We start from the raw sequence: 115343 nt of genomic DNA, 5'->3' as shown, positions 1-115343 counted from the left end.
GCTCGTTAGTGAGGTGCTCGACTGAATAAATGATATCGCCTTCGTTTTCGCGATCTTCATCATCAAGAAGTAGTACGCCACGACCTTCTTTTAAAGCGATAAGTGCGTTTTCAACGCGAGTAATTGGGTCGCCGAATTCGGCAAGTAGTGATGACTGATTCATGGTTAACTCCTAAATTTCACCAGAATCAGGGCGGTATGAGAGATCGTCGTAAAATACGATCAAAAAGAAGTGCACCAGCACTCTTAGCAATCTGACTCGCTATGCTGGTGTATTCTTATTCTCTTTCATCCGGACTATAACCGTCGGCTCTGGCATCTCACCAGATCTGCTGACCTCGACGAATCGAGCGCTCGCGGGCTCACTTGAAAAAGTATACCGCCGGTGGGGAATTTCGCCCCGCCCTGAGAACAATTAAAAATGTGCCACTTCATCCAAGTTGTGAGGAAGTGGAGCTAGGATAGTACTGCGAACTGAATAGCTTGGAAAGTCGATTCCATCTGTATGATGGAAAAGTGTGCTATCGACGGAAATAATCTGTGCGAATAAAGTGATCAATCTGCTGTGGCACGAAGGTGTTGTAAATCAGGCTCGTATGCGTTTGCTTCACTTCGATATGATCTTGCATACCGTCCAGTCTTGTCTCTTCTACGGTAACCGTACCGTCCGACATGGTGTTGTCATTACGGATCAACAATGGGCGAGCGCCAATCGGCATCGTTCCTGCGATACTGCCGAGCTTTTGAGGGAAATCCCAAGCGTCATCATGTTTGTTTAATCCGTGGTGTGGCGAATTGCCTAAAATTGCACCCAATCCGAGATCTTGAATTCGACCTACAATGGACGCGCCTTTAAGAGGCGAACCGATAGCGACAATATGAGAGATCAAGCTGGTGCTCGGTTGTCTGTTGGCGAGATAGCGCTTAATCATCAAGCCTCCCAAGCTGTGCCCCACGAGCACGTTTGCGGTCAGTGGGTTAAGCGAATGGTCAATAGAATCAAACAGTGAAGACTCATCGATAGCAACAGTGTTATAGCTGAGTACTTGCGTTTCGTATCCGAGCTTTCGCAGCTTTTGGCTAAGAGGCTGCATGACCAGCCCATGCATATAAAGACCATGTAAGATGATGATTTTCATAATACCTCCTAGATTTATGACGTTGTAGATATCCTACTCTAATTAACAAAGAACTACTTGTGCTTTGTTGTGCATATTTACGTTTTGCTGCAAAGTTTGATCGGTAAAGCAAGCATATCAGCCCAGTAAATCCTGTACTTGTTGTTGCAATTGATGACGATTTAAAGAAGCTGGGCTTAACACGTCACCGATAACAACGTCCACTTTTGACCAAAAACGAGTCGGTCGTTTTGTGAGAGCATGTCCGCCTTTGTGGCTGAAAAAAGAACCCCAAAGCCCTTTTAGTGCCATAGGGATGACAGGTACAGGATTACGTTCAAGGATTTTTTCCACACCAGGGCGAAACTCACCCAATTGACCGTTAGACGTTAAACGACCCTCAGGGAAGATACAGACAACTTCACCGTCGTTAAGTGCTTGTTCAATCTGTTCAAATGCTCGTCGATAAGTGTCGGCACACTTACGTGGAGAACAGATCGGGATAACACCTGCATGACGGAAAACATATCTAAGAACAGGCAGCTCGCTGATGGACTTGTCCATCACAAAACGAACCGGGCGAGTAGAGGTTCCCATCAAAATCAACGCATCGACATAGCTAACATGGTTAGCCACGATTAACGCAGCACCTTGTTCAGGAATATGTTGGCGCCCCTTTACTGACACACGATACATACAATGGCTGAGTAAATAACTGATAAAGCGTTGTGTAAATTCCGGTACTTGACGATAGACATAGATTGCCACGAAGAAGTTACCTATTGCCATCATGGCAAACAGTTCCACAATAGAAAGTTCTAGTACGCTGAGTGCAACGATCGAAACCAAAGCAGACACCACCATAAACAACGCATTCATGATGTTGTTAGCAGCAATGGCACGTGCACATTCACCTTTGTTTGAACGCGATTGGATGAACGCATAAAGAGGAACAATAAAGACACCGCCGCTTACACCAACAAGGAACAGGTCAATCATGACGCGCAGATGTTTGGATTCAGCAACGAAGTTTTGCACATCATAAAAGTGCACCGGAAGTGATGGATAACTTGGGACTGCCCATAGCAAGTCGACGCCAAAGACTGTCAGACCAAGGATACCGAATGGCAAAATACCAAGCTCAACGTGGTTGAAAGAGAGCTTTTCACACAACCAAGAGCCTGTCGCGATACCAATGGAAAACAATGCCAACAGTAAAGAAACGACAGTGCTGTCTGCAAACAAATGTTCACGCGCAAAGTTAGGGAATTGAGTCAGGTAAGTCGCACCCATGAACCAAAACCAACTGATGGCTAGAATAGACATCCAAATGCCTCTCTGTTTTTTTGCCACTTTTAACGTGTTTTTTAAACCAGAAATCGGTTCAAACTTCGCTTTGTCAGTCGATTGGCTAGGCATCGTTGGAATATTCACACTGCTCATAAACCCAAGCAAAGACAAGGCAATCACGACACAAGAAGCAATCAAGGTACCATTAGGAATGGCTAACAGCAGGCCTGCGCTAAGCGTACCTATAAGAATCGAAAGGAACGTGCCCATTTCAACCCAAGCATTTCCTTTAACAAGCTCATTTGGTTTGAGCGCTTGTGGTAGCAAGGCGTATTTTACGGGACCAAAATAGGCCGATTGAGTGCCTGTCATAAACAGCAGAACCAGCATCAGCATAGCACTTTGGGTCGCAATAGCGGTTGCTGCGCAAGACATGATAGTCAGTTCGATGAGCTTTAGACGTCGGATTAATTTGGCTTTGTCCATGCTGTCAGCGACGGCACCAGCATGCGCAGAGAATAGAAAGAAAGGTAGGATGAATAAGCCTGCTGCCAAATTAACAAATAGATTAACGGATATTGGTAAGTTATCAATTTGGCTGTAAGTCACCATCAATAACAGAACGTTTTTGTAGATGTTGTCATTGAGTGCGCCAAGGCATTGCGTCACAAAGTAAGGAAAAAAGCGTTTTGAGAAAAACATGCTGGCCCCGATTAAACAAAGTCGAATGAGATAGGAGCACTTTATGCTCAATGAACGATTAAACCAGCTTTCTCTTTCAAGTGACGTTGCATGCCACCAAAAGTAACGAAATTCGTTACTTTCATTTCCATTTGTTTATTGAGTTACTAATTTCGAGACTTCTGAGTGGATTTTCTTTCCCATGGTTCAAACAGAGGGAACGTCCAGCGACGCATCGCAATAATCAGAGAGGTGCCGTGTTTCTCGTCCATATCGAGAGAGCTATCACTTTGGCAAGCCTGATAAAACTCATCGATGACCTTTTGCAGTTTCTGTTGCAGCTTCTTGTTGGTTGGTACGCTCATCAATCCTGTTGCCATGGACAACTGTTCATCTTCACCAGAAAAGTAGCTTTGGAAAAAGGCGTCTTGAACTTGCTGTTGGAAGAACCGTTGAATAGGGCCGCCCATCTGCCACTTAAATGTCGGAGATATACGCAAACGAATTTTGTTATTTGGCTGCAAGTCGATGATGTTCAGACGATCCAACTGAGCCAGCTTTTGCACCAGTTCCAACTCATTGAAGGTGTATTGCTGAACGATTTGTTCAAACTGATAGCCATTTACAACACAGATTGCCACGAGTAGCAGGGCTTTATCGTCAACCAACTGCTTTTCTTGCTCTAACGTTAGCGACTCTAGGCCTTTATTGTGCGCAGCCGCGAGCTTAAACAGTTCCGCCATTTCTAAACCAATCAATTGGCAAATGCGTTCTAAGCGTTCAAGGCTAATATGTTGACCTTCAGCGAGTAAACGTTTGACGCTTCCTTCACTTAAATCAAGGTGTTGTGCAACATCGGCATAATGCAGCCCTGCTAACTTTAGTTGGCGTTTAAGCTCTTTAATTAACGTACAGCTTTCTGACATTTACGCTGTTACCTCGTCGTGTAACTGCTCTAGGTACGTTTGCATAAAGGTTTTGCGTTTTTGCGCCTCGCGTCTCGCTGACTCCGTGTTCATGGTTTCAGCGATTTTGAATAACTTGGTTTGAAAGTGATCCAGAGTGAATTGTTTATCGTTAAGTTCACGTTCTTCGGCAAATATATCGCTGTCGTTGTAAAGTTGCGCGTTAAATTGAGTGCTGACTTGAATGCATCGCGTCACGCCAATTGCGCCTAAAGCGTCCAGACGGTCGGCATCTTGGACGATTTTGGCTTCCAACGTATTTGGCCTGATGTTTGCGCTAAAGCTGTGTGCCTCTATCGCATGAGCAATGGCATCATGATATTGCTGCGGATAATCGATACTCTCTAAAAATGCGACCGCTTTTTTGGCTGCGATGATTGAGCTCTCTTTGCGATTTGGGTGATCTTTCGGATAAGTAAAGCAATCATGCAAATAGGCAGCCGGTAATACAATCGCGATGTTTGCATTTTCTTCTTCGCAGAGCTGCTTTGCTGTTTTGACTACGCGCTTTACGTGTTTAAGATCATGAGCTGCATCGACTTGCATCTCTTGCTGCATAAATTCCAAAAATTGCGATTCTATCTGGCTTAATAAGGTCATGAGTTATATCTACAACTAAAGTGAAGGCAGAAGTATGCCGAACGCAGAGAGGAATTTCCAAGTTCGATAGTGTAATTGAGATTTAGCCATCAGAACCTTATGCAACTTAGTGGGTATCGGGTCATCTTAAATAGCATTTTTGTGCGTTCGGTTGGCTACTCAGGTCGTAAGACACAGAACAGCAGTGACGTTTGCCAATAGCAAAAGGGCCTGATGATTTCGTCAGACCCTTTTTCGTTTTAGTCGGTATTTTTACGAACCTTAGCGCTTGAACGTCACTTGCTCTGCTTGTTCAAGATGAATATGAGTCGTCGCAGGCAGTGTTTCTGCAATCACTTTACCGTGACGAACAGAGTAGCGAACCGGCACTTGGCGACGTACGGCGTCAAAACCATTTTCTGCAGGAAGAATCAGTAGGCTACCTGGTTTGCCTTCTTCAATGCCGTGCTTGTCTTGAATGTTCAGTGTACGTGCTGAATTGGTGCTGATCAGATCCAGTGAGTTGTTGATTTGGTCGTAACCCATCACCTGACACACGTGCAGACCCATATGCAGCACTTGCAGCATGTTTGCTGTACCAAGTGGATACCATGGGTCGAATACGTCATCGTGTCCAAAGCAGACGTTGATGTTGGCATTCAGCATCTCTTTCACTCGTGTTACGCCACGACGTTTCGGATAATCATCAAAACGGCCTTGTAAGTGAATGTTCACCAATGGATTTGCCACGAAGTTGATACCGGACATGCGTAGTAAACGGAACAGGCGAGATGCGTATGCGCCGTTGTAGGAACCCATCGCTGTGGTGTGACTGGCCGTGACTTTACTTCCCATATCGAACTTGTGCGCTAATGCTGCCAGCGTTTCAACGAAGCGAGATTGTTCGTCATCAATTTCATCACAATGTACGTCGATCAGACGGTCGTATTTTTGCGCTAACTCGAATACGTAGTGCAGTGATTCAATGCCGTATTCGCGTGTGAATTCAAAGTGTGGAATCGCGCCAATCACGTCCGCACCTAATTTGACGGCTTCTTCTAGTAGCTCTTTGCCATTTGGGTAAGAGAGAATACCTTCCTGCGGGAAGGCGACGACTTGGATATCTACCCACTCTTTCATCTCTTCACGCACTTCTACCATCGCTTTTAGGGCAATTAGGGTAGGGTCTGAAACATCTACGTGAGTTCGAACGTGTTGTACACCGTTTGCGATCTGCCATTTTAAGGTTTGTTTTGCGCGCGTTTTCACGTCTTCAATCGACAGCATTTCTTTGCGCTCAGCCCAACGTTCAATACCCTCAAACAATGTGCCAGAGATGTTCCAGCTTGGCTCGCCTGCGGTTTGCGTTGTGTCTAAGTGGATGTGCGGCTCGCAGAAAGGCGCCACCGCCATGCCGCCTTCAGCATCGATGGTGTCACCGTTATGATTAAGCTCCACATCGTTGCTTTCAATGCGCTTGAATTGACCATCTTCAATCAAAATTTGCTGCAGACCTTCTTGTCCTTTTAGCGTTACGTTTTTGATCAGTAGTGTTGTCATGATGGTTCCTTACGCTGGCTGTGTAGCCAGTGCTTTTTTGTTAAGAATAGGATTAAGAATCAGGAAGCTAATTGCGCCGCCAAGTACAGCGTTAATCGGTACTACGCCAGGAAGGAAGTGTCCAGCACCAACGCCAATCGCTACAGCGATAATGCCAGCCCAGTTTACGCTTTGGAACTGGGTGGCTTCAAAGTTTGCGTAGCGTTTACGGTTCGTGAAGAAGTCAGCGATGATCACGCCGCCAATCGGTGGAATTGCCAACGATAAGAAGGTTAGCCAGCCAACAAAGTTATTGTAGAGCCAGAGAGCGCAAAGTGTGCCAACAAGCCCGTTCGCCATCGAGATGTATTTACTTGGTAAGCCTGTGATGTTGGAAAATCCAAGACCCGATGCGTAGAGCGCGTTGTCGTTGGTCGTCCAAATGTTTAATCCAAGTACGATGATGGCGGGAATTAATAAGCCTTGCGCAATCATCACTTCAGAGATGTCTGATTGACCAGTCACCGACGCACCTGCTGCGCCAAAGATAAACATTAACGAGTTACCGATGAAAAATGCCACCATGGTGATCATCACGGCGCTGCGCGGCTTTTTGCCAAAGCGCACGAAATCTGCCGTTAATGTACCAGCACTGACAAAAGAGCCGACAACCATCGCGAGAGCTATTGAAAAATCGAGTGGCTCGGTTGGTTGAACCTGTTGTAGTTCGCTAATACCGCCAACGCTATTTACTGCCTCGATGACAGAGTAGCCGCCAAGTAGCGCAATGGCAGGAACGGCAATTGCTGACAACACCATCAGTGCTGAGATGCCAAAGTAAACGGTCGCGGTCATGAGCAAACCGGAGACAAGGATCAAAGTATTGGTATCGATGTCCGTTGCTTTATGCACCGGAATCGCAAACATCGCGACACCAACTCCAAACCACCCAACTTGAGTACCACCAAGAAGAGCAGAAGGAAGCCAAGATCCTTTAGAACCAAAAGAGAAACGAGCAAGAAGGTGAGTGGAGAGACCAGTAGAAGCGCCGATGTAACCGAGGAAAGAAGTGTAAATACCGAGGATTAGGTTACCGATGAGAACAGCGAGGAAAAAATCATTAAAGGAGAGCCCAGTACCGAGAGAACCCCCTGTCCACATACTTGCGGAGAAAAAAGTGAGTCCTAACATCACCATGGTTAGTGATGCCACGCCTTTTCTGGCCGTGTTGGGAACTGGTCCAAGACTGTAGTTATTGTCTCCAGCCATTATTACCTCCGCACATTGAAACGTTAAATTATAGCACCTGGTTTTCAGGCAAACGGCGCGTATTATCGTGATGTAAATTTAATAGTCAATGATAAAATTGCAATTTAAACGTTTGCTGGATTTTTGGTGTCTATTTTTTCTTTTAATAACAATGGGTTGATTTTTAAATTATAAAAGTGAAAAGTTTATTTTTACGTATTTTCCATGACTTATAGGCAGGTTTTCTATGTGAAATGAGTGTTTTGAATTGCCATTTGTTTTTATGGATTAAATTTATCTATAACTCTGGATTGCTCAGTCGATTTCTATGAAAAGAAAACGATTTCATGATGAGATTTTTGGTTTGGACGTTATTTGTTCTTTTTTGAGGTGTGTTTTCTTGGTTTTATTTCGTTTAGGTGCTTTGTTTTTGTTGAGGCTGGTATTTCTAATGGTTTAGTGGGCGAATATTTGAATTTTATAAACAGTAAACAATCTGTTGTGGGCAAGAAAAGTACAACCGAGCTCGGTCAGAGGATAAGAGAGCAATAGCCACATAAAAAAATAGCCAACCGCAAAGAGTGCGATTGGCTTATATACATGTGAACAAAATCAAGTTCACTAACAACGTCAGTTGGCTAGGTGACCCTCGGCTTAAGAAGGGTCGATTTATATAATGCAGTTACTGTGCCAACTTTAATATGCCCTAAAATACGTAGTTTCTGTGACATGCGTTGCTTAAAGTTTGAGTTTGTTTGCAATTTGCAACTGCGTTATGCAATTTGACTCTATTATGCTAATGATTGATTAATAAACAGTGGACTTTTTAGAGCATGACTAAACTCGCCGTTCCCAAAAAGGCGAAAAAACCAACCACATCTGTCACCGTCGTTAGAATAACCGAACCTGCTAAGGCTGGATCCAATTTAAACTTATCCAAAATAATGGGTATCAACACGCCAAATAAAGCAGCGGTAATAATGTTGACGATAATGGCCAGCGCGATGGTTCCACCTAAAACTGGCGATTGGAACCACAATCCGGCTAACCCGCCGATGATTAGCGCCCAAGCAATGCCGTTCAGTGAGCCAATACCCAGCTCATTTTTTAAGAATTTGAATCGGTTACCTGGGGTAATCTGATTGAGCGCCATCGCACGAACCATTAGAGTCAGGGTTTGGCTGCCTGCAATGCCACCCATCGATGCAACAATTGGCATTAGTACGGCCAAAGCCACCACTTGAGCAATCACGTCTTCAAATAGCCCGATAGTGACAGACGCTAAAATTGCAGTCAGCAAATTGATGCCCAGCCACACGCCGCGTTTTTGTGAGCTTTTTAATACTGGCGCAAACAAGTCATCGCCTTCATCCATACCAGTACCGGCCATTAAGCGCGCTTCGTAGATTTCACGTTGCGTACTTAATGCAAATTGCCAATCGACTTCACCAATCAGAGTTTGGTCTGCATCAGTCACAGGCAGAGCGGGCAGTGTGCTGTGCTCTAATGCTTCTACCGCTTCGGGAAGCATCATCTTACTGTCTAGCACCGTCACCGCTTCAATAACGAGTGTTTTCAAGCGAGTATCAGGATCACTACGTAAAATTTCGTAGTAATTGACTGTCCCTCGATACTGTTTATTACGGTTGATCAGGTAGACTTGTTGAGGCGTGTCGTAGCTATAGCGCTCCATTAACTGCTTAGCCGTTCCAATCGTAATATTAAAGGGCAGGGTGATGATTTTACGCTCAGCCCAGTGGCCGAGTTCTTCATCTTCATATTCGTTTGCTTGATCGTAAAGCTCTAACTCATCTTTTTCGATTAACGCGAGCGCTTCGTTGATGATCGACTCAGGCAACGAATCCGCCCATTCGATCAGCGATAAGTTATCAAGTTTAGCGAGGGTGAGTTTTAGCTCGACTTCAGATAATGCATTGATGATAGAAAAACGTACGTCGGCACGCATTTCCGTTAACACGTCGATATGCAGTTCTAGTGGCAAAGCTCGCCACAAGCGAACACGATCATCGATTGGAAAGGCTTCCAGAATTAGGGCGACTGCGCCAGGTTCGAGACCCGCTTCAATAGATTCATTGAGCGTTGCGACTTGATCCGCTTCTTCGGCTTGGCCAATTTGCTGGATTAGAGTGGAGAGATCTTGAAACTTGCTCACCGAGTACCCCGATAGTTAATTCGTTTTATGGAAGTATGGCATGTTATTGAGATGCACAACTATGCATCTTAACCTTGCTCAAGGTACTTGAAAGTAACAGAAAAACAATAGGCTATTCGCTGTTGATAGTGAGATATGGCTGTACCAATTGGCGAATGTTCACTTTTGCGCCAATTCTCGCTGCGAGCAAATACATGCCACCAATTTTACGATGTAAAAATAGGGCATCGGCAGGTGGGGTATGCCAGTACTCTTGTTCCATGCTCAAAATAGTGCCAGCTTCGCGAAGTTTTTGCGCTAAGCCACTGGCTTTAAAATCATATGGCTCATCGACTAACATGGGTTCACATGCCATTTTTACTAAATCGAGAATCGCTTGGCGCTGATCAGGTAAGATGGTTTGGCTGAAGAAGCCAATTTGCTCAAGCGCGTCATTCAAGCATTGTTCGTCATTATTCATGACGGACGCAAAGGCTTGGCGATAGCCGGCACTGAATCGTTCGCTGTATTCGCGAGTTGCACCGAAATCTAACAAGCCGATTTGGCGAGTACTTTCAATGTACAAGTAATTGGCGAAGTTAGGATCGGTTTGCACCATCTTAAATTCGAACAGCTCTCTGAACAGCAATTCGAGCAAACTGTGCATGACAAAATCTCGCGTACTTTGATCATAATGTTCGATGTGTTCAATGGGTACGCCGTCAATAAATTCCATGGCGAGAACGGAGTCTGAGCAACTTTCAGTGTGAATCTTTGGTACGACAAAGTGAGGATGCTCCTTCAAAGCATCATGGTAACGAATCGCAAATTGCGCTTCTCGGGTGTAATCGGCTTCATCATGCAGTTGCTTTTTGGCTTCTTCTAGTAGCCCTTTGTAGTCGACGGATTCTGGAATCAACCCAACCACTTTAAGCAGCGTACCTACGTTGTCTACGTCGCTATCGATACTTTTTCGTATGCCCGGATATTGCACTTTGACGGCTAGGTTATCGCCCGCATCGCTGTAGGCTTGGTGCACCTGTCCTATTGATGCACTGGCGATTGGTTTGAAGTTAAATGATAGAAACTCAGCTTTCCAACTCGTTCCTAGCGAACTTTCCATGACTCCGTTCAGTTGCTTTGCAGGCATTGGGTCTGCGTTGGAACGAAGACGGGAGAGAATATCTGCGAGTTCAGGTTCTAAAACATCACCAGCATCCATTGAGAGCATTTGACCAAGCTTCATTGCAGCGCCACGTAGGTGAGCAAGTTGGTCTGTCAACCGTGCGATGTTTTGTGGCGTCAGCAAGAGGTCTTTCGCTTTTGGTTTATTGCCTTTGGCGATTTGTTTCGTGCCTTCTGCAATCACATTGCCTGCGACACGGGTAGCAAGTGAAGCGAACTTGCTGAACCTTGAGATACGATGGGTAGGTAGGCTTCTTTCCTTTGCCGACATGAATCTTCTCCGCTGTCTACTAACTAATTGTTATACGGGAAAAGGATGTGTTTGGATACAAATGAAAAAACCGCCAGCGAAACTGGCGGTTTGTGAGTTTAGATGGAGTAGAAGAAGTACAGCTGAGACTTCATTCGAATGATGATCCCGCGAATCACATCTAAGAAGGCCATGAAGCCTATCGGTTTTTCACCGCTGACCCATGCGAGGCCAACAGAGCCAACAGGAATGTCGTAGCCTTCTGGCTCATCAATCTTAAGACGAACAAAGTGGTGTTTGTTCTGTAAATTCTTTCCAGTGGTGATACGTACGGAATCATCGAAACCCAGCAGATTACCTTGTGACTCACCTGTTGCTTCAACAATGCTTTCGACGGTCGCTGAGAAGATCTTACCTGGGTAAACGGACGAAGAGAATTCCGCTGGCTGACCCGGTTTGATGTTACGAATCGCCTGGTGGTTGACTCGCATCAGCACGTACTTCTCGTTGGTGTACATATTAATACGTGGCATCATCGAAACACGCTGACCTTCACGCAGGATAAAGTTGGTGACAAAGCCATCTGTTGGGGCATGAACTTTGGTGCTGTTCAAATCCCATTGCGCTTTTGCAATTTGCTCTTCAGCTTGGCGCAGTTCGGCTTGTTTGGTTTCAACTGCGAGCTCTGCTTTATGAATCGCCAGTTTTGCACGGGAAATATCGACTTGTTTCTTCTTAATTTGAGACTCAAGGGTTAACACGTTGTGACGTGCCATATCAACCGCACTCGATTGTTTGTCGATGTCGCTTTCCGTGATGGTGTTTTGCACCACTCGGTTTTGCTCAACATAACGATCTAGCATCTTTTTCTGCAATTTGTAGTCAACTTTCGCCGCTTCCAATTGGTTCTTTGATGTTTCTAGATCTTGCACCAATGCTTGATGATTCGCTTCTTCAATCTCGATGTCGCCTTTTGCCGTAGCTAATGCGACTCGTGCAGAATCGGCGGATACGTTCGCCTGATTTAATGCGATTTCGTATTGCGTTGGGTCAAGTTCATAAATGAGCTGACCCTCTTTAACTTGCTGATTTGGATTAATGTAAATGTGGTCAACTTTACCTTTTACATTGGTTGAATCTGGACGCAATTGGATGTGTGGTGACTGCACGACAGAACCACCGGATAAATCCATCGGGGTGAAATTAATCAAACCTACCCATACGAACATTAGCCAACTCAAACCGCCTAGGTAAGCGAACGATTTGGTTGCTTTGTTCCAAGGCATGCCGACTAAACGGAGCAGATAGATGAAGAGTGCCCATACCGCTAAACCTTCTAACATTATGCCTCCTCTTGTGGCTGTGTTTCTGTTTGCGGTTTACTTTTCCATGTATCACGCAGATTGATGATGGCTTTTTCCATATCAACGAATGCAAAGATCACGGCTAGCACCCATACCCAGTGCCAGACAAATCCTATCCAGGTGAGGGCGGTGATGAGCCCTATCTGATGATGGTCTTTGCTGTGCGCCTTATTAATTGGCAACTCATGGATTTTCCAAAAGCCGTAACACGCGCCAGCGACACTCGCGATTAAAACGACGGCAGCGACAACATGTAACGCTGTATCTGCGCCTGTTCCGACAAATGGGACACTCAGTAAACTCATTAAACACTCCTCTATCAAACGGTTGGCGTATTGTGATCTGGATTTGATTTAGGTCTTTCTTTGTGACAGATTCAATCAATAGAGGATTAAATTTGATGTGATTGGTAATGAAGACGGTTCGATTTATTCGCGCGATGGGCATTCTAAACATGCATAACCTCGCGTTATCTAAATATAATTTGGGCTCGGATGAACTGGGGATTCCGTCGTCGGTATTTCACAACCCAATGACACTGATCCCGCTAAAAGCCGTCGCAGAATGGTATCGTTGTGTTGAACAAGCCAGTAGTGATCCAGATGTGGTTTTGAGTCTCAGCCGAGGTATTGAACTGCAAAAGCTTGGACCTGTGGGACGCTGGCTATTTTCTGGGAATGATTTAGCCAGCGCGATTCGACGCGTTAATTATGGTGCGAGTAATTTACAATCTGGGGCGTTTTTTGCTGGCGAACAGTCGGGCAAAATCATCAAATGGACTTACCACAATCCGTTTATAGAAACGTCAGTAAAGGTGCACGATAGTATCCGCTGTGCGGTATTTATGATTAAAGTGCTACGCGAATTTCTTGGTAAAGACTATCAGCCTTTGCGCGTGAAGGTTTCAGGGTCGAGAAAAAATACTGAACCATACCGAGAATATTTCGGCTGCGAGGTGGAATGGAGTCAGCCAAAAACAGAAATATGGATTCCGGGAGATGACCGATTAGCTTCCCGCCAAGTGAGCCATCGCGAAGACAGCCGTCTAGCGATGAGTTTTTCCGATTTGGATGATTTGCTTAATATGCCCGACCCAGAAGATGAGTTGAAAGTGATTTATGAAGTGGTGAACTACAGCAGTCATTATGGATTGCCAACGTTAGAGCGCGTTTCTTCTCTGCTTGATTTATCTGAACAGCAGTTTCAACGTCGTTTGCACAAATTAGGCCTCAACTTCTCGATGGTATCCGGCTATGTATTGAGTAATGTTGCGGCTGGGTTATTGAGTAAGCGCGTGAGTATTGATGACATAGCTATGCGCCTTGGTTACACCAATGTGGCGAGCTTCAATCGTATGTTTAAGAAGCATCGTGGATTAACACCCAAGCAGTACGCAGGAAGATTAGAAAAGTAATGCTTCACTTGTCTTTATGAAAACAAGCAATAAAAGCCCTCAAGGTAGAGGGCTTTATTATTTTTTGTGTGGTGTTGTTTAATGTAATAGCTATTTCTTAGGGCGCCAGCTTAGTGCACTTGCAACAGCGCCGATGGCAATCACATCCTTTTTTTGTTCACTAAGTTCTGGGAGCATTTGTACCGCAATGGTACCGTTCGTCTGTACGGCGGCAATTTCTTGTGTGCCTTCCTTAAAGCTATAACCCAATGGAATGTCTACCGCCATCATGGCGTCGGGACTAGTATGTACGGTTTCTACATTAAAGTGGGTGCTGCCAATACGCACTACGCCAGTCTCTTTTTTCTCAAAGCTGATGTCGATGAGAGCGGATTTTGGCTCCATCGCAAACTCACCGACTTTTTTACCATCTTGAGTAATGTCACAGGTGTAAGGATCATTCCCACCAAAATCGACGCCCATGTAGTTAACCGACATACCGCCCCCAGTGCAGTTCAAAAGCCAAGTTTCCCCGTTGTCGATACGAGTCACTTCTGCGCCCATCGCACCTTCTTTGAAAGAGATATGGTTAAACCAACTTGAGTTAGAAGCACTGCGTGAATAGTTGCCTTTGTACTTACCAGCAAAATCAAAATGACCATCTGCACCGAATCCCCAAAAATCTCCGTCGGTTTTGATCAGCATTTCTGGTTGTGCTTTTACGGCGTCAGTACGATCCATGACGGCTAGGCCACCACAACCTACAAGGAGTAGGGGAGCGAATAGAGTAAGTTTCTTCATGTTTTTCATCGTTTATAGCTCGGTTACATCTAAGATTTGGTCGGTGAATTGGATCTTTTGAATGTCGTACAACTCATCCGAGCCTGTACTCGGGCACTTAACAGAAACGCTCTTTGCTTTGATAACGGTACATTCTGCCAGTTTGTGTGGCACGATATAGGTGTTGACGCCGCCTTCACCATAAATGCTGTTGTCTTTGCTGTTGCCTTCAAAGGTATTGTCTTGGTCATTACCGATGACATTCATTGCGTCGTCGCCAATGATCTTCACTCTTGTCAGCCACTGAGATTTGTAGGTGTATGCTTCTATCAAGCCGTCTTTGTTGGGAGCCATACGGAAGGTAGGCACTGTGCCTGGATTTGTCTTTTCTGTGTAAAGTTTGACGCCCGCAGAGTCGATGTTCGCGGTGTATTGCAAGTATCCGTGGAATAAGCCGCTGATCCAATCAACGGCTTGTGGATCTTGAGTTTGCATTTCTTCACGTGTTAACGCTTGGTAGCCATCTAAACCTTGTCCGTTTGCTTTTGCTACACCCATGTAAGCTTCAAAAGCGGCAGCAAAGTATTCGTGAGAATATGAAGGGCCCGTTTGTTTAACACTTTCAGGATCGAAGTCGTCCGATTTCCAATCGTCCCAGTCATACTGAGTTGGGCGCCACACCGTCGGTTTGCCCGCTTGAATATCGTTATAGATTTTTAACGCATGAGCTTGAATGTCATTTTGCAGTGCCGCAGTCCCCGTGTTAGGTGCAATACCTTGCGCTTGGACCAAGTGTAAAATTTCTTCAAAAGCGGCGTCTCGTTCGGCTTTTTTACCAAGATTGGCACAGTAATCGGCAAAATTACTCATGTAATGGCAATCGCCTTCAACTGTCAGTTCTCGATACATCAAAGATTGGCTGTTCCTTAGCCAGTTTGGTGTTTCTTTACTATTTACTAATGTTGCCACGATAGATGTGACAAGTGTATCCATATCTTCTTCGTTAAGTACCATCATGCTTACAACAAACTTTTCTAGAGAACTCGTATCAAAAGAGTGTGCTAAGCCCGAGTTTGTCACTGCATCGTTCAGTTTGTCTTGGCGAATCAGTTCGTTGATAAAGATTTTGGTTAACATCTCATCATTCTGTTCGTCGTTTTCGGTCAGCATTAGTGTGGCATCACGCTCGGCTAATGTCTTAGCGATACGAGACTTGTCAGCGCCGTACTTAGAGTCTGGTTGGTTTGTGAGAAGGTGTTGGATGATTTTGGCTGCACGAAAGATTTTTTCATTATTCGCACCGTCATCAACAGCCACAATGTGAAATGCATCATTGTTATTTGCTTCAGAAAGGGAGATTTTCACATAGTGGGTGAAGCCCGCATCAGCAGCCACTTTTAACTTGGCTGGAAGCTCTGTAGAAACGACAGTTGGGATTGTGACAGTGCTCAATGTTGGCGCTGGTGGTGTTGGAGGTGTCGTTGTCGATGGTTTCGAATTAGATTCACTGCCGCCGCAAGCAGTTAGACTTATCGCGCAAAATATGGCTAAAGGTGTTAATTGGGAATATCTCATTTCATGTTACTCGTAGACTTTATTAGAGCAAGAAACTTAGAAGCAACATAAAGTCCTGTCTATATAAGCAAACCAAGTCATATATATCGATATTGTTTTTTGGTAAGGACTATCATTCGATATATTTAAAAATGTAGTAGATTTTTATTCCGAAATTTATTTTTTATGTGAAGCTATATTCTGCTAATAAATAAAACATCAGGTTATTGCATGGTTTTAGGGGCGTGGAATGATTAGGATTATCGTATATGTATGGTTTGTAAGCGTATGTAAGCCCGCTTTTTATTAAAATTATCATTTAAGTGGGTTGCGCAGTATAGGACGAGCGATATACTCCCTCCATCATATTGGTGGAGTAAATGATTCATGGTGGGCAATACAATCTTACTGGTAGAAGACGACTCTGAGATTGCTCGATTAACCAAAATGTACCTCGAAGCCGAAGGCTATACAGTAACCGTTATCGACAACGGTCAAAATGCATTAGAAACGATTCACGGACTCAATCCGGACCTAGTGCTGTTAGATTTGATGTTGCCGGGAAAAAATGGCGCAGAAATATGCCAAGAGGCACGTAAATTTTATCATGGGATTATCATTGTTTTGACTGCAACCGATGATGAAATGAGCGAGGTGAGCTTATTTAAGTTCGGTGCTGATGATTACCTTACCAAACCGATAAAAGGCAATATCCTTCTCGCCCGTATTGAAGCGGCGCTACGTCGCTATCGTCGTCAAGTTGATACCGTTGAAGAAGAAAAGCTGAGCCGATATGGCATTAGCCTTTGTCTTCGTCGCTCCCAAGCATTTTATTTGCAAAAAGATATTGGTTTAACGAGCTCTGAGTTTGAAATTCTAGAGCTCCTGATGCTGAATGTCGATAAGCCAGTATCTCGTGAATCATGTTGCCGTCTTGCCAGAGGCATTGAATACTGCATTACTGATCGTTCGATTGATATGCGTATATCCTCACTAAGGAAGAAATTCTCTAAGGCTCATATCCATACTGCTACCATTAAGACCATACGTCACCACGGCTATATGCTGACAGGTAAATGACGCATGTTTTCCCTGTTTACTCGTCTATATGTGGGGTTAGTTACTGGCCTTGCGCTGACTGTTGCTTTGTTTCTCTTTATGGGGGAAGAGTACATGCGCAAAACAGAAGTCGGTGTTTTTTTGAGTGATGGTGCTTATTTTGTCGATCAATACATTGAGCAACGAGGCACTCCGGATTCTCTCTACAAGAAGTTAACCGAAAACGGCAAGCAAGATTTCTTTATCTTTGATTTAACATTGGTTGAAAACTGGGACGGATCACCGCCTTGTCGAGATTGTAAGCTACTGTACCGAATACAAGGGATACCTGTTTATCTTATTGATGGCAGTACCTATGCTGCGATATTCCCTTTACCTAACACCTCGAAGAGTTTAGTTTTCAAAGAAAAAACGGATTTCTTTAGCCCAGATGTTGATTGGAATGAAGATTCTGAGATTGTATTTATACTGACTCTACTTTTGGTTGTTGTGTGCAGTTTAGGCATTATGGTTTACATACCTGTACGACGTCTTGACCGCCAAATTCGGCAACTAACGGCTGCACAACAAAAATTTGGTTATGGTGAGTTGAATACGCGAGTCGATCTAAAGCAATTTTCGCAACCCGTGAAAGAGCTCGCCCAAGGCTTCAACTGCATGTCTGAAGAGATTGAGAGACGAGTACGTCAAACACACATCTTTACTCAAGCTATTCCTCATGAAGTGCGCACTCCGCTGAGTCGTATTCAGCTAGCGACGGATTTAGCTAGGCGCACGAGTGGTGAAATGCAGGCAGAGTTACATGACGATATTGAACGATACGTTGATGTAGTGACGGACTTAACGTCCGACATTGTCATGCTGTCTCGCTTGAGTGTGAAAAACCATTCTTTGAGCGATTCTGTTGAAACCATGGAACTGCCTCTTTGGTGTAAAAGCCGCATGAATTACCTAGGCTTAGAGTCCGCCATGTTGAGAGCAGAAAATGAACTCGCGAACCAATTGATTCACTTTCAGCCTACTTTGGGTAACCTCGTCCTCGATAATTTATTGCAAAACGCCAAGCGTTACGGTGAATCCTGCGTTGAGGTGACGATTCGAATGGTAGCGGATTGCTGGAGCATCGATATTGAGGACGATGGTCCGGGCATACCTGAAGCGATGCGAGAAGAAGTATTTATGCCATTTTCACGTTTAGATAAAAGCCGCAACGCCGACGTGAAAGGCTTTGGTTTAGGGCTTGCTATCGCTACCAGTGCAGCGCGGCAACTGGGTTGGGAGCTTTCCGTCGGCGAGAGTCACTTAGGCGGCGCACGTTTTACGGTGCTTATTCCTGCCAACGATTAGAGTAGGCACTGCGGTAGTCTGGTTCAGCGATACCTTCATACAAATCTTCACAAGCTTGCAGCGGACCTACGACGGTTCGGTAGGGTAGGACACCTGCCCAAACAGGAATGTCCATGTCTTCCGCATCGTCGTTGACGCCAAAATTGCTGATTTTCACTGATGCTTCCGTGAGCGGGATACGCAGTAGCATGGTGGCTTTGAGTTCTTTTTCATTACTCAAACGGACTTGTTTTGTTCTCCCTGGAGCGATCTGTTCGATAAAGTGATTCAGCAACCTGTCTTTCTCTTGGTTATTCTCCACCATCTCAAATTGGCCAAAGACCACTGTACTGCGATAATGCGCACTGTGGTGAAACGCACTTCGAGCCAATACCCAACCATCAAACAAAGTAAAGGTTAAGCACGTTTGCACTCCTTGTTTGAGTGAGCGTAACAGTCGACTGTTGTTGGCACCATGGATATACACGTAATCATCCACACGCCATGCCAGCATAGGGATGATCACAGGGCCTGACTCGTTGGTTATCGCAATATGAGCGATTAGGCTTTCATCTATGATGGCGTGCAGTTTGCTAACATCATAGACTGCTTTATGTGCGCCTTTCTTAATTTCTGTTCTATTGGTGTTGGATAGCATTTTCTCTCCTTGTTTACTCACGATTACGAGCGCTTGATCCTCATTCTTTAATTGCAATGTAACGCTTAACTGGTAGCTTAAAGAGAGCCAGTTTTATTTAATGGATGGATCCAGTTTGTCTTTGATTGATATCGGTGACCTACATTTAAAAGAAAGTGATGGAACGCGTCAGCAAGCGTTGTTTTTTGCTATTCGCAAGAAAATTGTTCAAGGATTGTGGGTGAAGAATGGGAAGTTGCCTTCTACGCGGAAGCTTTCACAGGCGCTTAATCTAAGTAGGAATACCGTGATTTCTGCCTACGAACAGTTAGTGGCGGAAGGGTACTTGAACAGCCAAAAAGGTTCTGGCTTTTATGTTGCCGTAGAACTGCCGGAGCAGTACTTGCCTGAACCTAATTCAGTTCAGAGAGACTCATCACCGAAAACTCACTTTGATATCAACCTTGCATTTGCACCGGGTGTGCCGGATTTGGACGCATTTCCGATGGCGCAGTGGCAAAAGTTACTCAATCGCCACATGTCCCGCCCCTGCTTGTTGGGGAATCAAGATATTCAGGGTAGTTGGGCATTGCGCTGTGCTTTAGCTGACTACCTCGCATCAAGTCGTTCAGTGAATTGTTCCCCAGAGCGCATTATTATTACCTCTGGGGCGCAGCAAGCGTTGTCAATTGCGACGATGGTAGTGCTCAAACAAGGTGATAAGGTTCTGATGGAGCAACCAGGTTACGCGCAAATGCGGAAGTTGATTCAGTTCCAAAACTATCAATTTGAGCCTTTGTTCGTAAGAGAGAAATTAGGTTTTGATGTGGAAGCGGTGACCTCAAGCGATGCCGATGCGCTGTATATCACACCAAGTAATCAATATCCGATGGGGACCACACTCAATACCGAGCAAAGAGGAAAGATCATCAACTGGGCGGTCGAGCAATCAAGTTGGATCATCGAGGACGATTATGACAGCGAATTTCAGTTTGCTCATCGTCCCTACACCAGCTTACAGGGGCTAGCAGCTCAAATGGGTCGAGATGATCGTGTGTTGTATGTGGGTTCCTTCAGTAAAGTAATGTTTAACGGATTGCGGCTTGGCTACCTTGTGGTTCCTGAACGTTTAGTAGAGCAATGTTTGGTGGTTAAAGATGCGTTAAGTGGTGATTCACCGACGCACACTCAAGAAGCGTTGGCGGATTTTATTACCGAGGGTGGGTTGTTGCGCCATATCCGAAAAATGCGCCGACTATATAAAACCAAGCATGAACAGATGCATTTATCCATTCAACAGCATTTTGGCGACAGTGTTTGCGTCGTTAGCCAAGCGGCGGGACTTCATATTACGTTGAAATGGCAAAACGGTATGGATGAGCTGCGTTTTACAAAACTGGCAGAACATGAAGGGATCATCTTGCGACCTTTGAGCTATTATGAACATCCAGGTTTCCAAGCACGTCACTGGCATGGTGCCGTGCTTGGTTATGGCAATATCGCGTTAGAGAATATAGACGCTGGTATCCAACGTTTAGCCCTAATTTTTCGACATGGGAAGCAGTGACTATTCAACTGCGCGTGTTTGTCGTTTATGTCGCCACTGTTTCCAAGGCAGTAAAAGTAGAGTGAAAATGCCAAGTGCATAAAACATTGACCAGCCTAAACATATAAAAACACCGGTACAAAGCAGTAGAGAAAGTCCCGCAAGCGCTTTACCAAACCCACGGAGCAATTTATAAGCGGCTAACATCGCCAACATGTAAACCAAAACGAATACACTATTTGCTAGTTTTAGGAAAAACTCCAGATCGAGCTGCGATAGCGTTCCTATCACGCAAGATATTAGCAGTACGCCGCCAACTAATAAGGTGGCTGAGAAAGGGACACCACGACGCGAAATCTTGGCTAGTGGGCTGTAAGGACGATGTTCCCGAGCTTGAGCCCAGACCATTCGCGCTAGGCTCTGTGTGTATAAGTTAACGCTCGCGAAACAAGCGGAGAATCCGATCAAACTGATTATCCATTTGGCCCCATCGCCAAGTAGTTGAGCACTCAACCATGGAATCGATGCATTATCGAATTGAGCATTACCATATGCACCAAACTTTAAAATAACAACAGAGCAAGCCCAGTACGTAGCTCCCGCTACAAAACAACCGACAATAATGGCGATAGGGAAGTCTCTTTGAGGGTTTTTGAATTCTTCCCCCATATGAGCAAAAGCCTCTATGCCAACAAAACACCAGAACATCACGCCAAGCGCTGCGGTAATAGGCCAAATTGACTCTTGTGTGATAGCTGGCATCACGAGATCGGCGCTGTTAACGTCACCTTTCCATAAAAATGTGCCAACGAGCGCAAAGACACTCAAAGCAATAAGAGTTTGTAAATGACCTGATGACTTAGTGCCCATCAAGTTGACGAACACAAGAAGTAATACCGTTAGAATTTGTGCAAACAGATTATTGCTAATAGGCTCTGGCAATATTTGCTGTAGAAAGCCTGCGGCGAGTGCAATCGCGGCCGGAACCCCTACCGGAATGACACTAACAAATAGCCAAGCTACACTACTTTCCAGCTTGGCGTTAAATGCTTTACGCACAAAAAATGCGGTTCCGCCCGCGTTGGGATATCGCTTGCCTAGCTGGGCAAAAGTCAGCGCAATAGGACAAATGGCGATGAATAATAAAATCCAGGCCCATAGTGAAAAATGACCCGCTATGCCTGCTGCAATGGCTGGTATCATAAAAAGCCCCGTTCCCATTAATGTTGTGGATAGTTGGGCGATACCGGATGTGAGTGAAATGTCTTTTTTGAGCTGTTCCATGCTAATTGATTCATCCAATGTTGTAGGGCTTATGACGAAAACGCTTGTGGCTTCTAATTATCTCATTTATTGGAGTTTAATGAGCCCGCTAGTGCGCTGAGTGCATAAGAAGCGTATTTGATTTCAATGCGTTATCGCTCTTTTATTTGAATGGATAACGGTGCTCATCTCATGCTTACCAAATAGCATATCCAAAATCTTAATAACAAAATGATTTACTGAACCGTCAATATGACGGTTGTTTTAAATATTTCCAACAAAATGTTGGTTTCTTATGCAGTTAGAATCGGTATAGAATGAGAAAAATAAGGAAAGCTTGGTAAGTATATGGACAAGTTTGATCACAAGATTGTGGATCTTCTCCGACACAACGCTCGGCTGTCGGTGACTGAAATTGCGGATAAAGTGAACCTTTCTCGCTCTGCGGTGACGGCTCGTATTCGTAAGCTAGAACATGACAAAGTGATTCTCGGGTATCACGCTGAAATTGCCTCTTCAGGCGGGGACTCGATTTGTGCTTATTTTGCTCTAAAGTTCGATAAATCTACATCCACGTATTATTGCGAATCATATGCCGACGAACTATACAAAATCGATGGCGTAAAATGGTGCCATGCAATCAGTGGTGAAACGGATATGATGGTTTTTGTCGAAGTACCTACGATGACTCGTTTGAACGAAATCAGAGATCAAATTCAACGTTACCCAGAGCTAAGGCACCTCATGACTCATACCGTTTTAGCTGAGTTCTTTAATACGACTGGCAACCAGTTTGTGAAATAAGCATCATGGGTGTCATTATTTATTAAACCTTCTTGAGCCGGTATGTTAAACAACATCAATTTAAATCTACTTAGGTCCTTGCATGTACTTTTAGAAGAGTGTCATGTCAGCCGAACTGCAGAACGTTTGCACATTACTCAGTCTGCGGTTAGCCGACAGCTTGCACAATTGCGCGATCTGTGTGGTGACCCACTGCTTATTCGTCAAGGTAATCAGCTGATACCAACCCCGCGAGCAATAGCATTAAAATCAAAGCTTGATGCGTTACTGGCTGAGTTTGACCATTTACTCGATGACAAACCTTTTGAGCCGCAACTGTGGCAAGGCGAGCTGGTTATTGCCTCAAGTGATTACGTGGCACAATACGTTTTGCCCGATATTGCATCTCACTTAGGTGAACAAGCACCACAATTGGATTTGGCGTATCGACTGTGGCAGCTAGATTTTATCGATAAGCTTCACGAGTTAGGAATCCACCTTGCTTCTTCTATGTATCCCACTCAGCCTGAAGGTGTATCTAGCATCAATATTGGTTCTGATAAGTCAGTTTGTTTGATGAAGGCGTCTCACCCTTTAGCTGGTAAGGCTTCGATTTCTATAGAGGACCTCATCAGTCATTCGCATATTCAAGTGACGGGTGGGGGAGACAAAGACTCAAGTACCGATATGGCACTAAAAGACAGGGGGTTGATGCGTCATGTTACCTTTAAAGTGCCTTTTTTCTCTGCGGCGGTAAATCGTTTGGTCTCAAGTGAGCACTTAATGGTAGTTCCGGAGCACATTGCAAATAATTTGGCCAAGCACTGGCCTTTGGTTCATAAAGCGCTTCCTTTTGAGACACCTACCCATGAATATTGGCTGATGTGGCATCCTAAATACGACAATGATCCAGCTCATCAGTGGGTGCGAGAGCAAATCCACGCGGTGATGAAAATATCGGAATACTCCATCCATTAAGTTATGATTTTAAATCATGACTTTTATGCGAAACTTTGATTTCAAATTATAGCTCTTCAATTGATAGATTGAGTTCAAATGGAGAGAGGTTATTTATGACACTAACAGTTTGGTTATCACTTTTTACCGTGTGTTTACTCGGCGCTATGTCACCTGGGCCTAGCCTAGCAATTGTGGCAAAACATGCTTTGGCTGGTGGACGCATCAATGGTTTGGCAACGGCTTGGGCACACGCTTTTGGAATTGGCGTTTATGCCTTTATCACGCTGATTGGCCTCGCTGTTGTTTTGCAGCAAAGCCCGATGTTGTTCAAGACGATCAGCCTTGCAGGCGCGGCATATCTTGCATATTTAGGGTTCAATGCGCTGCGTTCGAAAGGCGGTGTGGCGGCGAAGTTGGAGTCAGGCGAGGAAACAACGGTAAGCCAGTCTGCTCGAGAAGGTTTTTTTATCTCGATTTTAAGTCCTAAAATTGCTTTGTTTTTTATTGCATTATTCAGTCAGTTTGTAGCGCTAGGTAATGATTTGAGCAATCAAATGATCATTGTTGCTACACCATTTGTTGTGGACGGGCTTTGGTATACCTTTATCACCCTAGTGTTATCAAGCTCTAAAGTGGTGGACAGAATTCGTTCTAAAGCAGTGTTAATTGATCGTTTGTCAGGGATTGTTCTCATGCTATTGGCACTTCGAGTGGTCGTAACCGTATAAATTTGCAAAGACAACAAAATATTAAAGGCAGCCTAGGTGTCTGCCTTTTTTGTAAAAAGCACCCTGCCATTGTAAAGACAGGGTGAAAGCAAGAAGTTTCTCAGGAGCTGTCGGGGGAGAGAAACTTATATAAATTCTATTTACTTATCGGCGAACCTCTTCGAACTCACCTTCAATAGCATCGGCTTTACCAGTATTGAATTCATACTCTTCATGCATTTCTTTCTGCATTTTCTTCACGCGCTTCTCAATACGTTTGCCTGTAATTAATGCTGCGATGGTCAACGGAATCGCAATGATCAAGCTAAAGACTAATGTAAAAAAGCCCGTAATCAGTGCCAGTGCGGTAACAATAATCCGATTCATAATCATGACCTCTCTGTAATTTATGTGTTCAGATTAATGCTGTGAACATGAACAAAACATGAATGATAGTCTTCACTTTGTCCGGAGAGTGTCAAATGAGCGAAATGAAAAAACGCCTGAGGGTGATCAGGCGTATAAACGGGGAAAAATATTAGTAATGCGCTTCGCGCTTATTATTTAGAACAAATATGAGATATTGTCCGTTACGCTATGTGGTTAACGTTGTGGAGCAAAGTTCACCTATCGAGGGAATGTTTGGTAACGAACACCCATCATTTGTTCCATACAGTGCACAACCTGGCAGCTGTAACCGAATTCGTTGTCGTACCAGATGTAAAGTACGCAACGTTTGTCTTGTGCGATAGTCGCTTGACCATCCACGACGCCTGCATGGCGAGAACCAACTAAGTCAGTTGATACAATTTCTGTTGAATCGGTGTAGTCAATCTGTGCCGAAAGCTCAGAGTTCAACGCCATTTCACGCAAGTAATCGTTCAGTGAATCACGGTCTACGTCTTCACCTAAGTTTAGGTTAGCGACTGCCATCGAAACGTTTGGTGTCGGTACGCGAATTGCGTTACCTGTTAGCTTACCAGCTAGCTCTGGCAGTGCTTTTGCTACTGCTTTAGCTGCGCCAGTTGAAGTTAGAACCATGTTCAGAGAAGCACTACGTCCACGGCGGTCACCAGAGTGGAAATTGTCGATCAAGTTTTGGTCGTTTGTGTATGAGTGCACGGTTTCGATGTGACCAGAAAGGACACCATATTTATCATTCAGCGCTTTAAGAACCGGCGTGATTGCGTTTGTGGTACAGCTCGCTGCAGAGATGATGGTGTCATCTTCTTGAATAACTGATTCATTTACACCGAATACAACGTTTTTGATGTCACCTTTACCTGGTGCCGTTAGCAGCACTTTCTCTGCACCTTGACACGCTAAGTGTTGGCTTAGACCTTCAGAATCACGCCAAACACCTGTGTTATCAACAACAAGCGCGTTGTTAATACCGTAAGCAGAGTAGTCCACTTCGCTTGGATTGTTTGCGTAGATGATTTGGATGTAGTTACCGTTAACGATCAGAGCTTTACGTTCCTCATCGATCACGATGCTACCGTTGAACTGACCGTGGACTGAGTCACGACGCAGTAAGCTAGCACGCTTCTCTAAATCGCCTTTTTTACCGCCACGAACCACAATCGCTCGTAGTCGTAGTGGGTAACCTGGGCCACTTTTCTCGATCAGAAGGCGAGTTAGTAGTCGACCAATGCGACCAAAACCATAAAGAACTACATCACGCGCTTTCAATGAAGAGTCTGCATCGCGTGCGCCATCGAGTGCAGTGATAAGGAAATCATTTAAAGATGCAGTATCGTCATGCTCATTCCAGTACTTAGTTGCCAATTGGCCAACATCGACACGACACGAAGAAATGCTCATTTCACATAGCGCTTGAATGATAGGCATTGTGTGCTCAAGTGAGAGTGGGCTGCCTGTATAACGTCTTGCAACGCGATGAGTTTTGAGAATGTCTATAGTAGTAGCATTGATAAGCGTTTTACCAAACAGAACCACTTCGATTCCTTTTTGACGATATAGCTTACCAATTAGAGGGGAAATAGATTCAGCAATCGTTTGGCTAGTTTGCCAGTCTTGGAGATATTTCTCTGGACTCATTGTTGTATTAGACCTTTCACGTTTTGGGGGCTAACCATACTCTCTGCTGTTGCCTCTTCGGCAGCGTGCAAGAGTGTGGTGGGTTATGTAATCGGGTTGTAATAGTTATGTGTGCGGATTCTAAGGTCGGAGCCCTTATTCTGCTAGGAAAATTAAATCCAGTGTAAAACACTAGTTAAGGTCGTGTTAGTGGTGAATTAATGTGACTAAAGCGGTGGTTTTCACGTATTGACATTTAAAAAGTCATCCACTTTTTTCGCGATGATAATGTGTGTTTTCAAATTAGTTTTGTTGTCACTGTGAATTCGTTTGCATTTTTGTGTGATTTGTCTCGATAAGGCAACGAAATAGGTGAACATATGGTTTGGAATTTTATGAAAAGTGATGTGCATCTTAGGTATGAGTGAAACTTCACTGTTTGTACTCAGCTTGAAGATCAAAAAGTATGATTCGAGTCACAATTACCATTTCATTGACCGATGGCGAAATAAGCGGAATGACCATGGTTTTGGTAGGTGAATGTTGTTTTAAAGTAACCATGTCGTATATGCCTTTCAATGCTAGAAACTAGTCTAGTATTAAATAATCGGATGAGATCAACCATTGGGCTGATGGATGTTGAGATTATCAATAAAAACACGCTTAGCACTCCTCGCACTATTACCCACGGTGGTGATAGTGGTTTTTGCAGTTCAGCAGTTTTCTGACAATGCGTTGCGCGTAAGCCGTCTCAATCAAACGGTAATCAATATCCAAGGTTTCCAGTTGATATCCCAAGCCTCTCACTTTATATACTCCATAGAGAAAGCACGCCGCCAGCCTACGCTTCAAGCATCAGCCGCACTTAATATAGAAGAACAAGACGGTGTTATTTCTTCCATGCATCAAAAATTCGTCAGTAACCCCAATACCGCGGAATATGCTGATGAGCTGAAAGAGGCCATGCTAGGGGTATTATCCGGTAGGTTGGACGAGATGGATGACCTTGGCGATTGGGCATTTCAACTGCTTCAAAATATGTCGCGCTCTTTGCTACAAAATCATCAGTGGTATGGCAGTGAGGACGGTATTCGAATGCAGAATTTTATTGCTTACCTTGCTCAGCTGTCTTTTTGGACACAGAAAGAAGCCTGGTTGACGCATCGCCTAGTTCAAGATCCTAAGAGTCGGTTGAGTCAGAGTCTGTTTTTTCAGGCTATTGATCGACAGCAGCAAAATTTGGATGCGTTTTTAAATTTAGGAGGGTCATACGATCAAGTTGATAAACTGCTAGGCTTGTTTACGTCGCCCAGATATCAGAGAAATTTGGCATCTCGTGGGCGATTAATGTCAGGGGACATGTCACGTAGTGACTATGAAGCGTATTTGAGAGAACTCGATTTCCGTGTGCAACGCTTGCAAGTACTCATTGATGGGTTCACGAAACAAACAGAGCAATCGCTCCTAACACAAGTTCATGAACAAAAGACCAATATTGCGATGATTACCTCTGGCGTTATTTTGGTTATCGTCATGCTTTGCTGGCTTGGCTTTGGCACTTGGTTTCGGGTTAATAGCAAACTAGATGCGATTATTCATACCTTAACGGCGCTGATCAACGATGAAGAGAAACAGACGAAAGTCAAAGTCGATGGCAGTGATGAACTGACGATTTTCGCTCAGCAAGTGAATCGAGTGGTTGAAGAAAAGCAGAGACAAACAGACGAAATACTCCATGCTAAAGAGTCAGCAGTATCTGCTAATCGCGCTAAATCAGTATTTCTTGCCAACATGTCGCATGAAATACGCACCCCCCTAAACGGTATTATGGGCATGACGGAGATACTCTCTCAAAGCGAATTATCTTCCCATCAACAAGAAGTCGTTGATGACATTGACTCTTCATCCCAAACTTTACTTACCTTGCTTAACGATATTTTGGATCTTTCTAAAATCGAATCTGGTCGACTGGAGTTGTCGTTAGTCGAGGCCGATATCCGAGAGGTGGTGTACCAGTCGATGGTTTTATTTCAATCCAAAGCCACATCTAAACAGCTAGAGCTGGGGATTAACTTAGCTGAAAACATTCCAACTCGAGTGATGGTTGATGATCATCGCATCAAGCAGGTCATCACGAATCTGGTATCGAATGCGGTCAAGTTTACCGAAAGCGGGCATATACGTGTTGATGTCAGTTATGACGAGTCACCTGAGAAAGAGCGCGGAGTACTGATGTTTAAAGTCGAAGATACCGGGATAGGTATTGAACAAGATAAGTTAACGACGATTTTTGAACCCTTTACTCAGGAAGATGAAGGGGTGTCGAGGCAGTTCGGTGGAACGGGACTGGGATTGGCAATTTGTCGTCAACTGGTATCCATGATGGGAGGGCAGCTTATAGCGACATCCACAAAAGGAGTGGGCACATGCTTTGAATTCTCTATTGAGGTTGACGTTATTCCGGTGTTTGGCTGGCGTTCGGACGTGATAAATAAAGGGCTCTTGATCTGCACAAATTACGATTACGCTGATCAACTTTTGAAAGAGTGTCGATTAGCAAAAATCAATCTCTTTGGTGCGAATAATGTTAATGAAGTAAAAGCAATAAACGATGACTTTGATGTCATATTTCTGTGCCATAGTGACGACTCCAATACGGATGAAGCCTTAGATGAATTGTCACTCAAATATGATCTTCGTCGTGTGATTATTTGTCAGCATCATCTATCCACTCCCTACGACAATGCAGAAAGAGTACATGCTGTACTCACATTGCCTTTTCTTGGCAATCGATTTAAGCATGTCATTGACGACTTAGCGAAGGTAGAAAAAACCATTTCAAGTGACACTGTCACTAATGGTCTTCCAAAGTCTGAATATCGAACATCGCGCTCTCACAGGAGGATCTTAATCGCGGAGGATAACTTGATGAATCAGAAAATCGCGAGTTTCTTTCTGGATAAAGCAGGGTATGACTATTTGATAACAAGCAATGGACAAGAAGCGTTGGAAGCCATCACAAAGGGAGAAGAATTCGATGCAATTTTAATGGATTGTATGATGCCGGTGATGGATGGACTGACCGCGACGAAAGAAATTCGTCGTTGGGAAAAGAAAGCCGGGCGTGAGAAAACGACCATTATTGCGCTCACCGCGAGTGTTTTGGAAGAAGACATTCACAACTGTTTTGCTGCAGGTATGGATGCTTATTTACCTAAGCCTTATAAATCGAATCAGCTATTTGAGCTCTTCAATGAATTAAAACTCGCCTAAATCGATAACATTTCAAGACGATAAAGCCCCAATCAAAGGGGCTTTATTTTAACCATGCATTGTTATGCGTTTGCTTGAGCGCCAGCGAGTTTACGTATGGTTTGTCGGTAGGTTAGGTAAGCGGAAATGCCCGCCAGAATGTTGCCCATACAAGCGCCTAAAAGTAGACCTCGGATTCCCCCCATTTGAGCGCCAACCCATAAGCAAGGAAGGAAAAAGACAAACAAGCGTAGCGCTGAAATGGTGAGCGCGGTGTAAGACTTACCTAATGCATTGCAAAGAGAGACCATCAACATACATACACCTAGTGAACCTAAGCTGATAGGAACAATCAGCAAATGCATTTCTAATACTTGCTCTACTTGAACATCACTGGTCATCAGTAGTGCAAGTGGGTTTGCGACGGCAAACGTAATGGCTGCGATCAAAAGTTGAAAGCCCAGAATGAATTTTACGGCAATACTGACTAGCGATTGGATATCTTGGTAGTTCTTTGCGCCAAGTAAGCGCCCGACCATTGGGGGCATAGACATTGTCAGCGCTAACACCGAAACGATAGCAAAGAATTCGTAGCGTGAACCGAGCGCCCAAGCGGCGACTGCTGCGGTCCCGAAGCTTGCCAACAACTTTGTTGCCAACATGGACGACAACGGAGGCAGCAGTTGGCTGATCATCGCAGGTCCCATGATGTTACCGATAGACGCAACACTTTTAGCTACGTTGAGGTCTTGCCACTGCGTTGTTGCCCAGTGATTCTTCTTTACGCGAGGCGCGACGACTAAAATACCAAACCCAAAAGCAACGATGGTTGCTATTGCGGCTCCGTTAATACCCAAGTCAAACGTGAAAATAAATAGTGGATCGAGCACAAGGTTCACACCGCTGGTCACCATCATCATTGTGCCAGGCAACATGGTGTTGCCGTTAGCTCGGCAAATACTGTAGTAAAAATATAAAACCGCTCCAGTCCATGAACTTAGCAGCCACCAAGGCCAGTAGCTGTCGATAATCGGCATCACAGATTCTGGAGCACTTAATAAAGATAAAATGGGGTAGCGCAAAAGCCAAATTAGCCCTCCAAAAACGGCTACACCGATTGAGCCAATCATCAAAACTAAGCCACCGAGCTGTTTGGCATAACGACTTTCATTCGCACCAAGCGCTTTAGAAATGACAGCGGTCGTGGCGATACCTAAACCGACTTGAATGCCGATAATGACCATTTGCAACGGAAGAGTAAAACCTTGAGCGGCCAAAGGTAAAACGCCGAGCTGACCGATAAATGCACTATCTACAAGCTGAAAGCTCATTAAAGATAGAACGCCAAATAGCATTGGCCAAGTCATCGTAAATAATTGTTTTGCAAGTGTTGGTTGCGTACTTGTCGTAGTTGAGGACATAGAAAGCTGAATGCGTTAGGAATAAGAGTTGGATTGATTGTACACGGCGCTTAGTTTAGAGACAAAAATAAACCCCGAGTAAGGTAGCCTTACTCGGGGTTGGAAAATCTAGCTTAAGCGTTTATTTTTTGCCGCTAGTTTGCTTGTCTTCTTCAGTCAGTTCGCGAATACGACGGCTGATGTCACGACGTGCTTTAGAGATTTCTGCACTTTTGATGATGTGGTCATCAACACGATCTTCGTAGTCTGCTTTCATATTTTTGATGATTGCGACGATTTCATCGTGAGTCATTTCTGGTTTGATGTAATCTAGAAGGTTTTCTAGAAGGTCAACACGTTTGCGGTTATCACGAACTTTCTTTTCGTTATCAAGCAGCTCACGTTTTAGTTTGTTTTTACGACGAGCTTGGTTAACGATTTCAAATACGCTACTCATAGTTCTCTTTCCTAATTTTATGAATATCTCCCTCGATTAAAGCACAACATCCAGTGGCATAACAGTCTTTAGATCAATCACAATGCAGAGTTGAACATTTCTCAACCAATTGCGATGTGTCTACATAATCACGCTTCTTTAATCGAGTTTTGGGCAACATCGTAGAATCCATCGATGCATTGTCATAACGTGGCCTTCACTATATTATCAACACCATTGAATGCAAAATGATGAACTTGATATGGACTCTGGGAACACTGCGGAGCAAGTAAGTAGTCAAGATAATGAGCAAGCCACTCGCTCTGTGGCTGAAAAGTTAAAAACAGCGTATATCAACGCTCGCGAGCAACTCGAAATCATCGAAGTTGAGCTGAATCGTTCAAAAATAATGATGGTTGATCAAGATGGCAATTTGACGAAAGTGCCAATTCTCTCGGAGCATTGATACCTGACCCGATTCGCAAAGGGTGCCAGGTCTTGCGCTATGCTTTAGCCTGACACCGACACCTGAATCGTTAACGCTTCTTGCATCTCTTTGCCAATGTATGATGCATGATTTCGAAGCGATTTAGGTACCAAGTCAAATGCAAAAATAATAAGGAAATGCATTATGAAAGTTGAGCTAACGGCAATTGAAGCACGAGTCATTGGTTGCTTGATCGAAAAAGAAGTCACCACCCCAGATCTTTACCCCCTCAGCCTAAACGCTTTAACCAACGCGTGTAATCAAAAAAGCAACCGTGATCCCGTAATGTCGCTCTCTGAGTCAGACGTTCTCGATGCCGTTGATGCTCTAATTGAGCGTAGGCTCGTCAGTGACGAAAGTGCGTTTAACAGCCGTGTTAGCAAGTATCAGCACCGTTTCTGTAATACGGAGTTTGGTGATTTAAAACTGACAGAACAAGAGAAGGGAATCGTGTGCTGTATGCTTTTGCGTGGTGCTCAAACGCCTGGGGAAATTCGCACTCGTACCAATCGTCTCGCGACATTTCATGATGTAAAAGAAGTTGAAACGGTTCTGGAGCACTTAGCAAGCGAAGATAAAGGGCCATTAGTGGTCAAGTTACCGCGTGAAGCCGGAAAGCGAGAGTCACGCTATATGCATTTGTTCTGTGGCGACGTTGACGTCTCTGAGCTAGCAGTGCCAGTGTCAGCGGCTGGCTCTAATTCTGATCGAGTCAGCCAGTTAGAGCTCGAAGTTGCTCAGCTTAAAGAAGAGCTCGATGAACTCAAAGCTAAGGTCGAGTCACTACTTTCATGATTGAAAATACAGCGCAGCGTTGGAGTGTCTATTTGATACGAAATAACCGCAATGCGCTGTATTGCGGTGTCACAAACAATGTTGAGCGAAGATTCAATCAGCACCAAACGGGCAAAGGAGCGAAAGCTTTAAAAGGAAAAGGTCCCTTGGTATTGGAGTGGTCTTCGGATTTTGATTCAAAGACGCTTGCCATGCGGGCTGAGTATTATATTAAGCAACTAACAAAAGCTAAGAAAGAGCTGCTCGTTATGTCAAAAGCAAGTATTGTCGTTGATGAAAATCAGCAGATGATGTTAGAAATGGCTTTATCGAAATAAGCGTTCGCGACATGCCGAATAACAAAGAAACCGTCCACAGAGGCGGTTTCTTTTTAGTTTTGGAGTACCATGTAAGAACAAACTGACGCATAATGGGTTGGTGTTCTGTTTAAGCACTCAGAGTATGAAAAGGAGAAATGATATTTTGTGACCTTGCAATTAGGTACACAATAAACGTTTATTCGTTCCAACTCAGACTAAGAACCAATTTATTATTGAAACAGGCACTCAGAGGAAGGTAGATTACAAGAGTAAAGGATGACTCGGCTAGGTAACGAATAGAGCTGAATTAGGCTCATAAAAAGCTAAAAGAGCAGTAGATGAAAAAAGCGTTAGTATTCTCCCTGATGTCAATGGCCACTGTCGCGCCGATAGCGCAAGCCACTCAAGTCCTCAATGGGTATTGGGCATATCAAGAATTTTTAGACCAGTTTCCAGAACAGAAGCAGTTAACGAATGCGTTGGCTGACGCCGTGCGAGAGACTCCTGTTCCGGTTGAAAGAGACAAAAAACGTCCGTTAAAAATTTCTGTGGTTTATCCAGGTCAACAGATTTCGGATTATTGGATTCGAAATATCGACGCATTTGAACAGCGTTTAGATAAACTCGATATCGACTATCAACTTAATCAAGTATTTACCCGTCCCAACGCAGATATTAAGCAACAAAGTTTGTCTTTAATGGAAGCGCTGAAGAGCAACTCCGATTATCTGATTTTCACTCTCGATACCACTAGGCATCGTAAGTTTGTTGAACACGTCTTAGACTCAAAGAAAACCAAGTTGATCTTACAAAATATCACTACACCGGTAAGAGATTGGGAGGATCACCAACCGTTCCTTTATGTTGGTTTTGATCATGCTGAAGGCAGCCGTGAGCTTGCCGTGGAGTTTGGTAAGCGTTTTCCAAAACAGAGCCATTATAGTGTGCTCTACTTTTCAGAAGGATATATCAGCGACATCAGAGGTAATACCTTTATCAATCAAGTCAACCGTGATAACAACTTTGAACTACAATCTGCTTACTATACCAAAGCGACAAAGCAGTCTGGGTATGAAGCAGCAAAAGCGAGTTTGGAAAAATACCCTGACGTCGATTTTATTTATGCTTGTTCTACAGATGTGGCGCTAGGGGCTGTTGATGCGCTGAAAGAATTAGGGCGTGAAGATGTCATGATCAACGGCTGGGGTGGCGGCTCTGCAGAATTAGAAGCGCTTTCGAAAGGGGAGTTAGACGTTACTGTTATGCGTATGAACGATGATACTGGCATTGCAATGGCAGAAGCGATTAAGTGGGATCTTGAAGGGAAACCCGTTCCAACCGTTTATTCTGGTGATTTTGAAGTCGTCACGAAATCTGATTCTCCAGAAAGAATTGAAGCATTAAGAAAACGCGCATTTAGATACTCAGACAATTGATGACAACTACATCAAAAACAAGAAAGCGTCGCTCATTGTCGACGCTTATTACGAAAATAATCATTCTCGTACTTGCTCCGATCATTTTAGGCATCTTCGTTCAGAGTTATTACTTCTCGAAGCAAATTATTTGGCAAGAAGTGGATAGAACTAAGCAACAGACGTCAGCGCTGATTCTTAATATTTTTGATAGCCATTTTGCTGCGATTCAGATTCATCACAACAGTAACTCGAAGAGTGATGTTGTTTTAGATTTTTATACAGAACGGGATGAAGAAGCTCTCAATTACTTTTTCATGAGTATTGACCAGAGTGATCCTTCTCATACGCCAGAATTTCGCTTTCTCACCGATCATCAAGGCATTATTTGGGACGATGGGAATGCGCATTTCTATGGCATCAATAACTTGATTCTCAATGGCCTCGCGAGCCAAGTGACTTTTAGCAACAATTGGTATTACCTTCCTTCACATACCCCAATGGGAACTCGCCACCTGTTACTGCGTCGTGTACCGGTTTTACAACCTAAAACCGGTGAAGTGATGGGGTATTCTTACAATGTTGTTGTTCTAGATAACAACTTCGGGTTGATGGAAAGACTAAAAAACGAAGGGAACGTTGATAATGTTGTTTTGGTGGCCAACGATACGCCACTAGCCAGCTCACTAGTCGGAGATGAAGCGTACAAGATATTTGATGTTCTGAAGCGGCGAGAGTCTCAGCAAAAGCTTGACCAGTTGTTGATCATTAAAACCCCTATCGAAGTCAATGCTGCCACGACGGATTTGTGTTTGCTAACCGTGCAAGACAATCAGAGTGTTGTGACACTGCAAATCCAGCACCTTTTGGCGATGTTGGCTTCAGTTATCGGGATGGTGATGATTGCGTTGATGACCAAAGAGTGGATTGAGAATCGAGTCGTCGAAGAGCTTGGCTCGTTGATGGCATACACTCGTTCGGCTCGTGAAGAAAAAGGGTTCGAACGATTTGGCGGATCGGATATCGAGGAGTTCGATCATATTGGTTCGACACTAGAAAACACCTTTGAAGAGCTGGAAGCGCAAAAGCGTTCATTCCGCGATCTGTTTAACTTTGCGTTATCGCCGATTATGGTGTGGTCAGAGTCTGGCGTACTCATCCAAATCAATCCGGCAGCCCGCAAAGAATTGGTCATGGAAAACGACATTGAAACCATGCACCCAGTATTTAAAGGCTTCAAAGAAAAGTTGATGCCGCACCTGCGAATGGCAGCTCAAGGAGCCACGTTAACTGGCGTCAATGTACCAATTGGAGACAAGGTATATCGTTGGAACTTATCGCCGATTCGAGTGGATGGTGATATCAGCGGTATCATTGTTCAAGGTCAGGATATTACGACGCTTATTGAAGCGGAAAAACAAAGTAACTTGGCACGCAAAGAGGCAGAAAAATCCGCCCAAGCACGTGCCGATTTTCTGGCTAAAATGAGCCATGAAATCCGAACGCCAATCAATGGCATTCTGGGAGTTGCTCAGTTATTAAAAGACTCGGTCGAAACGGAAGAGCAGAATAACCAAATTGATGTACTCCGACATAGTGGTGAGCACTTACTTGCTGTTTTGAATGATATTTTGGATTTTTCGAAGATTGAGCAGGGTAAGTTTAATATTCAAAAGCACCCGTTTTCGTTCACTGACACGATTCGAACGTTAGAAAACATTTATCGTCCAATTTGCGAAAATAAAGGCGTTAACCTTGTCATTGAAAACAAGATTGATCCCAATGTTGAAATCTTTACTGACCAAGTTCGTCTGAACCAAATTTTATTCAACTTAGTCAGTAACTCAGTTAAGTTTACCCCCTCGGGCAGCGTACGCTTGCATGCTGAACTGGAGCAGTTCTACGGCGCCGAAAATAGTGTGTTGGTAGTGGAAATTACGGATACGGGCATCGGCATAGAACCTGATAAGCTCGACCAAATGTTCGAACCTTTCGTTCAAGAGGAAGCAACGACCACTCGAGAATACGGTGGCAGTGGCTTGGGACTGACCATTGTGAAAAGCCTCGTCGATATGCTGGAAGGTGACGTTCAAGTACGTAGTCAAAAAGGTTTAGGCACGACCTTTGTTATTACAATGCCAGTGAAAGATCGTGAGCGAGTGCTCACCCCTCTTGATTCAAGCTTGAGAGTTAAACCTGGTGAGTTATTCGCAGAGAGTCTAAAAGTACTGTTGGTAGAAGATAACCATACTAATGCCTTCATTCTCAAAGCATTTTGTAACAAGTACAAAATGCAGGTTGATTGGGCAAAAGATGGATTGGAAGCGATGGAGTTCTTAAAAGATCATACTTACGATTTGATTTTGATGGACAACCAACTGCCGCATCTTGGAGGAATTGAAACAACCAAAGAGATCCGACAGAAGCTGAAGTTAGGCACGCCAATTTATGCTTGTACTGCCGATACGGCGAAAGAAACCAGTGATGCGTTTATGGAGGCGGGCGCGAATTACGTATTGCTCAAACCGATTAAAGAAAATGCGCTGCATGAAGCCTTTGTTGACTTCAAGCAGCGATTCTTAATTGAACGAACGTGATGAACTCATTCGCTATGAGCCTTAATTGATAATTCAATCGCTCACTAAACCGAAAAGCACAACGCCATAACTTAGGGTTGTGCTTTTTTGTATCTCAATGCTTCACTTGTTGATAAGCCAGGAGTGCTGATATCACCTTTAGTGTCGTATATCACTACTATTACAACCCAAGTACTACGTTGCGTTACGCGAACTTGGTTCCCCAATGGCATATTCTATGTGATTTAAATCACAAAAACTTATTTACTTAGCGTGCTAACTATTTTATATTACTTAGCAAGCTAAGTAATTGAGTAGATCTTATGATTCAAGACATCAACAGTTTGCGCGACCTTTCTCTGGCTGAAAAGTTATCTCGTGTTGCCCGTTTGTGGAAAATGGTTGCAGATCGCGAGTTGGAGCCTTTAAACCTGACGTACCCGCGTTGGACTGCGTTATGGAAACTTTATCGAATGGGCGACAACGTTAGTCAGAAGCATTTGGCTGAAGCGCTTGAGATTGAGTTAGCATCGCTGATGCGCACATTAAAGCTATTAGAAGAGCAATCTCTGATCACTCGCCATTGCAGTGAGCATGACAAGCGAGCACGCATTGTTAGCCTTACAGAAGAAGGTAAAACTCTACTGAAGCAAATGGAGACCCGAATTCTTCAAGTACGGAGCAAGCTACTGACGGAAATCAATGACCAAGAGCTTCAAAAGCTTTCATTGATCCTCGATCAGATTGCTCACAATGCACTTGATTCACTTAGCGAATAAGTCAGAAACCCGAATTAAAAGAGAAGTAAACGCCTATGACTCCAGATCAAAAATTCGCACGTTGGATCAAGTATTCTTGCGTCGCGTTTGTCCTTGTCTTTGCCTATTTTCTAGTCGCAGATCTCGCCATGCCACTGACGCCTCAGGCAATGGCAACGCGAGTGGTAACTAAAGTAGCTCCCCGTGTGAGTGGACAGATTACGCATCTTTATGTTGCCAACAACCAAGAAATAAGCCAAGGCGATCTACTATTCCAGATTGATCCACAGCCTTATCAGCTCGCCGTAGAAAAGGCTCAACTTAACCTTGAGCGTGTGATTCAAAATAATGAACAGCTTGATGCCTCCATTGCAGCGGCAAAAGCGGACGTTGAAGCGAGCAAAATTGTCGCCGAGCAAAAAGTTCGCGAAGCCAAACGTCTTGATACATTGTTTCATCGCAATGGCACCTCGCAACAACAGCGTGATGACGCACAAAGTAGTGCAACGGCAGCCAGAGCAAACTTACTGGCCGCGCGCGCTCGTTTAAAAGAGTTGGAAGTAAACCGAGGCGATTTAGGTGCAACGAATGTAAATATCCGCGTGGCACAAAACCAGCTAAAACAAGCGGAACTTAATCTGTCTTACACTAAAGTAATTGCTGAACATGATGGCGTTGTCGCTAACTTGCAGCTGGAAACGGGTGCCTATGCGGCAGCTGGTACGCCTCTTGTGGCTTTAGTCTCGGATGACGTGGATATTATTGCCGACTTTCGTGAAAAGAGTCTGCGACACTTCAATCAGAACAGTCGGGCGTTAGTGGCCTTTGATAGCTTGCCAGGTGACGTATTTGAAGCTCGTATTACGAGTGTGGATGCAGGGGTAAGCTCAGGCCAGTTTGATGCGGATGGCCGTTTAGCGACACCGACAGACTCAAACCGCTGGGTGAGAGACGCGCAGCGTTTACGTTTACATTTAGCTATCGATGAACCTCAACAGCGCGCATTTCCGGCTGGGGCACGTGCGACTGTGCAACTGTTGCCAGAAAACTCGTTATCTGGCTGGTTAGCGAGATGTCAGATCCGATTTTTGAGTCTTCTTCATTACATTTATTAACGGGGAGGCGATATGAAGTTATGGGATCATCCCATGTCGGAAAACGACTTCCGTCAGTGTTTGCGCATTGCAACTGGCGCGACCATTGGCTTCACCTTATGTAAGGTCTTTGGCTGGAATTATGGCGTATTTTTTACCGTAACACCGATGTTGTTACTTGGAATGGTACCAGTCATGAGCCTGCATGCTGCACGACAGCTGATTTTTTCAGCGGTCGTATGCGGATTAGAGGTCGGTATTCTTGGTGGGCTATTTGGTGGACATCCTGGCATGATGACGATCATCGCCTTCGGGTTGTTTTTGTATAAGTTCGCCTGTATGTCAAAAGGGAGCTTATTCCTGTTTGGGGCAAATAGCGTGCTGAGCTTGAGCATCATGCTGCATTTTGCGAGTTATCCAACAACCGACTTAAATGATCTAATATTCAGCAACTTACAAGCGAACGTTATTTCAGTGATCGTGGCCTACGTCGTGACATTTTTGATCCCTGATGCAGAGCCTCGTCAGCCACCGGCAAAACCATCTCAGCCTAAACAGAGTCACCGCATGCGTCATGAAGCCCTTATGGGGGCGAGCATCGCTACAATGTCTTTCCTTGTATTCCAGCTATTTGACCTCAGTGATTCTATGTCCGCTCAGGCGACAACCTTGCTTTTATTGTTTCCTATGCATTGGAACGGTGCTTTAGGGTATGCGCGCAAAAGAGCAATGGGGACCTTGATGGGGGTAACCTTTGGTATTGCTGGGCAGCTCGTACTATACGATTGGTCGGATACCTTGCTGTTTATCGTCCCATTACTGTGGATTGGCGCGATGATGTTCAGCTATATGCATGTAAAAGAGTCTAGTGGGTCAGGAGCCGGATTTGGCGGATTAACCACATTAGGTATTTTATTTGGCCAATACCTTACTCCGGACGGCGATTTAATGTTCAGCGCTCTGTATCGCGTGAGTAGTATTTTGTTTGCTATTGTTGTCACTCTGCTCGTGACCTATGCGGTGCACAGAGTGCTCAACAGCTTTGAGGCGACGCGCTTTAGCCAACAGTAAGTTCAGACGTTACTGGTTAGAAAGGACTGCTCCAGTAACTCTGTTTTTAGCTCGTGACTCATCGCTATTGGGCTTTCAAACTTAATTCCTATTACCCAGCCTTTCACCAACTTCTTAATGTTGGCAATGACACACCGATTTTCTTCTCCGATATAGTGACTTAGAGAAGAGTCGATAGTGACACTTTCACCAACGTTGAATTCAGGCTCTATAAAGGTTGAGATACCAATACCTGCCAGTGAGAAGTCGATAAGGCTACCGTCGTAAACATTCCCCGCGTGAACAATCTTACAGTCCATTTGCAGCTTATATCGTTCGTGTTCCCGGACTGGTTTGGTTGCAAATGTTCCTGGAATTCGAATAAATAAAAGGGGCGAAGGACGAACCGCAGTTGTTAGAACACTGGATTTAAATGCAATGACATGGCCTAACTCCGTATCTGATACACCACGCACGATGACATCGGCGTTTGGGAGTTTTCTCATCACTTGCTCTTCAAGCAAACGCATCGGTATATCAAGAATCAAATACGCGTTCTCTTTCATCCCAAGATAGGTGGTGGAATACGTATACTGGTCCTTAGGCCCAAACTCGAAATTAGTCGAAAGTTTCATTCCCGGTTTGAGGAATCTATGCAGTTCATCTTTAGTATGAGTGGCAGGCATTACATTGGCGTTTTAATTATTGGTTAAATCGAGGCTATCAAAACGCCATTTTGTTATTCAAGATAGTAGGACAAAAGTTTTTGTAAAATTATCGCTATCTGTGAAGTGGTGGGCGATAAGTTTGGCTCATTCCATCTTTCATAAAGATTTGGCTTGCCACAATACTGCCGCAGGTTACCAGCATCAGCGCTAACCAAGTCAGTGAATCTGGTTGTTCACCAAAAATTGGAACGGCAAGAAGTGTCGCGACGACTGGAGTTAATGACCCAAAAGCAGCACTGGCTTCGGCGCCAATAATTCGGATTGCATAGATAAAGGTAAAAGAGGCGATTAAGCCTGCGCCGACACCTTGCAACATCGCGTGGCCAAATAATTCTTCCCACGGCCACTGACTGATCGGCGTTATCGCCAGGTAACTATCTACCCATCCAAAGCCAACCGCAATGATGAGCAGTGCCAAAGACGCGATTGCAACGAATCCAGCACAGACATGCGCATTAAGGTTAGCAACACGAGCACTGATGGTGAAAACAGCCCACATAATGCTACCGGTTAGAAACAAGATGTGGCCTTGTAATTGAGACCAGTTGTACTCTGCACCGCTATTAGAAAGAAGGAATACGAAAATCCCTAACAACACCGTAGAAAGCCCGATTAAGCGGTGAGCACTCAGCGACTGTTGATAGCACAACACCGCGATAGCAGAAACAAATAATGGCAAAGTGCCAGGTACTAATGCACTGCCGTGCGCCACGGGAGCGAAGTGCATAGCTGTGCCGACGACCAGCAGGTAGGGCAGGCCACTCCCTACCACAACACCAGTTAGGTAGCGTTTAGGCACGACGCGAAGCGCCTGCTTATGCTTAATCACAAATGGTAATAAAATTAAACTTGGGATTAGAAAGCGAACTAACGCGATATCGGCTGGCTGCAAACTAGAAATTGCGCCCCCTTTTAAAGAAATAAAGAAACCAGACCAAAGCAGTAAGGTCGTTAATATAGCTGCGTATCCCAATATCATTGTCGGCATGTCCATTTGTAAATGATGTGTTAATTGTTGAATAAAACTCGTGCCAAAGGGAGGCAAAGTTTGACGTAATTAAGCTTGATGTTGGTGATAAAGCGCGTGTAAGTGTTAATTGTTAGTGATTATTGGCATGGAAGGACAAATGGACAAAATTGACAGGCAACTGATCAACTTGATGCAGAAGGATGCGACCCTGACTACGGCAGAGCTCGCTGACAAAGTAGGATTATCGGCATCACCTTGTGCAAGACGCATTAAGCGTTTAGAGCAGGAGGGCGTAATTAGCGGTTATCGAGCCATTGTGTCCAGAGACACGGTGGGTATTGCGATGACCGTATTTGTTGAAGTCAGTTTGAACAACCACCAAGCTTCTTCGATTGATGAATTTGAACATGCTGTTGTTGAAATGGACGAGGTGATCTCGTGCCATGTTGTATCAGGGGCTTATGATTATTTGTTAGAAGTGGTCAGCAAAGATCTCGCTGGTTATGAAACATTCACTAGAAAGCTACAACGATTAGAAAATGTAAAAGATATCCATACGCACTTGGCGATTAGACAAGTGAAAGGAAATGGAAGCTTGCCGATTTATGCATAAGAAAGATGAAATTTCTCGATAGACTTAAGATTGCTCACTATCACCGAAAGCGATACCGACAGTTCGGTACAGACAGAGCGCGAACGCTGGGATGGAGAGATAAATACAGCCAAATCAGTCGATTTGAAGCCTTGTGCCGTGGGTTAACGTTAGACGGTTCAAGTCTTTTAGATATTGGGTGTGGCTACGGAGACTTATTAGCGTTTATTGAGTTCAACAATCTGCGCCCCCAAAGTTATATTGGCATTGATCAGCAAAAACAGTTTATCTCTGAGGCCAGAAAGCGGGACTTTCGTACTCAAAGTGAGTTCGTATGCGGTGACTTTTCAACGTTGGTATTGCCCCGTAGTGATTATGTCTTTGCTTCTGGATCATTGAATTATCAATCCGCGAATCCAAATCATACCATTGAGATGATCGAGAAAATGTACCGGACCGCAGAGAAAGGGTGCGTGTTTAACTTATTGGATGAAGAAAAGCTGCCGAGCATGAGAATGCTCGCATCGCATAATAAAGTTGGGGTGTTACGCTATTGCCGATGGCTATGTCCAGACGCACAATTGATCGAGGGTTATTCCGATCACGACTTTACGATCGCGATGATCAAAAAAGCGGAATCAGTTTCCTGACTCCGCCTTATAAATTCTTAAGCCTTATTGGTGCTTGTATTGTGAGATTTCACAGTTACCTGTGTATCTATCAACCTTGAATGAGAACGCAGCTGAATGGTATTCCCTCCCATCACTCCAAATTGTTTCTCCGAAGATTTTACAAAGGTCCAAATCGCTGATTGAACCAAACTCTTTTACGTGCCTAACTACTGACAAAAACTTGGCTTTGGTAGCATTAGGACAGTCCCTGTTACTTAATCGATTGATAACCATGGTTGTAGCATCATCTCCAGCCAAATGTGACTTTTTATTAAATTTTATTAATGGGTAAACTAACCAAAAATTGGCCATAAGTAAAGCATTATTGTGACGTATGTCTCTATAAGTTGTCTCTCTTGGTCATGGTTTAGTCAAGTTTGTAAAAGGGAACAGTCCCATTTTTTACATATAATGTTGGGATCACTAAAAGAGGGAATTAAAGCACGAATAACGTCCAATATTGGAGTGAAAACCCGACATCGTCTTTTCAAAACGGGCTCGATTTTTACCTCGAAACATCTTGAGCGTATTGAAGCGATCTCGCTTCTTTATCATAGAGTTGTGCTAGTGCTTGGTACTGTGAAGAAAGGCGTTTGTAATCCTCGGCAAGTTGCAAAGCGTTGGTGTTATACCACTCCGCAGTGATTTGATTGGCAGTTTCGTTTGACTCACGGCACTTTTGGGCAAGTTTCTTCCATCCATTTGCTGACCATTGAGATTGTGTACTCAATTTAATCAACTCATTAGCTTTAGTCGTGAGTTCTTCTTTATATTGAATGGAGGCTTTTAATTGAGTTTTGAACGCATTTTGGTTTGAGCGAGCGCGCCAAAGTAACACGAGTTCATGTAGGGAAAAGGTTTGGGACAATAACTGGCGCTGCTTATGTTCGGCTAAAAGTGCATTGAATACCTCAACATGCTTATTGTAATTGGACTCTAAACGATTGAATTGGGTAAGATTGTCATTCCACGACGATGGGTTACATTGAATATTGGCGTGCCCCATAATGGGGAACAGAAGAAGCAACAGTATCCAATTGAGTTTGTTGATCATTATTGCTCGCGTTAGTTGACCGACCCTTTTGAGTATATACCCAAATTTCCGCGACATGCGTGTTGCCGGTGAGATAAGAACAAAGAATGAAAAGGAAAAGTACATGAAGAAAATTCTCATCGCATTGATTGTCATACTGTTGCTCGGTGGGGCGGGTGCTGGATACTATTTCTTCTTTATGCAAAAAGATGAACCTGAAGCGCCAAAAGCTGCGCAAGTGGAGCAAGCGCCAGTGGAAGAAGAAATATCCAAACCGATTCTGGATTTAGAAACCGCCCCCCCTGAAGTGACCGAATACTATGTCATTGAGCGTCGAATCAATGTTTACAATAAGCCAAATGTTAATGCTTTGGTTGTCGATACGCTCTATAAGGGAGAAAAAGTATCGGTGTTAGAAAAAGTGGATGGTTGGTATCGAATCTCTGGTTACCTTGTTTATGAAGAGGGCGGTGAAGAAAAAGCTGAGTGGTTGAATTCCGAAGGATTATCTGATGCAGAGCCAGTTATTAAAGAACAAGAGCGTTTAGAAATACTGGATGGATATTTGCAGAAGTCGGATGATTTAAAAGTCCACTTGGACATCTTCCGCAAGAAAACCCAGCAATTGTTAGACGATGAAACCTGTGATCCGAGTGATTTTGAAGAGCTCGGTGGCTGGGTTCGTTCGGTTACTTATGACAAGCGCAATGTATACTTCATTTATTGTGGTGGTTTGGAGCAAGAGAACAAAATCTATTTAGATGTCGATAAAGGCGATATCTTTTACCGCTAACAGAGCGCCTTTAGTTTAAAGCCTCTAGAGATTTATAACTTTTTAGTTGTGAACCATAATTAATAGGAATACTATCATCGAGTCGAGTGAAAAAACTCGACTCGTTTTGTTTTTAGTGAGTTCTTATGTCTCAGATTTGCTTGAAAAAATTGCTTTTTATGCTGCTTGCGATGGTATTGCTACCAGCGCATGTTTTTGCTGCGCAAATCGATCAGAAAGCTCATTTACCTTACTTTTCTAAGCTGCAACCATTTGTTGCGAGTATTGCTTTTGCAAATACCTCAATCGATTTTTCTGAAGTCTCAGAAGAAACGACGCAGTCTCCGATTTCTGAAAGTCACGCAAGACTCGATACGCTAGCCCTATTTAACACTCAACGTTGGGTTTCTCACTTACGTGAAGGCCTCGATGATGAGCATGTTGACGTTATTGGTGACCTAAACACGCCTTTCTATGCTGACGCAGGTTATGCCTACAGCCTGATGGATATCAATTGGCGTCAAAACCAGTACACTTTTTATCATTTCACAAGCGATCATCGTATTTCTGGTTGGAAAGAGACCAACGCAATGTACGTCGCACTCAATAGTCAATTTTCTGCCTAAACACCATCTATTTGCACCATTGTGCACTCTTAACACGACGATTGTATTCAACAGGGCGTAACCGTCCTGAGCATTTCATACCCTGAATTTTTTTCTGGGGGCATCTGTCGTGTGTTAAGCCTTGTTATTAAAAGCTTCACTTCGTAGTGAAGGGATGATGTTTACATGAAAAAAACAGCAAAGCAGCAAAAGAACAGAAAGCTGATGAATCACTATTCAGCTTGGAAATATGTCGTATTAATCACGACGGTCATTATCTTAACGTTAAGCGCGATTCCGACTTGGTTCGGTGAGCAACCATCGATCCAGCTAACGTTTTCAAACCAAAACAGCAGTGAAATGTCGGTTGTTCAGTTGAATCAACTACTGAAAACCAATCACATCTCAGCAGACAAAATCATCGAAAAAGATGGCAAAACAACCATTGTATTCGATGATGAAAATGCGCAAAGCAAAGCTCGTGCGTTATTAAACAATGAGCTAAATAAAGAAGACAGCATTACCTTCTCATATGTGTCTGTTGCTCCAGAGTGGCTGAATGAGATGGGTTTTAGCCCAATCAAACTCGGTCTTGACCTTCGCGGTGGGGTACAGTTCCTCTTGAATGTCGACGTAAATAAAGCATTTGAGGAGCAACGTAATGCTTTGATCGATGAGATCAAAGCAAGCCTGCGAGATCAGCGCGTGCGTGGTGTACAAATTCGCGCAGAAAGTGGTAACCGCATTGCGGTAAACAGTGAGAGTGATACCGCCCTAGCTGAAGTAAACAAATTCTTGCGTCAAAACTATCCTGGTTGGGTGGTGAAAAGCTCGTCTCGCGGTTTTGTTCTTGAGCCAAGTGAGCAGAATATTCAAGAGTTCCAATCAACGACATTGCAACAAAACTTGAAGATTATGCGTGGTCGTATTGAAGAGCTAGGTATTACGGAAGCATTAGTTCAGCGTCAGGGTAAAGACAGCATTCGTATTGAGCTCCCAGGTGTACAAGACCCAGCACAAGCGAAAAACGTTATTGGTGCCACTGCGAGTTTGGCATTCTACGAAGTGAAAGATGCAGGCCAAGCGCGAAGCGGCCAAGATCTTGTGCTGAAAGATAACGATGGCCGAACTGTTGTTCTGGAGAAACGACCAGTCCTAACGGGTGAGCACATTGTTAACGCTCGTGCAGGCGTCGACAATATGGGTATGTCAGAAGTTAACATCTCGCTTGACCACGCGGGCGGTAAAAAGATGAGTGATTTCTCTGCAACGCATATTGGCAAACCAATGGCGACGGTTTATCGCGAATACAAGACAAACGATCGTGGCGTAACAGAGCGCAGCGAGCGCGTTATCAGCGTTGCGACTATTCAATCTCAACTTGGTAGCCAGTTCCGTATTACCGGCGCTGGCAGCATGGACGAAGCGCAGCAGTTAGCGCTATTACTTCGTGCGGGGTCGCTAACAGCCCCGGTTACTATCGTAGAAGAGCGCACTATTGGTGCTTCTTTGGGAGCTGAAAACATTGAAAATGGTTTTGCGGCACTTGCTTTAGGTATGGGGTTAACACTGACCTTTATGGCACTTTGGTACCGCCGCTTAGGTTGGGTGGCGAATGTGGCGCTTTGTGCCAACATGCTTTGTTTGCTTGGCCTAATTGCCTTGTTACCAGGTGCGGTGCTAACGCTTCCAGGTATTGCAGGTTTGGTGTTAACCGTTGGTATGGCAGTGGACACCAACGTTATTATCTTCGAACGTATTAAGGACAAAATGCGTGAAGGCCGCAGTTTCGCTCAAGCGATTGATCTGGGCTTTGATAGCGCGTTCTCGACCATCCTTGATGCCAACATTACTACCATGATCACCGCCGTGATTTTATACGCCATCGGTAACGGTCCAATTCAAGGCTTTGCCTTAACACTCGGATTAGGTTTGTTAACCAGTATGTTTACAGGCGTATTTGCCTCTCGAGCAATGATCAATTTAATTTGGGGCCGAGATGCCCGTCGTGATGTGAGGGTTTAATCATGGTCGAAATGCTAAAACAAAATATTCGTAAAATTCGCCACTTTACTACGCTAGTTTCTATCGTTTTGACGGTGATCGCACTTGGTGCTCTGGGCTTTAAAGGGTTGAATCTCGGCTTGGATTTCACTGGTGGTATGGTGACAGAAGTGAAAGTCGATAAGTCGTTAACCAACCACGATCTGCTTGATGCACTACAACCAAAACTTGGTGAATCAACCTCTGTCACCCGCACAGGTGAAGATGGTCGTTGGCTCATTCGCTACTCCGCCCCTGAAGAAGGGCAAACTCTGCCAAGTGTGGAAGAGGTATTAAAGCCAGTTTCACATCAAGTTGATGTCGTCAGCAACAGTATTGTTGGTGCTCAAGTTGGCCAGGATTTGTTTGACCAAGGCGGTTTAGCACTATTGATTTGTGTGCTGAGCATCCTTGGTTACTTGTGTTTCCGTTTTGAATGGCGCTTAGCGAGTGGCTCTGTATTTGCTCTGGCTCATGACGTAATTGTCGTCCTCGGCTTCTTCGCCGTTACCCAAATGGAATTCAACTTAACGGTTTTTGCTGCCGTATTGGCAATTTTAGGCTACTCATTGAATGATTCGATCATCATTTCAGATCGAATTCGTGAGCTACTGATCGCGAAACAAAGTTGGAAAATGGAAGACATCAATGACCAGGCTGTCATCGCGACGTTCTCTAGAACGATGGTGACTTCAGGTACAACACTGATTACTGTTGGTGCACTATGGATTATGGGGGGAGCACCGCTAGCGGGTTTCTCAACAGCGATGTTTATTGGTGTGCTATCAGGTACATGGTCTTCCATTTCCATTGGTACCGTATTACCTGAACTGTTCAAGCTCGAACCGAAGCATTACTTGCCTGTTGAGATTGATACCGCGCCGTAATACGAGGTGCTGAAGGTAAAAAGTGCTCGCGCCACTCAGTTTGAGTGGCGTTTTACTTTGTGCTATTTCACACGCATCAGGCGGTGTTTGACGTGACCTAAATCGAACTCAATGATTTGAGAGCGCTTCATCGATTCAACCAGGCGCAACATGGATGTGTGATAACTTTTCTTTTTCATCCATTGCAATGGCTCGGAAAAGCTGTCTTCGTTTACAACGTAAGATTCGCCTTTGTGTTCTCCAGCATAAACGTTTACGACCCAAACCCGGGCCTGAAAATCTAATACTTCACTTATGTTTCGCGTAATTTTTCTTAGGATATTTTTCATCATTTCCAGCGTTGCTTTAGCTCAGTAATAGCCAAACACCAACCCCCATCATTAAAGTGCCCGCGATACGGTTCATCAGGCGCACATTCTTTGATTGACCCAACACGCGTTTCAGTCCTTTACCACCCGTGGCATACAGAGACATACAAATGAACTCAAAAAGAAGGATGATGGAGACAAGCACGATCAGCTGTGGAGCAAGAGCCGCATTTTGATCGATAAAAGGCGGCAGCAGAGAAATCATAAATGCCCAGCCTTTTGGGTTTGCGATAGCGGTAACGAAGCCTTGCATGATGAGCGCGACATTACCACTTCTGGGTGTCTCCAAATTATCGACATTTATTGCTAACTTACCTCGAGATCGCCACATTTCTACACCAAGATAGAGTAAGTAGCCGCCACCAATAAACTTTAGTGCGATAAACATCCAAGGATAGTTGAGCATGATCGCTGCGATCCCTAGTACTGCCGAGACTGAAACCAGCGCGACACCGACGAGTTCACCAATCATCATCCATAATGTGCGGCGATAACCGATACTCATTCCTAGCGTTAAGGCGAGCGTCATGCACATTCCTGGTGTAATTGAGACAAAAAAGAAGGTAGGGATGAACATACTGAGCAATGCAAGATTCATGTTTGTTGATAACTAAGTGATTTGATAGAAGCCACAAAGATAGTGCAAATTGATAAAGGATACTATCCCCAAATATCCCCAAATAACCTCAAGGTGCTAAGTTCAGCGAGAATGACTTGGCTCACAGGCACGGCAACGATTTGAAGATCTAGTGGTTCTAAATCAAAAATCGTTAACAAAGGCTGTGGGATAAGGAAACTCGCCCTGCGGAGCATGTCACTGACACGATTTCTGCATCTTGACGTCATTTGGGTATAACATCAATTTACTGGGTTAAAGAATCTAGATGATTGCTTTAGGAGATGGCACCATCGAATATTGCACCGTACCGGTACTTCAATAGATAAAAAGTGATTCGATACGTTAAATGCTAGTTAATTGATGTTATTTGGATATTTAAAATAAAACTGAAATTATTTTTTAATTGCTGCGTCATAATAGTGCGAACTGCACCAAAATGAGACGTTTTCTTCTATTGTTTACATTCTAAATATACCACTTTTCATAAGCGAAACTATAAATATAAAATTAAGTTTATACTGTCTTAAATATCATTTAAGTTAGTAATTAAATGATATTACTGACAATTGCTTATATTGATATTTGAATTATTATTCTAATCGTATTTATAGAGAACAACTCTGAGCATGAGAGTGGTATCTGAAATCATGAGATGATGTAACGTTCACTGTTCGGTATGTAACCTATTGATAAATAATGCTTAAATTTATGTTCTGATAAGCTTGTGTTTAACTTTATTTTATTTAAAACAATGACTTATAAAGAGTTAACCATTTTATAACATTTCATGTTTAATGAGATCTAAATCAATCTTATGCAAATGGATTAGTTTTTTATTTGAAATGTAATATTTCTGGTTTAACTTAAAATAAAAGGCATCACAGGATTGATAGCCAAAAGAATAAATAAACACGTCAGTTGGTGATTTATTTCATCAGTGTATTTAGTTTGCTTTTTTAAATGCCGTTAAGAATGGAGTCTTCGATGAAGAAAGTCGCTTTGATCACCGGATCAAAAGGCGGAATTGGTTCTGCTATTTCCTCTCAATTAGTGAATGATGGTTACCGTGTAATCGCTACGTATTTCACAGGCAACTATGAATGTGCGTTGGAGTGGTTCAACAGTAAAGGGTTTACCAAAGATCAGGTTCGCCTTTTTGAGTTGGACGTAACAAACACTGCAGAGTGTGCAGCAAAGTTAGCGCAATTGCTTGAGGAAGAAGGGACCATTGATGTCGTTATCAACAACGCAGGTATCACACGTGATGGCGTGTTTAAAAAGATGACTGCGCAAGCTTGGAATGACGTCATTAATACCAACCTCAATAGTCTATTCAACGTTACGCAACCTCTGTTCGCTGCTATGTGCGAAAAAGGCGGTGGTCGTGTTATTAACATCTCTTCAGTCAATGGCCTAAAAGGGCAGTTTGGTCAAGCAAACTACTCGGCGGCGAAAGCTGGGATGATAGGTTTCTCTAAAGCGTTGGCGTATGAAGGTGCTCGTTCGGGTGTGACAGTAAATGTTATTGCGCCAGGTTACACTGGTACACCAATGGTTGAGCAAATGAAGCCAGAAGTATTGGAATCCATCACGAATCAAATCCCAATGAAACGCCTTGCTACACCAGAAGAAATTGCAGCATCAGTCAGCTTCTTGGTCAGCGATGCAGGAGCCTATATCACCGGTGAGACTTTGTCGGTGAACGGCGGCCTATACATGCACTAAGGAGAGAAGATGATGGAAAAAGTGTTTATCGTAGCAGCGAAGCGCACTCCAATTGGCGCCTTTGGTGGCAGTCTGAAAAATACCTCTGCTGGCAATTTGGCAGCAGTAGCGATTAAAGGCGCGTTAGAAGCGGCAAAGTTGACTGGTGATAAGATTGATGAGGTGATTGTTGGCAACGTTGTCGGCGCAGGTCAAGGCATGGGAGTCGGTCGTCAGGCGGCATTGTTCGCTGGGATTCCGGACGCGGTTCCTGCGTATGGTGTAAACATGGTTTGCGGCAGTGGCATGAAAACCGTCATGGATGCGGTTTCACATATCCGTAGTGGCGATGCAGAGATTGTTGTTGCAGCAGGTGTTGAGGTCATGTCTCAGATTCCGTTTGCCGCGCCAAGCAATATTCGTGATGGCAACAAAATGGGCAACCTAGAGCTGAAAGACCTGCTCGTAGCGGACGGTTTAACCGACGTTTATAACCAATATCACATGGGTGTGACGGCAGAAAACGTTGCAAAAGAAATCGGCCTAACCCGTCAACAGCAAGACGAGTATGCGCTGTCTAGCCAACAGAAAGCGGTGGCGGCAATCGAAGCGGGCAAATTCAAAGACGAAATTGTGCCTGTAGAAGTAAAGCAACGCCGTGAAACGGTGCTATTCGATACCGACGAATACCCAAAGGCTAATGCGACTATGGAAGCGTTAAGCAAGCTGCGCCCTGCTTTTGACCGTGAAGGCACTGTGACTGCGGGGAATGCATCAGGTATTAACGATGGTGCGAGTGCAATTATCGTCGCGTCTGAGAGCGCAGTTAAAGCGCATGGACTCACGCCTATTGCTGAGATCGTAAGCTATGCGCAATCGGGACTTGATCCGAAAATCATGGGTCTAGGTCCAGTGGAGTCAGTCAATAAAGCATTAGCAAAAGCGGAATTAACGGTAAACGACATTGACGTTTACGAGTTGAACGAAGCATTTGCTGCGCAAGCACTTGGCGTGATTCATCAGTTGGCGGAAACCAACCAAGTTCCCGTTAACGCGATTCAAGATAAAGCGAACTTTAATGGTGGTGCTATCGCGCTAGGTCACCCACTTGGTGCATCGGGCAACCGAATCTTAGTGACGCTTGTTCACGAGCTTCATAAGCAAAATGGTCAATATGGTGTCGCATCACTTTGTGTGGGCGGCGGCATGGGGACGGCTGTGGTTATAAAAGCAGTTAAGTAATTATTTAAACGGACATTTTTAATTCTTTCTCTAGGAGATAAACCATGTACACAGATTTCTTCAAAACCTTTAGCGATCAAACTGAAAAAAATCTAGAACCTTACTTGAAGTTCAACAAGCTAGTGACAAAAAACGTAGAAGTGTTGACTGAGCTTCAACTGAACGCAATTCGTACTTACAGCGAAGTGGGTCTGAACCAAATGAAAGCGGCATCAGAAATCAAAGACGTAACGTCATTGACTGCTTTCAACAGCCAGCAACTAAGCGTTCTTACTAAGCTTTCTCAACAAATGATGGACGACAGCAACAAGCTTCAAGCTATTGCAAAGGAGTTCAAAGAAGACGTTGAGAAAATGACTTCGGAAAATCTAAAGACTGTTACTCCAGCGTAATTTGTCCGATTCTCGCCGCCTTAGGGTCTCTAGACCCTAATTTGGGCGGCGTTGTTTTTTCCGAATATAGGAGTAAGACTATGTTTCAGCACTTCTTTTCGGACTATCTTGTACAGCTTCAACAAACCAATCAACAGTGGTGGCATGATTTCGAAGTGAACAAGGCAGTCGTGAACTCTCCTTTAAATAAGGCCATGCAAGAAGTGAACTTGGAAGACACTGCCAAACTCTTCGAACAAGCTGTAAATCAACCTGCTGCGATCTTAAAACTGCAAGCAGAATGGTGGGAACAGCAGCTACAAATTTGGCAGAATGTCGCGTTGGCGGGTAATCAAAAACAGGTCATCGAAGCAGAAAAAGGGGACAAGCGTTTTTCTAATGAAGCGTGGCAAAATGAGGTGATGTATAGCTTCATTAAGCAATCCTACCTGTTATTCAGTAAGACTTATTTAGATACAATTGAGTCACTCGAAGGTTTGGATGAAAAATCTAAAGAGCGAATACTTTTCTTTTCTCGTCAAGCCATCAATGCACTTTCCCCTTCGAATTTCATCGCGACGAATCCAGAACTCTTGAAACTGACACTTGAGCAAAACGGTCAAAACCTTCTGGCTGGCTTAGAGCAGTTAAAAGAAGACGTTGAGTCCAGTGCGGACATTTTGAAAATTCGTATGACGAACAACAATGCGTTCCGCGTGGGTGATGACGTTGCGACCACTCCGGGCGATGTGGTTTTTCAAAACGAATTGTTTGAGTTGATTCAATATCGACCTCTAACAGAGAAAGTGAATGCGACGCCACTGCTCATCGTTCCGCCTTTCATTAATAAATACTACATCCTTGACTTAACAGCGAAGAACTCAATGGTTCGATGGTTGCTAGAGCAGGGACATAGCGTATTTATGATGTCTTGGCGCAACCCAGGCAAGGCACAAGTGCATGTAGAGTTTGGTGACTATGTGACAGAAGGCGTCGTCAAAGCCGTCGCCGCAATTGAAGATATAACGGGCCAAGAGCAAATCAACGCGGCTGGTTACTGTATCGGTGGTACGGTTCTGGCGAGCACGGTTGCGTACTATGCGGCAAAACGTATGAAGAAGCGTATTAAATCTGCGACTTTCTTCACCACATTGCTCGACTTTTCTCAGCCAGGCGAAGTTGGCGCGTACATCAATGACACCATTGTGAGTGCAATTGAGGCGCAAAACAACGCAAAAGGGTATATGGACGGTCGTTCATTAAGCGTCACATTCAGCTTACTGCGTGAAAACAGCTTGTACTGGAACTACTATGTCGACAACTACTTGAAGGGCAACAGCCCAGTCGATTTTGACTTGTTGTACTGGAACAGTGACAGCACCAACGTGAGTGCTGCCTCTCATAACTTTTTGCTTCGTGAGCTCTATTTAGAGAATAAGCTAGTGCAAGACAAAGGCGTCAAAATTGGTGGGGTATGGATTGACCTAAATAAGATCAAAATTCCTAGCTATTTTGTATCAACGAAAGAAGACCACATTGCGTTATGGCAGGGAACTTATCGTGGTGCCCTGAACACTGGTGGCAACAAAACGTTTGTTCTCGGTGAGTCGGGTCATATTGCGGGTATCGTAAACCCTCCAGCGAAAAATAAGTATGGTTATTGGTTGAACGATACTTTGGATGATTCGGCTGACGAGTGGTTGAATAATGCCGAGCACAAAGAGGGGTCGTGGTGGACACATTGGAATGAATGGCTACTTCAATTCAATCCTAAAGAGCAAGTCGAACCATTCCCTATTGGCTCGGAAGATCACCCAGCAATCGATGAAGCGCCAGGGCAATACGTCAAGCAGGTTCTGCCAGTAAAAGAGTCTTAAACAACTCCCTATAGCAGTAAATTTTAGCGACCTTTATGGTCGCTTTTTTTGGTCGTTACTGACTACCTTGTTATACCGATTGAATATATGTATCGGTTGAGGACATTTTGGGCTGAAAGTGACGGTGAATAAAAAAGCGCCGAGTAGATGCTCAGCGCTTAGTGTCAACAAATAGGCAAGTTGACGGGTAGAAGTGCGTTACGTTACACCTCTTTATCCTTACCAAATGACAGCAGCCAGAGAGAGATTGCTGCTACTGCCACAAAGCCGGAAAGAATAATTACAGGCATGGCGCTATAGCCAAGGATATGCCAAATTACAGATTCTAAAGTACTCATGGGAAGTCTCCTTAGTGCCAGCCTTCAACGCCGCTCATGTCCGGTAGTTTGTGCGCGATGCCTTTGTGACAATCTACGCAGGTTTTCTCTCCAGAAGCTAGCGCAGTAGAGTGCTGCTCCGCTGCTCGTGAGCCTTGTTGAGAGTAATCCATGTAATCAAACTCGTGACAGTTACGACACTCAAGAGAGTCATTCTTTTTCATTCGCGCCCACTCTCGCTCAGCAAGGTGTCCTCGACGCTCTTGGAACTTCTCTGGTGTATCGATAGTACGTAGAACATAGTGAGCGAATAGCTCTTTGGATGCTTGTACTTTACGAACGATCTTATCTGTCCATTCATGAGGAACGTGACAGTCTGAGCAGATGGCACGAACACCAGAACGGTTAGAGTAGTGAATTGTTTCTTGAATTTCAGCAACGATTGGTGCGTGACAGCCAGAACAGAACTCTTCTGTGTTGGTTGCCTCCATACCTGTGTTGAATGCGCCCCAAAATAAAAGACCGCCAGCAAAACCTAAGAACAAAACCACACCAGCGGCAGCTTTACTTGGGTTCTTCAGTCTTTTCCAAAACGCTTTAAGTATTTTCATAAATAACCTCTTCGTACTCGCGTTTCAATTACTGAAGCGAATCAACTGCCTCGAACTTGTTTTCAACTAGTGGCTTAGCATTAGTTTGTGGCACGTGGCATTGCAAACAGAAGTAACGACGAGGAGACATATCCGCCAATACAGCATCTTCTCGGTTTACATAGTGCGTTACGCTAATTTTAGTCGCGCCTGACTCTTTTGCATTTTTCCAGCTGTGGCACGCAAGACACTTGTTAGCATTTAACGACACTTCGTAGTGACGGATGCTGTGTGGGATCAACGGTGGTTGATAAACAAAGCTATCTTCAACAATCTGATCTTTAGGGAAGTCTTTGAACTCATCTGCTGGGCGTGTGTCTTCCAATTGAGACATTCCACGTAGAGACTCTAGACCGCCAATACCACCTGGATTATCTAACTCAGCTTGCGCAATGCCTGTCACTAAAGCACCTACAGATAAAAGTGCGACAAGTAATTTTTTCATCATTTCATCTCCGCCTTTATGGCTTAAATTCTTTATTAGGCCGCCATAGTGACGGCCGTAGCATTCGGTATCTGAAGGTTAAGCAATCTTAGTGATTTTGACTGGACACTTCTTAAAGTCTGTCTGTTTAGACAGTGGGTCAGTCGCATCTAGGATGAGCTTATTAATCAAAATACGTGCATCAAAGAACGGTACGAATACCAAACCTTTTGGCGGACGGTTACGACCGCGAGTTTCAACACGAACGCGTACTTCGCCGCGTTTGTTTGCCATGAGTACTTCTTCACCACGACGAACGTTACGCGCTTTTGCGTCTTCAGGGTGCATGTAACACACTGCGTCTGGTACTGCTTTGTATAGCTCAGGTACACGACGAGTCATGGTGCCTGTGTGCCAATGTTCAAGAACACGACCAGTACATAGCCACATATCAAACTCATCGTTTGGCACTTCTGGTGGCGCTTCATATGGTGCAGAGATAATCTTCGCTTTGCCGTCAGCATTGCCGTAGAAATCCCAACCAGAACCTTCTTTTGCGTATGGGTCAGAACCTTCTTTAAAGCGCCATTGTGTTTCCTTACCATCAACAACTGGCCAACGTAGACCACGCACTTCATGGTAACGGTCGTATGGTGCTAAATCATGCCCGTGACCACGGCCAAATGTTGCGTATTCCTCAAACAGACCTTTTTGAACATAGAAACCGAAGTGGTGGGCATCGTCATTCAGTTCGCGAGCTTCTTCGATAGGGAACTTGTCGACATTACCATTGCGGTATAGTACGTCGTACATGGTTTTACCACGGTACTGAGGCGCTTTCGCTAGTAGCTCTTCAGGCCACACCTCTTCCATTTTGAAGCGTTTCGAGAACTCCATTAGCTGCCATAGGTCAGATTTTGCCTGACCGACCGTGCCCACTTGTTGGTACCAAGCTTGAGTACGACGCTCTGCGTTACCGTAAGCACCTTCTTTCTCAATCCACATTGCTGTTGGAAGAATAAGGTCTGCTGCTTGCGCTGTTGCCGTCGGGTATGGGTCAGACACAACGATGAAGTTTTCTGGGTTGCGGTAACCTGGAAGACGTTCTGTGTTGATGTTTGGACCTGCTTGCATGTTGTTGTTACATTGAACCCAGTAACAGTTCAGAACGCCGTCATTCAGCATACGGTCTTGCAATACGGCGTGGAAGCCAGGTTTTGGTGGAATCGTACCTTCTGGCAGTTTCCAGATCTCTTCTGCAATCTTACGGTGTTTCGGGTTAGCAACCACCATGTCTGCAGGTAGACGGTGAGCGAAAGTACCAACCTCACGAGCCGTACCACACGCAGATGGTTGACCCGTTAGTGAGAATGGGCTGTTGCCCGGAGTTGAGATCTTACCGGTTAGTAGGTGGATGTTGTAAACCAAGTTATTCATCCACACGCCACGAGTATGTTGGTTCATACCCATTGTCCAAAGTGACATTACTTTCGTATTTGGATTGGCGTATTGCTTCGCAAGCTCGATAAGCTTTTCTTTTTCAACACCAGAGATTTCAGAGGCTTTCTCAGCTGTGTAAGGTGCAACAGACTTTTTGTACTCTTCGAAAGAGATAGACGTTAGTTTGCCTGAGTTAGGATTCTTCGCTGCTTTTTGTAGCGGATCATCGTCACGTAGGCCGTAACCGATGTCGGTATCTGCTTGAGTGAAGTTAGTGTGCTTGTTCACGAAGTCCCAGTTTACCGCATCGTTTTCGATGATGTAGTTCGCGATGAAGTTAGCAATCGCTAGGTCAGACTGTGGATTAAAAATGTAGCCGTGATCTGCCAACTCAAATGAACGGTGGTAGTAAGTAGAAAGCACGTTCACTTTAACGTGAGGGTGACTTAGGCGACGGTCAGTAATACGAGTCCATAGAACAGGGTGCATCTCTGCCATGTTCGAGCCCCATAGAACGAATGCGTCTGCGTTCTCAAAGTCATCGTAACACCCCATCGGCTCATCGATACCGAATGCGCGCATAAAGCCAACTACAGCAGAAGCCATACAGTGACGAGCGTTTGGATCAATGTTATTTGAACGGAAGCCCGCTTTCATTAGCTTTGACGCAGCGTAGCCTTCCATTACTGTCCATTGGCCTGAGCCAAACATACCTACGCTTGTTGGACCTTTTTTCTCGAGGGAAGCTTTCCATTTCTCAGCCATGATGTCGAAAGCGTCATCCCAAGAGATAGGTGTAAATTCACCGTCTTTGTGGAATTTGCCATCTTTCATTCTCAGCATCGGCTGAGTCAGGCGGTCTTGACCGTACATGATCTTAGAAAGGAAGTAGCCTTTAATACAGTTTAAGCCTTTGTTTACTGGTGCTTCTGGGTCACCCTGTGTTGCTACCACTTTGCCATTTTGAGTACCAACAAGAACAGAACAGCCTGTACCACAGAAACGACAAGGTGCTTTGTCCCATGTGATTTTGGTTTGATCAGAGCTTGCAATCAGGTTGGCTGCAGATGCTGGTAGTGTCACACCTGCGACAGCAGCAGCTGATGCAGCCGCGTTTGCTTTCACAAACGCACGTCTTGTCATTTTCATACTTCACCCTCGATTTGGGAATGTTGTGTTCCAGTGTCTTCTTCATCCGTTTCTTCGAGCCCAGTTTCGATTTGGTGATAAACCAATACCGTGCTCAAGACATTCGGTAAATTGTTAATGGCATCGATAGTGTCTGTGATAAAACCTTGGTTTTCGGTTTCAAGCACGACGATAATCTTGCCTTCTGGACTGTCACCATAGATTTCCGCATTTTCATGTGCTTCGATCTGTTGTTTGATTTCGTCCAGATGTTCTGGCAGTACATGTACTACCAAACTTGAAATATGCACTTCATTTAGTGACATATAGCTCTCTCATTTATTGCCTTTGGCCGACGACATACGGCTTAGGCTGTTATATTGCTCACATTGATGGATGAAGTCGGGCACACTGAAACACAGGCGCCGCAGCCGTTACACTCATCAAGGTCTAAATTGGGTTGTGCTACTTTCCCCAGCTCTAATTTGAACTGAATTGCCATCGGGTCGCACATATCCCCACAGCTTCGGCATTCGACATTTTGTTTTGCTAAGCAGCTATCATTGATGCTTGCTTTCGCTTGCCAAGGTTGCTCTGTTTTTGGCAAGAAAAGGGGCTCAGGACAGGCGTCTGCACACTGATAACAAAATGTGCATTCATCAATAGAAAAATCGACCGAAGGGAATCCGCCATCACTTTTAGTTATAATCTTTGTTTCGCAGGCCTCAATGCATTTACCGCAGCGAGTGCAATCGTCCGTAAACTGTTCTGGCTTGGTTAACCAAGGCAAACGTACGGCGTTGTCGGGGTGCGCTTTTCTTGCAAAGAGTCTTCTTCTGGAAAGGTCTACCACTTAGTCACCTCGAAACTTGGAACCCAAACTAAGCATAGTCCACAATTTTCATTAATAAACTGTCATTTAAACTAACGAAATTGTAGTTTTTGACATATTTGTATAAATACCTCTTAGGAGGTAAATGGGATGCAATATTGTTTTGGATCAATAAATTCCGTCGCAGGTGATCACATATTGATAAAGTTGAAAGGTAATGGGTTCATTGCACGTACAAATAGGGTTGTTAATGGGCGAGGAACTCAGATTGTTTAAAAATGTGAAAAAGTCAGTGACGCGCACGATTGCGTCCGCGATGCTTCTTATTTTGCTGCTTTCAGTTGCTACGACTGGTTTTGCAATTTTTACGTTAGCGTCAAGCTTGAATGATGCAGAAGCCGTCAATGTTGCTGGCTCAATGCGAATGCAAAGTTATCGTTTGGCACATGATATTCAGATTAAATCTGTTGATTACTCTTCACATATTGACGCATTTGAACATTCGATATACTCACCTTCCATGAAAGCACTCCAGCATTGGTCAGTGCCAGAAGACATTACTCATGATTACTACCGTCTTATTATGAGATGGCATGAGCTCAAGTCGGTGTTGAGAGGAGATAATCCGGCGAAGTACCAACTCCTAGTGGCTGGTTTTGTAAAGCAGATCGATGAGTTTGTATTTAAGCTGCAAAGCTTTTCGGAGCAAAAGCTGATTAACTTAGCTTGGATTGGCGGGTTAGGGTTAGGCGGTATCCTTTGTGTCAGTATGTTTGTTGTCCATTTTGTGCGCCTCGAAGTTGTACGGCCTTTGCGTGCTTTAGTTTTTGCTAGCGAGCAAATTAAGAATCGCTCATTTAATATATCGCTTGATGTATCCAGCGATAATGAAATGGGGATCCTGACTCGAACCTTTAATCGGATGGCGACGGACCTTGGTAAGTTATACCGAGGGCTAGAACAAGCGGTTGATGAAAAAACGCGTAAATTACAGCATGCGAATCAGTCTTTAGAAGTGTTGTATGACTCGTCGAAAGAGTTAACGGCTTCGCGTATTAATCAGGATAACTTCCAAGCCATATTGCAACATATTGCAAGTCTTGAAGGCATTAAAGCGGTCAAACTTGAAATAGAGCAATTGGGAGAACCGAGTTGGATATTGATGGAGGGGGAAGAGTGCTGCCACGACTGTGATGAAGATTGCCACAGTAAGGCTCTAACGTTGGACGGTGAACACTTAGGCTATTTGTATTGGAAGGCAGGGCTACCTTGTCCGAATGAGGCACTGATTGACAACTTTGTGCAGATTTTATCGCGTGCCGTGTATTACAATCGAGCCCAACGCCAAGCAGAACAAATCCTACTGATGGAAGAGCGAGCCACCATTGCTCGGGAACTGCATGATTCATTAGCTCAAGCACTCTCTTATTTAAAAATTCAGGTCGCTTTATTAAAGAGAAGCGTAAAGAATTTGCCTGATGAAAAAGCGATAGCTCAGGCGAATCAAGTCATTGCCGAGTTGGATACGGGCTTATCTGCTGCTTATACCCAACTACGCGAGTTACTGACGACGTTTCGTCTTACGATTAAAGAAGGCAGTTTTGGCCAAGCATTGCAAGATATGGTCGAAACGCTCAACGAACAAACCGCCGCTGACATTACGTTAAAAAATAGACTTTCTTCAACTGAACTGGATGCACACCAGCAGGTTCATTTACTACAGTTGATTAGAGAAGCGGCAATTAATGCCATCAAGCATGCGCAAGCAGATAATATTCACATTCAATGTCTTGATAATGATGGAAAAGTCACAGTAACCGTTACCGATGATGGAATAGGCTTTGAACATCAAGACGAAAAATTAAATCATTACGGTATGAGTATCATGCAAGAGCGAGCCGCTAGGCTGCATGCCGATCTTCACATTGAAGCATCGATAAACAAAGGCTGTACCGTAAAACTAGAATTCCAACATAGTAAGGAAGTAAACAGTGACAGTGTGTAAAGTAATGCTGGTGGATGATCATCCACTCATGCGACGAGGTATTCACCAACTTTTAAGCTTTGAGCCTGAGTTTGAAGTCGTTGCAGAAGCAAGTAATGGCGCAGATGCGGTAGCGAAAGCGCATGAGCTGGAACTGGATCTTGTACTTCTTGATCTCAATATGAAAGGCATGTCAGGCCTCGATACCTTACAAGCGCTACGTGCTGATGGTTGTGAAGCTCGAATTGTTATCTTAACCGTATCGGATAGTCCTGCTGACATAGAAGCAATAGTTCGAAGTGGCGCAGATGGCTATTTGTTGAAAGATACCGAGCCTGATGAGTTGGTTGAGTTGCTAAAACAAGCGCATCAAGGTGACAAAGCTTACAGCCAAGAAGTTTCTAAGTATTTGAGTGAGCGTTCAGGACAAGAGGACGTTTTTGATACGCTGACGGATCGCGAAACGCAGATCTTAAGAGAGGTGGCAAGAGGTTTCCGCAACAAGCAGATTGCCGATCGTCTTTTTATTTCTGAATCAACGGTTAAAGTGCATATGAAGAGTTTACTTAAAAAGCTTCAAGTTCCTTCTCGTACTGCGGCAACCGTTCTTTATCTTGAGCGCTTTGGCGACATCAAATAATACAGTTGAAGAACAATCCCAAACCACGAATAGAATCAATTGTTTAGCGTGATTTTAATAATAAAAAAACCGCCTTTAAGGCGGTTTTTTTATTTGTCTGGGCGAATAGAGTACAAGTCACTGTTGTGCTTACCGCACTCTAAATAGTACTGATAAGCCACTTTTTTGCTTTCAGCAATGACTCTCATGCAGTGCATTTTCCCCTGTTCAAAATATCGAATCTCATATTCTACACTGGTATCAAGTTGCTCAGCGGCTGCCATACTACGCCTCCATAAACCATCCAAAAAACATCCATGCAAATTATATGCCGTTATAAGGAGCGTCGTTCGGTGTATTTTTTAGCCGATAATTGCGCTCTAACTCACTTTTTTGCGGATAGCTGTGATCAAAAAGTTAATTTCAAACTCTATATATTATTAAGGTGGCAATCAATATTTGTCACACTGGTGTAAGTTTGCCGCAATATTAAGTGATACAAGTTGAGTATAGAACTTAATCAATAGAAAAGGGAATACGAATAAGTGACTAAATTACAGGGTGTATCTAATAAGGTGCTTCGCTATGGCCTTCTATTTTGTTTCGTATTTCTTCTTGCCGGATGTACGAAGAAGTTTCTATACAGCAATATCGATTGGTTCGTTATCGATTACATAGAGGATTATGTTTCTCTGCAAGGTGAACAAGAAGTCCTAGTGGAAGAACGCTTATTATTGTTAGCAGAATGGCATAAGAAAGAAGAATTACCGTTATATATCGATCATTTAAAAGAGCTTGAGGGATTAAAAGCGAGCGATATCACCCTAAATTATTTGCAGGAAAATCGAGATAGAATGCGAGCGCATTACGATAGAGTGGTAAGCAAAGTAGCACCAGACCTTTTTGCTTTGAGCTTACAGTTAACGAAAGATCAAGAACGGGAATTTCTGAGTAATGTACAAGAGCATTATCAAGAGCGAAACGCAAAATATGCGGATAGAACGGAAGATGAAATACGTGAAATTGTTCTAGATAACACAGAAGAATGGATGGAAGAGTGGTTGGGAAGCCTATCAGAAAGTCAGCGCCAATTAGCTCAAACGTTTTCTCAACAAGTCACTCTTAACAGTCCTTTATGGAGAGGTTATCGAGCAACGATATATCAAGAGCTCGAATATCTGTTCGACAACAAGTCCAATGCTGTCACTTATCAGGATATATTTATGCGCCTATTGTTCGAGCCAGAGAGCTATTACAGTGAGCAGCTTTCTAAAAATATTGATTCTAACTTTGTGCTGGTCGATCAACTGACATTAGATATTTCTCAATCTATGACCGATAAACAATGGCGTCATTTTCGCGGTAAGGTAAAAGAGTGGCGAGTACTAGCTGAGGAATTATTAGATTAGATTCATGCTTCAATTGACGAGGGGATGTGCCGTAGCCTTTCTTATGAAAAAATGATTCAAAGCAAATTCTTATTGAGTTAAGAGCGTAACATAGCTTGAGGTTTGATGAGGTAAGGTCAGCTTATTGATGGTTGATAAAGCCTCATCGTATAAAAACAATGAGAATAAATATGAAACATTTAGTTGAAAGATTTCTTCGCTACGTCACGTTCGATACCCAATCAAATCCACATGTTACGCTTTGCCCAAGCTCGCCTGGTCAGCTTGTGTTTGCTGAGTTGCTTAAGAAAGAGATGATCGAACTTGGCTTAAGTGATGTGACATTAGATAAAAATGGCTACTTGATGGCTAGACTGCCAGCTAACGTTGATTATGAGGTGCCGCCTATCGGCTTTATTGCCCATATGGATACCGCGCCTGACGCCTCAGGAAAAAACGTAAAACCGCAATTTATTGAAGATTACCAAGGCGGCGATATTGCGCTAGGGTTGGGGGATGAAGTGTTATCTCCGGTGCAATACCCAGATTTACATCATCTACATGGCCACAATCTTATCACTACCGATGGCACTACATTACTTGGCGCGGATAACAAAGCTGGTATTGCTGAGATTCTCTCTGCAGTCGCGCTGTTACTAGAAAATCCAGACATTCCACACGGCGACATTTGTATCGGCTTTACACCAGATGAAGAGATTGGCCGGGGCGCAGATTTATTTGATGTTGAAAAGTTTGGCGCGAAATGGGCATACACTATTGATGGTGGCCCGCAAGGTGAGCTGGAATACGAAAATTTTAATGCGGCAAACGCCGATGTGATTTTTCATGGTGTCAGCGTTCACCCTGGTACTGCAAAAGGTAAAATGGTTAATGCGATGAACTTGGCTGCGAAATTTCAGGTTCAAATGCCTCAAGATCAAACTCCCGAAACAACCGAAGGCTACGAAGGGTTCTTCCATTTAAAATCGGCAGAAATGGGCGTGGCGCGAAGCGAACTTGGTTACATTATCCGAGACTTTGATCGTCAGGGCCTTGAAGAGCGAAAAGCCTTTATGCAGAAACTCGTTGATGACATGAACGCGGGCTTACGCCATGGTTCTGTAGAACTGAAAATAACAGACAGCTATTACAATATGAGAGAAATGGTTGAGCCTTACCCGCATATCATTGAGCTAGCGAAGCAAGCGATGGAAGCGTGTGATGTGGAGCCGATTATAAAACCTATTCGTGGTGGTACAGATGGCGCTCGTTTATCTTTTATGGGGTTGCCGTGCCCGAATATCTTCACTGGTGGTTTTAACTTCCATGGGATTCATGAGTTTATTTCGGTTGAAATGATGGAGAAGTCAGTGCTTGTCATCGTCAAAATTGCTGAAATCACCGCGAAAAAACACGGTTAACAGACCAGGTCGAGCGGTTCTTGTCGATTGAATGGGGAAAAATAGCCCAGAGTCATCTGGGCTATTTTTAAATTCAAAAACGAAACATTAACGTACGTCTTTGTCTTCAATTTCAATGTCTTCTAGTGGTAGCCAGTCGACTTTCACACCCGCTTGATCGAACATGTCTTGGCTGACTTGGATTTTATCTCCCCAGCGAGATAGAAAGTCTTCAGATTGCTCAGGGCAGTGCACGTGTGAGATCCCTGTTTGAATGATCTTTGCCGCGCAGTTAGGACATGGAAAATGCGTCACCCAAATATCACATCCGTCTAAATCACGTTTTGAGAACAAAATTGCGTTCTCTTCCGCGTGTAGTGTTTTAAGGTATTTCAACTCGCGTTCATCGGTATCGACACTGTCAGAAACACCGTGCGGGTAGCCATTAAATCCAACAGATACAATGCGATTCTGTTTAGTGATAACTGCACCGACTTGTGTTGATGGGTCCTTACTCCATGACGCCACTAGTTCTGCCATCTGGTAAAAGCGTTTTGCCCATTTAGAAATCATAGTCATCCTCTCTGTCGAAGGCGTTGAATTAATTGAATGATAACCCATTTATATTAAAAAAATAGTCAAAATCGGGGTCTTGAGTATGAAGGCGTCATTTTTTGTCTTTTCAACCATAAAACGTTCTTATCTTGAGCACCGAATCTCACTTTCCGTCTTTATACGATATCTCACTTAGTGTTTCCTGGCGCCTCTAAATGCACGATGCCTGAGAGTGTATATCAAATAGTTATGATTGAGCTGCTTGTGTATTGTTCGTTAAATATCACTGTTAACTAAATTACTTTATTTTCTTTTTGTTTCTCATGTTTACATTTAGAAACATTTTGGGGGCTTTTGAGTGAAGTTTTCAGTGGCAGCAAGGAGTAAGGTTGATGGGAATTCAACAATATCCTGTTCTATAAAGACGGTAAATACATGCAAAAGAAACCACTTGTCGCACTAATGGCGGCTACAGCAATCCTCGCTGGATGCGGGGAAGCTAATAATGCCCAAAGGGAAGGCCAAGCGCCTCTCGTAGTGACTCAGGATGTCACGGTTATCGACTACCAACCGAGCAAGTCTTATATCGGTCGCATTGAAGCAGTAGAAGATACCAATATTACCGCGCAGATTTCTGGCTATTTAAAAGCTCGTCACTTTGAAGAGGGGCAAATGGTAGAAAAAGGGCAGCTTCTTTATTCTATCGAGCCATCTTCTTTTGAAGCACAAGTCGCGAGTGCTAAAGCGGCACTTGCACAAGCAAAAGCCGCGCTAAAAAAAGCGGAACTAGACCACACCCGAGGTAAAAACTTGTTGCCTCGCGGTAGTATCTCTCAATCTGAGTTTGACGCCTTAACTGCGGCACTTCTTGGTGCGAAAGCAGAGCTAGAAGCAGCAAACGCTCAGCTTAAGCTTGCTGAAGTTAACCTTTCCTATACTCAAATCCGGGCTCCGTTCAGCGGTCGCATTAGCGATACCAAAGTGAGTACCGGTGATCTTGTTTCCCCTTCATCTGGCGTGCTGACGACATTGGTGAGCTTAGACCCAGTGCATACTTCATTTAGTGTGAGTGAGCGCGAGCGCTTAGCCATGGGGATGGATCAAGTCAAAGGCGACGGCTCAGCAGAATCAAACAGAGTTGAAGTTCAGCTTGAGCTGGAAAATGGCCAGTTTTTTGAGCATCTCGGTAAGCTCGATTTCTTAGGTAATCGTATTGATACCAAAACTGGTACGATTGCAATGCGTGCGCTAGTGCCAAATCCAGAGCAAAAGTTACTTCCGGGTCAGCACATCAAAGTGAACTTGAGAGATAAGAACACGAAAGACGTTATTGTTATCCCACGACGTGCAGTACAGACTGACTTAGAAGGTGACTTTGTGATGGTGATGGCTGAGGGAAGTGTGGCAGAGCGTCGTAACGTCGAGCTTGGACCTCAGGTTGAACAAGGCATTATCATTCGAGAAGGCCTCGATCAGGAAGATACGGTTATTACACAGGGCCTACAGCGTGTGCGTAATGGTGTAGAAGTGCGCATTCAAACACCTGCTGAAGATAAGCAGTAGGGGGCACTATGTTAAGTCGTTTCTTTATTCAGAGACCTAAATTCGCGCTGGTTATTTCGATCATATTAACGCTAGCAGGCGCGATCTCACTGGCGATTTTGCCAGTGGCGGAGTACCCACAGATAAGTCCGCCATCAGTCAGCGTTTCGGCATACTACACCGGTGCGAGTGCGGAAGTTGTCGAGCAGGCCATTGCGGACCCCATAGAGACCTCGGTCAATGGCGTTGAGGACATGATCTACATGTCTTCAAAGAGCGCGAACGATGGCTCATACAGCCTAAATGTCACGTTCGATGTCGGAACCGATCCAGACATGGCACAAGTAAACGTGCAAAACCGTGTATCACAGATCGAGTCAAAACTGCCTCAAGAAGTGCGCATGGTTGGTGTGACGGTGAAAAAGCGTTCACCTGACTTGCTGATGGTACTTAACTTCTATTCACCTGATGGCAAATACGATGATCAGTTCTTGATTAACTACATTAACTTGAATGTAAAAGATCAGCTGGCTCGTGCGAAAGGTATCAGTGAAGTTAACGTGATTGGTGGTGGTGAATACGCAATGCGTGTTTGGTTAGATCCGGAAAAAATGGCCAACCTTAAGCTAACCACGTCAGACGTATACGCCGCTTTGGCTGAACAAAACGTTCAAGTTGCGGCAGGGCGTGTTGGTGCAGCACCATACAACAATCCTCAAGAAGTTCAGTTTAACCTTGTGACCAAAGGTCGCTTGGAAAGCGTGAGCGAGTTTGAGAACGTTGTCCTTCGAGCTAATCCAAATGGTTCCACGGTTTATCTGAAAGATGTCGCTCGTGTCGAACTAGGTAAAAAGTTCTACGATGGTAACGGTAAATTCCGTGGTCAGGACGCGTCAATTGTTGCATTGTCTCTTCAATCGGATGCGAACGCGTTAGAAAGTGGTCAGGCCGTCATGGAGCTGCTTGAGGACTTGAGTAAAAACTTCCCTGAGGGCATGGCGTATGAGACCAGCTACGATACAACCGTGTTCGTATCTGAATCGATCAAAGGGGTAGTGAAAACGCTGATTGAAGCGATTCTATTGGTGATTGCTGTAACTTACTTGTTCTTGGGTAGTGCGCGCGCAACATTGATTCCTGTTGTCGCGATCCCCGTTTCTTTGATTGGTACGTTTGCCATCATGCAGGCGACGGGCTTCACCATCAATACGGTCACTTTGTTTGGCTTGATCCTCGCGATTGGTATCGTGGTGGACGATGCGATTCTGGTTATCGAAAACGTCGATACCACCATGGCGAAAGACCCAACCATTTCACCGCGTAAAGCGACATTGCTAGCGATGAAAGAAGTAACGGGCCCAATCATCACGTCGACCTTGGTTCTACTTGCGGTATTCATACCAGTCGCGATGCTGCCGGGTATCACTGGTATCATGTATCGCCAGTTCGCTTTGACCATCTGTATTTCGGTTGTGATCTCATCCATTAACGCATTGACGCTGTCTCAGCGCTTTGTTCTTTGGTATTGAAGCAGGGGGGGGGCAACACCGCTAACTGGTTCCAGGCTTTCAACCGAGGCTTAGAGCGTATCACAACGCGTTATGGTCAGGTCGCTGGTTTCTTGGTGAAGAAATCTTTGCTGCTCGTGACGTTCTTTATAGTCGCTATCGCGGCGGTAACTTTCTTTGCGAAAACTACCTCAACAGCGTTTGTTCCTCAAGAAGATAAAGGCATTTTGCTGGTTAACGTTCAGCTACCAGATTCAGCATCTTTATCTCGTACTGAAGAAGTCACCAATGATTTAATGAACATGATTGGTGAAGAGCCTGGTGTGGATGGCGTGACGGTTGCGAACGGTTACTCGTTTATGACAGGCGCAGCAGCATCAAACGGTGCATCTGTGTTTATCAAACTGCATGACTGGGATACTCGTAACTCGTTGCAAGGGGAACACTCTGCCAATGCCATCGCGGCGCGTATTAATGGCCGAGCGGCGACAGAGTTGCCTCAAGCGGTTGTGTTTGCGATGGGACCTCCGGCGGTTCCTGGTATGGGCGCTGCGTCTGGTTTTGAGTTTGTGCTTGAAGATACGCTAGGGCGAAGCCGTACCGATTTGTCGATGGTCATGGGAGAAATGATCCAAGCGGCCAACCAAGCCCCTGAAATTGCCTACACGTTTAGTACGTTCCGCGCGAATGTCCCGCACTACTACGTTGATATCGACCGTGAGAAAGCACAGCAGTTGGGTATTTCACTGTCGTCTATTTTCCAAACCTTGCAAGGCAACTTAGGTTCGCTTTATGTGAATGACTTCACCATGTTTGGTAAGAACTTCCGCGTAACCATGCAAGCTGATAGCCAGCACCGTAGCAGCATGGAAGATCTAGAGCGTTTCCATGTTCGTTCTTCGAACGGTGATATGGTTCCGCTAAGTACGCTAGTGAGCTACGAGCAAGTGTTTGAGCCTGATGTGGCATGGCGTTACAACATGTACCGCAGTGCTATCATTCAAGGCCAACCAGCTCCGGGCTACTCTAGTGGTGATGCGATTGCCGCAATGGAACGCGTTGCAGCAGAGGTTCTTCCGCAGGGCTACACGTACGAATGGACAGGTATGGCTTATCAGGAAGTACTTGCGGGTAACCAAGCCATTTATGCGTTTGCACTGGCTTTGATCTTCATTTACTTGTTCATGGTGGCACAATATGAGAGCTGGAGTATTCCATTAGCCATCATTTTGGTGGTGCCAGTAGCAACGTTAGGCTCCTTCTTGGCGTTGAATCTGACTGGGACACCGCTTAACTTGTATGCGCAAATTGGCCTTGTCTTGCTCATAGCCTTGGCGGCGAAAAACGCAATTTTGATTGTGGAGTTCGCCAAGCAAGAACGTGAAGAAAAAGATGCTGATATCGATAGTGCAGCGGTTAAAGGAGGCACGTTACGTTTCCGCGCAGTGAATATGACATCTTGGTCGTTTATCCTGGGTATCTTCCCGCTGATCTTCGCCGCAGGTGCAGGGCACGTGAGCCAAAACTCGCTCGGCGTGTCGCTGATTGGTGGTCTATTGTGTGTGCTTCTAGCAGGTACATTCTTGATCCCAGGCTTCTACGCTCTGGTGCAAAGACAGCGTGAGAAAGTTCATGGCGGCAACACCAAGCTGGTTCCTCTTGATGATGAGTAATCACACCCGCTGTGCACAGTAGAGCACGAAGTTAAAGTCGAAAAAAAGCCCGAAGCAATGATTGCCTCGGGCTTTTTATTTGTAGGGAAGGTTATTTTAGCGCGGTTTTAAATTGTGCAACGGCTTCGTCCATATCATGAGCTTGAGCAGAAACAGAGTTCACCTCGTGCAAGCATTCCTGAGCGGATTGCATGTTGTTTTCAGATATCGCGTTAAGCTCGGTGATTGAGCCACTAACTTGGTTCATCACGATACCTTGCTCTTCAATCGCAGAAGCAATGCGCTCCGAATTGCCTTGAATTGCATGCATGTCAGTGATGATCTGCTGCAGGCTAGAATCCAGTTTTTCAGAGGCATTGAGCGTTTGTTGTCCTTGATCGTTACATTGATCAATATCCGCCACGACCGTCGACATTTGAGCTTGAATATCAACAACAACTCGCGTGATTTCCTCGGTAGATTGATGAGTTCGGCTAGCTAGGGCACGTACTTCATCGGCAACAACGGCGAAGCCACGACCTTGCTCGCCTGCTCGCGCGGCTTCAATTGCTGCATTGAGAGCCAGTAAGTTAGTTTGTTCCGCAATTTCTTGGATGATGTTCACGGCACCACCAATTTTATCTACATGCTGGTTCAACGAGCCAATCGACTGCTGACTGTTCGATAAAATACTGGTCAATTGACCAATGTTGGTTACGGTGGTTTCAACAACACTTCGGCCTTGTTCGGCATTATTCGCGGCTTGATGTACACCCTCTACCGCAACCGACGTGCTTTCCGATATTTCGCCTATCGTTGCCACCATTTGCTGAACCGCAGTAGCCATCGATGCAGTGTGGTCCGTTTGAGTATGGAACTGCTCCATAACCCCTTCTAGCTCACGATGCATATTATCGGTACTGGCTGTTAACTGCGCCGATTTTTCTTGGGTGCCACTAATTAACTGCTCAAGCTTATCCAACAGATCATTGAGGTGGTGGCTGATATCAAATAGCTCATCTTTGCCTTTCAAGTCAGAGCGCAGTCCCATGTTGTTTGTTTCGCTAATGCTTCGAATGGTGCCAAGCAAGCTGTTTACTCGTGTATTGATTGAGCGAGAGATTTGCCAAATCAATGCGAAAATAACACCTAAGATCAGGGCAGTAATCACTTGCTTGATGGTCGACATTTGTTCATCACGCTTTGCAGCAGCAGAGCTAAGGGCTGTCGAAAAGGTTTCAAATTGCTCTTCTACGGCATGAGATAATGCGCGAGTTTCACCAAGTAGGCCTTGGTCGTAAGCGACCCCTACAACTTGTTTTTGTGCCGCTACTAGCTTACCTGTTTTGATGAGCTCCGGAGCATATAGACCAACAAGCAAATCACTATTGAATTGACCTGATTTTACCGCAGAGTCAAAACGAACCAACGCCAGCAATTGCTGGTGGTCGGAGCGTTGCTTGGCTTCTAACAGTGCTTGCTCGTAACCAGAAAGAAGGCCACTCTTTGCATCAAGTCCGTAGCGTTGGTAAGCACTGACCAGATTCTGAAAGCCCTTTTGGTATGCAAGAAGGTCTTGTTTGAATCGTTGACTGGAAGGTAATTCATTGCTCGTGAGTATGCTCGCAAGCTCTTTTTCGGTATTTAGAAACTTATCAACATTCGCATCAAATTTGTTTAAGTATTTGTCATTACTACGCAGTAAGAAATCTTTCTCGTTTCTGCGTAAGTTGAGTAAACGTATTTCTAGATCGCCAACGAGTTTGATGGCGTGGTTAAGTTCATTGCTCTTATTGGCGAAATGGGATGACGTACCCAAAAGGGCCACGATGCCTAAAATGGCGATAACTCCGAGGAAGTAGAGTTTTTGCCTAATAGTCATATTGTTGTTTCCTGAATAAGTAACTAAAAAGAGAAATCCAATGAGATTTCCCAAGGGCTAGCAAACGTTGTTCAACTAACATGTCGAGAAAACGACATGCATTAATACAGCACTTTCTTACGTTGCTGCTTTTTCGCTCCATGCTTGTTCTTGGTATCAAGTCTTCGGCGTTGAGAAGCGCGGGTTGGTTTCGTTTTAATACGCTTCTTCTCCTGTAAGGCGGCAGCTTTAATTAAAGCTTGAAGCCGATTCAGGGCGTCTTCCTTATTTTGTTCTTGCGTGCGAAATTGTTGCGCTTTGATGATGATCACGCCATCTTTAGTTATACGACTGTCAGAAAGAGCAAGTAATCGTTCTTTGTAGAAGTCAGGTAAGCTGGAATGTCGGATATCAAAGCGTAAATGTATAGCGGACGCTACCTTGTTAACGTTCTGGCCACCATTTCCTTGAGCTCTAATTGGGGATAATTGAATTTCCCACTCTTGAATTGTGACGGAGTTCGAAATTTTGAGCATGATAAGTAAATGCCGGTAAGGACGATTGAAAGAGCTGATAAATTAACATCACAGATGTACAAATAGAAGAAAAGACATGAGCACGATTGATTTTAGGCCCTATGAGGGATTCATATTTGATATGGATGGTACTTTAATAGATACCATGCCAGCCCATTTGGCTGCTTGGCAAGCAACCGCAGATCGCTTTGATTTTCCGTTTTGTCAGGAGTGGTTTCACAGTTTAGGGGGCATGCCGAGCTTTAAAATTGTCGAGGAGCTAAACCGTGTGCATGAGCTTTCATTAGATCCTAAAACCGTCGCTACATTTAAAATGGAAACGTTCGCTGCTATGGAGCTGCACGGTGACGTTATTCCGTGTACTAATATCGTGTTAGAAGAATATTTAGGCCACAAGAAAATAGCGGTCGGGACTGGCAGTCAACGAGAAAGTGCCATGCGCTTATTGAGCCACTCCGGTTTATTGGACAAGTTGGATGTTGTGGTAACAGCAAGTGATGTAGAGAACCATAAGCCTTTTCCGGATACCTTTTTGGTGGCGGCCGAGCATCTTGGGTTGGAAGCGTCACAATGTCTTGTATTCGAGGATACCGAGCTAGGTAAACGAGCGGCGCATGCAGCGGGCATGGATTGCGTTATGGTGCAAGATAACGAGTTAATCTTTTTTCCAAAACCATAGTAAAAAGAGCGATAAAGCGAGATCAAAATGGGGTGCAAACGCACCCCATTAACTGTTACAACATCATAGATAAAGTATCATAAATGTTTATTCAGGTTGAACTAGCTCTTGGTATTCAAACGAAGGAACCACAACCTCTACGCGACGGTTTTTCTCACGACCTTCACGAGTGCTGTTGTCAGCAACTGGGTTTTCTTCACCCATGCCTTTCACAGTTAAACGATCTGAGTCAATGCCTGCAGCAGTTAGGTAATCCGCAACAGATTGAGCACGACGCTCAGACAGTTTTTGGTTGTAAGTCGCAGGACCAGAGCTATCCGTGTAGCCAGTGATCTCTACTTGAGCTTGAGGGTATTCGTTCAAGAATGATACGAAGTTGTCTAGACGCTCCGAAACAGAGTCTGTTAGCTTAGCACTGTCGAATTCAAACGTACCTGTACCGTACTCTTCTTTGTGCACTTTGCTCATCATCACTGGTTCTGGATCTGGCTCAACCACTTCTTCTGTTACAACTGCCGCAACCACTGGCGCAGCCGCAAATTTGTAGTTAAAGCCGATACCGAAGAAGTTAGCGTCCATGTCGTCCCATACGTCATCAGACAGGTCTTGATAGCGTTGATATTCTGCGCGTACGCTCCAGTTTCTGTCGATAGTGTATTCAGCACCTAGCGAGCCAGTTGGAACGAAATCTTTTTCGTCATCAGACATCATGTAAGCACCACCGATCTTAGCGAATAAGTTCCAAGAATCGTTCAAGTGCCAGTTAAATTTAGGTGCGAGAGTTAAAGCCGTTAAATTGCCGTCGATCGTATTAACTGTATTAGCCCCTGACTTAAAGTTAGCTTTGTAATCGCCTAAGAAGTCGACACCATACTCTAGCCCGATGATATCGGTGAAGTCATAACCGATATGTAGTCCAGCACCAAAAGCTTCATCATCACAAGGGCTATTTAGATAGCAAGCATCGTCAAGTGTAGTCATGCCTACTTTGCCCCCGATATACATTTCAGCTTGAGCAGAGTTTAAAAGCGCGCTACTACCAGCTACCACTGCTGCTACTGCAATTGCTACTTTGTTCATAATGTTTCCTTGTATTGATTGCATATTAACTTCTACTTCGTTTTATCAAAAAATTAGAAAAAACCAGCGTTTATAAGAAATTAGTTTAATATTCTAATCATTTCATATCAAGCAACAATATCTTTGAACTTGATCAACATTTACTAACCAATAACACCTCACAAACTTCTGATATTTCTTACATTGTAGTAAAGATTTTTGGGTTCATAAGAAAATTGATGATTATTTTGAACTTTTTTTCGTAAACTTTATTTTACATTGTGCGCGGTAGTTAACAGGTGGTTTTTATTTGCATTTATTTGCAAAAACTGATTGCAAGTCTACGCCTAAGCCGATAAGTTACTTAAACGCTAGACAGAAAATGACCAGAGCCCTTGATGCTGCTCGCTTTGTGAACAATGTTGCAATGAGTTCAGTTGGCAAAAAATTGGGTCGGAAATAAAAACCAGGAAGTAGAAGTAATGTTTCAAACTGATGATGTAAGAATAAATATAGTAAAAGAGTTATTGCCACCTGTAGCAGTATTAGAGAAGTTCCCAGCGACTGAAACCGCTTCTTCGACCACTTTCGATTGCCGTAATGCCATTCACAATATTCTTGAAGGAAAAGATGACCGATTGCTTGTAATTGTTGGCCCGTGTTCTATTCACGATCCTGCTGCTGCGGTTGAATATGGTAAAAAGCTAAAAGTATTACGTGATGAACTTGGTGAACAACTAGAAGTTGTGATGCGAGTTTATTTTGAGAAACCGCGTACAACGGTAGGATGGAAAGGTCTGATCAACGACCCTTACCTGAATGATACCTACAAGCTGAATGATGGTCTGCGTATTGGACGTAAGCTTCTTCTTGATCTTACCGATATGGGCTTGCCGACCGCGAGTGAGTTCTTAGATATGATCACGCCTCAGTACGTGGCGGATCTGATCAGTTGGGGTGCTATCGGTGCTCGTACGACAGAATCTCAGGTTCACCGTGAGCTTGCTTCTGGTCTTTCTTGCCCTGTTGGGTTTAAAAATGGTACAGACGGGAACATTAAGATCGCGAGCGACGCGATTCGTTCTGCAAGTGCTTCTCACCACTTCTTATCAGTAACAAAATACGGTCATTCTGCGATCGTAGAAACCGCTGGCAATCCTGATTGCCATATCATTCTCCGTGGCGGTAAAGAGCCAAACTACAGTGCAGCGCATGTGGCTAAAATTAAAGACGAGTTAGACGGCGCAGGGCTACCGAAAAAAGTGATGATTGATTTTAGCCACGCTAACAGCTCGAAGCAGTTCAAACGTCAAATGTTGGTATCTGATGACGTATCAGAGCAAATCGCTGGTGGCGAAGAAGCAATTTTTGGTGTGATGATTGAGTCTCATTTAGTTGAAGGTCGCCAAGACCTAGTAGATGGCAAAGCGGCCACTTATGGTCAGTCGATTACCGATGCATGTATCGGTTGGGAAGATACGGAAACCGTACTTCGTCAGCTTTCAGATGCAGTAAAAGCGCGCCGTAACAAATAAGCTCAACAGAAAGAACTTTTTTAAAGAGCCAGAGGCATTGTGCCTCTGGCTCTTTTTTATTGAGAATTACTCGCATCTCTTTCTATTGTTTCTGCTTTCCTATATGTTATCTGTATGCGCTGTAACCAAAAGGAATTTGGAATTGAATCGTAATGTATGGCTATTATCCCTTTGCCAAGCCCTATTAATGACAGGGAATATTTTACTCATATCTGTTATTGCCCTTATTGGCAAAACACTTGCGCCGTCATCAAGTTTTATTACGTTGCCCGTTGCGCTGCAATTTTTAGGACTGATGGCTGCGACGATCCCAGCATCACTAATTATGGGCAAGTTGGGACGTCGCCTTGGGTTTAGTCTCGGTAATGTTATTGGCATTTTGGGTGCCAGCCTAGCGACGTATGCGTTAAGTCAACAGAACTTCTATCTGTTCTGTGTTTCTACCTTTTTGCTCGGTGTTGGTATTGGCTTCGGAACGCTATACAGATTTGCTGCTATTGAAGTGTGTGAAGAGTCGGCAAGACACAGGGCGATTTCGATATCTATGGCGGGAGGGGTACTAGCGGCGATACTTGGCCCTAATTTGGCGGTGTATTCACAGCAATGGTCAGATGATGGTTTGTACATTAGTGCTTTTGCCGTGCTTATTGGACTTTATATAACTGCGTTGATCGTGCTGCAAACGATTCGTTTTCCACCAGCACACACGCAAGTTCTACATACTAAAGCGGATAAAGTGGGGCATATTATCCGTCGACCTAATTTCATGCTAGCGGTTATCGCCGCAATGGTTGCGTATGCGGTGATGAACATTTTAATGACAGCAACGCCTCTGGCGATGATTGGTTGTGGCTTTGATTTTGACAAAGCGGCAGGAGTGATCGAATGGCATGTGCTGGGCATGTTTGCACCGGCGTTTGTCACGGGACGCTTGATAGAGCGGCTTGGCGCGAAGAATATGATTTTAGCCGGTGGATTGCTATTTGTTGCTTGCATTGGAATTAACATACACGGAGTGTCCATTTGGCACTTTAGTCTTGCTTTAGTTCTGTTAGGCGTTGGTTGGAACTTTATGTTTATCGCGGCAACTGGGTTATTTAGTCAAAGCTATGAAGCGAAAAACAGGAGCAAGGCTCAAGCATTTAATGAATTCTTCGTGTTCAGTTGTGTCACTATCACTGCATTACTATCTGGCTGGCTTGAATCCACCGTAGGTTGGCAAAACCTTAATTTGTACGTTCTTCCTTTTGTGCTACTCGTCATCGTGATGTTTGCTTTGAAAACGAACAAAGAAACGGAATCCCAAACTGCTTGATTAAATCTTCTATACATGGCCCGGCATAACGTGTCGGGTTTTGTTTATTAGCTCAACTCCACAACTTCTTCTTTATGTTTTTATTGATAATGTGAATTCCCACACTAAAAATGTCGAATTGATAAGACTTTTTGTCTAACTTTTTGTAATAAAAATAAAAATCCTGTATATATCTTGCCGAAAATCAATAAAAACTACAGAAGTTTCGTCTATGTCAGCCAATATTTCTCATAAAGCTCAAGAAACTCTCGTGAGGGAGTCTGAGGAACTCGTCTCAACAACGAACCTACAAGGTGTTATTACGTATTGTAACGAAGCCTTTTGCCGTGTTGCTGAGTACACTCACGAAGAACTCGTCGGTCAGAACCACAATATCGTTCGCCACAATGACATGCCTAAAGCCGCTTTCGGCGATATGTGGGCTCGTCTTAAGCAAGGCAAAGCCTGGCGCGGCATGGTTAAGAATGCCACTAAGTCGGGCGGTTACTATTGGGTTGATGCCTATGTCACCCCTATTTATGAAAATAACCACGTTGTTGGTTATCAATCTGTGCGCGTGAAGCCAAAGCGAGAGTGGGTTGATATAGCCACGAAAGCCTACAAGAGTATGCGCGCCGCCGAGAAATCAGGTCGTACTTGGTCGTTGAAAATCAATGAAACCATTCGCTATGCGATTCTACTTGGCGCATTGACCGCACCTGCAGCTGCATATGCATTGTCTATTGAAGGTCCATTAGCTTGGCTTGCAAGTGCACTACCTGCGAGTGTTCTAGCGTTGTTATTCCGCCAAGAATTAATTGATACGCCTCAACAACTGAAAAAGTTACAAAAGCAATACGACAGCGTGAGTCGCTTGATCTATTCCGGTAATACGGCATTTTCGATTGCCGATTTCCATATCAAAATGCTGTCCGCAAGAATTCGAACCGTGTTGGGAAGAATGACAGACTCCGCACTGCCGTTGCAGCATTGCGCCGAAGAACTCAGTCAAACCACAGCAGAAGTTTCGGCTGCATTAAATCAGCAAAACACCGATATTCATCGCGTACGTGATGCGACTCAAGAGGTGGAGTCTTCGGCGAATTCAGTCTCTTCTAGCACCAATGATGCCCATATGCTAATTGATGACACATTGAAGTCATGCTTGATGGCGAAGGAAACCATCGATCAAACGCACACCAATCTAACGCAGTTGAGCCTTCAAGCTGAAAAAGCGACGGAAACGACGTATCAACTGAGTGATCAGGCGCAGAAAGTGAATCATTTGATGGAAGAGATTGGTGGGATCGCAGAACAAACCAATTTACTGGCACTTAACGCGGCAATTGAAGCGGCGAGGGCGGGTGAGCAAGGTCGTGGTTTTGCTGTTGTTGCCGATGAGGTGCGCGCGCTCTCTGGTCGCACATCCAATGCAACTGAACAAATCCAAGCGTCTATCTCTGCTATGTTGGCGACGATACAAAGCTGGCAAAAAGACATTTTGGCAAACAAAGAGCAAACGGATACATGTTCTCAGGTTGCCGAACAAAGCGCGCTTCGTTTGTCTGAGGTTGAACAGATGATGCAAAGCATGAGTGGGTTGATGGTCGATGTGGCGGAAGCGGCGAATAACCAGCTGAAGCTATCCAGCGATGTAAATCAGCATATTCACTCTATTGCTTCTATGGCAGAGCAAAACTTGGCAGCAACGCACTCCGTAGAGCAAAACAGCCGTCAGTTGAAAGAGCAAGTACAAGATTTCTATCAGCTCGCGCTTCGATTTGAAGACAAATAGCCGTAACGAAAGTCGTTGTGTTCACTTTCTGGCTGTGTTTATACAAATAGGGGCCAGATAAAAGAAAGCCCCGCCATTGCTGGCGGGGCTTTTCAGTTTTCACATTCGCAATAGAGAAAACTGATTATCTTTTTACTGCAATTACGCTAGTAGTTCTTTTGCTGTATTTACTACGTTTTCAGTAGTGAAACCGAACATTTTAAACAGTTCACCAGCAGGTGCAGATTCACCGAATGAAGTCATACCGATGATGCGACCGTCGAAGCCTACGTACTTGTACCAGAAGTCAGCAATACCTGCTTCGATAGCGATACGAGCTGTTACGTCTGATGGTAGAACGGCTTCACGGTAAGCGGCGTCTTGCTTGTCAAATGCATCTGTTGATGGCATTGAAACAACGCGTACTTTCTTACCTTCAGCAGTTAGCTGTGCTGCTGCTTCTACTGCTAGTTCAACTTCAGAACCTGTTGCGATAAGGATTAGCTCTGGCTTGCCTTCGCAATCTTTCAGGATGTAACCACCTTTCGCGATGTTTGCTAATTGCTCCGCATCACGCTCTTGTTGCGCTAGGTTCTGACGAGAGAAGATAAGCGCAGTTGGTGCATCTTTACGTTCAATCGCTAGTTTCCAAGCCACTGCTGATTCAACTTGGTCACATGGACGCCATGTGCTCATGTTTGGCGTTAGACGTAGCGATGCCATTTGCTCAACCGGTTGGTGAGTTGGGCCATCTTCGCCAAGACCGATAGAATCGTGCGTGTACACTTGGATGTTCTGAATCTTCATCAGAGCCGCCATACGCATTGCGTTACGAGCATATTCCATGAACATTAGGAATGTCGCGCCGTAAGGAACGAAACCACCGTGTAGCGCAATACCGTTCATGATCGCCGTCATACCGAATTCACGTACACCGTAGTGGATGTAGTTACCAGAGAAGTCGCTTGCTTCTAGAGACTTAGAACCAGACCACATGGTTAGGTTAGAAGGCGCTAGATCAGCAGAACCGCCCATGAACTCAGGTAGTAGAGCACCAAATGCTTCTAGAGCATTTTGAGACGCTTTACGTGACGCAATGTTTGCTGGGTTTGCTTGAAGATCGGCAATGATTTGGCTTGCTTTCTCTTCCCACTGTGCAGGAAGCTCACCGTTTACGCGGCGTTTAAATTCAGCTGCCAGCTCAGGGTACGCTGCTTCATAAGCTGCAAATTTCTCGTTCCACGCTGCTTCCTTAGCTGCGCCTGTTTCTTTCGCTGACCATTCTGCGTAGACTTCTTGCGGAATTTCAAAAGGACCGTGCTCCCAACCTAGTTCTTTGCGTGTTGCTGCGATTTCTTCTGCACCTAGTGGTGCACCGTGACAATCGTGTGAACCAGATTTGTTTGGTGAACCAAAACCGATGATTGTCTTAGTACAGATAAGTGTAGGGCGAGGATCCGCTTTCGCCGCTTCGATTGCTGCGTTGATCGCTTCAGAATCGTGACCGTCTACTGCTGGGATTACGTGCCAGCCGTACGCTTCAAAACGCTTAGGCGTGTCGTCAGAGAACCAACCTTCAACGTGACCGTCGATAGAGATGCCGTTGTCATCCCAGAATGCGATCAGTTTGCCTAGACCTAGTGTACCAGCCAGAGAGCATGCCTCGTGCGAGATACCTTCCATCAGACAGCCGTCGCCCATGAACACGTAAGTAAAGTGGTCAACGATGTCGTGGCCTTCTTTGTTGAACTGTGCTGCTAGCGCTTTCTCAGCTAGAGCCATACCAACCGCGTTAGTGATGCCTTGACCTAGAGGACCCGTTGTGGTCTCGATACCAGGCGCGTAGCCGTACTCTGGGTGACCTGGAGTCTTAGAGTGAAGCTGACGGAAGTTTTTCAGATCATCGATAGATAGCTCGTAACCGCTCAAGTGCAGTAGAGAGTAAATTAGCATTGAGCCGTGGCCGTTAGACAGTACGAAACGGTCGCGGTCGGCCCACTCTGGGTTTGATGGGTTGTGGTTTAGGTGAGAGCGCCAAAGAACTTCAGCGATATCAGCCATGCCCATAGGTGCACCTGGGTGACCAGAGTTAGCTTGTTGAACACCATCCATGCTTAGCGCACGAATTGCATTTGCTAGATATTTACGATCCATAGTGATTACTTCTCGATAAGGGTTTGAATAGAGGGAACTCGTCGAAACAAGTTCAAATAGAAAATCTTGAATAAGCGCTGATGGTAAAAGCGAGTAGACGGGCTACTCGCTTTTGGTAAGCAATTAAAGCTTAGCTTCGATCATCGCTTCTAGTTTACCTTGGTCAACGGCGAAGTTGCGGATGCCTTCAGCCAGTTTCTCAACCGCCATTGGGTCTTGGTTGTGTTCCCATAGGAACTCAGAATGAGTCATTGGTGCAGGACGCTCAGCTGCGCCTTTAGAATCAACTAGCTTCTCAACCACTTCACCTTCTGCAGCTTCTAATTCTGCAAGTAGAGCAGGAGCGATAGTTAGACGGTCACAGCCAGCCAGTTCTAGGATCTCACCGATGTTACGGAAGCTTGCGCCCATTACTACCGTTTTGTAGCCGTACTCTTTGTAGTAGTTGTAGATCTTAGTTACAGACAGTACGCCTGGATCTTCTGAAGCTTCGAAGTCACGGCCTTCTTTCGCTTTGTACCAGTCCATAATACGGCCAACGAATGGAGAGATTAGGAATACGCCAGCTTCTGCACAAGCACGCGCTTGAGCGAATGAGAATAGAAGCGTTAGGTTACAGTTGATGCCTTCTTTCTCTAGGATTTCTGCTGCGCGGATACCTTCCCAAGTAGACGCTAGTTTGATAAGGATGCGGTCGTTAGTGATGCCTGCATCGTTGTACATTTTCACTAGTTGGCGTGCTTTCGCTACGCTGCCTTCCATATCGTAAGATAGGCGAGCATCAACTTCTGTAGAGATACGACCTGGAATAGTTTTTAGGATTTCTTTACCGATGTTTACTGCAAGCATGTCACAAGTGTCTTGAACTTGTTGAGCTTTGTCGTTGCTCTGTGCTTTAGCATATTCGATTGAAGCATCGATTAGAGGTGCGTACTCTGCGATTTGAGCGGCTTTCAGGATAAGAGAAGGGTTAGTTGTTGCGTCTTCTGGTTGATACTTTTTGATTGCATCAATTTCGCCAGTGTCTGCTACTACAGTCGTTAGTTTACGAAGTTGCTCTAACTTGTTGCTCATAATCGATCATCCTATTTAAATGGGCTTAAGCGTGATTTTTTTATCACAGCTTGTGCATTTGCAAGCGAGTTAGCTAATCGTCTCATCGCATTTAATGAGACATCTGCTCAGCCAACTACGGAAAATTTCGTTACCGAACAAATGCCATGAACATTTGATCGATAGCTGAGTAAATGATGTGTCCATATTTATCCTATCTATGCTGAAAGTCAATTGCTGAAATCGACTTATAGTGAACTTCATCAACGTTTTTTTACTGTGTGTTTAGTGGTTAACCCAAATAAACGTTTGCCCTTATTGTTCAAAGCTTGAGCTTTGTACGCTAGGGTAAAAAATTGTAGTGAGAAAATGTTATTGCGATGAGCAAATGTAGCGTTTAAATTGATAAAGAACATATGCTAAGTCAATGAGCATATGCTCACTTATTGCATACAATATCGATCCTCTTAAAGGGCGAGAGAAACCATGAGCAGTTCTAACCAAGATATTTCCATTGAAAACACGGATTTGTTGACAGAGATTTCCGTCGCGTATTATCAAGACGGTGCGACTCAGGAAGAGATATCGAGAAAATTTGCCATATCACGCGCAAAGGTCGGGCGAATGCTCAAGCAGGCGCGTGATGAAGGCATCGTTGAAATCACCGTTAAATACCACCCGGTGTTTAGCGCCAAGATTGAGCAACGTTTGATCGAGCGATTCGGCGTTAAGCGTGCGCTTGTCGCTCTTGATCAGCCAAATGAAGAGGCACAGCGACTACAGGTGTCGGGATTGGTGTCCAATTATCTCACCAGCACGCTTAAAAACGGCATGGTGGTGACCGTTGGACAAGGGCGCAACGTGTCGTCCGTCGCTCACCATATTGGTGTTATTACGCCGCGTGACTGTAAATTTGTATGTGGTATCGGCGGTATTCACCCACGTGGTGGTATGTATAACGCCGATCACATTTGTCGTCAGTTAGCGAAAAAGTACGGTGGAACGTCCGAAACTCTCTATGCGCCGGCTTATGCAGAGAACAGAGAACAGAAGTTGGCTTTCATGCAAAATGCAACCGTGAAACAAACGCTCGATTTGGCACGTAAAGCCGATGTCGCTTTGGTCGGTATTGGTGACATGAGCGAAAACAGTTACATGGTGGACTTAGGTTGGTTTACGCCTGATGAAGTGGTTCAGTCGAGACTTCAACAAGGCGTGGTCGGGGACTTTGCAGGTTATGATTTCTTTGATATTCACGGTAATGTTGCCAACACCGTAATGAGTGACCGAGTGATTGGCCTTGGTATTGAAGAGTTTCGCCCAATATCGGAAGTCATCGCGATTGCAGCGGAGAACAGCAAGCCGCTCGCCTTACTTGGAGCATTAAGAACCGGAGCGATAGACGTGATCGCCACGAGCGTCAGCAACGCATTAACGGTACTCAACTTAGATGAGCAAATGCACGGCAACGCGGCATCTGAGAGTTAGCACAAATAATATGCAACTTATGTAATCAGGCTGCGAGGAGTTATAAATGACTCGCAGCCTGATTTCGTTTTCAAGTTAAAAATATTCTCTAGGAGTAGCTTTAAATTTGTACATCTACTCTGGAGAACACAATGAAAAAGACACTTCTTGCTGCACTGATTATGGGGCTAACTGGTGCGGCGCACGCCGAGCAAAAAGTCGTAGCGGGTTACTTTGCGGATTGGCAGTATGCAAATGCAGAAAATCCATACATGGTGAACGATATTCCCGCCGATAAACTGACGCACGTGATTTACGCGTTTCTTAGTATGTGCGGCCCTCATACCGGTGCTTCTGAAACGGTACAAAAACTGGTTGCCGAACAATGTGAAGGAAAAGATCCGTATACGGCGATCATTGTCGATACCGAAGCAGCATTAGAAAAGGACTTTGGCGATGTCTCCGTTAACGTGCCATACAAAGGCCACTTCGCTCAACTTGCTGAAATGAAGAAACAACATCCTGATCTTAAAATTCTCCCTTCTTTTGGTGGTTGGACAATGTCCGAACCGTTCCATGCTATGGCGAAAAGCAAACAAGCGATGGATCAATTCTCAAAAACTGCCGTTAAGTTGATTGCTCAATATGATTTCTTTGATGGTATTGATCTGGATTGGGAATACCCAGGTGGTGGCGGTTTAACAACGTCGCCTTGGAACCCTGACACCAAGCTTTCTGATGAACAAAAAGCATCTGAGCGTGAGGCCTTTACCTATTTGGTAAAAACCATGCGTGCAGAGTTAGATGAACTCACAAATCAAACCAAACGTGAATACGAGCTCTCTACTGCTGTTGGCGTTGGTCCAAAAGCAGCAGGTATCGATTGGAAAGTCGCGGAGCCGTACCTAACTAACATGTTTGCAATGACGTATGACTTCCTTGGTGGTTGGGGGCAGCAAACCGGGCATACTACCAACTTGCATGCGACTGAGCGAAGCTGGTGGGGCATGGGCGCAGACGTGTTCATCAACCAGATGATCGAGCTGGGTATTCCAAGTGAGAAACTGGTGATTGGCGCTGCATTTTATGGGCGTGGCTGGCAAGGTACTAAAGACTTTTCGGGTGGCTTACCAACGCAAGATCTCGTATCCGAGCAAGGAGCGCAGTTTGGTACGGGTGAGAACGGCTATTTCATGTTCTGGGATTTAGTGAAGAACTATGGAGCGAAGCAGGGCTACGAGTACAAGTATGATGAGCAATCCCAAGCGCCGTACTTGTGGAATCCTGAAAAGAAAGTTTTTATCTCTTACGAAGATCAACGCTCGATCAAAGCCAAAGCAAATTGGGCGAAACAGGCGAACTTAGGTGGCATTTTTACTTGGGAATTGTCGGGCGACCCGAAAGGCGAGCTTGTTGAGGTGATGTACCAAGAAATGAATAAATAAAACCTTCTAAGCAAAGCGATCGTAATTATTCAACTACGGTTTCTTTGCTTTGGTTCTGCTTCGTAAAAGCGATCAAGTTTTCAAGCGATAAAGGTTTAGAGTAGAAGTAGCCCTGAATCAAATCACAACCGCAAGCTTTTAACTCATTCAGTTGTTGCAGCGTCTCTACTCCTTCAGCTAGTACTTTCATTTCAAAGTTTTTGCCGATAGAAATGATATTCTTAACCATATTCAGCGCTTTTTTGTCATGCTCAATGTGATCGACAAAGCTCTTGTCAATCTTCACCTCGTCAATAGGTAGCGTACGCAACATGCTTAATGAAGAGTAGCCAGTCCCGAAATCATCGAGCGAGATTTTAAAGCCAAGAGCATGCAAGCGCTCGCAAATTGGTGCGAACTTTTCAAGATCTTCAATAAACAGATTTTCGGTGATCTCTAGGGTAATCTTTGAACATTCGATGCCGCGCTTCTCAATAGCATTCATAAGATTAGTAATGAATTTGGCGTGAACAAACTGTTTGACCGAGATGTTAATAGACATCTGGATAGATGTATCAATATTACCAGTCAGTTTAGCCATATCTGTCAGGCTATTTTCAATGATTTGTTCACCAATACGAACCATCAACCCAGTGCTTTCTGCGACGGGAATAAATTCACTTGGTGGGACTAAGCCGAGCTCATCATCACTCCAACGAATAAGCGCTTCGACACCATAAATATCGCCTTCTAGGTTTAACTGAGGTTGATAAACCATATGAAGCGCTTGCTTATCTATCGCGAGCCTCAGGCGTTGCTCAATTTTCATTTTACGCAGGTGTGTAGCTTGCATCTGCTGATTGAACAGGCTGTATACGTTGCGTTGTTTTTTCGCTTGATACATCGCAATATCGGCTGACAGGAGCAGTTCATCTAATGTTTCACCATGGAGTGGATAGCAGGCAATACCAATACTGCAACTGAGCAGAAACTGACTGTCATTGACTTCGTAGGGTTCTGATAGCGCCTTTATTAAGTCGCTCGCTAGTCTTTTAACGCTTACTTCATCAATTCGATTTGTTAGAAAAATAAACTCGTCACTGGCTTCACGGATGATTAATCGGCCATCGTTAACAAAGGTGTTTAAGCGGATAGATATTTGTTTTAGAACTTCGTCGACAAAGTCATGACCATGTGTGTCGTTGACTGATTTGAAATTATCAATATCGATAAACATCAAAGAAAAAGGGTTCCCTTTCCCAGAAAGCCAGTGTCGAATGTTTGCGCGTAGGTACTCTCGGTTTGGTAATCCAGTGAGATGATCGTGGTTCGCTTGATAGAGCAAACGCAGTTTTGTTTTATGTTCATTGTTCGCAATAGAGCGGAATAAAGCGTAAAAAGCACCTTGGACGATAAGAAAAACAATCGAGTACAGTGCAAACTGTTCGTAAAATCCGCGCTTAATAAAATTCAAATCTGTCGAGGAAGAGGCCCAAAGATGATAATCAGGAAGGTATCTCAATGTGATTAACTCACTCAGGCGAGAATTGTCGACAACAATATTTAGCGCTCGTGTGAGCTCTTTTAGTTGCGCCATATCCCAGCCTGAATCTTTTGTGATTTGAGCCATAACGGCTTTTATATCTAAATCATTGGCAGGTTTTAGGTAATCTTCTAGGGTTGTATCTTCTGACGAGCTAAAAGTAAGGTAGCCATCACTGCGGATCAATGTGACCCGATTGTGCTCATTAGCATGAATGTCGTTACGAAAAACCGAAGATGAATTCATATTAAAGCCAGCTGTCATCACTGCTTGTACAACACCATCTTTATTTGGAATTGCTTTTCGGATCGGAATCACAAGTGAATCTTGAGCTGGCATAAAATACGTTCGACCTATAATCATTCGGTCGGAGTTGAGCGCTGCCAAAAAGGTATCACGAGTCAGTGGATCTTGTTTTAGATTATGCAGCTTTGCCAAGATCAAATTGGAGCTTACGGCGATGTAGTCTCCATCGGGGTTAGTTAGGCCGAACCCAATAATCGCCGGATGGATACTGAGTAGTTTGTCCAGCATCGGGCGAGTTTGAACTGCTGCTGTACGAGTAAAGTCATTTCTCTCGACCAACTGATGACCAATGACTTCAAGTAACGATTCTTGTCCTTTCAGAAGTGATTCGACAGAAGAGGCAAACAGCTCCAATTGTAGGAGCTGCTTATCTTTGTACTTATTCAGGGTTGACTCATAATGGTAGCGGCCAAACAACACGAACAGCACGGCACTTATCGTAAGTAGCGCCATGTATAGTGTCCAAATGTTCTTCTTTAACCTGACCATGCCGCTTCGATAGCTCCTAGATTAGCGAGTAATGGGTAATGAGTGGTCTGCGCCCCATTCTGTCCATGACCCGTCATAGACCGATAAATCACGCCAACCTAACTGGTATGCTGCTAGCAGCAAAATACAGGCCGTTACACCTGAGCCACAACTGAAAATGATTGATTTATCATTATATAACGTTAGTGCACTAAATGCTTGTTTCAATTCCGAGTCTGCCTTTATAAAGCCATTACTCAATAATGTTTGGAAAGGGAGGCAAACAGAATTAGGAATATGACCAGAACGCAGTCCCTCCCTTGGCTCGGGTACCTCGCCTAAAAAACGTGCACGTGAGCGAGCGTCAACAATGTTTGCACTGCAATTGTTTGAGTACTCTAATATTGCATTTGCGTCCAAAAAAGCATGTTTATTTAATTTCCCGGTAAAGTTTCCAAGCTGCTTAGCTTCTGACAAGACATCCGTGACAGGCAGTCCAGCCTCAATCCAAGCCGGGAGGCCACCATTAAGCACTTTGACATTATTGTGCCCCATTGCCTTAAACATCCACCATGCGCGCGGAGAGGCGAGTGTTCCTGAGTTGTCATAAACAACAATAAGGTCTTCGTTGTTCAGGCCAAGTTTCTGAGCGCTGTTATTAAATCCTTCTTCTGTTGGCATCATATGAGGGAGATTGGTATCTGGGAGACAAAAGTCATTGTCGTAGTCGAAACGCAATGAGCCTGGAATCCACTTATTGGCGATCTTTTTCCCTTCGGAAGGAATTTGAAAACGAATACTCGCGTCTAGAAGTTTTACATTCGGTTGGTCTAATAAAGCATGAAGCTCTTTGGCATCGATCAATGCTTGCATGGTTAAATCCTTCTTATTTGGGAAGTCCGCACAGTAGCTTTACTCACAGCGAATGAATGAAAGGGATGAGTCAAGACTTGAGCGGGATGCTTGGTGGAACAACGCAATAGAGCCCACTGGACAAGATGCGGACACTGGAACCGTCACTCGTTGTTGCTCTATCTCAGGTGAATTAATAGTGAGGTACCGACGTTGACCATCAAGGGACTGAGTTAAAGTGTTGCTAATGACGGTGGCTGAAACCGTGTTCTCATCCGTCTGCTTAATGAGCAACAAGAGCACAAGTAGGGCAATGAAACCGCTGAAGACCAACATATAGGTTTTGGGATTATCCAATTTGCGCTCCATTGCTATTGTTTCAAGTAATCATTTTGTTTTACAACAAAAAAATCGCATGTTCAAAGAACGATGCGATTTTGTCTTAAAACCTGTGGCTTGCGCCAGTCCCGAGTATCAATGCTCACCAATAGAGCATCTTACATGCGCCATGTCGCATTTCCGGTTGAGACGACTTTTTGCAGAGGTTCTGAGCCATCGTAGAACCAAATTTCGATTAACAGGTTATCTTGGCTATCCGAGGTGGAGAAGTCTAAGTTAGCTTTCCCACTCGTCAGCGCAGCAGAAGCAACATTGCTCGAATATTTCGCTTGGTAGGTTCCAGAGGCATCTTCACGGTACTCCTTATAAATGCTCAGATGTGCGCGCTGTAAAGAGTAACCACTAATATCTACCGCAAGTGAGCTTTCTAACCTTGGGTCATAATCGAACCCATCTGGTACGTCTAAATTTTGCATGCTTGGCTCTTCAACAATAACGGTAGTTTGAGCTGGAGGGGGAGTAGCGTTATCGTTGCTTTTGTCTCCACCGCCGCCACCGCCGCAGGCTGTTAACGCTAATCCCATGATGATTGTGATTAAGTTTTTCATGATGTTTCTCCTATGGAATGTAACGTTTGTTTGCTTTAGGTTGGGTATGCCAGTTTGCTCCTTCTCGCCCACCAGACTCGGCGTAGGTGGCAAACTCTGGGTAAGCGTCAACTAAGTCAACTTTCTCTAGCGGCCAATTCCACTCTTCGACGATAAGCAATGCCCAAGGGAGGTTGTTCGCTGTTTTGAAGTACACGCCTCGAGCCGGGTCACTTGCGTCTACGCCCACGCCATATAGGTTTGCGTCATCAAACTGCTCAGTTGGTGCTTGGTCTGGCAAATGTACTTCCCATTTTCTACCTGGTTGAAAGGTGATGCCATCGCCGTGATATGTATTGGGGGTGGCAAAGATAAATGGGTCATAAGGCATGGCCTGTAGCGCTGAGCGGTCGGCTCCTTCCTTAAAGTAGATGGTCAGTGTGAAAGACAACGCGACGTTATCATTACAACCCGTTTGGGTTCGAAAATACGCACATTGACTTTGCGCATACTGACTGAGGTCGTCACTGATAATGAAGATGGCTTCTTCTGATATCGCTTCTAGACCGTTGGTCGGTTGTTCTTTGCCATTAAACGTTAGCTTTGTTAAGCCGTTTTCAATGCTTGCTTTCGAAACGCCAGGTAGACGAATAGCAAAGCCATTTTTATAGCCAGCCCCATAGGCGGCCAGATCTCCGCTAATTTGGATATTTTCCACCGTGCCGTCCATACGTGTTTCAGTCATACGGAACTTAATTACAACGTCATTCATGTCGTAGTCAGCGGTGTAAGGCCAGTTGTCTTCATACGCGACCGTTGCGTAGGAATCGGCACTTGGGAAGTGTTGTACGGATACGCCGTTTTCAGTGATTGTGATTGGGTAATCTTCTACTTCACCTGATGTTGATCCGCCATCGAAGTTCAGACCAGTTTGTTGGCTAAAGCGGAATCGGCTCCAGCTAGGACCTGCGGTTGCCAGTTCAGAGACGACAAATGGAAGCGTATTGCTGCCTGCAGAGAGTAACTCATCGGTGAATACTTGCTCACCTTCGTCAGCAAAGTCACCATCTCGGTTCCAGTCAAACCAAGCTGACAAGTAGCCGGATGTTGATGCAGTTACGCTCACTAGTGAACTTAACCCTGGGTCGAGTGCGGCAACAAAGCCGACGCCATCTTCATCTGCTGTACCAACTTTGTTATCTCCAGACGGAGCCACTTGTCCATCGGCATCACCATCTGGCGCAATTGTGCCAAGCCAAGTTACACCATCAACAGCGTGGCGTGGTCCGTTAGAAGAGAGCAAGGTAGCGTAAGTGTCAGGTGCGTCACCAAAGTCAATTGGCTCGTCTTCGTCAATAACAGGAGCGTTCGCGCATCGGGCACCGTCATTTTGGCTGGAACTTGGACCGTTAGACACAAACTCTACAGCAGGAACAATGCCCGCAGCGATATTGGCGGCATTATTTTCTGATAAGTCGACGCGATAAATTTTGCCGTCCTGGTTACGCGATACGTAGTAGTTTCCGTTTACATCAAAGTAGCCTGCACCAAAGGTACCCGTTTCCCCTGTATTGCCGATCGCGGTTGCTTGGCCTGTTTTTGTATCGAATTTATACAATACGCCAGACCCATTATCGATACCATAGAGCGCGCCGTCGCCAGGGTGGAACGCAAAATCGGTTAAACTCACACTTGCATTTGATGTGATTTTATTCAGGGTTAAGGTAGCATTTGGGTCCGTATCTAACGGCGACAGATCAATGGAAAACAGCCCTTTACCTTTGCGATACAAGTAGTATACGTGGTTGTACACGTCGCCGACAAAAAACGTATGGCTAGGAAGCCCTTGTACGTTGAGAGTTTCTGCTTGAAAGTCCTGGCCTAAACGTACGATTTTCAAGTTGGTTGTATCGTAACCATAGATGTATCGATCAGTGAAGTTGAAACCGACGCCGTTAATACCAGATGCTAAGCCCACATCGTCGGTCAGTAACTTGGTTGATCCGGTAACCAGATTAACGCCGTAAACTTGCACTGGGGTCGATTGGAATAAATATGCTTTGCTCGGACAAGTGTCGAATGGCGCTGCGCTTACGTATGCGCTTGCGAACAGAGATCCAAGTAATAGTGATGTCCTTTTCATGATTCGCCCTCTCATTGGTTTGTATGATATGCAATGAAAGGAATGTGCCAGTTTTTAACTTACTGTTTATAATGAATTTTATATCGGTAAGTTATTTGGTTCGAAATATGAATCTCAGAATAAGAAAAAGCTCAACGTTACGTTGAGCTTTTTGAGAATCTTCATTGATAAGCTGACAGCGTTACTTAGCCACAAACAGGGCAGGTCGGCATTTTCATCAAATTCATTTCCCGCCAGGACATGCTAAACGCATCGAGAATGAGGAGCTTCCCTTTTTTGGGTTGGCCGTAATTTGCAATCACCTTGATGGTTTCCATCGCTTGTACAGCGCCAACAATACCCACAACAGGCGCCATTACGCCAGCTTCAACGCAACTTAATGCACTGCTGCCGAATAGCGCGCTCAAACACTGATAGCATGGTTGAGTTGGGTCGTCGTACGTAAACACACTCACTTGGCCTTCCATACGAATGGCTGCACCAGAAATAAGCGGTGTTTTTGTTGCAAAGCAGAGTCGGTTGAGTTGATTGCGAGTGTCGACGTTATCTGAAGCATCGACCACCACAGTGTGTTGTTCAATCAAAGCTTGAAGCTGAGTGTCGTCAAGGCGTTTAGCTACGGTGTTTACTTCGATATGAGGATTAAGTTCCCGCAATGCATCCGCCGCGGAGTCAACCTTTTTACGGCCAATATCGGCGTCGTGGTGCAATACTTGGCGTTGTAAATTGGAGAGCTCAACAATATCGTCATCGATAAAAGTAATATTGCCAACACCAGCCGTGGCAAGGTATTGGCTAGAAGCGCAACCTAAACCGCCAGCACCCAAAATAAGCACTGAGCTTTGTTTGAGAGCTTCTTGCCCTTCGAAATCGAACTGGCGAAGAATGATCTGGCGGTTATAGCGCAGCATCTCCTGATCGGAAAGAATATCCACGGTACGTTCCTAGTATAACGTTGAGTTAAACAGTTGGATTTGAACCGTTTCGCCAACTTCCACACGGCCACGTTCACGTTCCAATACAACAAAGCAGTTTGCCAAACTCATTGAGCGAAAGGCTCCTGAACTTTGGTTGCCAGTGGTTTCAACGACAAATTTACCGTTTTCTAGAGTATAGATACCGCGTTGGTAGTCTGTACGTCCCGGCGCTTTCTTAAATGCGGTTTTAGTCGTCGCAGGGATAGACTCAGGCGCTTTCCATTCAGTATGGCCTGCCAATTTAGCCAACATTGGTTGAACAAGTACGTACATTGTTAGCACCGCAGATACAGGGTTACCTGGTAGCCCACAGAACCAAGCAGTACTTAACTTGCCAAATGCGAAAGGTTTACCCGGCTTGATTGCCAGTTTCCAGAAACCGATTTCGCCAAGTTCTTCAAGAATGTCTTTGGTGTAATCTGCTTCACCAACGCTGACGCCGCCAGACGTTACAACTACATCCGCGAGGGTTTGTGCTTTTTCGAATGTTGCTTTTAGTGTTTCTGGGCAGTCAGGGATAATGCCAAGATCAATCGCTTCACAGCCAAAGTTTTCGATTAACGGCTTAATACCGTAACGATTACTGTCGTAGATTTGACCCGCCTTGAGTGGCTCACCCAATGGTTTAAGTTCATCACCTGTGGAGAAAAATGCCACCTTTGGCTTACGCACGACGGTGACATGGCTGACACCAAGAGAGGCAATCATTGGAATATCGCGCGGTGTCAGGCGCGCGCCTTTTGCCAATACAATATCCCCTTGCTTGATGTCGTCACCCGTAGGGCGGATGTTATTTTGCGGCTTCACATCCGTTTGGTTGAACTGAATACCAGCGTCGGTCACTTCCGTATTTTCTTGCATGATAATGGCATCACAGCCTTCCGGAATTTTCGCGCCAGTCATGATTCGAACACAAGTGCCTGCCGGCCATTCACCCTCAAAAGGCTGACCTGCGAAGGATTTACCTGCCAGAGGCAACACTGTAGACACTTCTAGGTCTTGAATACGAATGGCATAACCGTCCATTGCTGAATTGTCGAAAGGGGGTACGTGAATTGGCGATAAAATATCTTCAGCCAGCACAAAACCCAGAGCGTCAGCAATAGGAAGAGAAAGTGTCGTTTGGATAGGTTTGATTCGCGATAGCATCTTATCCATCGCTTCTTCAATTGGCATCAAGCCAGGTGCGTCGCAGCAGCCCATTGAGATAATCCTATGTTCTTTTGTTTTGTGGCAACTCTACCATAAAAGGGGACCGAGTAAGAATGTCCACCTATAAAATATGGGTGTAATTATTCAAAAATCCGAGTATCCTTGTCACCCATCCGAAAGGGGTAAAGTTCCTACGGAGCATGAGAAAATAGCTCAGTGTATTCTTGTTATGTGCCTTGGCGTTATAAACATCGGACTGAGCGACTTTAACGCTACGGGATGAAAACACGGCAATTGTATTTCACACCGAGAGTGGTAGTTACAAAAGAGGAAGTGAAATGTCAGGTCTTAGCGAGTCAGCAAAGTTAGTGAAAGAAGCGCTAGAGCAACGCGGGTTAGAAACACCAATGCGCCCTAATGCCGTTAGCCGTGAAGAGAAGAAGGAAAAGATTGAATACCACATGCGTGAGATTCTTGGTCTGCTTCAGCTCGACCTTACGGATGATAGCTTAGAGGAAACGCCACACCGCATTGCAAAAATGTACGTGGACGAGATTTTCTCTGGCTTGGATTACTCCAACTTCCCCAAGATCACAGTTATCGAAAACAAGATGAACGTGAGCGAAATGGTTCGCGTGAAAGACATTACTGTGACCAGTACGTGCGAACACCACCTTGTGACAATCGACGGTAAAGCCGCTGTTGCTTATATTCCTCGCGGTAAGATCATTGGCCTGTCTAAGATCAACCGTATTGTTCGTTTCTTTGCGCAACGCCCTCAAGTCCAAGAGCGTATGACCCAGCAAATCCTTGTTGCTTTGCAAACATTGCTTGAGTCTGACGATGTAGCGGTGACTATCGACGCGACGCATTACTGTGTGAAATCACGCGGTGTGATGGATGCCACCAGTGAAACCACGACTACAGCGTTAGGTGGTATTTTTAAGAGCAACCCAGCGACCCGTGCTGAATTTCTGCATGGCCTGCGTTAATCAAATCGACAAATAAAATTGAGAGAGGATGGCGAGTTGCCATCCTTTTTTATATCTTTTATATCCAAATCATCGTCAAGTGAGCCGCAATAAATAGTAATTATGCAATTGTGTATTGACAGTCACATTCGTTGCTCTTAATATATGCGCCCAATGAACGGTTGCAACTTGTAATCGTTTGTTTTAAAAAGAGATATTTCTCTAAGTTCAGCTGATCTCGGTCAGTTGTCTTTCTATTTTCTAATAATAGAAAGACAACAAATTTGGGACTCGGCATGACTACACAAAGCACTATCAGCACCTCCTCTATTTCAGCTCCAGTTACAGAAAGCAGTTGGCAAAAGAAAGCCATGCTCAGTGTCGCTTTTTTGATGGCGACAACCTCTGTGGGTCCCGGCTTTTTAACTCAAACCGCAGTCTTCACAAATATCTACAAAGTCGACATGGCATTTCCAGTTTTGGCTTCCATTTTTATCACGTTTGGTATTGTGATGAACTTGTGGCGTATTGTCGGCGTTTCTGGCATGCGAATCCAAGACATTGCGAACAAAGTGGCACCCGGCATGGGTTATGGTGTTGGTATTCTCCTTGCGCTTGGTGCAGTGGCGTTTAACTTTGGCAACGTGAGTGGCGCAGCGTTAGGCATCAATGTGCTAACGGGCGTGGACACAACATGGGGCGCACTGTTTACCGGTGTCGTTGGCTGTTTGTTGTTTGTGGTTCATAACGCCTCCAAACGAATGGACCAAATGGCCCGCTACCTTGGCTTGTTCATGATCGTTCTGATCGCATACGTGGCTATGACGAGCTTACCTCCGATGGGAGAGACACTAAGTGCAGCGGTGATGCCTATGGATGTTGGTAGTTTGCTTCTGCCTACGTTGACTATCGTTGGCGGTGCAGTTGGCGGTTACTACACGGGTGCACAACGCCTAGTAGACATCGGCTTGAAAGGCAAAGAGAACGTGCCTTCCATCACCTCAACAGCGTGGGCTGGTATTTCTATCGCGGTGGTTATTCGAATCCTACTGTTTTTGGCGGTGTTTGGCGTTATCGCGACAGGCGCAACGCTGGATACGGCTAACCCTGCGGCGGATGCTTTCCGTCAAGGTGCTGGCCAGCTTGGTTACTTCATCTTTGGCTTAGTACTGTTTGTAGCTTCCATCACGTCTGTGGTTGGCAACTCTTACATGGCTATATCATTAATTAAGACGCTTTTCCCAGTTGTGGCGCGAAACGAGAAAGCGTGGTGTGTTGGTTTCATTATCCTAACCTCGCTAGGCACGGTAACCATGGACATGCCAATTCTTCTTTTGATGCTAGCGGGCCTAGTGAACAGCATTATTCTTCCTATCGTTTTGGGCACTGTATTGGTTGCGACAAAACGCAAAGATATCGTCGGTGACTACCAACACCCAATGTACTTAACGCTAACTGGAGCAGCGATTGTTATCGTAATGGCGGCATCGAGTTTGACTAACATTGGGAACTTCATGGCGAAGTTTGCGGGTTGATGTCTTATTGATAGAGATAAACAGCGGCCTCAGATGAGGCCGTTTTTTTATGCTTGTTTAGAGGGCGACTTAACGATTTCTGGCCAATACATTTTGATGTAACCTGCCGATACCCAAACCACCAACATAGTCGCAATGCTGAGCTCTAAAAAGCCAAAATCGTGTAGCCAGTGCCAATGTGGGTGCGATTCGGCAAAAAAGGAGGTTAAGCGGTGCATCGCAATGGCACTGATCACGGAAGGAAAGGTTACCGCCGCGATAGAAGGTTGAAACTTCAATCGAAGTAAGCGGAAGTAACACAGGTAGATCAATAACGTCATTGTGATAGCAATCCCTGCTAATGCGCCCGTCAGTATCGGATCGGGAAGGGGAAAGTTCACCAAGTATGCCGCCAATGACAAGTTTACCGGTGCGGCCATAATTGCGAGGGTCGGCCTGGCTCGTCTCGGCAGAGATCCGAAAAACACCAAACGATAGAGCACCAGCGGTAACATAAAGAAATAAATGCCAATGCACATCATCGCTAAGGTTTCAGAGAATAGGTTGTGACCCAATTGGGAGCCTGCTAATGAGCTGCTGATCAGTCCCACTGGATAGAGAAACCAGCTAGGTACGATATTCGACATTTTGAAGTTCATTAGCTGAAAGCTAAAAAACAGTACCATCATAGTAAAATGCAGCAAAAGTGCCATAAACCAGAGTGGATAAGCAATGATTGGCGCTACAGAAGCAAGATAATCTGCAAGGATCAGTAACGCCATACTCATGGGTGCCATTAAGCTACCGCTCAATGGGTGACGAATGTCGACCATAAATAATCGTGGATTCGTGGCATATTTTATCAGCACAGGGGCGAGTAAAAGTGCGCCGAGTGACGCTAAAAATGGGCGTATTGGTTCACCAATTTCAGGGACATAGAGTGCCCAAGCTTGTCCTAAACCTATCATACCTAGCGCTAACGCGGCTTGAGACGGCGGAACGCTATAAAACTGCACAAGTCTTCTCCAGTTCAAATCTACTCCATTTGATTTTTGCCTGAATGAAACGAAACGTGATGATTTGGATGAAATGCTCTATTTGAGTAGCGAATACTAGCAAGTTTAGAGAGTGCTTACTCATGAAGGTGGTGAGGAAATATCAGAGAATGGTATTTTTGTGAGTTTGGTATCGAATATTTGGGAAAAGATGTAAAAATGTAGAGTTTATCGCTCCAAACCCTTCGATAGTTTGGAGCGAAATAATAACAAAGCGAGAATTATGTCGATTGGTTTTCAGGAAGATCCTGCTGACGTAACTTATCGTTTTTGATTGTACGATGTAGCAACTGGCTGTAAATCGGTTGTCCGCCAAACAACTGAGCAATAATCACGGCACCTAAACAAGTAATGATAAGTGGTAGAATTAAGTAGTAGTTATTGGTCATTTCAATCACTAACAAAATGCCCGTGATCGGTGCGCGTACCGTTGCAGCAAATAGGGCCCCCATGCCCGCAATAGCAAATACGCCAGGTTCGATATCAAGCGTAGGGAGCAACACATCAGCACTCGCTCCGAATGCATAGCCAAACAAGGTCCCCAGAGCAAGCATAGGTGCAAAGATACCACCCGGCGCACCAGAGCCAAAGCATAGCAACGTCGTGATGACGCGACCAAAGAAAAGCAGAACTAAAACGGATACCGAGTAGTTGCCATTGGTAATATCAGGAATAAGGCCGATGCCACCGCCAGTTAGCTGTGGCACGTATAAGAGAAGCAGACCAAAAATGCCACCAAGTAGTGAACCCACGATTAAATAGCGTTTACGATCGTTTTTGTGAATTGCGACAAAACTGTCTTGTGCCACGGTAATCAATTTATTGAAGATCACTCCGAATACGCCAAACAATGCGCCAAGCAATAGAAACAACCAAAGAGACTGAAGCTCTGGAGAGTGATATTGCGGCATTGTGATGACAGCGTCTTGCCCGTTGATGGCGCGAAACACAATGTTGGCCATAATAGCAGAGATGATCACCGCGCGAATTGAGATCAGAGAATAGCGAAACTGAGGTCGCATTTCCTCCACAACGAACATAATGCCTGCGAGTGGGGCATTAAAGGCGGCAGCCAAACCACCAGCGGCACCTGAAGCGAGTAGGGAATGACGAGTATCGTCATCTTTCACACGGAAAATATCGGTCACCATTCGACCGACAGCACCGCCCATTTGCACCGTTGGGCCTTCACGACCGAGCACCATACCAGAGCCAAGTGCGCCCATGCCGCCGAAGAATTTTACTGGCAGGACTCGCCACCAACGCACAGGGCGAATGTTGTCCATCGCGCCTTCAATTTCAGGGATGCCTGATCCCGCCGCCTCTGGGGCAAAGCGGTGAACAAGAAAGTAGCCAATAAAAGCAAGCAACGCGCTGATCAGCACCGCAGCAAGCCAAAGAGGAAGTACGCTACCGATTTCGCTTCTCAGCCATTCGGTACGGGTTTCAGAAACAAAATGAACCGCAAGTTCGAAGTAAGTGCCGACAAAACCAGCTAGTGTGCCAACGATTGCGGCCATAATCAGGACAGAAAATGGTGTGGACCCTCGAGAGACAAACTGGTTAATCGCATCTTTCGGTACGTGCGCTAACACAGATTTTACAATTCTCTCTCGTTTGGTCATTAACAAGTTCTCCTGTTGCTGGTGGAAGGGACGCGAGAAAGTATACGCTTCGCAGAGTCTAGACCTAATCAATAAAGATGCAATTTAGCTTTTCACTATTGAGTGTTCGAAGTGTCGCGATGTCATTCATTCACCAAGACTGTGCTATTGCTCTCATAATTTGGGATAAAAAACTTGTTTTTTGAGCAAAATGAACCATGCTTTAGGTGTAAAGCAACATGACTGCTTCAGAAGGAGGGATGTGAGGTTTTACACACAATTTGGATGGATTCAAACCCTACGGTAAGTCCTCGTTTTATGTTCGGGATGCATCAATAGACATCTCCGATTCGCACACTCACGATTGAGTAACGAGGTAGAGGCGCACGCAAATGTGCGCCTTCTTAATTTCTGCTCTACAACTTTCCGCACTACCTGCCACTATTTTTATCTTGAACAATTTCTACTAGTCGGTAATGTCTGGGTTCGATGTTAATCAACCAGAGTAATTCATGCGCTTTTATCCTCGAGTCCTGTTTTCTTTATGTTGTTTTTCGGTAACGTTTCCAGCATTTTCAACCCAGAGTTGGTGGCAGGACACGTTGTCTGCAATGCCGTACTCCAATTTAAAAGAGCGTATAGAAGCAAAGGGAAGCTGGTATCGCTGTGACGTGCAGCAGCAAGATGTTTCAACGTATATCAGCACATTTTGTTTGGACGATTTTTCGTACTATCAGCAGCATCTGTATGGTGAAGTTGTTTTGGGAAAGGACAGTGCTCAGTTCTCTTTTTTGACCGAATATCAATGGCAAAGTCTCAATGACTTAATCCTCAATTTAAGAAAAGACGGGTTGGTTTTACGTAGTATAACTATCGGACAAGAGCACTATGACGTCTTTGAAGCGCTGGAAAAGAAATCTTCTGAGCTTGTCGATAAAGAAGTTATCTTGTTGATAAACCGCTATCCGCAAGAAACGATTCGAAGCTTATTTTGGGTAAAACCGGACGAGTTTGCGTCGCCATCACCGTCTTTAAATGTGGAATTGCACAGCGATGGCGAAATTATCGATGTTAAAGTGACTCGTTTTTAGATTCTTTATGGAGAGATAGGAAGGTCGCCATCGCAGACTCGTCCAAAAATCCATCCGATTTTTTGTGCGCACGCAGGTATTGATAGCCAGCGATGAGCTTACGGTGCTGTTCTTCTGCCTCATCTGGCAACGGCTGATTCATAACGTGTTGAAATGCAAGTTTGTACGCATCCATATCTACGACTTCAGCGCGGCGATATAAATAACCACATCCGGTCGCTAACCATTCAAGAGAGCAGTTGGCTCGCATCGCAATTTGATTTGCTTTCGTAAGGCTCGGTTCACTGCCTTTTAAATATTTGCGTATTAAAGCTTCAGACACATCAACGCGTCGTGCAAATCCGCTGATGCTTTCTTCTCCGATCAAGGTGGCTAGGCGTTGGGCAAAAGACATATTTCGTACTCCAGTTCGAATTGCCAAAGTTTACCCGTTGAGCCGATGTGAAAACAAGACTACGATGAATGCAGATCAATTGAAGGAGAAAAACCATGGTTGCAAAAGTTGTAACTGCACCAAAAGGACCTGAGTTCTCAGAGCTGGTTCAAGGATATTGGCGTGCAGTTGATTGGGGCATGACTGCTCAAGAGCGCTTGTCATTCCTCAAGCAACATATTGAGTTAGGCATTACCACGGTCGATCACGCAGACATATACGGTAATTACGAGTGTGAGAAGTTGTTTGGTGAAGCACTTGCTCTCGATAAGAGCGTGCGAGAGCAGGTTCAAATCGTCACAAAGTGTGATATCAACCTGTGTGGAGATAAAACACCAGAGCGTAAGATCAATCACTACGATACGAGTTCCGCTCACATCTACCAATCGGTGAATAACTCGCTTGAGCGTTTGAATGTGGACGAAATCGATGTGCTTTTAATCCATCGCCCTGACGTGTTAATGGATGCCGATGAAGTGGCTGAAGCATTCTCAGAGTTACACAAAGTGGGTAAAGTGAAGCACTTTGGTGTATCTAACTTTACTCCATGTCAGTTTGAGCTGTTGCAATCTCGTTTAGGTAAGCCTCTTGTGACTAACCAAGTGGAAATCAACCCGCTTAATTTTGAAGTTGCACATGATGGAACGCTTGATCAAATGCAAATGCTGCGTACGCGCCCAATGGCTTGGTCTTGCCTCGGTGGTGGCTCAATCTTCAGTGGTGACAGTGAGCAAGCCGTTCGTGTTCGCAACGAATTAGAAGCGATTCGCGAAGAAGTGGGGGCGACTAGCATTGACCAAGTGATTTACGCTTGGGTACGTCGTTTGCCATCTAACCCAATTCCAATCATTGGCTCTGGTAAGATTGAGCGTGTGCAAACGGCAGTAAATGCACTGAATATCGAATTGACTCGAGAGCAATGGTATCGCGTATGGGTGGCTTCTAAAGGTCACGGTGTGCCATAGACGTGACATTTTATTGATGAACACATTATTCAAGGCACCCTATGAAAGGGTGCTTTTTTATTGCTACGCGATACCGATTTACCCAGTACTCATACTGAGCGGATAGAGTGGGAGTAAAAACGGATTTTTAATTTAAAATGCAACTTTGTGCTTATTTTTAATGGAGGCGTTTTATCCATGTTTGTTTCATGTCACTAAACAGCGAATGGGATGTTTGCTTTTTCGCCATTTTGTTCACTCATCCATTCATATTGCGTATGCTTATTGAATAAAAAAAGAAATAAAAACTCGTCAGTTTTCTCGTATTACATGCTGTAACAATCTGTTAGACTCCGGCGCAGATTGTGGAATATAAAAAGGTGATTGAATGTCTTTTCCCGTACTCATCTGTGATGATTCAGCGTTAGCACGCAAACAGATGGCGAGATCACTACCAGCCACATTGAATGCCGATATTACGTTTGCTATCCACGGAAAAAATGCGCTAGAAGAACTCGAAAAGAACGAGTTTAAATTGATGTTTCTTGATTTGACCATGCCAGAAATGGATGGCTTTGAAACACTAGAAAACATGCAGCGGTTAGGGAATAAAACTCCCGTGGTTGTGGTGTCGGGGGATATCCAACCTAAAGCGAAAGAGCGCGTGTTCGCACTGGGTGCAAAAGCGTTTATTCAAAAACCGATCGCCAAAGATGAACTCAAGAATGCGCTTAAAGAGTTGGTTGAGCCAGAGCCTCGTCCTCAAATTATCACGCCTGTTTCTATTGAGTTTCCGATTTTACGTCGTCGCGATATTTACATGGAAGTGGCGAACGTCTCTATTGGTCGAGCCGCAGATGCATTGGCGCGTCACTTTGATGTGTTTGTGCAGTTACCGCTTCCGAACGTTAATATCTTCGAAGTGAGTGAACTACACATGGCTCTCCGTGACTTAGCGTCGCATGACAACGTATCGGGCGTTTGTCAGGGCTTTTGTGGCGAAGGTATTGCGGGTGAAGCTCTGGTGATTTTGAGCGATTCGAGCGTCTCGGATCTCAAGAAGTTGATGAAAGTGCCAGCTGATAGCGACGAACTGGAAGAGCTTGAGCTGCTCATGGATATTTCCAATATCTTGGTGGGGTCATTCTTAAATGGCTTGGGCGAACAATCTGAAGTGCGATTCTTCCAAAGCCCTCCAGTGCTTCTTGGTCAGCATATATCAATTGATTCGATCATTGAGTCTACGACGGGCGCATTCAGCCGCACCATGACATTCGAGGTGAGCTACAACATTGAGGGAACGTCAATCCGTTGTGATTTATTGTTTATGTTCGTCGATGAATCTTTGCCGCTGCTCGATAACAAACTGTCATATCTAATGGAGGAGTTCTAATGTTGAATATGCCAGCAGAGTTTGAACAATTCCATTGGATGGTCGACATGGTACAAAACGTCGACATGGGGCTCGTCGTCATTGACCGAGATTATAATGTGCAAGTGTGGAATGGGTTTATGACTCATCACAGTGGTTTGCAATCTCATGATGCAATTGGTCGTTCTATCTTTGATATCTTCCCTGAAATCCCGCAGGAATGGTTTAAGTTAAAAACAAAGCCCGTGTATGATTTAGGTTGCCGCAGCTTTATTACGTGGCGCCAGCGTCCTTACTTGTTTCGCTGCCGTAACGTACGTCCTGTCACTCAGCAAGCGGAGTTTATGTACCAGAACGTTACGCTGAACCCCATGCGTACCCCGACTGGAAAAATCAATTCGTTGTTTTTATCTATACAAGACGCGACGGCTGAAGCATTGATGTCTCAGAGTCAGTAGCGATAAAAAACTTTCTCAAAAGCCAAGGTTCGCCTTGGCTTTTTTGTATACTTATAATTGTGTTTCCTAATGCGCAGAACGTGAAGATGGACTTTAATCTCGCCCTAAAACTCTACACCGCAGAACAAGTAAAAAACGGTGAAACGCTGGCAGCGAAAATGGCTGGTGTTTCTATGTATAGCCTAATGCAACGCGCAGGTATGGCTGTGTATGAGCGTTTTTTACACTTGTATCCCAAATCAAAAAATATCTTAGTCATTTGTGGCAAAGGGAATAATGGTGGTGACGGATACGTATTTGCCTCGCTTGCTAAACAAGCGCAACTCAATGTACAGGTTTTCCAACTTGGTGATGTGACTGCGCTCAAAGGTGATGCTTTACGCGCATATCAAGATTGGCAGTCCATCGATGGTGTTAACAATGATTGGGATGAGTGGAATACCGCATTGCTAGAAGCCGATGTGATCATTGATGCCATGTTAGGCACTGGTTTAAGTGGTGAGGTTCGTTCGGAGTACCGTCGCTACATTGAGCAAATCAATCAAATTCACACCCCAGTGATTGCAGTCGATATTCCTTCCGGGTTGTGTGCAAATACAGGTGCTATTCTAGGCGATGCCATTCATGCTGAGCATACTGTAACCTTCATTGGTGTTAAGCAAGGCTTGTGCACCGGACAAGCGAGAGATCGAGTTGGTGAACTCCACTTTTGTGGATTGGGTGTAAATATTGAGTTTGATTCTATCGAAGTAGAAAGTGCACTAGGTATTGATCATCAGGTTGTTTCAAGGTTAATGCTCAAGCCAAACCCGACAGCACACAAAGGTGACAATGGCAAACTACTTTGTGTCGGTGGTAACCAAGGTATGTCAGGAGCGATTCGTTTATGTTCCTCCGCAGCGGTTAGATCCGGAGCGGGTTTAACTGCCGCAATTACTCACCCGAGTAGCCTTATTCCGCTACAGATTGGCTGCCCAGAAGTAATGAGCCAAAGCATCACCGCCGACTTACTCAGGGATACTGAGAATGACTTAACCAAACGCATTCGCTGGGCTGAAGTATTGGTGTTTGGTCCAGGTTTTGGTGATGATGAGTGGGCTTATCAAGCCTATCAATATCTGGCTCAAGAACAGAAACCTAAAGTTGTTGATGCTGATGGGCTCAATATTCTAGCGATGCTAAGCCAACGATGTGATGGCACTTTGGTGTGCGACAACCAGCGAGTGATCACGCCGCATCCTGGAGAGGCAGCTCGACTATTAAATGTGACCACTCAACAAATAGAAAATGACCGATATTCTGCTGCAAGACAACTGCAAGAGCGTTATGGCGGTGTGGTGGTTTTAAAAGGTGCGGGAACGCTTATTTACGATGGAACGAGAATGTACGTCTGCCTAGCGGGTAACGCCGGAATGGCGACGGGCGGAATGGGAGATGTGCTATCTGGTGTTATTGGTGCGTTGCTAGCTAAAGGGTTACCCATTTCCATTGCGGCACGTTTAGGTGTGGTACTCCACAGTCATGCTGCGGATATAAACGTGAGTCAGCATGGTCAAATTGGTCTTTTGGCAAGTGATGTTATAGGCACACTTCGTACCGCTATTACTCAACAAATCGATAGGACGTAGCTAGATCTCGCCCATCACTATGAAAAAATGATCGATTTTTTGGAGTACTTTTTCCGAATTAGCAGCGCATCTTAGTATTAGGTGATTGAGTTTTAGGCAGATTTGAGAGGTGATGCGTTTTCATTTTAAAGGTATGACGCAAAGGTTTGCGCAATAGGTTAACTTAAACGTTTTCTTAAGTTGTTGATAATTATAAATAATGAGAAAAAATAACGACTTGAGGAGTGTTTTTGATATGCGATTATCAAGATGGTATCACAAAAAAAATTCAAATATCAGACTTGTAGGAAATAAATCACAGCCTATAATGCTGAAAACCGGAGCGTCTGCCAACGCTCCGGTTTTTTTGTGTCCGAAGAACAGTGAACTCGTCTGCCAACGAAATCACTACGCACTCTGAGATGACACATATACATATGAATCAAGGAATTACACAATGCGTATCGAACAAGAACTTAAGTTAGGTTTTAAAGATGTACTGTTTCGCCCGAAACGTTCTACCCTTAAGAGCCGTTCTCAAGTAAATTTAACCCGCGATTTTACATTCAAGCATAGTGGTCGTCAATGGTCTGGTGTGCCTGTAATCGCAGCAAACATGGATTCGGTTGGTAGCTTTGCAATGGCTAAAGCGCTGGCTGAGCATGGTGTAATGACTGCTGTTCACAAACATTACACGGTAGAAGATTGGGCTGAGTTTGCTAAATCAGCTGATAAAGCAACCCTGAATAACGTAATGGTGTCTACGGGAACATCTGACGCGGATTTCCAAAAAACCAAAGATATTATGGCGCTTTCAGATGAATTTATTTTCATCTGTATCGACATTGCCAATGGTTACTCAGAGCATTTAGTCGAGTATGTTGAACGCGTGCGAGCAGAGTTCCCAGACAAGGTGATTTCTGCGGGTAACGTGGTTACTGGTGATATGTGTGAAGAGTTGATCCTCGCTGGTGCAGACATCGTGAAAGTAGGCATTGGCCCTGGCTCAGTTTGTACAACTCGTGTAAAAACGGGTGTTGGTTACCCGCAGCTTTCTGCAATCATCGAGTGTGGCGATGCAGCGCACGGCCTTGGTGGCATGATCATCGGTGACGGCGGTTGCTCATGCGCAGGTGATGTATCCAAAGCATTCGGCGGCGGTGCGGACTTTGTTATGCTAGGCGGCATGTTAGCGGGCCACGAAGAGTCAGGCGGCGAAGTTATCGAGAAAGACGGCGAGAAGTTCATGAAATTCTACGGCATGTCTTCTAAGAGCGCGATGGAGAAGCACTCAGGTGGTGTTGCTGGCTACCGTGCGGCCGAAGGTAAAACCGTATTATTGCCATACCGTGGTAGCGTTCACGGCACTATTCAAGACATCCTTGGCGGCGTTCGCTCAACTTGTACATACGTGGGTGCAGCAAAGCTTAAAGAGCTAACCAAGCGTACTACATTCATCCGTGTTCAAGAACAAGAGAACAACGTGTTCGGTAAAGAGTAAATCGACTGAATGTAACAAGTGTTGAAACAACCATAAATTGATATTTAAAACCATGTATTGATATTTGGTGCAAATATAATTTGATATTGCCTCTTCATAAATCTATTGCTTTTTAAGTTTATGACATTTTTTGAAGAGGCAATTTTATATCTGCTTTAGGAAGAGATGCTTGCTACTATCTCGGTTTAATCTAATACTGATTGAATAATATTAAACGCTTTTTCTATTTTTGGGGTAGGGATAATACCAAATCCAAATAAGAGGGCATTAGAATGATTGTTGATAGAAAAATGTGATGATGGATAAACCGCTACATTGGATGAAGCAAGCTTATTCGCCATTTTTGTCGCGCACCCCGATACTTCAGCTGCTATATGCAATCCACCTTGGCTTGGAATACGTTGTAAGCAATCTACGTTGTCAATTAATTGAGTGAGTTTATGGTACCTTTCGCTATAGATTTTATTCATATTGAGTAAATGGTGAGAGAAATGACCGTCACGCATGAATTCGTCAAGTAGGATTTGAGACACTACAGATGTACTTCTTCCCAAGTGCCATAACATATTTGAAATTGGCTCTATTAAAGACTTTGGTGGAATCATATATCCAATGCGTATGCCGGGAAATAGTATTTTAGAGAAACTGCCTATCATAATGACGCAGTCATTTTTGTCTTGTGACTTGAGAGCTTGCTTACTGGTGTTGAGATAGTGATATTCCGCATCATAATCATCTTCGATAATGATTGAGTTATTAACCTTTGCCCACCTCAACAGTTCTAACTTTCTTTCAACGGAGTAGCTAAAGCCTAAAGGGAATTGATGACTAGGCGTTGTATAAATAATTTTGGTATTAGAAGGGATTGATTCAACGACAACGCCTTGGTCGTCCATCGACACGGTGCCTATTTGCGCGCCAAGTAATCGAGCTTGATTTCGAAAAACAGGATATCCTGGATCTTCCGTCGACACGAGGTCCCCCGGAGAGAGTAATGTAAGGAGAGTCGTCATTATTGCCTGCTGGCCCCCTTGCGTAATGATGATGTCTTCAGGGTCACAGATTATGCCTCTCGAATGTCTTACATACTCGCAGATAGACTCTCGTAAACAAGCTAACCCTTGCAAATCACCACCATGTGCAAACTCTGGAGTTAATGCATTGAGCCTACTCAGTCTTGAGTGTCGCCAAATATGCTTTGCTATTCTCTGATGATCAGGAACGCCTAAAGTGAAGTCATAGTCTAGATTCTTTGGTGCGATGATCTCTGGCTTCTTCGCTGCGTTAGTGCCAAACACCCCTAGTTGGTAGTGTTTTATTGGTCTCTTATCTTGATTCACCGTTTGTTCTAGAACATTACTTACGTACGTGCCAGACCCTGCCTTTTTTACTATCCACCCCTCGAACTGAAGTCGCTCATACACCGAAATGACAGTGTTTCTTGCTATGCCTAACTTTTTTGACAACATGCGAGTCGACGGTAATCTCTCATTTGATCGTAATCTGCCTTCTAATATCCCTTGGTATATCTCGGAATAAAGCTGTTGGCTGGTGACTTTTCCAGTTTCGAAGTGTAGTGAAAATGGCATCGTTTTCTCTGTAGACGTTGAAAAGTGGTTCTAAAGCGTTGTGAGGATGTGGATCTGTATGTACCAAGTATATCTACCTAGTATACCGTTATCTTGGTATGGAGAAAGCGCATTTGAGTACACTATTTCCTCATTTTGCAAACGGATGTTACTTACATTCGTATCTAATCGGCCTACCTATCAACGGTGATCAGGTTTAAACCTGTTTATATCGCACTAAAAATTTGAAGACACAGTGTTATTCATCGGGGGTTAACGATTGGAGTTATTCAAGTCAGGATTACTTTTATATAAAAAGCTAAAAGCCTTGGAATAAACTAGAAATTAATTATAAGTGAAAATTAAAAATTGAGGGTTCAATGAAATTAAACAATGCCTTGGTGGCTATTTTATCGCTCACGTCTTTCGTCACGTTTGCGAAAACGGAGTCAACGGTTAGCAGTCAATTAAAGAGCGTAGTTGATGAATGTGCTAAAGGATTAATGAACGAATACGACATTCCGGGGTTGGCTGTTGCAGTAACGATTGATGGTAAGCGTTATTTTTACAATTACGGTTTCGCTGACGAAAGTAAGGGGAGTTTAGTCACCAACGACACAATTTTTGAACTCGGTTCTATCAGTAAAACTTTTGCCGCTACTTTGACTGGGTACGCCCAAGAAAAAGGTAAGTTGAACATGGATGACAAGGTCAAAGATTATATTCCAGAATTAGAAAATAGTGTTCTGGGTAATACCAAGCTAGTTCATGTCGCAACCTACACTGCAGGTGGTCTACCATTGCAATTCCCTAGCGAAGTAACGAACGACGCTGAAATGATGCAGTACTACAAAACGTGGAAACCGGAGTACGAAGCCGGTACTAAGAGGAAGTACTCAAACCCTAGTATTGGTCTATTTGGCTACATCGGTGCCTTGAGTATGAAGTCAGACTATACGGAAATGATGGAAACCGTCATCCTACCTGAGCTCGGTATGACCAATACGTTTGTCGATGTACCAAAGGATAAGCTTAACAACTATGCTTTTGGTTATAGTTCTGAGGGAAAACCCGTTAGAGTTAATCCAGGTATTCTTGATGCACAAGCCTATGGTATTAAATCAACAAGCTTAGACATGCTTCAATATATCGAAGCAAATATGGGTCAAGCGCAACTTAATACTGATATAGAAAATGCGCTAGAGCGAACTCATACTAAGTATTTTGATACCGACACGTTTACGCAAGCCGTAGGGTGGGAAGGTTATGATTACCCCGTTTCACTTTCGCAATTATTGAAGGGTAACTCCAGCGATGTAATTCTCAATGCTAAACCGGTTCAAGCAAGTGAATCCGGTACTCTCGGTCGTGACGTTTGGTATAACAAAACGGGTTCAACAGGTGGCTTTGGGGCATATGTCGCATATGTACCCTCTGAAAAAATAGGCATAGTGATTCTAGCGAATAAAAACTACCCTAATGCAGAAAGAGTAGAGGCTGCTTACAATATTATTAGCTCGGTGGTGAAATAAATTTTAGTGGTAATAGGCACTACGTAATTATTAGAGCTTATTTAGATACATACTATCTGCATTGTTTTATTCGATAGTATTTATAGGAGTATTCATGAAAACTAAGCATTGGTCTAAGGTGACTTTGCTACATGAAGTTGTTACGAATCCAAATATAACGATTAAAGGTAAACATAGTTATTACAGTGATTGTTGGGACGCCGGTTTTGAGGAGTCCGTTGTAAGATATCTACAAGGCGATGAGTTCAGCCGAGATTGGGAACCAAAATGGAAGATTGATAAGTTACATATAGGTGACTTTGTCTGTATTGCAGCGGAAGTTGTGATTGTTATGGGGGGAAATAGTACACATAGAGCTGATTGGTTCTCCTTGTACCCATTTATGGACTTTATTGAAGAAGCGTACGTCGGGAAAGGAGATACTCACATTGGCGATGGCGCCTGGCTCGGTATGCGATCCATGATAATGCCGGGTGTGACTATCGGAGAAGGAGCAATCGTTGCGGCAAACAGCGTGGTGACGAAAGATGTTGAGCCTTACAGCATGGTTGCAGGCTCACCAGCTAAGCATGTCAAATATCGCTTTTCTCGAGAGACGATAGACGAACTGCTCGCCCTTAGGATATATGATTGGCCTGATAAGAAAATCGACAGTCTGAAGAGGTTGTTATGTTCAGACGATTTAGAAGGGCTGAAAAAGGCAAGCGCTGAATACGATAGAAACCATTCAGTAGAGTGAGGATGTCACTATTTTAAAAAACAGAAGAGGCTCATTATAGAGCCTCTTTTTAGTGTGATGGATATCTGCAACCACCACACTTCCTTATCAACTCATCATTCAGCAAGTCGCCAACTAGAATCGGAAACCTTTTAGTTTCATCTTTGCAGGAAAGGTTACCTCAATAGTTGGCTCTTTCAATTGTTAGCAGAGACGCTCATAACTGTTTTGTTTGAGCAATTCGGTTAAGTCGCCTTGACCATATTTTAGAGTTGCTTGGTGTTTTTGATGTCGAATGACCTGATCAAAAGTAGGTCGAGTCACTGAACGAAAAACGCCCACGGGTACGGGAAAGTCTGGATAGCTCAAGTTAGCAAGCGCATAAGCATAGTATGACTCCTCGCATTGACTGGAGTGGAGCAAAAGGTTCGGGGCCTCTGATTCGACAATCTCGAAACCAAACCCTCTATTGATCAACGCTTTTGAGTGTGTTTTACCAAACAATAACGGTTCATTATCTGAGAGATAAAGTAGATGTTCGCTTCTATTAGCTGGGCCGTTGTAAGGTTCGTGCACTTTATCGTTAAAAATGACGCAGTTTTGCAGGATTTCAACCACAGCAGTGCCGGAATGCGCTGCGGCTGCCTCTAACACCATCGTCATGTGTGTAGGATCATTGTCTGATGTTCGTGCTATGAACGTAGCACCTGCGGATGCTGCCAATGCCAAAGGTTTAAGCGCTTGATCGGGAGAACCTTCAGGACTCGACTTAGAAATGAAGCCCTGTTCGCTTGTTGGGGAAAATTGGCCTTTGGTCAGTCCATAGACAGCATTATTAAAAAGCAAAATTTTAATGTCTTGGTTGCGTCGAATCGCGTGAATAAAGTGATTACCGCCAATACTCAGTGCGTCACCATCGCCAGTTACAACCCAAACATCTAACTCTGGATTGCTCGCTTTTACACCAGTAGCGATGGCAGGGGCACGGCCGTGAATCGTATGAAATCCATAAGTATCGAGATAATAAGGAAAACGAGATGAGCAGCCAATCCCTGAGATGAATACGGTGTTCTCTTTAGTTCGACCTAATCGTGCTAGAACGGATTGCATCGTTTTTAATACGTTAAAATCACCACAGCCTCGACACCATTTGACTTCAACATCAGAAGCGAAATCTTTGCGGTTGAGTACCTTAGTCGTCATTTTTAATTTCCTTCAGGTGGTGGTTAATAGACTCAATGACCTCGTGAACTTTGAATGGTAACCCCTTAACTTGGGTTACGGAGCGTGCCGAAATGGCATATTGTGAGCGAATCACTTTGACGAGTTGTTGGTTATTCAACTCAAAAACAAGCACATGCTTGAATTGGCTAATGATCTCTTCCAAATTGATTGGAAACGGGTTTAGATACTTAATATGGGCGTGGGCAACCGATGCGCCTTGCTTTCTCAGATGCTCAATTGCGGTCGACACAGAACCTTGCGTGCCTCCCCAACTTAGCACTAGCAGTGAGTCTTGAGTACTGCCTGTTAGCGTTTGTTTAGGGATGAAATGGCAGATGTTATTTATTTTTTTTGCTCTTTCATCAGTCATGCGCTGGTGGTTTTCAGGATCATGAGAAGGGTTGCCTGTAATCGCTTGCTTTTCTAACCCTCCAATGCGGTGCATTTTCTCTTTTGTACCAGGCGTGACCCACTCTCTGCTGTAATACACGTCATCACGGGCATAGGGATAAAACGGGCTTATGTTTGCTTTTGCTGCCTCGGCAGTTAGTTTAATCTCATCAGGGTTGGGCACGAGCCAAGATTCGGAGCCGTTTGCTAAGTAGCCGTCACTCAATAAGATCACTGGCGTCATAAATGTAGTAGCAATTCGACAGGCCTCGATTGCCATGTCAAAGCAGTCTGCGGGAGAAGCAGGAGCCAACACTGGGAGTGGTGAATCCCCATTTCTACCATACAAAGACAAAAGCAAGTCTGATTGCTCTGTTTTAGTCGGTAGGCCAGTGGAGGGGCCTCCACGTTGTACGTTGATAACAACCATTGGCAACTCCGCCATCACGGCAAGGTTAATGGTCTCTGCTTTCAAACATAATCCAGGGCCAGACGTTGATGTGACTCCTAAACCGCCAGCATAAGATGCGCCTAAAGCTGAACAAGCAGCTGCAATCTCATCTTCTGCTTGGAATGTCGTGACCCCAAAGTGTTGATAGGTTGATAGCGTGTGTAGAATATCTGAGGCGGGTGTTATGGGGTACGAGCCCAAAAATAGCTGGCGTTGGAGTTTTTCTGCTGCGCATATTAACCCAAGCGATAATGCTTCGTTCCCTGAAACAGTACGATACAAGCCAGTTTTATCTGCTACGGGAGCAACCTGAAAACAGTCGCTGAATATTTCGGTTGTTTCAGCATAATTAAATCCCGACTTTATGGCTAAAGTGTTTGCCTCTCTCACTTGCGAATTGTCAGCGAATTTATTATTTAGCCATTCAATGGTCGGTTCTAGCGGACGGCTGTAAATCCATAAAACAATACCAAGCATAAAAAAGTTTTTGCTTCGCTTCACTACTTTAGGCGCTATGTTTAACTCAGAAAGAGATTGAACGGTTAAACGCGTAAAACTGTCACTAATCACTCGATAATCTGCGAGGCTACCATCGCTCAATGGGTTCGATTCATAGCCAGCAAGCTCAAGGTTTTTTTTATTAAAACCATCGAGATCAATAAGCACCAAACCGCTTTCAACGAGTTGTGAGATTTTGGTTTTTAATGCAGCGGCATTCAGAGCGATTAAGACTGAAAAATCGTCGCCAGGAGTATAAATCTCTGTTGAGGCAAATTGCATCTGAAAAGCCGATACTCCAGATGTGGTTCCTGCCGGAGCCCGTATCTCAGCTGGATAATCAGGTAACGTCATGACATCGTTTCCTTGTTTCGACGAGTTGTCTGAAAAGCGTTCTCCAAGTAATTGGATACCATCTCCAGAATCGCCAGCAAAACAGATCACTTCGCGTTTAAGTTGAATTCTTGTCATTAAAACCTCTTACCGTGTTAGAGCAAGTTCAGTATGTTTCATTGCACTTAATGAGATGCAATGGAATTAAAGGTTGGAGAAAATGCCGTAAGCCCGAGCATTCTGAGTGTAGAGTTAATGGTGTTGGCTTTATTTGTTGTCTCTGAGGTCAGTAGAAATATCCATAGCTAGGTATGCTTTTCCGAAATACTAGAAAAGTTTGCATGACACAAAAATACTTTTTCTGTCATATTAGATGTGATTATTTTTCATTAATTGTGAGCGTTATGGATAAGCTGTCATTAATAAAGTTGTTTGTATCTGTTGTGGACTTAGGGAACTTTACAGCAGTCGCGAATCAATTAGGGCAGTCGCCTTCTACTGTTAGTAAAGCGATTGCTCGCCTAGAACAGGATTTGGGTGTTCGTTTAGTTCACCGTACAACACGTCAACTCCAGCTCACTGAAGCGGGGTTTAACTACCTTGAGACGGCAAGAGAAGTGATCAACTTGCTCAAAAGTAGTGAAGAGCAGCTTCATCAAAGTATTGCATCTCCGTTTGGTACACTTCGTGTCAGCCTTCCTTTATCGTTCGGGCAAAACTATATAACTCCGCTGATTCCAGAGTTTTGCGAACGTTACCCTGAAGTGAAGTTGGATCTTAGCTTTTCCGATGAATACACCAGTATATTGGAGAGTGGGATGGACGTTGCTATTCGAAGCGGGAGACTAAATGACAGCAACCTGATTGCGAGGCGATTATGTCCTATTGATATGGGTATGTTTGCCAGTCCGGAGTACATAAAGAAGTTTGGTCGGCCTCAGAGTGTTGAAGCGCTTAACCAGCACAAATGGATAATGTACCGCTATAAACAATCGGGGCGCTTGCTTACCTTGACGATGCCTTTAGATGGGCAATTAGTAGAATTTAGTCCTACACATCAAGTGATAGTAGACAATGGTTATGCGATGGCCTCTTTAGCGAGTTTAGGAGCAGGGATTGCATTGATGCCCCAATATCTTGCTCGAGACTTAGTACAGCAAGGTAAACTGATGTTGGTTTCTGAACCTCAAAGAACCGATGGTCAGGGTGTCTATATATACTATCCAAGTCGTAAGTTTGTACCCGCGAAAGTAAAAGTGTTTATCGACTATATTATTCATAAACTTGATGAGCAGGGAGAGGCGATCAACAGCAGTTGGATGCTGAACCATTAAAGCTCTTGCTGGAGGACGATAGCTTTTTCTGAAGTCTAAGCGTGTTACGTGCCAGCAAGTTTGCTACATTCAGTTGTGCCCACAAAAATATTAACTCATGGGTCTGTAAACAAAGATTCGCATCATTAAGAGCCGCATATAGCGGCTCTTTTTATTCTCGATGTATATAATAGTGACTTGGCTGAAACAGTCATAATATAAAATCGGTAATATCACTTGATGATAATGACCAAGCCGTAACTAAAATCCTAGGTAGGGTTCACATATCTCTGGGATCATAGGTTTTCCTAGATTGTACAAGTGCTTAGTTCCAGATTCTCTTGGGTCAACTAAGCGAGATGAAGTGGACCATAAAATTCCTTTTCCATTACCGTATACTAATGCATCACCTGCAGAGGTGGCACTCTCACCAGTAATTTGTGATATACTTACTTGAGTTATTTTTTCATTAACACGGTCATAATAATACACTTGAGGTCCATAGCCACCAGCAGTGTTATATTCTCTATTTTTTGATGAGAAAGCGATACTTTCAGCATTATTTGATATAGTAGGACTAGAAATGCTATGAATAAGTTTATTGTTTGGTCCTTTTACATATTCAGACATTCCAGTATCTATGTTATAAATTGATAGATAAATGTTTTGGGTAAAGTCTTTATCATTTTCTGTATTTGCTGGTTTTCTAGCTGGATATATTAAGAACTTTCCATCAGGGCTAATTGATGAGTAAAAAGTGCTAGGCTGATGGCTTAAGTCTATCCTAGTTGACTTTATTTTTACCGAACTACTTTTTATTCTATCATATAAATATATTGCAACTTCAGTATCTTGCCCATCATAGACATTGTTTATGTCCATTTGCTCTGTAGAAGTGTATGTCAAATAACGACCATCACTAGAAATGATTCTTGATGGAGATAACCATATATTACCCAAGTTGCCATCTATGTCGATATTTATTACTCTAGATTCTTTATTCTGTATGTCAGTTATTCCAACTACTTTTTCTGTATGGTTTTTTAAACTACTTCCAGTAGAGCAAGGGTATTCGTAGTATGAATATTTTTCATTTATAGGGTAAACGTTAAAATGAGTATGCTTATTTGTGCATTTTCCTTCCATCTCGTCAGGGTATTTTGCAGTAAGTAATTTGTCTTCTAATCTATCCCATATTACTCCACTGTAATCTATCGAGTTGTCAGTATATGTAAAACCAATATATCTCCCGCTTGAGGATATAGCGGGATTTATCATTTTTATATAATTATCTAGACTTGATGGACGCCCTAATCGAGTTGTTTGATTTGTTTCAGTATTTTTTAGGAAATAACCACCATCCATATTGTCATCGGCAAGCGGTATTTTAGGTAATGTGTTGTGAAAAAGTACGTATTTTCCACTATCAGTAATTGACATGCTATGAGGTTTCACGTAGTAGGCTCCGTGACCAGCCGGATTCATATTAGAATCAGAGTTAATGATATACGGAGAAAGTTTTTCCTTATTTTTGATATAGCCGTCATTCCGCAGCCAATTTCAGAATTAAAACAATGTGATCCAGTGATCGTTTACAAATGTTAGTGCGACAGACCTCTTGACCGCGATCCCCAGTTTTGATCTATTACTGTTATTTAACG

100 protein-coding genes, 1 pseudogene and 1 riboswitch (1 of these 102 running past the window's edge) are annotated in these 115343 nt (G+C 44.3%); of the genes and pseudogenes, 49 read left to right on the top strand and 52 right to left on the bottom strand.

The genetic code is table 11. The annotated features are described in order from the left end of the window. The 11 genes from ribB to NL643_RS14445 form a co-directional block, all read right to left on the bottom strand. On the bottom strand, window positions 1–163 hold the beginning of the coding sequence (gene ribB / locus NL643_RS14495) for a 3,4-dihydroxy-2-butanone-4-phosphate synthase (RefSeq protein WP_253644672.1). The gene continues 494 nt to the left of window position 1, outside the view; the window shows 163 of its 657 coding nt (coding positions 1–163); it begins with the start codon at window positions 161–163; the stop codon falls past the left edge of the window. Window positions 164–276: 113 nt separating this feature from the next. Continuing rightward, window positions 277–417, bottom strand: a riboswitch (FMN riboswitch). Between the two features lie 104 nt (window positions 418–521). After that, on the bottom strand, window positions 522–1139 hold the full coding sequence (locus tag NL643_RS14490) for a triacylglycerol lipase (RefSeq protein WP_253644671.1): 618 nt from the start codon (window positions 1137–1139) through the stop codon (window positions 522–524). A 117-nt stretch (window positions 1140–1256) separates the two neighbouring features. Continuing rightward, window positions 1257–3110, bottom strand: coding sequence for an MFS transporter (locus tag NL643_RS14485; RefSeq protein ID WP_253644670.1), 1854 nt, complete (start codon window positions 3108–3110; stop codon window positions 1257–1259). A 146-nt stretch (window positions 3111–3256) separates the two neighbouring features. Further along, window positions 3257–4015: a helix-turn-helix transcriptional regulator gene (locus NL643_RS14480; protein ID WP_253644669.1), complete on the bottom strand. Its 759-nt coding sequence runs from the start codon at window positions 4013–4015 to the stop codon at window positions 3257–3259. Then, entirely contained in the window at window positions 4016–4654 is a 639-nt protein-coding gene (locus tag NL643_RS14475) for an HD domain-containing protein (RefSeq protein WP_253644668.1), read from the bottom strand. 261 nt (window positions 4655–4915) lie between these two features. Continuing rightward, window positions 4916–6193 (bottom strand): cytosine deaminase, encoded by a 1278-nt coding sequence (locus NL643_RS14470; RefSeq protein ID WP_253644667.1) that lies wholly within the window; start codon window positions 6191–6193, stop codon window positions 4916–4918. Window positions 6194–6202: 9 nt separating this feature from the next. After that, entirely contained in the window at window positions 6203–7441 is a 1239-nt protein-coding gene (codB, locus tag NL643_RS14465) for a cytosine permease (protein WP_005396361.1), read from the bottom strand. An 805-nt stretch (window positions 7442–8246) separates the two neighbouring features. Beyond that, window positions 8247–9593 carry a magnesium transporter gene (locus NL643_RS14460; protein WP_005396363.1) on the bottom strand — a complete coding sequence of 449 codons (1347 nt, stop codon included), beginning with the start codon at window positions 9591–9593 and terminating at the stop codon, window positions 8247–8249. A gap of 112 nt (window positions 9594–9705) precedes the next feature. Further along, window positions 9706–11028, bottom strand: coding sequence for an AarF/ABC1/UbiB kinase family protein (locus NL643_RS14455; protein WP_109168953.1), 1323 nt, complete (start codon window positions 11026–11028; stop codon window positions 9706–9708). 98 nt (window positions 11029–11126) lie between these two features. Continuing rightward, window positions 11127–12350, bottom strand: coding sequence for an HlyD family secretion protein (locus tag NL643_RS14450; RefSeq protein WP_253644666.1), 1224 nt, complete (start codon window positions 12348–12350; stop codon window positions 11127–11129). After that, a complete protein-coding gene (locus tag NL643_RS14445; protein ID WP_005433326.1) occupies window positions 12350–12676 on the bottom strand; it encodes an MFS transporter in 327 nt (108 codons plus the stop codon). The genes NL643_RS14450 and NL643_RS14445 overlap by 1 nt, the downstream gene beginning before the upstream one ends. Before the next feature lie 107 nt (window positions 12677–12783). Here NL643_RS14445 and NL643_RS14440 point away from each other — a divergent pair, with 107 nt between their 5' ends. Then, window positions 12784–13785, top strand: a complete 1002-nt coding sequence (locus NL643_RS14440) for an AraC family transcriptional regulator (RefSeq protein ID WP_006741180.1) — start codon at window positions 12784–12786, stop codon at window positions 13783–13785. A gap of 90 nt (window positions 13786–13875) precedes the next feature. Here NL643_RS14440 and NL643_RS14435 read toward each other — a convergent pair whose 3' ends face one another. Together NL643_RS14435 and NL643_RS14430 are read right to left on the bottom strand one after the other, a co-directional pair. After that, window positions 13876–14565 (bottom strand): hypothetical protein, encoded by a 690-nt coding sequence (locus NL643_RS14435; RefSeq protein ID WP_253644665.1) that lies wholly within the window; start codon window positions 14563–14565, stop codon window positions 13876–13878. A 12-nt stretch (window positions 14566–14577) separates the two neighbouring features. Then, the gene (locus NL643_RS14430; RefSeq protein ID WP_253644664.1) at window positions 14578–16119 is read right to left on the bottom strand and encodes a hypothetical protein; all 1542 of its coding nucleotides are present in this window, start codon (window positions 16117–16119) and stop codon (window positions 14578–14580) included. Between the two features lie 366 nt (window positions 16120–16485). Here NL643_RS14430 and NL643_RS14425 point away from each other — a divergent pair, with 366 nt between their 5' ends. Further along, window positions 16486–17178 (top strand): response regulator transcription factor, encoded by a 693-nt coding sequence (locus tag NL643_RS14425; protein WP_025546713.1) that lies wholly within the window; start codon window positions 16486–16488, stop codon window positions 17176–17178. A gap of 3 nt (window positions 17179–17181) precedes the next feature. Then, complete coding sequence (locus NL643_RS14420) at window positions 17182–18504, top strand: ATP-binding protein (RefSeq protein WP_253644663.1); 1323 nt, start codon at window positions 17182–17184, stop codon at window positions 18502–18504. On the opposite strand, the gene NL643_RS14415 is transcribed toward NL643_RS14420, so the two are convergent. Then, the gene (locus tag NL643_RS14415; RefSeq protein WP_253644662.1) at window positions 18485–19141 is read right to left on the bottom strand and encodes a pyridoxamine 5'-phosphate oxidase family protein; all 657 of its coding nucleotides are present in this window, start codon (window positions 19139–19141) and stop codon (window positions 18485–18487) included. The genes NL643_RS14420 and NL643_RS14415 overlap by 20 nt on opposite strands. Window positions 19142–19241: 100 nt before the next feature. Between NL643_RS14415 and NL643_RS14410 the strand changes: the two genes are divergently transcribed. After that, complete coding sequence (locus tag NL643_RS14410) at window positions 19242–20687, top strand: PLP-dependent aminotransferase family protein (RefSeq protein WP_253644661.1); 1446 nt, start codon at window positions 19242–19244, stop codon at window positions 20685–20687. Here NL643_RS14410 and yjeH read toward each other — a convergent pair whose 3' ends face one another. Then, a complete protein-coding gene (gene yjeH, locus NL643_RS14405) occupies window positions 20688–21950 on the bottom strand; it encodes an L-methionine/branched-chain amino acid transporter (protein ID WP_006741172.1) in 1263 nt (420 codons plus the stop codon). It lies immediately after the preceding gene. 327 nt (window positions 21951–22277) lie between these two features. Between yjeH and NL643_RS14400 the strand changes: the two genes are divergently transcribed. The 3 genes from NL643_RS14400 to NL643_RS14390 all read left to right on the top strand — a co-directional run bounded on the left by NL643_RS14400 (window position 22278) and on the right by NL643_RS14390 (window position 24400). Beyond that, entirely contained in the window at window positions 22278–22733 is a 456-nt protein-coding gene (locus NL643_RS14400; protein WP_005396378.1) for an Lrp/AsnC family transcriptional regulator, read from the top strand. A gap of 42 nt (window positions 22734–22775) precedes the next feature. Next, window positions 22776–23690, top strand: a complete 915-nt coding sequence (locus tag NL643_RS14395) for a LysR family transcriptional regulator (RefSeq protein WP_065646227.1) — start codon at window positions 22776–22778, stop codon at window positions 23688–23690. A gap of 95 nt (window positions 23691–23785) precedes the next feature. Then, window positions 23786–24400 (top strand): LysE family translocator, encoded by a 615-nt coding sequence (locus tag NL643_RS14390; RefSeq protein ID WP_048624827.1) that lies wholly within the window; start codon window positions 23786–23788, stop codon window positions 24398–24400. Between the two features lie 144 nt (window positions 24401–24544). Here the strand turns inward: NL643_RS14390 and NL643_RS14385 are convergent, their stop codons facing one another. Both NL643_RS14385 and NL643_RS14380 read right to left on the bottom strand, forming a co-directional pair. Further along, on the bottom strand, window positions 24545–24766 hold the full coding sequence (locus NL643_RS14385; protein ID WP_005397748.1) for a hypothetical protein: 222 nt from the start codon (window positions 24764–24766) through the stop codon (window positions 24545–24547). Between the two features lie 240 nt (window positions 24767–25006). Continuing rightward, complete coding sequence (locus NL643_RS14380) at window positions 25007–26440, bottom strand: glyceraldehyde-3-phosphate dehydrogenase (RefSeq protein WP_006741169.1); 1434 nt, start codon at window positions 26438–26440, stop codon at window positions 25007–25009. Window positions 26441–27055: 615 nt separating this feature from the next. Between NL643_RS14380 and NL643_RS14375 the strand changes: the two genes are divergently transcribed. Then, the gene (locus NL643_RS14375) at window positions 27056–29692 is read left to right on the top strand and encodes an ATP-binding protein (RefSeq protein WP_164665469.1); all 2637 of its coding nucleotides are present in this window, start codon (window positions 27056–27058) and stop codon (window positions 29690–29692) included. A 62-nt stretch (window positions 29693–29754) separates the two neighbouring features. On the opposite strand, the gene NL643_RS14370 is transcribed toward NL643_RS14375, so the two are convergent. Continuing rightward, a complete protein-coding gene (locus NL643_RS14370) occupies window positions 29755–31092 on the bottom strand; it encodes an MATE family efflux transporter (protein ID WP_041853085.1) in 1338 nt (445 codons plus the stop codon). Between the two features lie 121 nt (window positions 31093–31213). Continuing rightward, window positions 31214–31528: a DUF496 family protein gene (locus NL643_RS14365; RefSeq protein WP_005373603.1), complete on the bottom strand. Its 315-nt coding sequence runs from the start codon at window positions 31526–31528 to the stop codon at window positions 31214–31216. 241 nt (window positions 31529–31769) lie between these two features. On the opposite strand from NL643_RS14365, the gene NL643_RS14360 reads away from it, so the two are divergent. The 8 genes from NL643_RS14360 to NL643_RS14325 all read left to right on the top strand — a co-directional run bounded on the left by NL643_RS14360 (window position 31770) and on the right by NL643_RS14325 (window position 40002). After that, window positions 31770–31973, top strand: a complete 204-nt coding sequence (locus NL643_RS14360; RefSeq protein WP_031780656.1) for a hypothetical protein — start codon at window positions 31770–31772, stop codon at window positions 31971–31973. 165 nt (window positions 31974–32138) lie between these two features. Next, a complete protein-coding gene (locus NL643_RS14355; RefSeq protein ID WP_047008119.1) occupies window positions 32139–32789 on the top strand; it encodes a YceH family protein in 651 nt (216 codons plus the stop codon). Continuing rightward, window positions 32786–33106 carry a GIY-YIG nuclease family protein gene (locus tag NL643_RS14350; protein WP_193448273.1) on the top strand — a complete coding sequence of 107 codons (321 nt, stop codon included), beginning with the start codon at window positions 32786–32788 and terminating at the stop codon, window positions 33104–33106. The genes NL643_RS14355 and NL643_RS14350 overlap by 4 nt, the downstream gene beginning before the upstream one ends. Before the next feature lie 320 nt (window positions 33107–33426). Then, complete coding sequence (locus NL643_RS14345; RefSeq protein ID WP_005397733.1) at window positions 33427–34524, top strand: autoinducer 2-binding periplasmic protein LuxP; 1098 nt, start codon at window positions 33427–33429, stop codon at window positions 34522–34524. Further along, the gene (gene luxQ / locus NL643_RS14340; protein ID WP_048624830.1) at window positions 34524–37100 is read left to right on the top strand and encodes a quorum-sensing autoinducer 2 sensor kinase/phosphatase LuxQ; all 2577 of its coding nucleotides are present in this window, start codon (window positions 34524–34526) and stop codon (window positions 37098–37100) included. Before NL643_RS14345 ends, luxQ begins: the two co-directional genes overlap by 1 nt. A gap of 302 nt (window positions 37101–37402) precedes the next feature. Further along, window positions 37403–37858, top strand: coding sequence for a MarR family transcriptional regulator (locus NL643_RS14335; RefSeq protein ID WP_005397727.1), 456 nt, complete (start codon window positions 37403–37405; stop codon window positions 37856–37858). A gap of 35 nt (window positions 37859–37893) precedes the next feature. Further along, a complete protein-coding gene (locus NL643_RS14330) occupies window positions 37894–38952 on the top strand; it encodes an HlyD family secretion protein (RefSeq protein ID WP_006741161.1) in 1059 nt (352 codons plus the stop codon). 12 nt (window positions 38953–38964) lie between these two features. Next, on the top strand, window positions 38965–40002 hold the full coding sequence (locus tag NL643_RS14325) for a DUF2955 domain-containing protein (protein ID WP_046875880.1): 1038 nt from the start codon (window positions 38965–38967) through the stop codon (window positions 40000–40002). A 2-nt stretch (window positions 40003–40004) separates the two neighbouring features. Here NL643_RS14325 and NL643_RS14320 read toward each other — a convergent pair whose 3' ends face one another. Then, a complete protein-coding gene (locus tag NL643_RS14320; RefSeq protein WP_065646235.1) occupies window positions 40005–40667 on the bottom strand; it encodes a flagellar brake protein in 663 nt (220 codons plus the stop codon). A 94-nt stretch (window positions 40668–40761) separates the two neighbouring features. Further along, complete coding sequence (locus NL643_RS14315; protein ID WP_005397718.1) at window positions 40762–41688, bottom strand: DMT family transporter; 927 nt, start codon at window positions 41686–41688, stop codon at window positions 40762–40764. Between the two features lie 148 nt (window positions 41689–41836). Between NL643_RS14315 and NL643_RS14310 the strand changes: the two genes are divergently transcribed. Next, window positions 41837–42292 carry an Lrp/AsnC family transcriptional regulator gene (locus tag NL643_RS14310; RefSeq protein ID WP_031780652.1) on the top strand — a complete coding sequence of 152 codons (456 nt, stop codon included), beginning with the start codon at window positions 41837–41839 and terminating at the stop codon, window positions 42290–42292. A 5-nt stretch (window positions 42293–42297) separates the two neighbouring features. Then, complete coding sequence (locus NL643_RS14305; RefSeq protein WP_053807919.1) at window positions 42298–42921, top strand: class I SAM-dependent methyltransferase; 624 nt, start codon at window positions 42298–42300, stop codon at window positions 42919–42921. A gap of 24 nt (window positions 42922–42945) precedes the next feature. Here NL643_RS14305 and NL643_RS22780 read toward each other — a convergent pair whose 3' ends face one another. Both NL643_RS22780 and NL643_RS14300 read right to left on the bottom strand, forming a co-directional pair. Continuing rightward, complete coding sequence (locus NL643_RS22780; protein WP_031780651.1) at window positions 42946–43176, bottom strand: hypothetical protein; 231 nt, start codon at window positions 43174–43176, stop codon at window positions 42946–42948. A 271-nt stretch (window positions 43177–43447) separates the two neighbouring features. Next, window positions 43448–43996: an ATPase gene (locus tag NL643_RS14300; RefSeq protein WP_203343517.1), complete on the bottom strand. Its 549-nt coding sequence runs from the start codon at window positions 43994–43996 to the stop codon at window positions 43448–43450. Between the two features lie 103 nt (window positions 43997–44099). On the opposite strand from NL643_RS14300, the gene NL643_RS14295 reads away from it, so the two are divergent. The 4 genes from NL643_RS14295 (at window position 44100) to secF (ending at window position 48282) form a co-directional block, all read left to right on the top strand. Beyond that, the gene (locus NL643_RS14295) at window positions 44100–44768 is read left to right on the top strand and encodes an SH3 domain-containing protein (RefSeq protein WP_006741156.1); all 669 of its coding nucleotides are present in this window, start codon (window positions 44100–44102) and stop codon (window positions 44766–44768) included. A gap of 125 nt (window positions 44769–44893) precedes the next feature. Further along, window positions 44894–45373, top strand: a complete 480-nt coding sequence (locus NL643_RS14290) for a hypothetical protein (protein WP_006741155.1) — start codon at window positions 44894–44896, stop codon at window positions 45371–45373. A 165-nt stretch (window positions 45374–45538) separates the two neighbouring features. Further along, window positions 45539–47377 carry a protein translocase subunit SecD gene (secD, locus tag NL643_RS14285; RefSeq protein ID WP_006741154.1) on the top strand — a complete coding sequence of 613 codons (1839 nt, stop codon included), beginning with the start codon at window positions 45539–45541 and terminating at the stop codon, window positions 47375–47377. Between the two features lie 2 nt (window positions 47378–47379). Next, a complete protein-coding gene (secF, locus tag NL643_RS14280; RefSeq protein WP_005397711.1) occupies window positions 47380–48282 on the top strand; it encodes a protein translocase subunit SecF in 903 nt (300 codons plus the stop codon). A 62-nt stretch (window positions 48283–48344) separates the two neighbouring features. On the opposite strand, the gene NL643_RS14275 is transcribed toward secF, so the two are convergent. Next, entirely contained in the window at window positions 48345–48611 is a 267-nt protein-coding gene (locus NL643_RS14275) for a hypothetical protein (protein ID WP_253644686.1), read from the bottom strand. 16 nt (window positions 48612–48627) lie between these two features. Then, window positions 48628–49248 carry a LysE family translocator gene (locus NL643_RS14270; RefSeq protein WP_041853084.1) on the bottom strand — a complete coding sequence of 207 codons (621 nt, stop codon included), beginning with the start codon at window positions 49246–49248 and terminating at the stop codon, window positions 48628–48630. Between the two features lie 1005 nt (window positions 49249–50253). Between NL643_RS14270 and NL643_RS14265 the strand changes: the two genes are divergently transcribed. The 4 genes from NL643_RS14265 to phaC all read left to right on the top strand — a co-directional run bounded on the left by NL643_RS14265 (window position 50254) and on the right by phaC (window position 54463). After that, complete coding sequence (locus tag NL643_RS14265) at window positions 50254–50994, top strand: SDR family oxidoreductase (RefSeq protein WP_005398281.1); 741 nt, start codon at window positions 50254–50256, stop codon at window positions 50992–50994. A 12-nt stretch (window positions 50995–51006) separates the two neighbouring features. After that, window positions 51007–52215, top strand: a complete 1209-nt coding sequence (locus tag NL643_RS14260; protein WP_253644685.1) for an acetyl-CoA C-acetyltransferase — start codon at window positions 51007–51009, stop codon at window positions 52213–52215. Window positions 52216–52259: 44 nt separating this feature from the next. Continuing rightward, the gene (locus tag NL643_RS14255; protein WP_005398278.1) at window positions 52260–52607 is read left to right on the top strand and encodes a phasin family protein; all 348 of its coding nucleotides are present in this window, start codon (window positions 52260–52262) and stop codon (window positions 52605–52607) included. Window positions 52608–52687: 80 nt separating this feature from the next. Further along, window positions 52688–54463 carry a class I poly(R)-hydroxyalkanoic acid synthase gene (gene phaC / locus NL643_RS14250; RefSeq protein WP_253644660.1) on the top strand — a complete coding sequence of 592 codons (1776 nt, stop codon included), beginning with the start codon at window positions 52688–52690 and terminating at the stop codon, window positions 54461–54463. Between the two features lie 203 nt (window positions 54464–54666). Here phaC and NL643_RS14245 read toward each other — a convergent pair whose 3' ends face one another. The 6 genes from NL643_RS14245 to napF form a co-directional block, all read right to left on the bottom strand. Continuing rightward, window positions 54667–54801 (bottom strand): TIGR02808 family protein, encoded by a 135-nt coding sequence (locus NL643_RS14245; protein WP_005373546.1) that lies wholly within the window; start codon window positions 54799–54801, stop codon window positions 54667–54669. Window positions 54802–54812: 11 nt separating this feature from the next. Beyond that, window positions 54813–55391: a NapC/NirT family cytochrome c gene (locus NL643_RS14240; RefSeq protein ID WP_005398274.1), complete on the bottom strand. Its 579-nt coding sequence runs from the start codon at window positions 55389–55391 to the stop codon at window positions 54813–54815. Between the two features lie 28 nt (window positions 55392–55419). Further along, on the bottom strand, window positions 55420–55875 hold the full coding sequence (locus NL643_RS14235) for a nitrate reductase cytochrome c-type subunit (protein WP_031780699.1): 456 nt from the start codon (window positions 55873–55875) through the stop codon (window positions 55420–55422). A 78-nt stretch (window positions 55876–55953) separates the two neighbouring features. After that, window positions 55954–58443, bottom strand: coding sequence for a periplasmic nitrate reductase subunit alpha (gene napA / locus NL643_RS14230; protein ID WP_085343900.1), 2490 nt, complete (start codon window positions 58441–58443; stop codon window positions 55954–55956). Next, entirely contained in the window at window positions 58440–58748 is a 309-nt protein-coding gene (locus NL643_RS14225) for a chaperone NapD (RefSeq protein WP_005398456.1), read from the bottom strand. Before NL643_RS14225 ends, napA begins: the two co-directional genes overlap by 4 nt. 41 nt (window positions 58749–58789) lie before the next feature. Next, window positions 58790–59275: a ferredoxin-type protein NapF gene (gene napF / locus NL643_RS14220; RefSeq protein ID WP_005398455.1), complete on the bottom strand. Its 486-nt coding sequence runs from the start codon at window positions 59273–59275 to the stop codon at window positions 58790–58792. 247 nt (window positions 59276–59522) lie between these two features. On the opposite strand from napF, the gene narQ reads away from it, so the two are divergent. Both narQ and NL643_RS14210 read left to right on the top strand, forming a co-directional pair. Further along, window positions 59523–61259 carry a nitrate/nitrite two-component system sensor histidine kinase NarQ gene (gene narQ, locus NL643_RS14215; protein ID WP_253644659.1) on the top strand — a complete coding sequence of 579 codons (1737 nt, stop codon included), beginning with the start codon at window positions 59523–59525 and terminating at the stop codon, window positions 61257–61259. Continuing rightward, window positions 61246–61878 carry a response regulator gene (locus NL643_RS14210; protein WP_005398453.1) on the top strand — a complete coding sequence of 211 codons (633 nt, stop codon included), beginning with the start codon at window positions 61246–61248 and terminating at the stop codon, window positions 61876–61878. The genes narQ and NL643_RS14210 overlap by 14 nt, the downstream gene beginning before the upstream one ends. An 89-nt stretch (window positions 61879–61967) precedes the next feature. Here the strand turns inward: NL643_RS14210 and NL643_RS14205 are convergent, their stop codons facing one another. Beyond that, window positions 61968–62141 (bottom strand): hypothetical protein, encoded by a 174-nt coding sequence (locus NL643_RS14205; RefSeq protein WP_005373524.1) that lies wholly within the window; start codon window positions 62139–62141, stop codon window positions 61968–61970. 261 nt (window positions 62142–62402) lie between these two features. On the opposite strand from NL643_RS14205, the gene NL643_RS14200 reads away from it, so the two are divergent. Then, the gene (locus NL643_RS14200) at window positions 62403–63266 is read left to right on the top strand and encodes a DUF6279 family lipoprotein (protein ID WP_253644658.1); all 864 of its coding nucleotides are present in this window, start codon (window positions 62403–62405) and stop codon (window positions 63264–63266) included. Window positions 63267–63436: 170 nt separating this feature from the next. After that, the gene (pepT, locus tag NL643_RS14195) at window positions 63437–64666 is read left to right on the top strand and encodes a peptidase T (RefSeq protein WP_048624837.1); all 1230 of its coding nucleotides are present in this window, start codon (window positions 63437–63439) and stop codon (window positions 64664–64666) included. 87 nt (window positions 64667–64753) lie between these two features. Here the strand turns inward: pepT and NL643_RS14190 are convergent, their stop codons facing one another. Beyond that, window positions 64754–65218 carry a dCMP deaminase family protein gene (locus NL643_RS14190; protein WP_005373515.1) on the bottom strand — a complete coding sequence of 155 codons (465 nt, stop codon included), beginning with the start codon at window positions 65216–65218 and terminating at the stop codon, window positions 64754–64756. Window positions 65219–65635: 417 nt separating this feature from the next. Here NL643_RS14190 and vmeY point away from each other — a divergent pair, with 417 nt between their 5' ends. Beyond that, window positions 65636–66763: a multidrug efflux RND transporter periplasmic adaptor subunit VmeY gene (vmeY, locus tag NL643_RS14185; RefSeq protein WP_134645504.1), complete on the top strand. Its 1128-nt coding sequence runs from the start codon at window positions 65636–65638 to the stop codon at window positions 66761–66763. Window positions 66764–66771: 8 nt separating this feature from the next. Next, a pseudogene (gene vmeZ, locus NL643_RS14180) lies at window positions 66772–69923 on the top strand (multidrug efflux RND transporter permease subunit VmeZ). A gap of 91 nt (window positions 69924–70014) precedes the next feature. Here the strand turns inward: vmeZ and NL643_RS14175 are convergent. Then, a complete protein-coding gene (locus tag NL643_RS14175; protein WP_074190491.1) occupies window positions 70015–71784 on the bottom strand; it encodes a methyl-accepting chemotaxis protein in 1770 nt (589 codons plus the stop codon). Window positions 71785–71885: 101 nt separating this feature from the next. Further along, window positions 71886–72299 carry an alternative ribosome rescue aminoacyl-tRNA hydrolase ArfB gene (gene arfB, locus NL643_RS14170; RefSeq protein WP_005396137.1) on the bottom strand — a complete coding sequence of 138 codons (414 nt, stop codon included), beginning with the start codon at window positions 72297–72299 and terminating at the stop codon, window positions 71886–71888. 76 nt (window positions 72300–72375) lie between these two features. Here arfB and NL643_RS14165 point away from each other — a divergent pair, with 76 nt between their 5' ends. Next, window positions 72376–72978, top strand: coding sequence for a beta-phosphoglucomutase family hydrolase (locus NL643_RS14165; protein ID WP_031780520.1), 603 nt, complete (start codon window positions 72376–72378; stop codon window positions 72976–72978). Between the two features lie 87 nt (window positions 72979–73065). Here the strand turns inward: NL643_RS14165 and NL643_RS14160 are convergent, their stop codons facing one another. Further along, on the bottom strand, window positions 73066–74058 hold the full coding sequence (locus NL643_RS14160) for an OmpA family protein (protein WP_114323356.1): 993 nt from the start codon (window positions 74056–74058) through the stop codon (window positions 73066–73068). A 461-nt stretch (window positions 74059–74519) separates the two neighbouring features. Between NL643_RS14160 and aroG the strand changes: the two genes are divergently transcribed. From aroG to NL643_RS14145, 3 genes are all read left to right on the top strand, one after another. After that, complete coding sequence (gene aroG / locus NL643_RS14155; RefSeq protein ID WP_253644657.1) at window positions 74520–75572, top strand: 3-deoxy-7-phosphoheptulonate synthase AroG; 1053 nt, start codon at window positions 74520–74522, stop codon at window positions 75570–75572. Window positions 75573–75714: 142 nt separating this feature from the next. Continuing rightward, a complete protein-coding gene (locus tag NL643_RS14150) occupies window positions 75715–76887 on the top strand; it encodes an MFS transporter (protein ID WP_085343905.1) in 1173 nt (390 codons plus the stop codon). 211 nt (window positions 76888–77098) lie between these two features. Further along, window positions 77099–78661 (top strand): PAS domain-containing methyl-accepting chemotaxis protein, encoded by a 1563-nt coding sequence (locus NL643_RS14145; protein ID WP_253644656.1) that lies wholly within the window; start codon window positions 77099–77101, stop codon window positions 78659–78661. 141 nt (window positions 78662–78802) lie between these two features. Here NL643_RS14145 and tkt read toward each other — a convergent pair whose 3' ends face one another. Together tkt and tal are read right to left on the bottom strand one after the other, a co-directional pair. Then, on the bottom strand, window positions 78803–80794 hold the full coding sequence (gene tkt, locus NL643_RS14140; protein ID WP_145472775.1) for a transketolase: 1992 nt from the start codon (window positions 80792–80794) through the stop codon (window positions 78803–78805). A 123-nt stretch (window positions 80795–80917) separates the two neighbouring features. Further along, on the bottom strand, window positions 80918–81868 hold the full coding sequence (gene tal, locus NL643_RS14135) for a transaldolase (RefSeq protein ID WP_005396118.1): 951 nt from the start codon (window positions 81866–81868) through the stop codon (window positions 80918–80920). Window positions 81869–82333: 465 nt separating this feature from the next. Here tal and NL643_RS14130 point away from each other — a divergent pair, with 465 nt between their 5' ends. Beyond that, window positions 82334–83335 carry a sugar-binding transcriptional regulator gene (locus NL643_RS14130; protein ID WP_005396112.1) on the top strand — a complete coding sequence of 334 codons (1002 nt, stop codon included), beginning with the start codon at window positions 82334–82336 and terminating at the stop codon, window positions 83333–83335. 131 nt (window positions 83336–83466) lie between these two features. Then, window positions 83467–84759 (top strand): glycoside hydrolase family 18 protein, encoded by a 1293-nt coding sequence (locus NL643_RS14125; RefSeq protein WP_253644655.1) that lies wholly within the window; start codon window positions 83467–83469, stop codon window positions 84757–84759. A gap of 25 nt (window positions 84760–84784) precedes the next feature. Here NL643_RS14125 and NL643_RS14120 read toward each other — a convergent pair whose 3' ends face one another. From NL643_RS14120 to moeA, 7 genes are all read right to left on the bottom strand, one after another. Then, window positions 84785–87076, bottom strand: coding sequence for an EAL domain-containing protein (locus NL643_RS14120; RefSeq protein WP_253644654.1), 2292 nt, complete (start codon window positions 87074–87076; stop codon window positions 84785–84787). A 21-nt stretch (window positions 87077–87097) separates the two neighbouring features. Next, window positions 87098–87928, bottom strand: coding sequence for a sulfurtransferase (locus tag NL643_RS14115; RefSeq protein ID WP_253644653.1), 831 nt, complete (start codon window positions 87926–87928; stop codon window positions 87098–87100). A 39-nt stretch (window positions 87929–87967) separates the two neighbouring features. Beyond that, window positions 87968–88264 carry a hypothetical protein gene (locus tag NL643_RS14110; RefSeq protein ID WP_006741132.1) on the bottom strand — a complete coding sequence of 99 codons (297 nt, stop codon included), beginning with the start codon at window positions 88262–88264 and terminating at the stop codon, window positions 87968–87970. A 140-nt stretch (window positions 88265–88404) separates the two neighbouring features. Then, complete coding sequence (locus NL643_RS14105; protein WP_253644652.1) at window positions 88405–88854, bottom strand: hypothetical protein; 450 nt, start codon at window positions 88852–88854, stop codon at window positions 88405–88407. A 10-nt stretch (window positions 88855–88864) separates the two neighbouring features. Continuing rightward, entirely contained in the window at window positions 88865–90976 is a 2112-nt protein-coding gene (locus NL643_RS14100) for an LruC domain-containing protein (protein WP_006741130.1), read from the bottom strand. 185 nt (window positions 90977–91161) lie between these two features. Then, window positions 91162–91911 carry a molybdopterin-synthase adenylyltransferase MoeB gene (moeB, locus tag NL643_RS14095; protein WP_104970560.1) on the bottom strand — a complete coding sequence of 250 codons (750 nt, stop codon included), beginning with the start codon at window positions 91909–91911 and terminating at the stop codon, window positions 91162–91164. Window positions 91912–91920: 9 nt separating this feature from the next. Next, the gene (gene moeA, locus NL643_RS14090; protein ID WP_253644651.1) at window positions 91921–93156 is read right to left on the bottom strand and encodes a molybdopterin molybdotransferase MoeA; all 1236 of its coding nucleotides are present in this window, start codon (window positions 93154–93156) and stop codon (window positions 91921–91923) included. Window positions 93157–93443: 287 nt separating this feature from the next. Here moeA and folE point away from each other — a divergent pair, with 287 nt between their 5' ends. Both folE and NL643_RS14080 read left to right on the top strand, forming a co-directional pair. Continuing rightward, on the top strand, window positions 93444–94097 hold the full coding sequence (gene folE, locus NL643_RS14085; RefSeq protein ID WP_006741127.1) for a GTP cyclohydrolase I FolE: 654 nt from the start codon (window positions 93444–93446) through the stop codon (window positions 94095–94097). A 275-nt stretch (window positions 94098–94372) separates the two neighbouring features. Continuing rightward, window positions 94373–95611, top strand: coding sequence for an NRAMP family divalent metal transporter (locus tag NL643_RS14080; RefSeq protein WP_006741126.1), 1239 nt, complete (start codon window positions 94373–94375; stop codon window positions 95609–95611). A 47-nt stretch (window positions 95612–95658) separates the two neighbouring features. Here NL643_RS14080 and NL643_RS14075 read toward each other — a convergent pair whose 3' ends face one another. Together NL643_RS14075 and clcA are read right to left on the bottom strand one after the other, a co-directional pair. Next, window positions 95659–96606, bottom strand: a complete 948-nt coding sequence (locus NL643_RS14075; protein ID WP_253644650.1) for a TDT family transporter — start codon at window positions 96604–96606, stop codon at window positions 95659–95661. A 260-nt stretch (window positions 96607–96866) separates the two neighbouring features. Continuing rightward, window positions 96867–98270, bottom strand: a complete 1404-nt coding sequence (clcA, locus tag NL643_RS14070; RefSeq protein ID WP_074190503.1) for a H(+)/Cl(-) exchange transporter ClcA — start codon at window positions 98268–98270, stop codon at window positions 96867–96869. A gap of 491 nt (window positions 98271–98761) precedes the next feature. Between clcA and NL643_RS14065 the strand changes: the two genes are divergently transcribed. Beyond that, on the top strand, window positions 98762–99340 hold the full coding sequence (locus NL643_RS14065) for a hypothetical protein (protein WP_253644649.1): 579 nt from the start codon (window positions 98762–98764) through the stop codon (window positions 99338–99340). On the opposite strand, the gene NL643_RS14060 is transcribed toward NL643_RS14065, so the two are convergent. After that, window positions 99321–99734, bottom strand: a complete 414-nt coding sequence (locus NL643_RS14060) for a helix-turn-helix transcriptional regulator (RefSeq protein ID WP_005396084.1) — start codon at window positions 99732–99734, stop codon at window positions 99321–99323. The two genes, NL643_RS14065 and NL643_RS14060, sit on opposite strands and share 20 nt — an antisense overlap. Before the next feature lie 95 nt (window positions 99735–99829). On the opposite strand from NL643_RS14060, the gene NL643_RS14055 reads away from it, so the two are divergent. From NL643_RS14055 to NL643_RS14035, 5 genes are all read left to right on the top strand, one after another. After that, the gene (locus NL643_RS14055; RefSeq protein WP_253644648.1) at window positions 99830–100738 is read left to right on the top strand and encodes an aldo/keto reductase family oxidoreductase; all 909 of its coding nucleotides are present in this window, start codon (window positions 99830–99832) and stop codon (window positions 100736–100738) included. 367 nt (window positions 100739–101105) lie between these two features. Continuing rightward, entirely contained in the window at window positions 101106–102110 is a 1005-nt protein-coding gene (locus NL643_RS14050; protein WP_253644647.1) for a response regulator, read from the top strand. After that, a complete protein-coding gene (locus tag NL643_RS14045) occupies window positions 102110–102547 on the top strand; it encodes a PAS domain-containing protein (RefSeq protein ID WP_005396081.1) in 438 nt (145 codons plus the stop codon). The genes NL643_RS14050 and NL643_RS14045 overlap by 1 nt, the downstream gene beginning before the upstream one ends. Window positions 102548–102633: 86 nt before the next feature. Next, complete coding sequence (locus tag NL643_RS14040; protein WP_253644646.1) at window positions 102634–104175, top strand: NAD(P)H-hydrate dehydratase; 1542 nt, start codon at window positions 102634–102636, stop codon at window positions 104173–104175. A gap of 436 nt (window positions 104176–104611) precedes the next feature. Next, window positions 104612–105655 (top strand): GMP reductase, encoded by a 1044-nt coding sequence (locus tag NL643_RS14035; RefSeq protein ID WP_005396079.1) that lies wholly within the window; start codon window positions 104612–104614, stop codon window positions 105653–105655. A gap of 185 nt (window positions 105656–105840) precedes the next feature. Here the strand turns inward: NL643_RS14035 and NL643_RS14030 are convergent, their stop codons facing one another. Then, complete coding sequence (locus NL643_RS14030) at window positions 105841–107244, bottom strand: PLP-dependent aminotransferase family protein (RefSeq protein ID WP_253644645.1); 1404 nt, start codon at window positions 107242–107244, stop codon at window positions 105841–105843. 359 nt (window positions 107245–107603) lie between these two features. Here NL643_RS14030 and ampC point away from each other — a divergent pair, with 359 nt between their 5' ends. Both ampC and NL643_RS14020 read left to right on the top strand, forming a co-directional pair. After that, a complete protein-coding gene (gene ampC / locus NL643_RS14025; protein ID WP_193448326.1) occupies window positions 107604–108755 on the top strand; it encodes a class C beta-lactamase in 1152 nt (383 codons plus the stop codon). Between the two features lie 94 nt (window positions 108756–108849). Continuing rightward, entirely contained in the window at window positions 108850–109494 is a 645-nt protein-coding gene (locus tag NL643_RS14020) for a CatB-related O-acetyltransferase (RefSeq protein WP_006741110.1), read from the top strand. 183 nt (window positions 109495–109677) lie between these two features. Here NL643_RS14020 and NL643_RS14015 read toward each other — a convergent pair whose 3' ends face one another. Continuing rightward, entirely contained in the window at window positions 109678–110676 is a 999-nt protein-coding gene (locus NL643_RS14015; protein WP_085343961.1) for a 2-oxoacid:ferredoxin oxidoreductase subunit beta, read from the bottom strand. Further along, entirely contained in the window at window positions 110666–112507 is a 1842-nt protein-coding gene (locus NL643_RS14010; protein WP_253644644.1) for a 2-oxoacid:acceptor oxidoreductase subunit alpha, read from the bottom strand. The genes NL643_RS14015 and NL643_RS14010 overlap by 11 nt, the downstream gene beginning before the upstream one ends. Window positions 112508–112773: 266 nt before the next feature. Between NL643_RS14010 and NL643_RS14005 the strand changes: the two genes are divergently transcribed. After that, a complete protein-coding gene (locus NL643_RS14005) occupies window positions 112774–113703 on the top strand; it encodes a LysR family transcriptional regulator (protein WP_238991570.1) in 930 nt (309 codons plus the stop codon). 240 nt (window positions 113704–113943) lie between these two features. Here NL643_RS14005 and NL643_RS14000 read toward each other — a convergent pair whose 3' ends face one another. Further along, window positions 113944–115137 carry a hypothetical protein gene (locus NL643_RS14000; RefSeq protein ID WP_253644643.1) on the bottom strand — a complete coding sequence of 398 codons (1194 nt, stop codon included), beginning with the start codon at window positions 115135–115137 and terminating at the stop codon, window positions 113944–113946. Between the last annotated feature and the right edge of the window lie 206 nt (window positions 115138–115343).

The organism is Vibrio sp. Y42_MX_L11 (assembly GCF_024181785.1).
Taxonomy (GTDB): domain Bacteria; phylum Pseudomonadota; class Gammaproteobacteria; order Enterobacterales; family Vibrionaceae; genus Vibrio; species Vibrio diabolicus.
Note: the sequence above shows the minus strand (reverse complement) of the source record. Positions and strands in the feature narration are given on the sequence as shown.

Excerpts from the sequence above, each read along its gene's own strand:
- NL643_RS14360 (WP_031780656.1), top strand. The coding sequence starts at position 31,770 with ATGGACTCTGGGAACACTGCGGAGCAAGTAAGTAGTCAAGATAATGAG.
- folE (WP_006741127.1), top strand. The coding sequence starts at position 93,444 with ATGTCAGGTCTTAGCGAGTCAGCAAAGTTAGTGAAAGAAGCGCTAGAG.
- NL643_RS14315 (WP_005397718.1), bottom strand. The coding sequence starts at position 41,688 with ATGATATTGGGATACGCAGCTATATTAACGACCTTACTGCTTTGGTCT.
- NL643_RS14105 (WP_253644652.1), bottom strand. The coding sequence starts at position 88,854 with ATGAAAAACTTAATCACAATCATCATGGGATTAGCGTTAACAGCCTGC.
- NL643_RS14115 (WP_253644653.1), bottom strand. The coding sequence starts at position 87,928 with ATGCAAGCATTGATCGATGCCAAAGAGCTTCATGCTTTATTAGACCAA.
- NL643_RS14145 (WP_253644656.1), top strand. The coding sequence starts at position 77,099 with ATGTCAGCCAATATTTCTCATAAAGCTCAAGAAACTCTCGTGAGGGAG.
- NL643_RS14030 (WP_253644645.1), bottom strand. The coding sequence starts at position 107,244 with ATGCCATTTTCACTACACTTCGAAACTGGAAAAGTCACCAGCCAACAG.
- NL643_RS14350 (WP_193448273.1), top strand. The coding sequence starts at position 32,786 with ATGATTGAAAATACAGCGCAGCGTTGGAGTGTCTATTTGATACGAAAT.
- secF (WP_005397711.1), top strand. The coding sequence starts at position 47,380 with ATGGTCGAAATGCTAAAACAAAATATTCGTAAAATTCGCCACTTTACT.
- NL643_RS14010 (WP_253644644.1), bottom strand. The coding sequence starts at position 112,507 with ATGACAAGAATTCAACTTAAACGCGAAGTGATCTGTTTTGCTGGCGAT.
- NL643_RS14130 (WP_005396112.1), top strand. The coding sequence starts at position 82,334 with ATGAGCAGTTCTAACCAAGATATTTCCATTGAAAACACGGATTTGTTG.
- NL643_RS14225 (WP_005398456.1), bottom strand. The coding sequence starts at position 58,748 with ATGTCACTAAATGAAGTGCATATTTCAAGTTTGGTAGTACATGTACTG.
- tal (WP_005396118.1), bottom strand. The coding sequence starts at position 81,868 with ATGAGCAACAAGTTAGAGCAACTTCGTAAACTAACGACTGTAGTAGCA.
- NL643_RS14300 (WP_203343517.1), bottom strand. The coding sequence starts at position 43,996 with ATGATCAACAAACTCAATTGGATACTGTTGCTTCTTCTGTTCCCCATT.
- NL643_RS14205 (WP_005373524.1), bottom strand. The coding sequence starts at position 62,141 with ATGGCAGCCGCTGAGCAACTTGATACCAGTGTAGAATATGAGATTCGA.
- NL643_RS14335 (WP_005397727.1), top strand. The coding sequence starts at position 37,403 with ATGATTCAAGACATCAACAGTTTGCGCGACCTTTCTCTGGCTGAAAAG.
- NL643_RS14020 (WP_006741110.1), top strand. The coding sequence starts at position 108,850 with ATGAAAACTAAGCATTGGTCTAAGGTGACTTTGCTACATGAAGTTGTT.
- NL643_RS14395 (WP_065646227.1), top strand. The coding sequence starts at position 22,776 with ATGTTAAACAACATCAATTTAAATCTACTTAGGTCCTTGCATGTACTT.
- NL643_RS14100 (WP_006741130.1), bottom strand. The coding sequence starts at position 90,976 with ATGAAAAGGACATCACTATTACTTGGATCTCTGTTCGCAAGCGCATAC.
- arfB (WP_005396137.1), bottom strand. The coding sequence starts at position 72,299 with ATGCTCAAAATTTCGAACTCCGTCACAATTCAAGAGTGGGAAATTCAA.
- NL643_RS14080 (WP_006741126.1), top strand. The coding sequence starts at position 94,373 with ATGACTACACAAAGCACTATCAGCACCTCCTCTATTTCAGCTCCAGTT.
- NL643_RS14345 (WP_005397733.1), top strand. The coding sequence starts at position 33,427 with ATGAAAAAAGCGTTAGTATTCTCCCTGATGTCAATGGCCACTGTCGCG.
- NL643_RS14355 (WP_047008119.1), top strand. The coding sequence starts at position 32,139 with ATGAAAGTTGAGCTAACGGCAATTGAAGCACGAGTCATTGGTTGCTTG.
- aroG (WP_253644657.1), top strand. The coding sequence starts at position 74,520 with ATGTTTCAAACTGATGATGTAAGAATAAATATAGTAAAAGAGTTATTG.
- NL643_RS14035 (WP_005396079.1), top strand. The coding sequence starts at position 104,612 with ATGCGTATCGAACAAGAACTTAAGTTAGGTTTTAAAGATGTACTGTTT.
- NL643_RS14175 (WP_074190491.1), bottom strand. The coding sequence starts at position 71,784 with ATGACTATTAGGCAAAAACTCTACTTCCTCGGAGTTATCGCCATTTTA.
- ampC (WP_193448326.1), top strand. The coding sequence starts at position 107,604 with ATGAAATTAAACAATGCCTTGGTGGCTATTTTATCGCTCACGTCTTTC.
- NL643_RS14320 (WP_065646235.1), bottom strand. The coding sequence starts at position 40,667 with ATGCCTGCCACTCATACTAAAGATGAACTGCATAGATTCCTCAAACCG.
- NL643_RS14040 (WP_253644646.1), top strand. The coding sequence starts at position 102,634 with ATGGACTTTAATCTCGCCCTAAAACTCTACACCGCAGAACAAGTAAAA.
- NL643_RS14385 (WP_005397748.1), bottom strand. The coding sequence starts at position 24,766 with ATGAATCGGATTATTGTTACCGCACTGGCACTGATTACGGGCTTTTTT.
- NL643_RS14190 (WP_005373515.1), bottom strand. The coding sequence starts at position 65,218 with ATGATTTCTAAATGGGCAAAACGCTTTTACCAGATGGCAGAACTAGTG.
- NL643_RS14415 (WP_253644662.1), bottom strand. The coding sequence starts at position 19,141 with ATGCTATCCAACACCAATAGAACAGAAATTAAGAAAGGCGCACATAAA.
- NL643_RS14295 (WP_006741156.1), top strand. The coding sequence starts at position 44,100 with ATGAAGAAAATTCTCATCGCATTGATTGTCATACTGTTGCTCGGTGGG.
- NL643_RS14380 (WP_006741169.1), bottom strand. The coding sequence starts at position 26,440 with ATGAGTCCAGAGAAATATCTCCAAGACTGGCAAACTAGCCAAACGATT.
- clcA (WP_074190503.1), bottom strand. The coding sequence starts at position 98,270 with ATGACCAAACGAGAGAGAATTGTAAAATCTGTGTTAGCGCACGTACCG.
- NL643_RS14015 (WP_085343961.1), bottom strand. The coding sequence starts at position 110,676 with ATGACGACTAAGGTACTCAACCGCAAAGATTTCGCTTCTGATGTTGAA.
- NL643_RS14425 (WP_025546713.1), top strand. The coding sequence starts at position 16,486 with ATGGTGGGCAATACAATCTTACTGGTAGAAGACGACTCTGAGATTGCT.
- NL643_RS14245 (WP_005373546.1), bottom strand. The coding sequence starts at position 54,801 with ATGAGTACTTTAGAATCTGTAATTTGGCATATCCTTGGCTATAGCGCC.
- pepT (WP_048624837.1), top strand. The coding sequence starts at position 63,437 with ATGAAACATTTAGTTGAAAGATTTCTTCGCTACGTCACGTTCGATACC.
- moeA (WP_253644651.1), bottom strand. The coding sequence starts at position 93,156 with ATGGGCTGCTGCGACGCACCTGGCTTGATGCCAATTGAAGAAGCGATG.
- NL643_RS14045 (WP_005396081.1), top strand. The coding sequence starts at position 102,110 with ATGTTGAATATGCCAGCAGAGTTTGAACAATTCCATTGGATGGTCGAC.
- NL643_RS14235 (WP_031780699.1), bottom strand. The coding sequence starts at position 55,875 with ATGAAAAAATTACTTGTCGCACTTTTATCTGTAGGTGCTTTAGTGACA.
- tkt (WP_145472775.1), bottom strand. The coding sequence starts at position 80,794 with ATGGATCGTAAATATCTAGCAAATGCAATTCGTGCGCTAAGCATGGAT.
- NL643_RS14375 (WP_164665469.1), top strand. The coding sequence starts at position 27,056 with ATGTTGAGATTATCAATAAAAACACGCTTAGCACTCCTCGCACTATTA.
- secD (WP_006741154.1), top strand. The coding sequence starts at position 45,539 with ATGAAAAAAACAGCAAAGCAGCAAAAGAACAGAAAGCTGATGAATCAC.
- NL643_RS14435 (WP_253644665.1), bottom strand. The coding sequence starts at position 14,565 with ATGAAGAAACTTACTCTATTCGCTCCCCTACTCCTTGTAGGTTGTGGT.
- NL643_RS14290 (WP_006741155.1), top strand. The coding sequence starts at position 44,894 with ATGTCTCAGATTTGCTTGAAAAAATTGCTTTTTATGCTGCTTGCGATG.
- NL643_RS14490 (WP_253644671.1), bottom strand. The coding sequence starts at position 1,139 with ATGAAAATCATCATCTTACATGGTCTTTATATGCATGGGCTGGTCATG.
- NL643_RS14455 (WP_109168953.1), bottom strand. The coding sequence starts at position 11,028 with ATGTCGGCAAAGGAAAGAAGCCTACCTACCCATCGTATCTCAAGGTTC.
- NL643_RS14445 (WP_005433326.1), bottom strand. The coding sequence starts at position 12,676 with ATGAGTTTACTGAGTGTCCCATTTGTCGGAACAGGCGCAGATACAGCG.
- NL643_RS14420 (WP_253644663.1), top strand. The coding sequence starts at position 17,182 with ATGTTTTCCCTGTTTACTCGTCTATATGTGGGGTTAGTTACTGGCCTT.
- NL643_RS14240 (WP_005398274.1), bottom strand. The coding sequence starts at position 55,391 with ATGAAAATACTTAAAGCGTTTTGGAAAAGACTGAAGAACCCAAGTAAA.
- NL643_RS14430 (WP_253644664.1), bottom strand. The coding sequence starts at position 16,119 with ATGAGATATTCCCAATTAACACCTTTAGCCATATTTTGCGCGATAAGT.
- NL643_RS14400 (WP_005396378.1), top strand. The coding sequence starts at position 22,278 with ATGGACAAGTTTGATCACAAGATTGTGGATCTTCTCCGACACAACGCT.
- napA (WP_085343900.1), bottom strand. The coding sequence starts at position 58,443 with ATGAAAATGACAAGACGTGCGTTTGTGAAAGCAAACGCGGCTGCATCA.
- vmeY (WP_134645504.1), top strand. The coding sequence starts at position 65,636 with ATGCAAAAGAAACCACTTGTCGCACTAATGGCGGCTACAGCAATCCTC.
- luxQ (WP_048624830.1), top strand. The coding sequence starts at position 34,524 with ATGACAACTACATCAAAAACAAGAAAGCGTCGCTCATTGTCGACGCTT.
- codB (WP_005396361.1), bottom strand. The coding sequence starts at position 7,441 with ATGGCTGGAGACAATAACTACAGTCTTGGACCAGTTCCCAACACGGCC.
- NL643_RS14475 (WP_253644668.1), bottom strand. The coding sequence starts at position 4,654 with ATGACCTTATTAAGCCAGATAGAATCGCAATTTTTGGAATTTATGCAG.
- NL643_RS22780 (WP_031780651.1), bottom strand. The coding sequence starts at position 43,176 with ATGGTTATCAATCGATTAAGTAACAGGGACTGTCCTAATGCTACCAAA.
- NL643_RS14325 (WP_046875880.1), top strand. The coding sequence starts at position 38,965 with ATGAAGTTATGGGATCATCCCATGTCGGAAAACGACTTCCGTCAGTGT.
- NL643_RS14255 (WP_005398278.1), top strand. The coding sequence starts at position 52,260 with ATGTACACAGATTTCTTCAAAACCTTTAGCGATCAAACTGAAAAAAAT.
- NL643_RS14060 (WP_005396084.1), bottom strand. The coding sequence starts at position 99,734 with ATGTCTTTTGCCCAACGCCTAGCCACCTTGATCGGAGAAGAAAGCATC.
- NL643_RS14470 (WP_253644667.1), bottom strand. The coding sequence starts at position 6,193 with ATGACAACACTACTGATCAAAAACGTAACGCTAAAAGGACAAGAAGGT.
- NL643_RS14050 (WP_253644647.1), top strand. The coding sequence starts at position 101,106 with ATGTCTTTTCCCGTACTCATCTGTGATGATTCAGCGTTAGCACGCAAA.
- NL643_RS14275 (WP_253644686.1), bottom strand. The coding sequence starts at position 48,611 with ATGAAAAATATCCTAAGAAAAATTACGCGAAACATAAGTGAAGTATTA.
- NL643_RS14390 (WP_048624827.1), top strand. The coding sequence starts at position 23,786 with ATGACACTAACAGTTTGGTTATCACTTTTTACCGTGTGTTTACTCGGC.
- phaC (WP_253644660.1), top strand. The coding sequence starts at position 52,688 with ATGTTTCAGCACTTCTTTTCGGACTATCTTGTACAGCTTCAACAAACC.
- NL643_RS14270 (WP_041853084.1), bottom strand. The coding sequence starts at position 49,248 with ATGAATCTTGCATTGCTCAGTATGTTCATCCCTACCTTCTTTTTTGTC.
- NL643_RS14055 (WP_253644648.1), top strand. The coding sequence starts at position 99,830 with ATGGTTGCAAAAGTTGTAACTGCACCAAAAGGACCTGAGTTCTCAGAG.
- yjeH (WP_006741172.1), bottom strand. The coding sequence starts at position 21,950 with ATGGAACAGCTCAAAAAAGACATTTCACTCACATCCGGTATCGCCCAA.
- NL643_RS14410 (WP_253644661.1), top strand. The coding sequence starts at position 19,242 with ATGGATGGATCCAGTTTGTCTTTGATTGATATCGGTGACCTACATTTA.
- NL643_RS14330 (WP_006741161.1), top strand. The coding sequence starts at position 37,894 with ATGACTCCAGATCAAAAATTCGCACGTTGGATCAAGTATTCTTGCGTC.
- NL643_RS14160 (WP_114323356.1), bottom strand. The coding sequence starts at position 74,058 with ATGAACAAAGTAGCAATTGCAGTAGCAGCAGTGGTAGCTGGTAGTAGC.
- NL643_RS14310 (WP_031780652.1), top strand. The coding sequence starts at position 41,837 with ATGGACAAAATTGACAGGCAACTGATCAACTTGATGCAGAAGGATGCG.
- NL643_RS14480 (WP_253644669.1), bottom strand. The coding sequence starts at position 4,015 with ATGTCAGAAAGCTGTACGTTAATTAAAGAGCTTAAACGCCAACTAAAG.
- NL643_RS14440 (WP_006741180.1), top strand. The coding sequence starts at position 12,784 with ATGAAGACGGTTCGATTTATTCGCGCGATGGGCATTCTAAACATGCAT.
- NL643_RS14120 (WP_253644654.1), bottom strand. The coding sequence starts at position 87,076 with ATGGTCAGGTTAAAGAAGAACATTTGGACACTATACATGGCGCTACTT.
- NL643_RS14125 (WP_253644655.1), top strand. The coding sequence starts at position 83,467 with ATGAAAAAGACACTTCTTGCTGCACTGATTATGGGGCTAACTGGTGCG.
- NL643_RS14370 (WP_041853085.1), bottom strand. The coding sequence starts at position 31,092 with ATGTCCTCAACTACGACAAGTACGCAACCAACACTTGCAAAACAATTA.
- NL643_RS14365 (WP_005373603.1), bottom strand. The coding sequence starts at position 31,528 with ATGAGTAGCGTATTTGAAATCGTTAACCAAGCTCGTCGTAAAAACAAA.
- NL643_RS14305 (WP_053807919.1), top strand. The coding sequence starts at position 42,298 with ATGAAATTTCTCGATAGACTTAAGATTGCTCACTATCACCGAAAGCGA.
- NL643_RS14005 (WP_238991570.1), top strand. The coding sequence starts at position 112,774 with ATGGATAAGCTGTCATTAATAAAGTTGTTTGTATCTGTTGTGGACTTA.
- NL643_RS14165 (WP_031780520.1), top strand. The coding sequence starts at position 72,376 with ATGAGCACGATTGATTTTAGGCCCTATGAGGGATTCATATTTGATATG.
- NL643_RS14485 (WP_253644670.1), bottom strand. The coding sequence starts at position 3,110 with ATGTTTTTCTCAAAACGCTTTTTTCCTTACTTTGTGACGCAATGCCTT.
- NL643_RS14260 (WP_253644685.1), top strand. The coding sequence starts at position 51,007 with ATGGAAAAAGTGTTTATCGTAGCAGCGAAGCGCACTCCAATTGGCGCC.
- NL643_RS14065 (WP_253644649.1), top strand. The coding sequence starts at position 98,762 with ATGCGCTTTTATCCTCGAGTCCTGTTTTCTTTATGTTGTTTTTCGGTA.
- NL643_RS14450 (WP_253644666.1), bottom strand. The coding sequence starts at position 12,350 with ATGTTAGAAGGTTTAGCGGTATGGGCACTCTTCATCTATCTGCTCCGT.
- NL643_RS14265 (WP_005398281.1), top strand. The coding sequence starts at position 50,254 with ATGAAGAAAGTCGCTTTGATCACCGGATCAAAAGGCGGAATTGGTTCT.